General features: G+C 57.1%; 112 protein-coding genes, 2 tRNA genes and 2 pseudogenes. 83 read left to right on the top strand and 33 right to left on the bottom strand.

The annotated features are described in order from the left end of the window. Positions 1 to 108 precede the first annotated feature (108 nt). The 9 genes and pseudogenes from MHN28_RS14505 to MHN28_RS25040 all read right to left on the bottom strand — a co-directional run. Positions 109 to 294 (bottom strand): annotated as a pseudogene (locus tag MHN28_RS14505) (DNA translocase FtsK); the annotation flags it as partial. An 8-nt stretch (positions 295 to 302) separates the two neighbouring features. Beyond that, the gene (locus MHN28_RS14500) at positions 303 to 581 is read right to left on the bottom strand and encodes a hypothetical protein (protein WP_239342649.1); all 279 of its coding nucleotides are present in this window, start codon (positions 579 to 581) and stop codon (positions 303 to 305) included. After that, a complete protein-coding gene (locus MHN28_RS14495; protein WP_239342648.1) occupies positions 578 to 2,167 on the bottom strand; it encodes a DNA cytosine methyltransferase in 1,590 nt (529 codons plus the stop codon). Before MHN28_RS14495 ends, MHN28_RS14500 begins: the two co-directional genes overlap by 4 nt. 325 nt (positions 2,168 to 2,492) lie before the next feature. Further along, positions 2,493 to 2,843: a hypothetical protein gene (locus MHN28_RS14490; protein ID WP_239342637.1), complete on the bottom strand. Its 351-nt coding sequence runs from the start codon at positions 2,841 to 2,843 to the stop codon at positions 2,493 to 2,495. After that, the gene (locus MHN28_RS14485) at positions 2,843 to 3,193 is read right to left on the bottom strand and encodes a hypothetical protein (RefSeq protein WP_239342635.1); all 351 of its coding nucleotides are present in this window, start codon (positions 3,191 to 3,193) and stop codon (positions 2,843 to 2,845) included. The genes MHN28_RS14490 and MHN28_RS14485 overlap by 1 nt, the downstream gene beginning before the upstream one ends. A 570-nt stretch (positions 3,194 to 3,763) precedes the next feature. After that, complete coding sequence (locus MHN28_RS14480) at positions 3,764 to 4,279, bottom strand: acyl-homoserine-lactone synthase (RefSeq protein ID WP_239342609.1); 516 nt, start codon at positions 4,277 to 4,279, stop codon at positions 3,764 to 3,766. A gap of 121 nt (positions 4,280 to 4,400) precedes the next feature. Beyond that, complete coding sequence (locus MHN28_RS14475) at positions 4,401 to 5,018, bottom strand: autoinducer binding domain-containing protein (protein WP_239342607.1); 618 nt, start codon at positions 5,016 to 5,018, stop codon at positions 4,401 to 4,403. Positions 5,019 to 5,241: 223 nt separating this feature from the next. Continuing rightward, the gene (locus MHN28_RS24855; protein WP_255733085.1) at positions 5,242 to 5,364 is read right to left on the bottom strand and encodes a hypothetical protein; all 123 of its coding nucleotides are present in this window, start codon (positions 5,362 to 5,364) and stop codon (positions 5,242 to 5,244) included. A gap of 18 nt (positions 5,365 to 5,382) precedes the next feature. Then, positions 5,383 to 5,511: pseudogene (locus MHN28_RS25040) on the bottom strand (helix-turn-helix domain-containing protein); the annotation flags it as partial. A 482-nt stretch (positions 5,512 to 5,993) separates the two neighbouring features. Here MHN28_RS25040 and MHN28_RS14470 point away from each other — a divergent pair. The 36 genes from MHN28_RS14470 (at position 5,994) to MHN28_RS14305 (ending at position 35,943) form a co-directional block, all read left to right on the top strand. Next, entirely contained in the window at positions 5,994 to 6,836 is an 843-nt protein-coding gene (locus MHN28_RS14470; RefSeq protein ID WP_239342605.1) for a hypothetical protein, read from the top strand. Next, entirely contained in the window at positions 6,829 to 7,341 is a 513-nt protein-coding gene (locus MHN28_RS14465; RefSeq protein ID WP_239342603.1) for a DUF1937 family protein, read from the top strand. Before MHN28_RS14470 ends, MHN28_RS14465 begins: the two co-directional genes overlap by 8 nt. Next, a complete protein-coding gene (locus MHN28_RS14460) occupies positions 7,338 to 7,601 on the top strand; it encodes a hypothetical protein (protein WP_239342601.1) in 264 nt (87 codons plus the stop codon). Before MHN28_RS14465 ends, MHN28_RS14460 begins: the two co-directional genes overlap by 4 nt. After that, entirely contained in the window at positions 7,601 to 8,368 is a 768-nt protein-coding gene (locus MHN28_RS14455; RefSeq protein ID WP_239342581.1) for a DNA methyltransferase, read from the top strand. The genes MHN28_RS14460 and MHN28_RS14455 overlap by 1 nt, the downstream gene beginning before the upstream one ends. After that, the gene (locus tag MHN28_RS14450; protein WP_239342579.1) at positions 8,365 to 8,751 is read left to right on the top strand and encodes a hypothetical protein; all 387 of its coding nucleotides are present in this window, start codon (positions 8,365 to 8,367) and stop codon (positions 8,749 to 8,751) included. Before MHN28_RS14455 ends, MHN28_RS14450 begins: the two co-directional genes overlap by 4 nt. Continuing rightward, positions 8,748 to 9,116: a hypothetical protein gene (locus MHN28_RS14445; RefSeq protein ID WP_239342577.1), complete on the top strand. Its 369-nt coding sequence runs from the start codon at positions 8,748 to 8,750 to the stop codon at positions 9,114 to 9,116. The genes MHN28_RS14450 and MHN28_RS14445 overlap by 4 nt, the downstream gene beginning before the upstream one ends. Continuing rightward, positions 9,113 to 9,862, top strand: coding sequence for a hypothetical protein (locus MHN28_RS14440; protein WP_239342575.1), 750 nt, complete (start codon positions 9,113 to 9,115; stop codon positions 9,860 to 9,862). Before MHN28_RS14445 ends, MHN28_RS14440 begins: the two co-directional genes overlap by 4 nt. Then, positions 9,859 to 10,476, top strand: a complete 618-nt coding sequence (locus MHN28_RS14435) for a hypothetical protein (RefSeq protein ID WP_239342573.1) — start codon at positions 9,859 to 9,861, stop codon at positions 10,474 to 10,476. The genes MHN28_RS14440 and MHN28_RS14435 overlap by 4 nt, the downstream gene beginning before the upstream one ends. 218 nt (positions 10,477 to 10,694) lie before the next feature. Continuing rightward, positions 10,695 to 11,279, top strand: coding sequence for a hypothetical protein (locus tag MHN28_RS14430; RefSeq protein ID WP_239342571.1), 585 nt, complete (start codon positions 10,695 to 10,697; stop codon positions 11,277 to 11,279). A 6-nt stretch (positions 11,280 to 11,285) separates the two neighbouring features. Beyond that, positions 11,286 to 11,972 carry a hypothetical protein gene (locus MHN28_RS14425; RefSeq protein ID WP_239342568.1) on the top strand — a complete coding sequence of 229 codons (687 nt, stop codon included), beginning with the start codon at positions 11,286 to 11,288 and terminating at the stop codon, positions 11,970 to 11,972. 155 nt (positions 11,973 to 12,127) lie between these two features. Continuing rightward, positions 12,128 to 12,916, top strand: coding sequence for a hypothetical protein (locus tag MHN28_RS14420; protein ID WP_239342565.1), 789 nt, complete (start codon positions 12,128 to 12,130; stop codon positions 12,914 to 12,916). A gap of 108 nt (positions 12,917 to 13,024) precedes the next feature. Further along, on the top strand, positions 13,025 to 13,714 hold the full coding sequence (locus tag MHN28_RS14415) for a terminase small subunit (RefSeq protein WP_239342546.1): 690 nt from the start codon (positions 13,025 to 13,027) through the stop codon (positions 13,712 to 13,714). Continuing rightward, a complete protein-coding gene (locus MHN28_RS14410) occupies positions 13,714 to 15,813 on the top strand; it encodes a terminase gpA endonuclease subunit (RefSeq protein WP_239342543.1) in 2,100 nt (699 codons plus the stop codon). The genes MHN28_RS14415 and MHN28_RS14410 overlap by 1 nt, the downstream gene beginning before the upstream one ends. A gap of 8 nt (positions 15,814 to 15,821) precedes the next feature. Further along, positions 15,822 to 16,022 carry a phage head-tail joining protein gene (locus tag MHN28_RS25035; RefSeq protein WP_370645720.1) on the top strand — a complete coding sequence of 67 codons (201 nt, stop codon included), beginning with the start codon at positions 15,822 to 15,824 and terminating at the stop codon, positions 16,020 to 16,022. A gap of 4 nt (positions 16,023 to 16,026) precedes the next feature. Continuing rightward, positions 16,027 to 17,529: a phage portal protein gene (locus tag MHN28_RS14405; RefSeq protein ID WP_239342540.1), complete on the top strand. Its 1,503-nt coding sequence runs from the start codon at positions 16,027 to 16,029 to the stop codon at positions 17,527 to 17,529. Next, positions 17,516 to 20,038 carry a S49 family peptidase gene (locus MHN28_RS14400; protein WP_239342537.1) on the top strand — a complete coding sequence of 841 codons (2,523 nt, stop codon included), beginning with the start codon at positions 17,516 to 17,518 and terminating at the stop codon, positions 20,036 to 20,038. Before MHN28_RS14405 ends, MHN28_RS14400 begins: the two co-directional genes overlap by 14 nt. A gap of 100 nt (positions 20,039 to 20,138) precedes the next feature. Further along, positions 20,139 to 20,486 carry a DUF2190 family protein gene (locus MHN28_RS14395; RefSeq protein ID WP_239342534.1) on the top strand — a complete coding sequence of 116 codons (348 nt, stop codon included), beginning with the start codon at positions 20,139 to 20,141 and terminating at the stop codon, positions 20,484 to 20,486. Next, positions 20,483 to 20,803 (top strand): hypothetical protein, encoded by a 321-nt coding sequence (locus MHN28_RS14390; protein WP_239342531.1) that lies wholly within the window; start codon positions 20,483 to 20,485, stop codon positions 20,801 to 20,803. Before MHN28_RS14395 ends, MHN28_RS14390 begins: the two co-directional genes overlap by 4 nt. Beyond that, on the top strand, positions 20,803 to 21,261 hold the full coding sequence (locus tag MHN28_RS14385; protein ID WP_239342497.1) for a hypothetical protein: 459 nt from the start codon (positions 20,803 to 20,805) through the stop codon (positions 21,259 to 21,261). Before MHN28_RS14390 ends, MHN28_RS14385 begins: the two co-directional genes overlap by 1 nt. Before the next feature lie 39 nt (positions 21,262 to 21,300). Continuing rightward, positions 21,301 to 21,717, top strand: a complete 417-nt coding sequence (locus tag MHN28_RS14380) for a phage tail tube protein (RefSeq protein WP_239342494.1) — start codon at positions 21,301 to 21,303, stop codon at positions 21,715 to 21,717. A gap of 12 nt (positions 21,718 to 21,729) precedes the next feature. Next, positions 21,730 to 22,053 carry a GTA-gp10 family protein gene (locus MHN28_RS14375; RefSeq protein WP_239342481.1) on the top strand — a complete coding sequence of 108 codons (324 nt, stop codon included), beginning with the start codon at positions 21,730 to 21,732 and terminating at the stop codon, positions 22,051 to 22,053. Positions 22,054 to 22,384: 331 nt separating this feature from the next. Next, the gene (locus MHN28_RS14370) at positions 22,385 to 24,319 is read left to right on the top strand and encodes a hypothetical protein (protein ID WP_239342478.1); all 1,935 of its coding nucleotides are present in this window, start codon (positions 22,385 to 22,387) and stop codon (positions 24,317 to 24,319) included. Further along, on the top strand, positions 24,312 to 25,445 hold the full coding sequence (locus MHN28_RS14365; RefSeq protein ID WP_239342475.1) for a hypothetical protein: 1,134 nt from the start codon (positions 24,312 to 24,314) through the stop codon (positions 25,443 to 25,445). The genes MHN28_RS14370 and MHN28_RS14365 overlap by 8 nt, the downstream gene beginning before the upstream one ends. Further along, the gene (locus MHN28_RS14360) at positions 25,442 to 26,266 is read left to right on the top strand and encodes a DUF2163 domain-containing protein (protein WP_239342472.1); all 825 of its coding nucleotides are present in this window, start codon (positions 25,442 to 25,444) and stop codon (positions 26,264 to 26,266) included. The genes MHN28_RS14365 and MHN28_RS14360 overlap by 4 nt, the downstream gene beginning before the upstream one ends. Next, entirely contained in the window at positions 26,266 to 26,514 is a 249-nt protein-coding gene (locus MHN28_RS14355) for a hypothetical protein (RefSeq protein WP_239342469.1), read from the top strand. The genes MHN28_RS14360 and MHN28_RS14355 overlap by 1 nt, the downstream gene beginning before the upstream one ends. A 195-nt stretch (positions 26,515 to 26,709) precedes the next feature. Continuing rightward, positions 26,710 to 29,565, top strand: a complete 2,856-nt coding sequence (locus MHN28_RS14350) for a vWA domain-containing protein (RefSeq protein WP_239342466.1) — start codon at positions 26,710 to 26,712, stop codon at positions 29,563 to 29,565. Next, positions 29,562 to 30,890: a hypothetical protein gene (locus MHN28_RS14345; protein ID WP_239342463.1), complete on the top strand. Its 1,329-nt coding sequence runs from the start codon at positions 29,562 to 29,564 to the stop codon at positions 30,888 to 30,890. Before MHN28_RS14350 ends, MHN28_RS14345 begins: the two co-directional genes overlap by 4 nt. 102 nt (positions 30,891 to 30,992) lie before the next feature. Continuing rightward, positions 30,993 to 31,361: a hypothetical protein gene (locus tag MHN28_RS14340; RefSeq protein WP_239342460.1), complete on the top strand. Its 369-nt coding sequence runs from the start codon at positions 30,993 to 30,995 to the stop codon at positions 31,359 to 31,361. Then, positions 31,358 to 31,480, top strand: a complete 123-nt coding sequence (locus MHN28_RS24850; protein ID WP_255733070.1) for a hypothetical protein — start codon at positions 31,358 to 31,360, stop codon at positions 31,478 to 31,480. The genes MHN28_RS14340 and MHN28_RS24850 overlap by 4 nt, the downstream gene beginning before the upstream one ends. A 27-nt stretch (positions 31,481 to 31,507) precedes the next feature. Further along, positions 31,508 to 32,062 carry an N-acetylmuramoyl-L-alanine amidase gene (locus MHN28_RS14335; RefSeq protein ID WP_239342457.1) on the top strand — a complete coding sequence of 185 codons (555 nt, stop codon included), beginning with the start codon at positions 31,508 to 31,510 and terminating at the stop codon, positions 32,060 to 32,062. Then, positions 32,059 to 32,421 (top strand): bacteriophage spanin2 family protein, encoded by a 363-nt coding sequence (locus MHN28_RS14330; protein WP_239342438.1) that lies wholly within the window; start codon positions 32,059 to 32,061, stop codon positions 32,419 to 32,421. Before MHN28_RS14335 ends, MHN28_RS14330 begins: the two co-directional genes overlap by 4 nt. 23 nt (positions 32,422 to 32,444) lie before the next feature. Then, on the top strand, positions 32,445 to 32,726 hold the full coding sequence (locus MHN28_RS14325; protein ID WP_239342435.1) for a hypothetical protein: 282 nt from the start codon (positions 32,445 to 32,447) through the stop codon (positions 32,724 to 32,726). After that, complete coding sequence (locus MHN28_RS14320) at positions 32,719 to 33,711, top strand: hypothetical protein (protein ID WP_239342432.1); 993 nt, start codon at positions 32,719 to 32,721, stop codon at positions 33,709 to 33,711. Before MHN28_RS14325 ends, MHN28_RS14320 begins: the two co-directional genes overlap by 8 nt. After that, positions 33,708 to 34,124 (top strand): hypothetical protein, encoded by a 417-nt coding sequence (locus MHN28_RS14315; RefSeq protein ID WP_239342429.1) that lies wholly within the window; start codon positions 33,708 to 33,710, stop codon positions 34,122 to 34,124. Before MHN28_RS14320 ends, MHN28_RS14315 begins: the two co-directional genes overlap by 4 nt. A 161-nt stretch (positions 34,125 to 34,285) precedes the next feature. After that, positions 34,286 to 35,092, top strand: a complete 807-nt coding sequence (locus tag MHN28_RS14310; protein WP_239343068.1) for a DNA adenine methylase — start codon at positions 34,286 to 34,288, stop codon at positions 35,090 to 35,092. 560 nt (positions 35,093 to 35,652) lie between these two features. Then, positions 35,653 to 35,943 (top strand): hypothetical protein, encoded by a 291-nt coding sequence (locus MHN28_RS14305; protein WP_239342426.1) that lies wholly within the window; start codon positions 35,653 to 35,655, stop codon positions 35,941 to 35,943. A 294-nt stretch (positions 35,944 to 36,237) separates the two neighbouring features. Here the strand turns inward: MHN28_RS14305 and MHN28_RS14300 are convergent. Further along, a tRNA-Thr gene (locus MHN28_RS14300) sits at positions 36,238 to 36,312 on the bottom strand. Between the two features lie 83 nt (positions 36,313 to 36,395). On the opposite strand from MHN28_RS14300, the gene MHN28_RS14295 reads away from it, so the two are divergent. From MHN28_RS14295 to MHN28_RS14215, 17 genes are all read left to right on the top strand, one after another. Next, positions 36,396 to 36,551: a hypothetical protein gene (locus MHN28_RS14295; protein WP_239342423.1), complete on the top strand. Its 156-nt coding sequence runs from the start codon at positions 36,396 to 36,398 to the stop codon at positions 36,549 to 36,551. Between the two features lie 6 nt (positions 36,552 to 36,557). Further along, a complete protein-coding gene (gene murA / locus MHN28_RS14290; RefSeq protein WP_239342420.1) occupies positions 36,558 to 37,826 on the top strand; it encodes a UDP-N-acetylglucosamine 1-carboxyvinyltransferase in 1,269 nt (422 codons plus the stop codon). After that, a complete protein-coding gene (locus MHN28_RS14285) occupies positions 37,823 to 38,299 on the top strand; it encodes a DUF2948 family protein (protein WP_239342351.1) in 477 nt (158 codons plus the stop codon). The genes murA and MHN28_RS14285 overlap by 4 nt, the downstream gene beginning before the upstream one ends. Next, on the top strand, positions 38,289 to 38,810 hold the full coding sequence (locus MHN28_RS25030; protein WP_370645726.1) for a GNAT family N-acetyltransferase: 522 nt from the start codon (positions 38,289 to 38,291) through the stop codon (positions 38,808 to 38,810). The genes MHN28_RS14285 and MHN28_RS25030 overlap by 11 nt, the downstream gene beginning before the upstream one ends. Positions 38,811 to 38,869: 59 nt before the next feature. Beyond that, entirely contained in the window at positions 38,870 to 40,171 is a 1,302-nt protein-coding gene (hisD, locus tag MHN28_RS14275) for a histidinol dehydrogenase (protein ID WP_239342345.1), read from the top strand. 83 nt (positions 40,172 to 40,254) lie between these two features. Beyond that, entirely contained in the window at positions 40,255 to 40,734 is a 480-nt protein-coding gene (locus MHN28_RS14270) for a UPF0262 family protein (RefSeq protein WP_239342342.1), read from the top strand. 3 nt (positions 40,735 to 40,737) lie between these two features. Continuing rightward, a complete protein-coding gene (locus tag MHN28_RS14265) occupies positions 40,738 to 41,190 on the top strand; it encodes a low molecular weight phosphatase family protein (RefSeq protein WP_239342339.1) in 453 nt (150 codons plus the stop codon). A gap of 2 nt (positions 41,191 to 41,192) precedes the next feature. Then, positions 41,193 to 41,591, top strand: a complete 399-nt coding sequence (locus tag MHN28_RS14260) for a ketosteroid isomerase-related protein (protein WP_239342318.1) — start codon at positions 41,193 to 41,195, stop codon at positions 41,589 to 41,591. After that, complete coding sequence (locus MHN28_RS14255) at positions 41,584 to 42,177, top strand: GNAT family N-acetyltransferase (RefSeq protein ID WP_239342299.1); 594 nt, start codon at positions 41,584 to 41,586, stop codon at positions 42,175 to 42,177. The genes MHN28_RS14260 and MHN28_RS14255 overlap by 8 nt, the downstream gene beginning before the upstream one ends. Before the next feature lie 64 nt (positions 42,178 to 42,241). After that, positions 42,242 to 42,511, top strand: a complete 270-nt coding sequence (locus MHN28_RS14250) for a DUF4242 domain-containing protein (protein WP_239342296.1) — start codon at positions 42,242 to 42,244, stop codon at positions 42,509 to 42,511. 69 nt (positions 42,512 to 42,580) lie between these two features. Further along, a complete protein-coding gene (locus tag MHN28_RS14245; RefSeq protein ID WP_239342293.1) occupies positions 42,581 to 43,456 on the top strand; it encodes a carbon-nitrogen hydrolase family protein in 876 nt (291 codons plus the stop codon). A gap of 91 nt (positions 43,457 to 43,547) precedes the next feature. Then, positions 43,548 to 43,766 (top strand): translation initiation factor IF-1, encoded by a 219-nt coding sequence (gene infA, locus MHN28_RS14240; RefSeq protein WP_005978431.1) that lies wholly within the window; start codon positions 43,548 to 43,550, stop codon positions 43,764 to 43,766. 11 nt (positions 43,767 to 43,777) lie between these two features. Then, the gene (locus tag MHN28_RS14235; protein WP_239342271.1) at positions 43,778 to 44,356 is read left to right on the top strand and encodes a nucleoside triphosphate pyrophosphatase; all 579 of its coding nucleotides are present in this window, start codon (positions 43,778 to 43,780) and stop codon (positions 44,354 to 44,356) included. Next, complete coding sequence (locus tag MHN28_RS14230; RefSeq protein ID WP_239342268.1) at positions 44,353 to 45,375, top strand: ribonuclease E/G; 1,023 nt, start codon at positions 44,353 to 44,355, stop codon at positions 45,373 to 45,375. The genes MHN28_RS14235 and MHN28_RS14230 overlap by 4 nt, the downstream gene beginning before the upstream one ends. Further along, complete coding sequence (locus MHN28_RS14225; RefSeq protein ID WP_239342265.1) at positions 45,372 to 45,554, top strand: DNA gyrase inhibitor YacG; 183 nt, start codon at positions 45,372 to 45,374, stop codon at positions 45,552 to 45,554. Before MHN28_RS14230 ends, MHN28_RS14225 begins: the two co-directional genes overlap by 4 nt. A 79-nt stretch (positions 45,555 to 45,633) precedes the next feature. Then, positions 45,634 to 45,708: transfer RNA gene (locus MHN28_RS14220), tRNA-Phe, on the top strand. Positions 45,709 to 46,063: 355 nt separating this feature from the next. Next, entirely contained in the window at positions 46,064 to 48,079 is a 2,016-nt protein-coding gene (locus MHN28_RS14215) for a DEAD/DEAH box helicase (RefSeq protein WP_239343066.1), read from the top strand. 61 nt (positions 48,080 to 48,140) lie between these two features. On the opposite strand, the gene MHN28_RS14210 is transcribed toward MHN28_RS14215, so the two are convergent. The 5 genes from MHN28_RS14210 to MHN28_RS14190 are packed head-to-tail and all read right to left on the bottom strand — an operon-like array spanning position 48,141 to position 54,078. After that, positions 48,141 to 49,637, bottom strand: a complete 1,497-nt coding sequence (locus MHN28_RS14210) for an AMP-binding protein (protein WP_239342262.1) — start codon at positions 49,635 to 49,637, stop codon at positions 48,141 to 48,143. Then, a complete protein-coding gene (locus MHN28_RS14205) occupies positions 49,634 to 51,055 on the bottom strand; it encodes an aldehyde dehydrogenase family protein (protein WP_239342241.1) in 1,422 nt (473 codons plus the stop codon). Before MHN28_RS14205 ends, MHN28_RS14210 begins: the two co-directional genes overlap by 4 nt. A gap of 55 nt (positions 51,056 to 51,110) precedes the next feature. Then, on the bottom strand, positions 51,111 to 52,070 hold the full coding sequence (locus MHN28_RS14200) for a tripartite tricarboxylate transporter substrate binding protein (RefSeq protein ID WP_239342239.1): 960 nt from the start codon (positions 52,068 to 52,070) through the stop codon (positions 51,111 to 51,113). 44 nt (positions 52,071 to 52,114) lie between these two features. Beyond that, the gene (locus MHN28_RS14195; RefSeq protein ID WP_239342237.1) at positions 52,115 to 52,570 is read right to left on the bottom strand and encodes a tripartite tricarboxylate transporter TctB family protein; all 456 of its coding nucleotides are present in this window, start codon (positions 52,568 to 52,570) and stop codon (positions 52,115 to 52,117) included. After that, positions 52,567 to 54,078: a tripartite tricarboxylate transporter permease gene (locus MHN28_RS14190; protein ID WP_239342225.1), complete on the bottom strand. Its 1,512-nt coding sequence runs from the start codon at positions 54,076 to 54,078 to the stop codon at positions 52,567 to 52,569. The genes MHN28_RS14195 and MHN28_RS14190 overlap by 4 nt, the downstream gene beginning before the upstream one ends. 113 nt (positions 54,079 to 54,191) lie before the next feature. Here MHN28_RS14190 and MHN28_RS14185 point away from each other — a divergent pair, with 113 nt between their 5' ends. Further along, entirely contained in the window at positions 54,192 to 55,223 is a 1,032-nt protein-coding gene (locus MHN28_RS14185) for a LacI family DNA-binding transcriptional regulator (RefSeq protein ID WP_239342223.1), read from the top strand. Between the two features lie 62 nt (positions 55,224 to 55,285). On the opposite strand, the gene MHN28_RS14180 is transcribed toward MHN28_RS14185, so the two are convergent. Genes MHN28_RS14180 through MHN28_RS14160 form a run of 5 tightly spaced genes read right to left on the bottom strand, consistent with a single transcriptional unit; the run spans position 55,286 to position 61,055 of the window. Continuing rightward, positions 55,286 to 56,296 carry an Ldh family oxidoreductase gene (locus MHN28_RS14180; protein ID WP_239342206.1) on the bottom strand — a complete coding sequence of 337 codons (1,011 nt, stop codon included), beginning with the start codon at positions 56,294 to 56,296 and terminating at the stop codon, positions 55,286 to 55,288. Between the two features lie 10 nt (positions 56,297 to 56,306). After that, a complete protein-coding gene (locus MHN28_RS14175) occupies positions 56,307 to 56,936 on the bottom strand; it encodes a DUF3726 domain-containing protein (RefSeq protein WP_239342203.1) in 630 nt (209 codons plus the stop codon). Further along, positions 56,933 to 58,618, bottom strand: coding sequence for a hypothetical protein (locus MHN28_RS14170; RefSeq protein WP_239342200.1), 1,686 nt, complete (start codon positions 58,616 to 58,618; stop codon positions 56,933 to 56,935). The genes MHN28_RS14175 and MHN28_RS14170 overlap by 4 nt, the downstream gene beginning before the upstream one ends. Then, entirely contained in the window at positions 58,615 to 59,592 is a 978-nt protein-coding gene (locus MHN28_RS14165) for a membrane dipeptidase (protein WP_239343064.1), read from the bottom strand. The genes MHN28_RS14170 and MHN28_RS14165 overlap by 4 nt, the downstream gene beginning before the upstream one ends. After that, a complete protein-coding gene (locus MHN28_RS14160) occupies positions 59,592 to 61,055 on the bottom strand; it encodes an aldehyde dehydrogenase family protein (RefSeq protein WP_239342197.1) in 1,464 nt (487 codons plus the stop codon). Before MHN28_RS14160 ends, MHN28_RS14165 begins: the two co-directional genes overlap by 1 nt. A gap of 84 nt (positions 61,056 to 61,139) precedes the next feature. Here MHN28_RS14160 and MHN28_RS14155 point away from each other — a divergent pair, with 84 nt between their 5' ends. The 5 genes from MHN28_RS14155 (at position 61,140) to MHN28_RS14135 (ending at position 66,971) form a co-directional block, all read left to right on the top strand. Then, a complete protein-coding gene (locus tag MHN28_RS14155; protein WP_239342194.1) occupies positions 61,140 to 62,012 on the top strand; it encodes a LysR family transcriptional regulator in 873 nt (290 codons plus the stop codon). Between the two features lie 277 nt (positions 62,013 to 62,289). After that, complete coding sequence (locus tag MHN28_RS14150; RefSeq protein WP_239342191.1) at positions 62,290 to 63,240, top strand: glycine betaine ABC transporter substrate-binding protein; 951 nt, start codon at positions 62,290 to 62,292, stop codon at positions 63,238 to 63,240. A gap of 77 nt (positions 63,241 to 63,317) precedes the next feature. Continuing rightward, positions 63,318 to 64,355 (top strand): glycine betaine/L-proline ABC transporter ATP-binding protein, encoded by a 1,038-nt coding sequence (locus MHN28_RS14145; protein ID WP_239342188.1) that lies wholly within the window; start codon positions 63,318 to 63,320, stop codon positions 64,353 to 64,355. Next, positions 64,348 to 65,937 carry a proline/glycine betaine ABC transporter permease gene (locus MHN28_RS14140; protein ID WP_239342185.1) on the top strand — a complete coding sequence of 530 codons (1,590 nt, stop codon included), beginning with the start codon at positions 64,348 to 64,350 and terminating at the stop codon, positions 65,935 to 65,937. The genes MHN28_RS14145 and MHN28_RS14140 overlap by 8 nt, the downstream gene beginning before the upstream one ends. A gap of 53 nt (positions 65,938 to 65,990) precedes the next feature. Then, positions 65,991 to 66,971: an arginase family protein gene (locus MHN28_RS14135; protein ID WP_239342183.1), complete on the top strand. Its 981-nt coding sequence runs from the start codon at positions 65,991 to 65,993 to the stop codon at positions 66,969 to 66,971. Here the strand turns inward: MHN28_RS14135 and MHN28_RS14130 are convergent. Both MHN28_RS14130 and MHN28_RS14125 read right to left on the bottom strand, forming a co-directional pair. After that, complete coding sequence (locus MHN28_RS14130; RefSeq protein WP_239342180.1) at positions 66,968 to 67,939, bottom strand: agmatinase; 972 nt, start codon at positions 67,937 to 67,939, stop codon at positions 66,968 to 66,970. The two genes, MHN28_RS14135 and MHN28_RS14130, sit on opposite strands and share 4 nt — an antisense overlap. Before the next feature lie 70 nt (positions 67,940 to 68,009). After that, positions 68,010 to 69,530, bottom strand: a complete 1,521-nt coding sequence (locus tag MHN28_RS14125; RefSeq protein ID WP_239342177.1) for a trimethylamine methyltransferase family protein — start codon at positions 69,528 to 69,530, stop codon at positions 68,010 to 68,012. A gap of 184 nt (positions 69,531 to 69,714) precedes the next feature. Here MHN28_RS14125 and MHN28_RS14120 point away from each other — a divergent pair, with 184 nt between their 5' ends. Together MHN28_RS14120 and MHN28_RS14115 are read left to right on the top strand one after the other, a co-directional pair. Next, positions 69,715 to 72,150, top strand: coding sequence for an FAD-dependent oxidoreductase (locus MHN28_RS14120; protein ID WP_239342174.1), 2,436 nt, complete (start codon positions 69,715 to 69,717; stop codon positions 72,148 to 72,150). Between the two features lie 90 nt (positions 72,151 to 72,240). Then, positions 72,241 to 73,212 carry a LysR family transcriptional regulator gene (locus tag MHN28_RS14115; RefSeq protein ID WP_239342171.1) on the top strand — a complete coding sequence of 324 codons (972 nt, stop codon included), beginning with the start codon at positions 72,241 to 72,243 and terminating at the stop codon, positions 73,210 to 73,212. Here MHN28_RS14115 and MHN28_RS14110 read toward each other — a convergent pair. After that, positions 73,209 to 74,234, bottom strand: coding sequence for a LacI family DNA-binding transcriptional regulator (locus tag MHN28_RS14110; RefSeq protein WP_239342168.1), 1,026 nt, complete (start codon positions 74,232 to 74,234; stop codon positions 73,209 to 73,211). The two genes, MHN28_RS14115 and MHN28_RS14110, sit on opposite strands and share 4 nt — an antisense overlap. A 137-nt stretch (positions 74,235 to 74,371) precedes the next feature. On the opposite strand from MHN28_RS14110, the gene MHN28_RS14105 reads away from it, so the two are divergent. From MHN28_RS14105 to MHN28_RS14045, 13 genes are all read left to right on the top strand, one after another. Next, a complete protein-coding gene (locus MHN28_RS14105; RefSeq protein ID WP_239342165.1) occupies positions 74,372 to 74,557 on the top strand; it encodes a hypothetical protein in 186 nt (61 codons plus the stop codon). A 23-nt stretch (positions 74,558 to 74,580) separates the two neighbouring features. After that, positions 74,581 to 75,726: a TRAP transporter substrate-binding protein gene (locus MHN28_RS14100; RefSeq protein ID WP_239342162.1), complete on the top strand. Its 1,146-nt coding sequence runs from the start codon at positions 74,581 to 74,583 to the stop codon at positions 75,724 to 75,726. 111 nt (positions 75,727 to 75,837) lie between these two features. Then, the gene (locus tag MHN28_RS14095; RefSeq protein ID WP_239342159.1) at positions 75,838 to 76,350 is read left to right on the top strand and encodes a TRAP transporter small permease; all 513 of its coding nucleotides are present in this window, start codon (positions 75,838 to 75,840) and stop codon (positions 76,348 to 76,350) included. An 11-nt stretch (positions 76,351 to 76,361) separates the two neighbouring features. Beyond that, a complete protein-coding gene (locus tag MHN28_RS14090) occupies positions 76,362 to 77,690 on the top strand; it encodes a TRAP transporter large permease (protein ID WP_239342140.1) in 1,329 nt (442 codons plus the stop codon). Between the two features lie 12 nt (positions 77,691 to 77,702). Next, on the top strand, positions 77,703 to 79,010 hold the full coding sequence (gene hisD, locus MHN28_RS14085) for a histidinol dehydrogenase (RefSeq protein ID WP_239342137.1): 1,308 nt from the start codon (positions 77,703 to 77,705) through the stop codon (positions 79,008 to 79,010). Further along, the gene (locus MHN28_RS14080; protein WP_239342101.1) at positions 79,003 to 79,764 is read left to right on the top strand and encodes an SDR family NAD(P)-dependent oxidoreductase; all 762 of its coding nucleotides are present in this window, start codon (positions 79,003 to 79,005) and stop codon (positions 79,762 to 79,764) included. The genes hisD (MHN28_RS14085) and MHN28_RS14080 overlap by 8 nt, the downstream gene beginning before the upstream one ends. Further along, positions 79,761 to 80,753 (top strand): zinc-binding dehydrogenase, encoded by a 993-nt coding sequence (locus MHN28_RS14075; protein WP_239342098.1) that lies wholly within the window; start codon positions 79,761 to 79,763, stop codon positions 80,751 to 80,753. Before MHN28_RS14080 ends, MHN28_RS14075 begins: the two co-directional genes overlap by 4 nt. Positions 80,754 to 80,764: 11 nt before the next feature. Continuing rightward, the gene (locus MHN28_RS14070; protein WP_239342095.1) at positions 80,765 to 81,175 is read left to right on the top strand and encodes a universal stress protein; all 411 of its coding nucleotides are present in this window, start codon (positions 80,765 to 80,767) and stop codon (positions 81,173 to 81,175) included. A 48-nt stretch (positions 81,176 to 81,223) separates the two neighbouring features. After that, positions 81,224 to 81,730, top strand: a complete 507-nt coding sequence (gene comD / locus MHN28_RS14065; protein ID WP_239342092.1) for a sulfopyruvate decarboxylase subunit alpha — start codon at positions 81,224 to 81,226, stop codon at positions 81,728 to 81,730. Then, positions 81,727 to 82,284 carry a sulfopyruvate decarboxylase subunit beta gene (comE, locus tag MHN28_RS14060; protein ID WP_239342089.1) on the top strand — a complete coding sequence of 186 codons (558 nt, stop codon included), beginning with the start codon at positions 81,727 to 81,729 and terminating at the stop codon, positions 82,282 to 82,284. The genes comD and comE overlap by 4 nt, the downstream gene beginning before the upstream one ends. 168 nt (positions 82,285 to 82,452) lie before the next feature. Beyond that, positions 82,453 to 83,751, top strand: coding sequence for a hypothetical protein (locus tag MHN28_RS14055; RefSeq protein ID WP_239342086.1), 1,299 nt, complete (start codon positions 82,453 to 82,455; stop codon positions 83,749 to 83,751). Positions 83,752 to 83,766: 15 nt separating this feature from the next. Continuing rightward, positions 83,767 to 84,885 (top strand): cytochrome-c peroxidase, encoded by a 1,119-nt coding sequence (locus tag MHN28_RS14050; protein WP_239342083.1) that lies wholly within the window; start codon positions 83,767 to 83,769, stop codon positions 84,883 to 84,885. Next, complete coding sequence (locus MHN28_RS14045; protein ID WP_239342064.1) at positions 84,885 to 85,619, top strand: MbnP family protein; 735 nt, start codon at positions 84,885 to 84,887, stop codon at positions 85,617 to 85,619. Before MHN28_RS14050 ends, MHN28_RS14045 begins: the two co-directional genes overlap by 1 nt. A 33-nt stretch (positions 85,620 to 85,652) precedes the next feature. On the opposite strand, the gene MHN28_RS14040 is transcribed toward MHN28_RS14045, so the two are convergent. The 3 genes from MHN28_RS14040 to MHN28_RS14030 are packed head-to-tail and all read right to left on the bottom strand — an operon-like array spanning position 85,653 to position 89,403. After that, positions 85,653 to 86,396 carry an outer membrane protein gene (locus MHN28_RS14040; protein ID WP_239342061.1) on the bottom strand — a complete coding sequence of 248 codons (744 nt, stop codon included), beginning with the start codon at positions 86,394 to 86,396 and terminating at the stop codon, positions 85,653 to 85,655. A 49-nt stretch (positions 86,397 to 86,445) separates the two neighbouring features. Continuing rightward, the gene (locus MHN28_RS14035; protein WP_239342042.1) at positions 86,446 to 87,690 is read right to left on the bottom strand and encodes a DUF3179 domain-containing (seleno)protein; all 1,245 of its coding nucleotides are present in this window, start codon (positions 87,688 to 87,690) and stop codon (positions 86,446 to 86,448) included. Positions 87,691 to 87,735: 45 nt separating this feature from the next. Further along, complete coding sequence (locus MHN28_RS14030) at positions 87,736 to 89,403, bottom strand: sulfatase-like hydrolase/transferase (RefSeq protein WP_239342039.1); 1,668 nt, start codon at positions 89,401 to 89,403, stop codon at positions 87,736 to 87,738. A gap of 385 nt (positions 89,404 to 89,788) precedes the next feature. Here MHN28_RS14030 and MHN28_RS14025 point away from each other — a divergent pair, with 385 nt between their 5' ends. Beyond that, positions 89,789 to 91,423, top strand: coding sequence for a N,N-dimethylformamidase beta subunit family domain-containing protein (locus tag MHN28_RS14025; RefSeq protein ID WP_239342005.1), 1,635 nt, complete (start codon positions 89,789 to 89,791; stop codon positions 91,421 to 91,423). A 25-nt stretch (positions 91,424 to 91,448) separates the two neighbouring features. Here the strand turns inward: MHN28_RS14025 and MHN28_RS14020 are convergent, their stop codons facing one another. The 3 genes from MHN28_RS14020 to cysK form a co-directional block, all read right to left on the bottom strand. After that, on the bottom strand, positions 91,449 to 92,408 hold the full coding sequence (locus MHN28_RS14020; RefSeq protein ID WP_239342002.1) for a glutaminase: 960 nt from the start codon (positions 92,406 to 92,408) through the stop codon (positions 91,449 to 91,451). Then, complete coding sequence (locus MHN28_RS14015; protein WP_239341999.1) at positions 92,386 to 93,825, bottom strand: sodium:alanine symporter family protein; 1,440 nt, start codon at positions 93,823 to 93,825, stop codon at positions 92,386 to 92,388. Before MHN28_RS14015 ends, MHN28_RS14020 begins: the two co-directional genes overlap by 23 nt. Before the next feature lie 337 nt (positions 93,826 to 94,162). Next, a complete protein-coding gene (gene cysK, locus MHN28_RS14010) occupies positions 94,163 to 95,248 on the bottom strand; it encodes a cysteine synthase A (protein WP_239343048.1) in 1,086 nt (361 codons plus the stop codon). A 286-nt stretch (positions 95,249 to 95,534) separates the two neighbouring features. Here cysK and MHN28_RS14005 point away from each other — a divergent pair, with 286 nt between their 5' ends. From MHN28_RS14005 to bfr, 3 genes are all read left to right on the top strand, one after another. Next, positions 95,535 to 96,935 (top strand): DUF4856 domain-containing protein, encoded by a 1,401-nt coding sequence (locus tag MHN28_RS14005; RefSeq protein WP_239341996.1) that lies wholly within the window; start codon positions 95,535 to 95,537, stop codon positions 96,933 to 96,935. A 149-nt stretch (positions 96,936 to 97,084) separates the two neighbouring features. Continuing rightward, a complete protein-coding gene (locus MHN28_RS14000) occupies positions 97,085 to 97,993 on the top strand; it encodes a sterol desaturase family protein (RefSeq protein ID WP_239341993.1) in 909 nt (302 codons plus the stop codon). 208 nt (positions 97,994 to 98,201) lie between these two features. Further along, the gene (bfr, locus tag MHN28_RS13995; RefSeq protein ID WP_239341945.1) at positions 98,202 to 98,687 is read left to right on the top strand and encodes a bacterioferritin; all 486 of its coding nucleotides are present in this window, start codon (positions 98,202 to 98,204) and stop codon (positions 98,685 to 98,687) included. Between the two features lie 102 nt (positions 98,688 to 98,789). On the opposite strand, the gene MHN28_RS13990 is transcribed toward bfr, so the two are convergent. The 3 genes from MHN28_RS13990 to MHN28_RS13980 form a co-directional block, all read right to left on the bottom strand. Further along, positions 98,790 to 100,406, bottom strand: coding sequence for a GMC family oxidoreductase (locus tag MHN28_RS13990; protein ID WP_239341942.1), 1,617 nt, complete (start codon positions 100,404 to 100,406; stop codon positions 98,790 to 98,792). 2 nt (positions 100,407 to 100,408) lie between these two features. After that, positions 100,409 to 101,944: a choline-sulfatase gene (betC, locus tag MHN28_RS13985; protein WP_239341939.1), complete on the bottom strand. Its 1,536-nt coding sequence runs from the start codon at positions 101,942 to 101,944 to the stop codon at positions 100,409 to 100,411. 76 nt (positions 101,945 to 102,020) lie between these two features. Continuing rightward, positions 102,021 to 103,004 (bottom strand): tripartite tricarboxylate transporter substrate binding protein, encoded by a 984-nt coding sequence (locus MHN28_RS13980; RefSeq protein ID WP_239341936.1) that lies wholly within the window; start codon positions 103,002 to 103,004, stop codon positions 102,021 to 102,023. Between the two features lie 93 nt (positions 103,005 to 103,097). Here MHN28_RS13980 and MHN28_RS13975 point away from each other — a divergent pair, with 93 nt between their 5' ends. The 5 genes from MHN28_RS13975 (at position 103,098) to MHN28_RS13955 (ending at position 110,138) form a co-directional block, all read left to right on the top strand. Then, on the top strand, positions 103,098 to 104,297 hold the full coding sequence (locus MHN28_RS13975; RefSeq protein ID WP_239341901.1) for an ROK family transcriptional regulator: 1,200 nt from the start codon (positions 103,098 to 103,100) through the stop codon (positions 104,295 to 104,297). 2 nt (positions 104,298 to 104,299) lie between these two features. Beyond that, positions 104,300 to 104,815 carry a tripartite tricarboxylate transporter TctB family protein gene (locus tag MHN28_RS13970; RefSeq protein WP_239341898.1) on the top strand — a complete coding sequence of 172 codons (516 nt, stop codon included), beginning with the start codon at positions 104,300 to 104,302 and terminating at the stop codon, positions 104,813 to 104,815. Between the two features lie 13 nt (positions 104,816 to 104,828). Next, positions 104,829 to 106,337: a tripartite tricarboxylate transporter permease gene (locus MHN28_RS13965; RefSeq protein WP_239341895.1), complete on the top strand. Its 1,509-nt coding sequence runs from the start codon at positions 104,829 to 104,831 to the stop codon at positions 106,335 to 106,337. Between the two features lie 31 nt (positions 106,338 to 106,368). Beyond that, positions 106,369 to 108,171, top strand: coding sequence for a metallophosphoesterase (locus tag MHN28_RS13960; RefSeq protein ID WP_239341876.1), 1,803 nt, complete (start codon positions 106,369 to 106,371; stop codon positions 108,169 to 108,171). 116 nt (positions 108,172 to 108,287) lie between these two features. Then, on the top strand, positions 108,288 to 110,138 hold the full coding sequence (locus MHN28_RS13955) for an SLC13 family permease (protein WP_239343041.1): 1,851 nt from the start codon (positions 108,288 to 108,290) through the stop codon (positions 110,136 to 110,138). An 861-nt stretch (positions 110,139 to 110,999) separates the two neighbouring features. Here the strand turns inward: MHN28_RS13955 and MHN28_RS13950 are convergent. Further along, on the bottom strand, positions 111,000 to 111,926 hold the full coding sequence (locus MHN28_RS13950) for an alpha/beta hydrolase (protein WP_239341840.1): 927 nt from the start codon (positions 111,924 to 111,926) through the stop codon (positions 111,000 to 111,002). Between the last annotated feature and the right edge of the window lie 445 nt (positions 111,927 to 112,371).

Here is a 112,371-nt window from a genome sequence, read left to right as displayed (position 1 = left end):
CAGCGCGTTCAGGATCATTTCGGTCTTGTCTGCGCCAACCGCGTCCATCAGGTCATCGCGCAGCCGCAAAACCTTTACGATGTCTTCGGGGCCGTTCACATCACGTTTGCCCACGTTGTCAGGGGTTGAAACGATGGCCAGTTTTTCCATGCGCTCAATCAGCTTTGCGGCGCGGTTGTAGCCGATGGCCAACTTGCGCTGGATAAAGCTGGTCGAAGCCTTCTTTTCTTTCCACACGAGTTGCACGGCTTGGCGAAACAGCAGCTCGTCATCTGACTTTGCGTTATCAAGCATGGTGGCTCCTATCTGGGGGCTGCGATTTTTCCGGTCCATGCGTCGAACTCGGTGCGCAGGATCTGGAATTTCTGTTGGGCTGCGCTGTCGGTGGACAGTTCGCGGCGACTGTTGATCCGGCAGACTTGGCGCAGGTATTCGGCGGCTGCGCTGGCGCTGAACGTCTCGGCGGGTGCGCCACAGCGGGTGGCTGCGAAGCGCTGAAACCGGGGATCATTGCACAGAATACCAGCCTGTTTCTGAGGCGGCATATCGGCAAAGGTGTTGGGTCGTGGGTGAAAGCTCATGCGACACCAGCCTTTTCCAGCAGATGGCCGCAATTGGCGCTGGCCAGCGCGGCGGCGATAGGCGGCGGGACGCTGTTGCCGCACATGCGGGTTTGCTCTTTCTTGGTCATGGCTGACCCGTCAGCGCCCTGATCAATGTTGTAGGTGTCGGGGAAGCCTTGTGCCCGGAACTGTTCGCGGGCAGTCAGCATCCGCATACAGATGTCGGTAATGGCGTAGGTCGAGCCGTTGATTTCGACCGTGATCAAGCCAAAGCGGTCTTTGGTGGTCAGGGTGTGCAGCGGGTCGGTCAAACGCGGATCTTGTTCCGTGCCATAATACTTGTGCAGAAACGCGGCGACCAAGGCCCCGTGGCCACCGCCTGCGCATATGGTCGGGTGCGGGTCGTTCAAGTCCCGTGCGCTGCGCCCTGTGCCGTGCATGTTCATCAGGTGCGCCGCAACGATCTGTTGTTGCGCGCCGGTCGTCGTCAGCGTCGACAGCGGCGCAGTTGCGGGCCTGCCTGACAGATTGGCGTTGTTCGGCCCCGCATTGTGCTGGGCAAGGAATGCGGCCACCAAGGCGTGTTTTGCCCCGCCTGCAACCATCGTACCAATTGGCTTATCCAGACCGGGGACGCGCGGTGCCTGGCCCTTTCGTTCCCCGTAGCCGGTCTGAACCAATGTCGGCACCACGAGCGCATTCTGGTCCTTGATGCTGGCCGTTACCGTGTGGAGCGGGTCAGACGGCGAACGGCTTGCGCCACCGTGTTGGCCATAGGTGACAAAAAAAGGATCTTTGGCATCGATGACATAACGCTGGATGCCGCGTGCGATGCGCTTCAGGGTGTTCACAGCAAGTGGTCGTTTGGGCGGGTGCTGGCCGTTCGCCTTGCCCCATTCCTTGGCTTGATCTGGCGTCAGGAAGATGGACGGGCACGGGACTGACCAGTCGATGATTTCCGCTGCTGAGCGCCACGGCAAAAGCTTCCCGCTCTTCACCGCACGGCTGTCGGGTTTGCCGTGGGTCGGTGCGGGCCAAACAATCGGGCGACCGTCGCGGCGGGCGACCATAAAGAACCGTTTGCGGATCGTAGGTGCGCCGTAGTCGCAGGCGCGTAGTTCGCGCCATTGGACCTTGTAACCGGCGTTGCGCAGGCGTTTGACCCACAGTTCATAAGTAGTGCCTTCTAGGCCGTTGATGGGCTTTCCGGCGTCACAGATTGGACCCCACGTGCGGAACTCTTCGACGTTTTCCAGCAGGATCACATCCGGTTTCGCCTGTTCGGCCCATTTGACAACCACCCATGCCAGATCACGGATGTTGCGGTCCCGAGGTGCGCCGCCTTTGGCCTTGCTGAAATGCTTGCAGTCCGGGCTGGCCCACAGCAGGCCAACATGACGCCCCTGTGTCACGTTCAGCGGTTCCACGTCCCAGATATTGCTGTCCAGATGGATCGTTTCCGGGTGATTGGCTTCGTGCATGGACAAGGCGCGAGGGTCATGGTTGATCGCGACATCGGGGCTGCGGTCCAGCGCCAATTCAATGCCGGTGCTGGCACCGCCGCCACCGGCAAAGCTGTCGATGATCATTGGGCGGCAGCTCATTGGCCACCTTGTCCAGTTTTTGATCTGAAAGTGATGAGCCACAAGAGGCAAAACGTGAAAGTCACGCCGCTGAGAAAGGCGAGAGTAAGTGCAATCCAAATGGTCATGATAAGGTCTCCGTTGAAGTAAAAAGTCCGTCCACGGGGTTTGGCTGCGCAGATGGGCCTTCGTTACCGTGAGCGGCATTTGTGCGCGTTCCCGTGGCGGACGTGGCCCACCGACGAATTCGGGAAAAGGGACCGGGGACAGCGAGCAGTGCGCCCCCGGTCAAGTGACCGGCCATACAGGTGCCGGTGAGGGAGAAAACGGATTTGGCCGTCATAGGTCAGGCCCGTCCTGCTGCCGCGCGGGCGTTGGCGATTTCCTCGGCGTGGTTGCGCGGGGCGGGAAACGGCACAAAGGGGACCACCGATTTCAGCGGCGGCATGCCGTGACACTGGCGGTGTGCCGCCTTGGTCCAGTTGCGGATTGCCTCTTCCTCGGACACGCCCATGGCGCTGACGCCGTGCAGGGCAATTTCCATCACGTGGCTGGCCCATGTGTCGCCGGTCGGCGGTGCAACATATGTGCCCCCGGTTGCGATCACCTCATTTTCAATGGCAACCTTCCGCCCTTCGGTGTCCAGGCATTCGAGGTTCAGGAGGAACGCGGTCAGGTGGTCGTTAAGCAGGGCCATCACGCGGCCTCCGATTTAAGGGAAGCAATGCGTAGAAGCCGATTGAGTACCAGCGTGTTTGAAAATAGTGTGGCGGCATGAATTGGCTTACGCACTACATTCAGCACAAAAACCGACATGGGGCTTGGGTGATTGAGCAGGAAGACGGAAGTGGTCGCTTTACGATCCGCTTTGCCCCACCGATCCTGAGCAAAAAGGGAGTGGTTCTGGGGAACACCAAAACCGCCGACTTTGCAATCTTGATGCTGCGTGCTGGCGAGACGCGGCACCCGTATGAGATCAATCCCGCTGAGTGCGCGCTTCCTGAAAGCATCGAAGATTGGGATGTTGTGGAATACCCTAAGTTTCATCCGTGGTCTCCGTCCTGTCAGTAGGAGACTGATGGGAGTGCTCTTTTAGATACTCAGCGGCGGCAAGCAGGGTTTTCCCAAGCTCATAAGCGCTGCAAGAATTGAGCAAGATTGGGACTACAGTGACGCCATCAGCTTGGCTGGCGAGCGTCAGGTCAAGCTCCAGATTTTTGACAATCTGCCCTCGGACGTGTCGGTCTAGGTGATATCCGATAGGCGTCTGCAATTCAGTAAATTCGAGACCAGAATTTTGCATCATGCGCACCCCGCCTTGCCCGGTAGGGCGTCGATCAGGATCAAGGGGGCTGGCTTGGTCTGGCCGATCAGGATTGCGCGGGCCTGCACTTTGGTGCGAATTCGGTGTGCCGTCGTCACTTTGCACGGATCAACCGGCAAGGCGTTTCTGCAGATGCACCGGCAGTCAAGTGTTGTCGGTTTGAATTCTTGCTCAAAGGGGGGTTGCTGTTCGTTGTTCTTCTTACAACCCATGGGCGAGCGGAAACGTGCAAACATGGTGAACCTCTCAATTTATGAAAGGTTCAATATCACCTTAAAAGGTGATAAGCAACGCTAAAGTTGCAGAGGCATCTCCATTACACAAATGCGTTTGCCTTCGTTGTCGAAGCACTTCGGGCCAATTCTGAAGGTTGGAAGGCCAGCACTGGAAAGCCATCGTGTAAAGGCTGGGGGCATAAGGGCGATAAGTTTAGCGGCCCCGGTATCCTTTGCCGCCGTTGCTAACGCTTTGGCGTTTTCGGAAAGTGCCGCATTTCTGTCCCCGCTCGAAAGGTCTGGGTCGGCGGTGAAGCGGGTAGCTTCCCACACGTCATGGCGCGTTGTTGGGTTGTCGATAATGTCTTCTGGAATTCCATCCAGACGGCCAAGAGCGGCGTCGCGTATCATGTAGGACCATCCACCACTTTCGAAGTTGCAAGGATTGATGCGCGATGCGGCGACGGGCTTTCCGTCGTTGTGGGTAATCGCGTAAATAGTGTTAGGGTTGTCGTACTGGTCCCACTCTACAGATGTGTTATGGGGGATAGACCAATGGTTCTGATCAACGAACAGCCGCTTGCGCAGTTTCAAATGCTCCCACCAAAGCGGGCCATGCTCGTGAATGTTTGACCAAGTTAAAATGCAAGTCTGCAAGATCGCCTCCGGGTTGAATCGTCGGGGCGATGCTGACACTAAACTAGACGAATGTCCCTTAGCTTATTGGGTGAAACGTTATTCCTGCACGTGCGCAAATGTTTACGACCACCATAAAGCTATTCACGCCTAGGTGGCGTTGGATATGAAGTTTCCTTTGCTTTATGGCGTCTTCGGAAACTTCGAAAATCTCTGCAACGTTCTTTCCCCTGTAGCCGTTTGCAAACAGGTAAATTAGGTCTTTCTGAGCGTCAGAGAATTGCTCCGCCCTCAGGGCCAGACTGTCCAGGTGAAGCGTTCTCACTTCGCGTTCGATCATTTTTCGCTTGGCGTCTGAAAGTGGCTCGTCGCACGCAATGCCAGCAATGCAGCGGTTTCCGCCAATGTCTTGTGAGACGACGACGCCCTGTGTAAGCCCGAAGTCATGCGCAGCCCCGGTGAAGCTGTTTTTGCGTGGGTTAAGCTCGGGCCAGTCAAGCAACCCGGTGTTTCGAATTCCCGTTGAGATAACGGGATCAACAGCCATCCAGTTGTTCGAAAAGTACTCTGCCTGCCATTCCGGCGCATAGCTTGAAAAGACGTCCAAATTGCCGCCCAGAAAATCGCCTGCGCCTATGGCCATACCCCTGCTGGCAACGTCCAAAAGCTTGTCGGGTATCATGTCTTTCTGAATCATCTAACTGCCTAATATCACCTAATAAGGTGAGAATAAAACAATTGCACTGGACAATCAAGTTTAGGTTGTGCAGCTTGGCGGCAAATTACGGAAGTCGAGCAGGTTATTTGGATGCCAAATATAAAAAAATCCGCCAAGCAACAGTTGGCGGAGTTGGTAAGTAGGTTGGATGAAGGCGAGGCGAAGGCGTTGTTGGCTAAGTACGAAAAGCCAAAGGATTAACCTACTTTTCCGAGGTTAACCGCTCAAGTTCTTCCCGCGCCTCTTCTTCTGACATTTCTTCTATCAAAGCATAGAGCTTGTTCTTGGTATCAGAGAATGGGTTATCCGAATCCAGAACTGCCATGTTGTTGATTCCAACAATTTTGCAGATTCGATCTAGGGAGCTCCATCTAAGGGTTCGCGTTTCTCCTCTTAGGAACTTGTTAACTGTATTAATGGAAAGATCGGCATCGCGTGCAACCTGCGTGCCGTTGTACCCGTGGATAGCCATCCACGCAGTTAAGTTACGTCTGCGCTTGTCCCAGATGTCCATTAGTCGACTTCACCCCTCATATCTAACCCCATCTTTTCACCTATTAAGGTGAAAATGAATATCCCAAAAAGTTATCTGGACAAGAAACTATGGGGTGACTATAACCTTTTAAGGTGACTTTAAACACTTAGGGGTTACATAGTGTCACGAGCCAGTCCAAAAGTCGAGCAAGTTGTACCGGACGCTAGTTCCTTCAGGGAGTGGCTGACCGAAGTACTGCCGTTGATAGGCAGCAACGCTCACCGACTGGCTGTAGACGCGGGTGTTGCAGTCAATTCATGTCAGAAATTTCTAAAGGCGGAACAGGATGATCTGCGACTAACAACCGCAAGTCGCCTTCACGCCGAGGCTCTGCGTCAAGCAGGCGACAAAGGGGTAGAATTGCCCAAGGTGAAGCCGGGGGCATTTAGAGGGGCCGGTTCCGACGGTGGGGCGCAAGGATGACTGCGCCCGTCGGCTCCTTTTCGGTGAGTTCAGCGCTGAGCTTTTTCGAGTGCTTCAACGGCAACTGTCAGTTCCCGTGTCACCTCAAGCAAATGCTGAACTCCCTTGATGAGGTCGGCGGTGTCTTGATCGCCACTGTTTCCCGCTTTGGTTTGAGCGTTTTGCAGCGCGGCTTGGGCAATCACAAGGTGGCCTTCAATGTTTGCAAAATCAGTCATCTGGTACTTTCTTTTGGAGAGAGAAAAGTACGGGCGGCACGAGTGTCTGCCGCCCGCCTGCGCCCATCAAAGGGTCAAGAGCCTCAGCGCCTCATTGGCGGCGTTTGGATGCTCTTCACCCCGGAACACTTCGCCAACGCGGTTGGCGTTCGTTCCGAGCATTTGAACGATGTCTGTAAACGTTACGCCTTGCTGTCTGTAGATGTGGGCTGTAACAGCATCATCAAAATTCAACGCGCGCCGTTTGATCGCAATTACGTTGAGCTTGACACCTGTGATAGGGTGTTCAGAGAGATGGGCGAAACGCCCCTTGGAATATGCCATGGTTTCAAACCTCCTATGGCGTATGAGACCTTAGACGAGGGTCGAAATTCGTCTTCGGTCGGTTATGACGGTTCTTTGGATGAGACGCCGTCGTTATGTGCTGGGTCGGCGAATCATCGTCGATCCAGCAACACCAACTATATCTCCGCTGCATGGCTACCGGAACCACAAGATGTGCGGGTTAACCGCAATATTTTCAATTTATGTTGGATAAATAAGGGGTTACGCGCCGCTTTGGCGCGCCTTTGGCGCGTTTGCGCGTCGTTTTCGCCAAAATTTGGGACCGTTCATGTCTGACCTTGCCATGCCCTGCGTGCGCAACTGGTCGCACCCGTCCCTTGATAACTTCGCCAAGGCGGGGCTTTTCCACTACAGCAAATCGTTTTCGGACGTCGTGACTGCCTGTCGCGGGCGTCTTTGTTACCTCGCCACCCCTTACACCAAGGTCGCGGTTGATGCTGATGGCGCGTGGGACGCGTCCGCATCCCTTGAATGCGCTGTGCTTGCGGCGCGTTGTGCACGGGCATTGGCGCTGGAAGGTGTAACGGCTGTATCTCCGATCATTCAGGCGGCTGAAATGATCAACGCCGATATCATCAGCCAGGCATTGGACCCGCTTGACGGCGGCTTTTGGCTTAGATGGTGCTGGCCGCTGCTGAACAGCGCAGACGCCATCATTGTCCCTGATTTCGACGGTTGGGCGGAAAGCGACGGCATTTGGGCTGAGGTTCGCGCAGCCCTGACAACGAACCGCAGAGTGTTCCTGCTGGATCAATCTGAAATCTTGGGGGGCAGAGTATGAGCGATTTTGTCGGGCCGGTTTTGCCAGTTCGGGACCAAGAGGCCGAGGCGTGCCGCAGGTTGTGGTGCTACGTGCTGGTTCAAGCGGTCAAGCTCGCGACCGAGGTGCGCGAGGGTGATCATCCTGCAGAGCGTCGACATGCCCGCGCATGGTTCGGGACGCGTGACTTTTACAAGGTCTGTGCGCTGGCTGGTTTTGACGGCGATTACATCCTGCGCGGCTTCCGCGCCAAGCTGGCTGCGATGGGTGAGGTCGACTGATGGGCATCAGGCGCAAAGAGGTCATCGGAAACTGCCAGTTGATCCTTGGGGATTGCTTGGACGTGCTGCCCTATTACCGGGGCTATGCCGATATGATCTTTTGCGACGTAGCCTATGATCTGACCAAGGGTGGCAATGCGCATCAGTCGATGGGCGGTATCTTTTCCAAGGATCAGTATGCCAATGACGGCAAGCTGATGGAAAGCCCGGATTGGGAAGAGTTGGGCGGGCCGTTCTTCCGCGCCTGCAAGCCGGATGCTGACGCCTATATCATGGCTAATGACAAGAACCTGTTTCGCGCAGGTCTGGCCTTTGAGGGTGCGGGTTGGAAGTTCCACAACCTGCTGTACTGGAACAAGGTGCGCGCCACGCGGAACCGCTGGTACATGAAAGATACCGAGTTCACGATGTATCTGTGGAAGGGCAAGGCTGATCCGCAGGGCATCAATGATTGCGGGTCAAAGCAGTCCTTCACGCTGAACGCGCCTAAGATCACGGCACACCCGACCGAAAAGCCGGTTGAGCTGGGCGAACATTACATCCTGAATTCGACCCGCCCCGGTGATACGGTGATTGATCCTATGATGGGGTCGGGGTCGGCCATGGTGGCGGCTGTGCGCACCGGGCGCGCGGGGATCGGCATCGAGTTATCCGAAGAATGGTTCGATGTGGCCTGCTATCGGGTCGCAGCGGCGGTTGAGGCGCGCAAACACGAAACCCCGCAAAACGCGCCGCTGAGCGACCAAATGGGGGGTTTGAGTACATGACCCTCATATTACCCCATTCCACAAATGCGGTGGCACCGCATTTTGAACCTGAAGACTTGATGACCTTTGCCCATGGCGAACTGGTCGAATGGACCCCTTGGGAAAAGGGCATTTGTTTCAATCCGGGGTGCGGGCGCGTTTTCACGCCCAGCCGTGATTGGCAGGTCTACTGCTGCCCGAAATGCAAGGCGGCGGGCACAGCGGAAATGCGCAAGTGGGGCCATCGGATGGCTCTGTCAACGCTGATCTGGCGCATGGGGAAATACGAAAAAACAGACCCGGCGGTGCGGGGCGTGACCAATGCTGCGCGCCGCCACATTCAGCACGTCACATCAGCGTGGCTGGCTGATCGACAGGCAAGAGCGAGCGAGGTGATCCGATGAGAATTCAGACACGAACCGCCATCAATCAGTTGGTGGATGGTGGCCATTATTGGGCCAAGTTGCAGCACTGCACCTGGGGCGTTTGGGAATTCACCAAAGGCCGCATGCGCAGCAACAACGGCGCGCACTATGCCCCGGAGGAATTCGAGTGCATCGGCACGCGGATCTATACGCCCGAAGAGACGGATTCCTATGACGGCGAGATTGCCCGTTTGCGTGCGTCTCTGTCCGCCATTTCGGTTGAGGCCGCATATTCGGCGGACACGCTGGATGAGGCGCGTGAAAGCATCGCCAGCGTGGCGCGGATGGCCAACTTGGCGCTTGATCGCGACCCGCTCGCTGCGGCGGCAGGGGGTGCTTCATGAATGATGCGCCAGAGCGCGTGGTTATCCATCACGCAGACCAGATCAAAACCGATGGGACAAGTTGCTTGGTGTTCACTTCGGACGCGCCGCGCAACTTCAAGGCATCACAGACAGGATACATCCGCGAGGACATCTCCCCCGCTGCGGTGACGGTGAAGCCGCTGGAATGGAAGCCGCAACCAGACGGAATACAGTACTGGGGTGTTGGTCCGGGTGCTATTTTTGTGGTCCATGACTTCAACGAGATAGAGACTAGACCAGAGAAGCACTTCGAATATAGCGGCGATCCATATCAAACTCTGGATGAAGCCAAAGCCGCAGCCCAAGCCGACTATAAAAGCCGCATCCTCTCCGCCCTCACCCCTGCGCCTGTGGCCGATGTTTCAATCCTGACCATGAAGCTATCAGGCAACCGGAAAGAACATTGGGTGCGCATCACATACGATGGCCGCACGTTCGATGTGCGCAAGTATGACGGCGAACACCGAAACCGGGCAGAATATGAGCGCGACACGCTGCGCCATGTCCTTCTGGGTGAGCCAAAACCGGACCTGATGGACGGCAAGTACGCAGACCCGGAGCCTGCGCCTGTGGCCGCGCTCGCCAAAAGGGCGGCGTTCCCTAAGCGGTGCGAAGGGGGAGACGTTGATGCTTTCAATGGAGATTGCCTCTGGTGCGGTGCGCCGATGGGCGGAACCTGCCAAGAAGCCGCACTGCGCACTCTGTCTCAGGAGGGCCAGACATGAACGCCATGACGCCCGCCATTCAGATCGTGGATACCGACGATCTTGAAGACTACCCGATTTCAGCACATGACCGGCTGGACTCGCATTACTTCTTCCAGTGGAACCTGAAACGCTGGCGGGCCAGTACGTTTCGCCGCAAGGCTGATCCTGACGTGGGTTGGTATGGCTTTCAGTTGTTCTGCATCGCGCAGGACGAAACGCCAATTGGCACCCTGCCGGATGATGATGAGCAACTGGCCTATGAGCTACGTTTGCCGCTGGAAGAGTGGCGCAAGCTGATGAAGCGGGCCATCACGCCCCTACACAATTGGCATCGGGTCAAGTGTGATAACGGTGAAATCAGGCTGGCCCATCCGGTTGTGACCGAGGTGGCCGAAAAGGCGCTGGATTCCAAGCGTACCAATGCGGCGAAGAATGCCGATGAGCGGATGCGTAAGCGGTTGGATACGATCAGTCGTAACCTGGCTGAAAACATTCCGGGCGGTGCGCGAGTGGCCAAGAATGACGAGTTGGTCAACCGCATCAGCGATTGGATTGCGCAAGCCTATCCGGGCGGCAGTGCCACTGTGAAGCGCATTCAGGAGGCTTGGGAAGCGCTCTCTCAGCCCACTTAGAAACCGTGTCAAAACCTCCGACGGAAGAATTGAAAAAAACTGCGGAGGATTTGGGAAGTTTTGCGGAAGGTTTTGGAAGTTTTGATTTTTGCCGAAAACCGAGCCGCTGAAAGGAAAAGAGAAAGAAATGAAAAAGAAAAGACAATGCGGTTCCGCGCGTAAAAACCAGCGTTGAGACTGTGGATAAGTAGGGATTTGCTTAGAAAAGAGGGAAGGCAATGGACAGTGCAGAGCAGGCAAGGGGCGAAAAGCAGGTGATGGATCTGCTGATTGAACCATTACTAGCCCGTGGGTTGGGAAAGCCGCGCGGGTTCACGAAGCAGGCTGATTTTCAATTGATGGTGGCCAAGACGCTTTGTCCGAAGCTGGCATACATGACGCCTGTCAATCTGGCCGCGCTGGAAGAGCAGATCGCGGCGAACCCGGATGGAAAGGGCAAGGATCAGATGCCCATCCCGAATGAGATACTGCGACAGGCGGCGGATATTCAGGAACCCGGCGATGAGGCGTCACCGCTGCTACGTGCTGTGTTCGCCGCGTCGTTGGGTGCTGATGCATTGGCTGGCGATTGGGCACCGGAGTTGCGGCGTCATCTGAAAAAAGTCAATCGCAAGTGGCCGGTTGCAAGGGAAGTTGATGACATCAAGCGTGCCGCCTATCAGGCGCGGGCCAAGGCTGATGACATCAGGGCACGTCAGAATGCGGGTGAGTTTGTGTCAGATAGCGAGGTCCAGTGGCTGGCATCTCGGGATGCGGCGCGCAGAAAGTGCGAAGCTATCCGGTCTTTGGCGCTTGGGGGGTGACTGCAAATGATGCATGATCGCCATATTCAGGGCGCGCGGGTGGATGCGCCTCGCGCTGGCAAATCCGAGGTTGGAATCAAAGCGCTGTTGGAGTGGGCCTTTCAGCGTGAGCTTGCCAGTTTGGATTTTGATGAAATCGGCAATGCAGCCGGATACGTTGTCGGGGTCGATCCGATCTATCAATTGATGCAGCAGGCCGCGCTTGGGTGTCGGGTGCAGGGCGGCGGTCGATCCGAGCCGCACCATGACGCCGAGATTGTGGCATCGACGGTCGCGGCCTTGCCGGACTATTGCGGCGGTCGCAGGATGGCGCTTTTGATTGCGGAGTTGGCGCGGGCTGGTCAGGTGCCCGACTGGATGCCTGATGCTCAGCCAAGGTATTACCCAGCAGAAACGCACACAAACCGACACGGCACAAAGGCGAAAACAGAAGACGCCGCTAAGTTGGGCGGCACGGGGTGGGCTGCGCAACCAAGGCGGAACCGTAAAGGCGTGGTGGTTTATGACACGGTCAAGTATTGCCCTTGCGTGGTGAGGCCAACGGCAGTCGCAGTGGCGTGTTCGCGTCGGGCATATCTGGCTTGGTATGGTGCGCTATTGGATCTGCGGGCTGCGCTGCAAATCTCTCATCTGACATCATTCGTGGTCACTGATGAGATGCCGCCGAGAACGCCATGGAAAAAAACAGCTTGACGAAATTCTAGCTATCTTGACATATTGCAGTCACTCTACGTGCGCCCGAAGCGGAAAACCCGCTCCGGGCGTTTCTTGTTTCAGGAGTTCTTCCCAATGCAACTGGCCGGGGTAAATCCCGGCAACGAACCCCCCTCGGGCGCGTCCGTCGACTGGTGCGCTCCAACAGATCGGCTGCGGCGACGGGGCGGCTGATCACCTTCCTTCAGAAAGGTTTCAAGATGCGGCTTGGCGCGGGGTTGGTTCAGAGCGACTTGAAGAATGTTCTTGCTAACCTGAATGATGTCGAACGCAATCAGGTGCCTTTTGCCTCATCGCTGGCATTGAACTGGACGGGTGAAGAAGTCCTGGCTGAGAACCAAGAGCTTATGCGCAGGGTGTTTGACAGGCCGGTTCGGTGGACACTGAACGCATTCCGGCTGGAAAGATCAAACAAACGCAAGTTGTCGGCATCGGTAGAGCGTAAGTCCCTGCCGGGGCGAAAGTTCTACTTGGAAGTTGAGAGTGAAGGCGGGCCGCGTAAACGCACGGGTATTGAAAGCCTGATCATTCAGAACATGAACTATCGGGGGCGTGTTGAGGCCATAGTGCCAACAAAGAACGCCAAGCGGAACGCGGCAGGCAATGTGTCTCGTGCGCAGATGAACAGGATCGTCGCAGGTGTTAAGTCCCAAAGGAATGGCGGCGCGGCGGCTGCATCAACCGGGGCGCGCACTCGCAAGCGTGTTGGCTACTTCGTTGCACCAGCGGGTTCCAAGCTCAGTCCCGGTATCTACGAACGCAAGTCACGTGGCATTCGGAAGGTGATGGCCTTCAGTCAGTCAGCGCCGCGCTACAAAAAGCGGTTCCCGATGGAAGAGCGCGGGCGGCAAGTCGCGGTGCGGGTTTTGCCAGACAAAATGCGACGGGCGATGAAAGTAGCACTCAAATCCCGAAAGAAATAGGCGCGGGTCCTTCCTGAAAAGGTTCCGCACGGGGGTTATTCGCACCCCGTTTTGTGGGGGTTTTCTGAGATTCCCAAAGTGTGAGAGGGGGTTGTTGTTGGGGTTGTCATGACGGATGAAACGAACTTGAAGCTGCTGGACGTTAATGTCTCGCCGGAACTGCAGGCGATGATTGACAGGTTCCCGCTTCCCAAGGGCGTCGATGACACCGACGTGACGGTTGAAGGTGCTGCGCAGGCACTTGGCGTGACGGTCAACACGGTCAGCAAGTGGCTGAAGGCGACGGATCCGGGTGAGGAACCTTTCCCTGCCGTGGAACGGGGCGGAATGGGCAAAGCGTATGTACTGCGCTTGAGCCACGTTTATGCATGGAAATGCGCCAGAGATGCGGACGCGGCAAAGCGAGATCAGCACAGCCGCGCTCAAGTCGAAAAGCTTCAGGCCAGTTTTCTGAATCTAGAAGTTGATCCACATCAGGAGACGCTTAGCCACAAAGATCGCAAAGCGTTGGCCGAGGCTGATTTTGCATATTCGCGGGCGGCGCAAGCCAGACGGCAATTGGTTCGGCTAGATGAGGTAACCGACCTGATTGAGTCCATTTTTACGACAACGCGAGACGCTATCGAAGGCATGCCGGATCGTTTGGAACGTGAGCTCAGCTTGCAGCCCGAAGAGGTCATATTAGTGGATCGCGTTGGCAAAGACGTTTTGAAAAAACTGATTAGCGCCATTGAGAAAGCCGAGCTTGAAGAGCGTGACCTGGCGGACGTTGAAGTGACCAACCGACTGCTGATTTGATGGTGATGATCGAACCGGGCTTTGAGCCCTTGCCGCCTTATTCAGATCCGAGGATTGCGCTGAAAAAAGCCCTTCCGGCGTTGCGACCGGCCGAGGATTTGAGCGTAACGGAATCGGCTGAAAAGTACATGATGGTCAAAGTAGGTGACCAATGGCAGGACTTCCGCCGTGATGTAGCACCCTACATGGTCGAGCCGACCGACATGATTGCCAGCCGGTCATATCGTGGCTTGGCGTTCTGCGGGCCATCGCAGTCGGGTAAGACCCAGATGCTGCAGTCAGCGCTTGCGTGGACGATTGCTTCGAACCCCGGTCGCGTAGCCCTGTTTCAGATGACGCGTGACGCTGCTGAAGCTTTTGAGCGCGACAAGTTTTCGCCCATGATCCGCAACAGCCCGGAATTGGAAAAACGAAAGGCGACCGGGCGGGGCGCGGACAATCTGTTTCAAAAGCTTTACTTGGGTGGTACGCATATAACGCTGGACTGGCCCACGGTAACAAAGCTGTCCAGTCAGACAATCAGGCTTTTGCTGGCGACTGACTACGATCACTTTCCCGAATCCATCGGTGGCGAAGGTGACGCCTACACGATGATGCGGGCGCGGGCGCGAAGCTTTCGATCACGCGGCATGGTGGTTGTGGAATCCAGCCCCGGCGCACCTGTCAAAGATGAATGCTGGCGACCCATCAGTCCGCATGACTGTGTACCGGTCAGCTATGGTGTCCTGTCCCTTTACCCGGAAGGGACGCGGGGGCGCTGGTACTGGCCGTGCCCGAACTGTGACGAGGTGTTTGAACCGACTTTCAAGAAACTGCGTTGGCCTGACAGTTCAGACTTCGTTGAATGCGGGGAAGCTGCGGAGATGGTCTGCCCGCATTGCGGGTGCCCATTCGGTCATCACCTGAAGCGCCAATTGAATGACGCCGGCGAATGGCTTCACGAAACATCCGATGGTGGCGTGGACACGATCAGCAGCGGCAATGTTCGAAGAACGGACCTTCTGAGCTACTGGCTCGATGGGGCTGCAGCGGCATTCGCCAGTTGGTCGGAATTGGTCGTTCAGGAATTGCAGGCGCGCGAAAAGTTTGAGCGCACAGGCGACGAAGAGGCGCTGAAGACAGCGGCTAACACCGGTCAGGCGCAACCCTATCTGCCGCGCGGGGCAACCAGTGAAAATGAAGTCACGCTGCAGGGCCTAAAGGACAAGTCGCAGGGTATTGAAACGCCGAAGGCCGTGGCTCCGAGTTGGACTCGGTACATCACGGTTTCCGTCGACACACAGGGCAACCACTTCGACGTGGGTGCAACCGCTTGGGGTGAGGATGGGCGGCACCAGCCGATTGATCGGTTTGAGATCATCGAACCGCCTGAAGGGGCACCGATGGATGCCGGTGACAGATCCATCAAGCCTTTTGAGATCGCCGAGGATTGGGCCGCGCTTGAACCCTTGGCCAATATGGTTTGGCCGGTCGAGGGGGAAGAGTATGGGTTGCGCGCCGCTGCTATCGGGGTTGACCTGCACGGTGGCGGCTCAACGACGGAAAACGCATACCGTTTCTATCGTAAACGCCGCAAAGCGGGGCAAGGGAAACTGTGGTTCCTGACACGTGGCCACGGTGGCAAGCATCAGGATCGGGTGTGGCTTCGCGCGCCTGAGCGCGTCAGTAAGAACGTCAAGGGTCGGCGGGTCGCGACCGACATCGAGATTCTGAACATGGCGACGGATCGACTGAAGGACGCGGTTTCCACGTCTTTGATCATGGTCGAAGCGGGGCAGAACCAATGCCTGATCCCGCTTTGGATGCCGGAACCCAAGTTAGTCGAGTTCACGGCAGAACGCCGGACAGACAAAGGGTGGGAGAAACGCCCCGGCATGGTTCGAAACGAGAGCTTCGACCACTTAGTCCAGGCGCGCGCGCTTCATATTCACCTTGGTGGTGAAAAGGTTGATTGGTCCGCGCCATTCAATTGGGCGTGTCACGGGCTGAAAAACGTCAATGCCGTTGCGGTCGAAGCGCCTGATGAAAGCGGGACGCCGGAAGTCCAAGAGATCGAGCGCCCGAAACGGCGGCGCAGAGTGCCCAAAAAGATTTTCTGAGGGGAAGCATGGCCTATACACAAAGTGATCTGGATGCCCTCCAGAGGTCGATAGCGCGCGGCGCTAAGAAACTCAAAATGAACGGCGAAGAGGTTGAGTTTCATAGCCTTGCCGAAATGCGAAGCCTCGCGGCTGAGATTGAGCGGAAGCTTAATCCGGGGCGCAAAAGCCGTGTTTCGCAAATAAACACGTCGAGCGGTTGGAGATAAAATCTTGAGCAATCAGAAACCTGACGGGCGGTTAGCCCGCCTGTTGACGCGCCTGATTGAACCGGTCGCGCCGTCTCTCGCCTTGTCCCGAGACAAAGCCATGGTACAGCGCCGCATGCTGGCATCTATGGGCGGCTATCAAGGTGCCGGTCGCGGATCTCGCGGTAAGGACTTCCGGATAAACTCATCCGACGCTGTCGAGGCAATTCGCTACGACGCCACGCGGATGAGCTTTATTGCCCGCGATATGATCCGCAACAATCCGCGCGCGGTCAAAGTGCGCCGTCAGTTGCGAAACGTGGTTGTTGGCGCTGGCATTCGCCCGTCCATTCAGTGGCTAGGGGCCGAAGGCGAGGCGGGGAAGAAACGCCGAGCAAAGGTTGAAAAGCTCATTCGGGCGCATTGCGAAACCAAGGCTTTTGATGCCGATGGGCTTTTGAATCTGTTTGGTCAGCAGGGCTTATCTTTTGGGTCCATCGTCGCTGACGGAGAGGTTTTGCTGCGCAGGCGGATGCGCAAGATTTCCGATGGCTTTCCGCTGAACTTTCAGGTGCAGGTTCTTGAGGCGGACTTTCTGGACAAACGCGTCGACGGTCGCCTTTCGAACGGAAACACTGCCGTTCAGGGGATCGAGTTCAACAGGATTGGTCAGCGGGTAGCCTATCACCTCTATCGTGCGCATCCGGGCAGCAACCAGCACTTGATGCAGAGTTCTTCCCGAGTGGATGCGCGAAACATCATCCATGCTTTTGCCGTTGATCGACCTGGCCAGCAGCGTGGGGTGAGTTGGTTTGCGCCGGTGATCACGCTGTTGCACGAGTTGCAGAAGTATCAGGACGGCCAAGTTAAGCGCCAAGAGATCGCAGCGATGTTCGCGGCTGTATTCCAAAGCAGCTCGCACAGCACCGAAATCGAAAAAGACATGGCGGAATTGTCCCCCGGTGCGCTTTTGGAAATCGGCTCTGATGAAACGATGACCTTCACCGACCCTCCGGAGGTGGATGGTTATGAGGCATTCATGCGCGTCACGGATCGCGTGATCGCAGCGGGCGTCGGTCTGACCTATGAAGGCTATACGGGTGACTACACCGGGGTGAACTATTCCTCTGCCCGGATGGGCCGGATGGATACCGACCCGAATGTGCGCGACTGGCAGCAAAACTTGATGATTGCGCAGATTTGCCATGGCATTGGCGGCTGGATTGAAGAGGCGATTGACGACATCGCTGATGTTTCGCCCGACGAATACGAGCTTTCTTGGACCCCACCGGCGCGGCCTGTTGTCGATCCTACAAAAGACTATCCAGCAAACGTGACTGCGGTGCAGTCGGGTCAGAAGTCGCGCCGTCAAGCCATTCGAGAGGCGGGGGAAGATCCGACGCGCGTAGAGGCGGAAATCGCGGAAGAGCGCCAGTGGGAAGCCGAAAATTCAATCGTTTTAACCAGCAACTCCGGTGCCAAAGCGGGTGCGAGTTCGGACAAGGGAGACAAAAATGAAACCGGGTGAAATGGTGAATATCGCATCGCGGGCTTTCAATACGCCGCTGTTTTTGGATGCGCGCAAAGCGACAGTGATTGCGCAGCAGATGGGGCAGCGGTTCCTTGGGATGTCCGAAGGGACGCTTGAGGTCGCTAACGCCGTTGAGGGCGATGCAACAGCGTTGACCGTCCGCCGTCCGCTTGCGGCGTCGATGGTTGGTGATGAGTTGTACCGTTCCGTGAAAAAGCGTGGCGATGGATACTCCAATATTATGGGTGTCGCGGTCATCAGTGTGTCGGGCACGTTGGTGCGGCGCGGATCGTATGTTGGCGAAAGTTCCGGAACGACCAGTTACGAAGGTTTGAGCGCGCAGATCCGCGCGGCGGCTGAAGATGACGAGGTGCGCGCCATCGCTTTGGAGATCGACAGTTTCGGTGGTGAGGCGGCGGGCATGTTTGACCTGTGCGCTCAGATCAGGGAAGCGCGCCAATCAAAGCCGGTGCATGCCTTCCTTGCAGAGTACGCGCTTTCCGCAGCCTACGGGATTGCCTCTCAGGCGGACACCGTCACGATACCACCCTACGGCGAAGCCGGATCGATCGGTGTTGTCTGCATGCATGTCGACCATTCGGAGATGCTGGCGAACCAAGGGGTGAAGGTCACTCTGGTTCATTCCGGTGCCCACAAAGTTGACGGCAACCCCTTCGAGCCATTGCCCGAACATGTTCACAAGGAACTTCAGGATTCCGGCGATGAAATGTGGGTGCAGTTTGCCAATGAAGTTGCTGAGGGCCGCAAAGGCAAGATTTCAGCCGAAGGTGCCCTGAAGCTTCAAGCACGCGTGCTGCGCGGTGACGCGGCAGTGAAAGCCGGTCTTGCGGACCAGGTCGCAGAGGCGCGCGTTGCGTTCAAGGCGCTGGTGGCATCGCTGAACCCGGTCCCAACGGCTGCGGTGCCGCAGGCTGCTTCGACGCAAGCGATATCCGTGAACATGCCGACGGCTGGCGCAGTGTCGGAGGCATTGAATTCGCCACAGGCCGCGCGCGCGATCCAACGACAGTGTGAAGCGGCTTTACTACTTTCGAGCAGCTCCGGCTGCAAAACCGGGGCAAAGTCCCCCATCCAAAAGGAGGTTGTCATGAGCGGCAACGATCAAACCCCGGTGGCCATGGTGCAGCCGGAAACCAATGTGGATGCACCCAAGCCGGGGGCTACCACGCAAACTGCACAAGACGCTGCAGCAGAAGAGCGGAACCGCGCGGCCAAGATCACTGAAAAGGTGGCCAAAGCTGGCTTGCCCGCATCCTTTGCTCAGGAACTGATTTCGGATGGCGTGCCTCTGGCGGATGCCTATGAGAAGATTCTCGACAAAAAAGCGGCGTCTGCGAACGATGGCGGCGATATTCTGAACTCGGCCCCTGCGCGTGTCACTGGTGATGTTCGTGATCGCACGACCGAAGGGATGACAAAAGCGATCCTGGCCAAAGCGAACCTTGAAGGTGGTGAGCAAAACGAGTTCACATCGATGAGCCTGCGGGAAATGGCGCGCTATTCGCTTCAGGCGCAGGGTATCGTCATTTCATCGGGTGGAGTCATGACGCTGGCTGCGGCGGCATTTTCTCCGGTTGCTGCGTCTGGCGGTATGCACAGCACCAGTGACTTCACCAATATCCTGTCCAACGTCGCCGAAAAGTCGATGTTGAAAGGATTTGTCGAAGCGCCGGAAATCTTCGACCAATTCACGTCGGTCGGAACTTTGGGTGACTTCAAACCGACCACCCGCGTCGGGCTGGATCATTTCCCGTCTTTGGACAAGGTGGGCGAAGGTGCTGAGTTCCAATACGGCAAGATGGGTGATCACGCCGAAACGGCAATACTGGCCACTTATGGCAAGTTGTTTTCGATCACCCGCCAGACCATCATCAACGATGATCTCGACGCCTTCACAAAAATTCCCGCCCGCATGGGGCGCGCGGCGCGGCGCACTGTCGGTGATCTGGTGTTTGCAATCCTGAACACCAATCCGAAAATGTCCGATGGAAAAGCGCTGTTCCATACAGGTCACGGCAACCTTGCTACGGCTGGTGGTGTTCCGTCCGAGGCTTCGATCAATGCCGGTATCACCGCAATGGCCAACCAGACGCCGCGCGGTGATACGAAAGTCAAGCTGAACATCGCACCGAAGTTCCTGCTGGCACCGCCCAAACATCGTTCGTCGACGCTGCAGTCGCTGAATTCCGAGCATTCGCCCGACGATACAGCCAAGGCCGGGGCGACCAAACAGCCGCGCGCCTTCAACACTGTGCGCGATGCGGCAGAACCGCTGTTTGATGCGCGTGTCGCGGGTGACGCGTGGTTCCTGTTGGGTGATCCCAACATGCACGACACCATCGAAGTCAGCTATTTGGACGGTGTCGACACGCCGTTCCTTGAGCAGCAGGAAGGCTGGAGTGTCGACGGGACCGAATTCAAGGTTCGCATCGATGCCGCCGCCACCGCGCTGGCAGAGCAGGCGGTTTACAAAAACGGCGGCTAAGCTGGTCTGAAAAATTAATGTGACGAAGGGGCGGCCATTGTGCCGCCCTTCGTCTTTTCCGGGGGGCATTCCGTCTTCTGGTAAATCAACGGAGTTATCCATGAAGAACATGATTCAAACAGGTACGGTGATCACCGTACTGGCAGCGGCAGACGTGGTCAGCGGCGCTGGTGTAAAAATCGGCATGTTGTTTGGTGTCGCGCAGGCGGACGCCAAAGCTGGCGAAGTCGTTTCGCTGGTGACCGAGGGTGTTTTTGATCTTCCGAAAACCAGCGCGCAGGCGTGGTCGGTCGGCGACCCGATCTACTTCAACAACTCAACCAAGCTGTGCACTACGGCAACCACAGCCGGAAACATCCATATCGGAACCGCCGTCGCGGAGGCTGGCAACCCCAGCGGTTCGGGGTTGGTTCGGCTGAACGGCGCAATGCCAGCGGCTGCGGTGTGACGCGGCTTTTTGATGGGTTCACCGAACTTTTCACAGGGACGTTCGGTGACCCGGTTCTGGTGCGCCCTTCCGGGGGCGCTCAGACGGAAATCCAAGCTGTTTTCCGCGATGCCGATATTCCGGTGCTTGCAGAAAATGGGGTGGAAACGATTGCGCCTTACCCGACCTTGCGCGCGCATCGCGACGATGCAGCGCCGCTGATCCCTGACGGCGAAGTCGACCCCGGAAACGGTGAAAAATACCGCTGTCTGGCTCCGATGGACTCGGGCAGTCCCGACCCGCGCGGGTTTGTTACAATTCAGTTGGAGCGCATCTGATGTTTGTTGGAAAGGCCGTCCGTCACGCGGTAAGCGATCTGCTTTCATCCGCTGACATCAAGGTTGACGTAGGCGGTGTGGCCACTGACGTAGCGGTCATAAAGAACCCGCCAGCCGGAAGCTGGGTTGATGAGAAAAAGCTGCCCGCTCTTTATCTGTTCCCCAGCGGCGAAGAGATTTCGCCATTTTCCCATGGCAAAGACAGCCGGGATTACCAGTTGGAAGTAATGCTGCAGGCCAAGGGGCCGCATGACGTTCTGGACCAACTGGATGACATGCAGGAGATCGTTGAAAAAACGATAGCCGAAAGTGAAAGGCTGGGTGGTTTGGTCCGAGAGATCAGGCCGATCCGGGCCAGAATTCACCAAGAACGCGGTGCCGTCGTTTTTGGTGCCCGCATCGTAACCTTCGACGTGAAGGTTTCCGTTCCCCGGCGTTCCCCGGTCATCTCTAGCTGAGTGCCAGCGCCAACATAATCCACCATAGGAGACAGGATCATGACAAACGCCCTTTTGGGATATGATACCGCTTATGCCATTCACGATGGCCAAGACCCCGGTGCGTTTCAGGACATCGCTGAGGTCATGGAAATTACCCCGCCGAATGAGCAATCCGACGACGTCGAGGCGACACATTACAAATCCCCCGGCAAAAAGCGCGAGTACATTCAGGGTCTGACCGATCCGGGTGAAATGACCTTTGGCATCAACTGGATTCCTTCCGACGCCACCGACACGATCATTCAGGGGCTGAAAGCGTCCGGTGAAAAGCGTGATCATCGCATCACCTGGCCTAACGGCGTCACTTGGACGTTCAATGGCTACATCAAAGGTTTCGAGCCGACGGCACCGATTGATGACCGTATGACCGCGACCGTGACCGTGCGGGTCAGCGGTTCAACAACAATCGCATAAGAGGGCGGACCATTGGGCAACAAGATAACCGGTCGTGTGCGCGTCGAGGCTGAAAGTGGGCCAGTTGAACTGGCTCTTACCTTCAACGCGATGTGTGAGTTGGAAGACGCTTTTGACGCCGACATCCAGACTATTTTGACGAAAATTGACGCCCCGACGCCGCGTATGAAAGACATTCGCCGCATTGTCTGGGCAACCATGTTGGATGCCAACCCTGACGCGACTGAACCGATGGCCGGTGAACTGATCAACTATATCGGCGTCGATGCCTTGGGTGAAGTGCTGCAAAAGGTGATCGACGCCAGTTCAGTGGTCGGAACCAACTCGGGAAACTGAGCAACGGGGACGATCAACAATCGTTGGATGTCCCCGCGTTGTTTAAGCAATACGTGGCCTGCGGATTTGTCCCTGAGACATTCTGGGGGCTCACACCCCGCGAATACATGTTTCGCATCGAAGGCTTTGAGTTGGGCGAAAACAGGCGCCGAGACTTCGCAAAATCTTTGGGTTGGTTTGTAGCCGCTATGCCCAGACTCCGAAAATTCCCGTCACACGATCAGTTCGTGGGCTCAAAGAAAAAAGCCGCGAATGTGCCCCAGACGCCTGAGCAAATGCTTGCGGTTGCTAGGGAATGGCATGCGCGGGTTTCACAACAGGGTAGTGCAGAATGAAAGACGTCGGAAAGCTTCGCGTCAAGCTGGGCTTGGATACTGCCGAGCTTCGTGCGGGCATGGACCGCGCGCAGATGCGCCTAAAATCGTTCAGTCGCAAACTGGCCATAGCGGCGGCAACATTCGGCACTGCCGCTGTTGCGGGCCTGTCGGTGGCGACAAAGCAGTCCTTTGCAGCGATTGATGCGCAATCAAAAATGGCCCAGTCGCTTGGCACGTCTACAAAGTCCATTCAGGTGCTTTCACGTGCGGCTGATCTGGCTGGAATTCCGATGGGGCAGCTTGAACAGGCTTCCCGAGATTTGACGAAACGGCTTTCCGAGGCTGCGGCGGGCGGTGGTCCTGCGGAAAAGGTACTCAAGCGCCTGAGCCTGAATGCGTCGGAGCTTCTGAATCTGCCGCTGGATCAACGAATGTCAGTGGTGAACAAGTCCATTGAAGATTTTGTGCCGCCTGCGGAAAGAGCGGCGGTTCGCGCCAAGCTTTTTGGTGACCGCGCCTTTGCTGCAATGGCCCGACTGGATACCGCCACGCTGCAGCAGGCGATCAAGGACATCGACGATTTCGGCGTTGGTGTGTCCGAAATTGATGCCGACAACATCGAAAAGGCAAACGACGCCATGTCGCGCCTCGGTCTGATTGGTCGGGGTGCCGCAAACCAGTTGGCTGCAGCCCTCGCCCCGGCAATCGTTGCGGTCGCGGATGGGTTTGCGGCGTTGTTTCGGGAAGGTGGCGCTGCGAACAAGTTGCTGGACAAGCTGGGCCAGAACATCGGGCGCATTGCGAGCTATGCCGCCGCCGCCGCCGCGCTGTTTGCCGGAAAGCTGGTTGTTGGGCTTCTTGCGTCTGTTCGCGCTGTCACGCTTCTTTCCGGCGCTCTGGTGGTGCTCAGAGGGGCGCTGATCCGAACCGGGATCGGCGCGCTTATCGTTGCTGCTGGCGAGTTGATCTATCATTTCACCCGATTGGTCAAAGCTGCGGGCGGTTTTGGGGAGGCTATGACGCTTCTGAAAGACGTCGCGCAAGAGGTTTGGGATCGGATTGGATTTGGCGCTCAGGCGCTTCGGTTGCGGTTCTCAGCTATGGTCGGGCGCATCAAAGGGGTTTGGGCGCAGGGAATGGCTTATCTGGCCCAGCAGTGGGCCGACTTTGTTGGAACGGTTGCGCCTGCGGTAAACCAGATCGCGGAGATGGCAGGTTCCGGGTTTTCCATCGACGCCATGGGTGTGCAAGCGTGGGCCAGTGCCATGCAGCATGCCGCTGCAAATGCAGGGTCTATGGCAGATTCCGCTTCTCTTGCCGCCGATGCAATGAGCGCCTTGTCAGGTGGACCCCTGAAATCAGTTCAAGCGCTTCGTGATGCGATGGTCGAAACTTCGGAGGGCGCGGAGGAAGTCAGCGAAGTCACCTTTGATGAAGTGGCTGAGACCGCCGACAAGACTGCTGGCTCTGTGGGCAAAGTTGGTAAAAAAGCCAAAGAGGCCAAGAAAGAAGTCAAGACCCTCGGGCAGTCACTGAAAGAGACGCTGGCCGGAAGTCTGGAGAGTTCCATACAGGGGCTCTTAGAGGGTACGAAAACGATCAAGTCGGCGCTGGCGGACATTGCTTCAAGTCTGGCGTCCCTGTTTGCCAAACAAGCCGCAACATCGATCGTCAGGGCCATCTTGCCGGGAATACCGGGTTTTGCCGAGGGTACGAATTTTGCGCCTGGTGGGCTGGCGGTTGTCGGGGAAAAGGGGCCGGAACTGGTAAACCTGCCGCGCGGCAGTCAGGTGATACCCAACGATGAAATTGGCGGCGTTACGGGCGGCAGTGCCTTGAAAATCGTCAACGTGTTTGATTCCGGCATCGTCGGAGATTTCATGCAGACGGAGCCTTTTGAGAGGTTGCTTGTTAACAAGCTTTCAGACTTGGGTGTCGTAAATGGCTGATCTTTGGCCATTTGTACCGCAAGTCAATTCGTCGGAAGTTCTCGCGTACAAGACTGACATTCGTTTCGACCCTGAAGGTGAAATGCGGGACAGCTTGGGGGAGATGCGGCAAACACTGGAATACGTGTTTTTGCTGGATGATGCCGGTCGCGCCAGAGCGACGGAATTGTATCGTTCAAATCCTCTGGGCGAATGGTTGTTGCCGGTTTGGCAGGAATGCACCCTGCTGGACGGGGCGATTCCTGCTGCTGCGACCGCGATTTCGGTGAACACCTCGGCAGATTACCGTCAATCTTCGTTGGCGGTCGCTCATCAAAGCGAGACAGTGTTTTCAGTCCTTGATGTTGATCAGGTCAATCCGGGTGAGTTGGTGCTTTCGAATCCAGTGGGTCAGGATTTGTCGGGGTCGGGTGGCGAGCCAATTGCGGTAGCGCCAGTCCGCACGGTTCTCATTCGCGGGGGGCTGCGCGAAAGGCGGCGTTACAAGGGGCTGACTGAATTCTCCGTCACCTTTGAGGTGCAGGACGCATTGGGTGCGCCGGCCGTTTTGTATCCGCTGTATGGCGGGCTGCAGGTCATGACCGACCCAAGTGTTTCAATCTCGCCCTTGGGTGGTGGTGTCGCGCAGGCTGCGAGGTATCTGGATAGCGGGTTTGGTGGCCTGGTTGCGGTCGACGTGCGTAATTTCCCTGAGAGTACCAGCACTGTCAGCTTTCAGGATGCGACCCCAGAGACCAGATGGAAAAGAAAGCAGTGGTTTTCTTCCGTTAGGGGGCGCGATTCTGCGTTTTGGCTTCCAAGCTGGGCGGAGGATCTTAGCTTGGTGCAGGGTGTTTCGGCAGCTTCGAACTCGATCACTGTCAGGCCGGTCATGCCCAATATTCAGGACTATGTTGGTCGGCACATCCTGATCGATGATGGTGAGTTCATTTTTCGGAAAGTAACGTCCGTCGGCACGAGCGGGGACAATCACAGGCTCTTTTTGTCGCCTCTGGGTCGGGATGTTCTCAAGGCGGAAATCTCGTTCATGAAGAAAGTACGGTTGGATGCCGACCGCGTCGAGTTCAGGCAGGCCGATGGTTTCATAACTCGCATGGAATGCCCTGTTCGGGAGGTGCCCGCATGAGCTACGCAGATTTTTTGAGCAGGGTAAGCGGTAAGCGACCTTATTGGCTCTACCGGGTTCAGCTTGGCTCTGAGGTCGCGTTTATGACCACGCTGGATGGTGGGTACACTGACCCGTCATCGCAGGTGTGGGCGCATACAAAGGGTGTCAAGCACAGCCGGATAAAGCAGACGCAGCGGATCAGTTCTGCAAATTTGGAATTGCGTTTTCCCAGCAACCACACCTTTGCGCGCAAGTTTCTGGAGCCTCGCGGAGTTCAGCAAACCTCAGTTCAGATTTTTCATGGTTACGCCAATGACCCCGACCAAGAGCGCGCAACCAAATTCCGGGGGCGTGTGGTAAGTGTAAATGCCAGCCGGACAGAGATCACGTTTAAATGTGAAGATATCTTTACGGCATTTCGACGTAACGGCTTGTCGACGGTCATGCAGCGGCCCTGTAGGCACGCGCTCTACAAAGAGGGCTGCGGGTTAAACATCGCTGATTTTAACGTGCCAGCCACCGTTTCAGCGGTCTCAGGGGTGGCTTTGACGGTTCCTGTTGCAAGTGACCAGGCTAACGGCTGGTACTCCTACGGTCTGCTGACCTTTAATGGTAATGAGCAGATGATCACCGGGCATTCGGGGTCAAGTCTCACGCTGTTGGCACCTCTTCCGGGCTTGGCCGAAGAAATTGCGGCAAACGGATCTGCATCAGTTTCGATTGCGCGGGGGTGCAATCTGCTGCGGCAGACCTGCAATGACAAGTTCAACAACCTTCTGAGCCACGGCGGTTTTCACGCGATGGGTGGAACGCCGTTTGATGGCAGGAGTATCGCATAATGCCATTCCTGCAGATACTCGGGCGGCTTGCTTTGGCTGCGTTGTTTTCTGTCATCAGTTCTTTTTTAAGTCCTCGTCCAAAAAACCAATCACCCAAGCCGGGAACACTTGAAGACTTTAGTATTCAAAATCCGGATGAGGGGGCGGTCGTCATAAAGATCTATGGCTCTGCATGGGTAAGCCCGCAAGTCCACGGGTTTGGCGATCTCTATGTAGAACCAATTCGTAAGAAGGGTGGGAAAAAATGACGACAATTACGCTCGCCGACTTCAGAACCTGCAAAATATGCCCTGACGCAAGAACAGTTTTTTTTGAACCGCACGGACTGGATTGGCGCGATTTCAAGCGCAACGGAATCGACGTGGCAAAGTTGCGCGCAACCGATGATCAGCTTGACCGGATAGATGCCCTTGAGCGGGCTGCAATAGAACGAGAGGCACGCGGTGGGCGGTAGAAAGAAAAAGCAAACGGTCGGGTTTCGGTATCACCTCGGACTGCACGTCATTGTGGCGCAGAAAATCGACCAGATACTTGGGCTGAAGTTTGCGGACCGCATTGGCTGGCGCGGCACCATTTCTGGCGGTGGCCAGATCCGTATGAATAAGCCAACGTTGTTCGGCGGTGAAGAGCGAGAGGGTGGCGTTTCTGGTGCTGTGGATGTGTTGGATGGGAACCCTCAACAGGGGCGGAATAACTATCTTGTCAGGCTCTTTGGCGCTCTGATTCCGGCCTATCGCGGCGTTGCTTCCTTGGTGTTTCGTCGCCCCTATCTGGGCAACAATCCGTACCTGAAGGAAATCAAGGTCAAAGCAAAGTGCATCGCGGCGCATGGTGACAACTGGTATCCGGAAAAATCGCATATCCGCCCGTCGCTCTTTTCCGAGAATAACTCGATTTATATCGCCATTGACGTTTCTGGTTCGATGAATGGGGGGCGGCTGCAAAATGCTAAATCTGCGATATCGGCGTTTCTGGAAGGTCTCAAGGGGTCGCGAAACAGCGTTGAAATCGTGGCGTGGTCCGAGTCTGTAAAAGCCTCTACACGCCGTTTGAAGGCTGGGGACGCTGACTATGACGCTCTGATTGCTTTCGTAAATGGGTTGACGGCTGAGGGCGGAACCAATTTTGACGCGGCGGTTTCTCAGGCGGGAGGTTTCTTTGCGGCTGCGGAAAGCCGGACACTGTCGAATTCCGGCTATCTTGGTGGCGGCATCTCCCAGGCATTGACCGGCACTGGCCCGGTCACAGAAGTCCCGCGCCGGGTTGTGCTGTTCCTGACGGATGGTGCGCCGTCAAATATCGGGTCGGCGGATGACGCGGCAGCTACGCTTGCGGCGATTGGGGGTGTTGAGACCTATGCGTTCAACATTGACACACCGGACACGACCTATACTGCCAAACTGGATAACACATCTAGCGATGGTGTTCCCGTTGTAAGCGGCGGCAATCCAAGCGCCATCAAAGACGCTTTGTCCGGTGCTTTCCTGAGCCACGTCGACATGAATCCGTCGCACATTCTGCGCGATCTGATTGTGGATACTTCATCGGGTGGGAGTGGATCGGCTGCGGATATAGGCGACAGTTTCAGGGCGGTTGCTGACACTCTGTACGATGAAGGCTTCGGGCTCTCTATTGTGTGGGATGCTGACAAAACGCGGGATGATTTCAAGCAAGAGATAGAGCGGCACATTGATGGCTATGTGTACGTTGATCGCCAAACCGGGAAGTGGGAAATCAAGCTGGTCCGCGATGATTTCGACGTCGAAAACCTACCGCGTTTTGGTGATGGCGGCATTGGCATTGTCGAATGGCTGGAAGCCAGCACCCCGGAACAATGGGAACTGCCGAACCAAATCACAGTGCGCTATTCGAAGCGCAGCAGCGGTGACTATGGGTCTGTTACACTGACAAATCTGGCTGCGCTTCGCGCTACAGGCGTGATCAACAACGAAGAAGTAGACTATCCCGGGATCTCGGAATACGGGGTCGGCTCGCGCGTCTGTCAACGTGATTTGGTTGCGCGCACAACTCCGCTGATGACCGGGGCGTTCTGGGCAAAATACTTGCCTGCAGACCTCAATATCGGATCAGAAATTGTCGTTGCAGACGCCGCAATGGGTATCAAGCCCACGGTTATCCGAATAACCCACACAGAAGACAGCGATGGGCGCGATAACCGGGTGCTTGTTCGTTTTGCGCAGGACAAATCGGCCATCGTCAATGAGGCGTTGGTCGCGGACGAAGAGGAAGTGTTTGTTGAAACGCGCGCTCTTCCGTCCAGTCCGCGCTTTGTAGAAGAAATGCCTTACTATGTTTTGGTCGGCGAATTCGGACAAAGCGATATTGACGGTGAGCTTGAGCGTGAACCTGACCTTGGACAGTTCCATGCGACGTGTAAAAGGCCGAGCGGAAACCACGTTGATGCGCAAGTCACGGTTTCGTCGGATAACGGCGCGAACTGGATTGACGCCCACCAGATCGATTTTGCGCCTGTGGCAACCCTTCAGACAAGTTTATCCCGCGCGGCTGATGATCTAACCGCGGATATAGATGCCGTGGACGGATTGGGTGGGATCGAGGCTGGTTCGCTGTGCCAGATCGGATCGGAATATCTGCGCGTTGATAAGTTTGAGGTCAACGGCCAGCTTGTGACGGTTACGTTCGGGCGCGCGTGCCTGGACACTGTTCCTGAGCAACACGCTGCGGGTCAAAAAGTCATATTTTGGGATGGCGTTGCGGAATCGGATGATACCCGTTTTCTGGCCAGTGAGATTATCGACATTCGTCTTAGGCCCCAGACATCAACTGATGTGCTTGAAATTGACGATGCTGAAACCGATCAAGTCACCTTTGCCAGTCGGGCGATCCGACCATATCCACCGGGGAAGTTCACCGCCGATGGCGAATATACAGACGGTCGGCTGTTTGGCGGATCTGTGGATTTGGCATGGGCGCACCGGGACCGCACGGCCCAAACCACGGGTGATCCCGAGGATCATACCCATGGCAACATCGGCCCGGAGGCGGGCGTTACCTATCAGGTGCGCGTCAGGGAATACACATCCGCAAACGCTCTGATCTCAACGTTAATCGACATCAATGTGGGCAGCGCAACCAGCCAGACAGTTGCCCCGGAACCGTCCGCGTCAGCAGCCTATCTTACGTTTGAGGTGGCATCCCAGCGGGGCAGTTACGAAAGCTGGCAGGTTCCCAAAATCAAAATGAAGACAACCGCCCGCACGACCGAAGGGGGGGCAGACCGGACCACCGAAGGTGGCCAAAAGAGGAGTCTGGAATGACAACGATTACACAATTGCCCAATGCGGATACGCTAACGGGAAAAGAACTTCTTGAGGTCTCTCAGGCATCAGCAACAGTAACGATGACGGCAGGGACCATCAGTGCAGCGGCGGCTGATAACAGTTTCAACGATTCCGGCTCTGGTTTTGTGACCGCTGGTTTCGTTTCCGGGGACCGGGTTGTTGTCTCGGGTTTTGGCGGCAATGCCGCTAATAATATCGCTGTCGCGGAAATCACCGCTCTGACCGCAGGCAAAATGACCATTGGCGGGTCTGATGGTGATGTGATCGTGGATGAGGCGGCGGGAGACAGCGTGACCATTTCCAAATGGGAAAGCCGGAAGGCGCTTGCAAATACCCTTGGCGGCGGTGGCGGTGGTGGCGGGTCCGGAACTGGTACGCCCGAGAAACTGGGCTACGCGGACTTTACGCCACCTACTGAGGGTCGGCTTACAGCGGTCAACGAACAATCAGTTGATTTCAATGGTTATGATAACGGGGTTCACCGTATCACGATCACTGGAAATGAACACAAAGCTAGGGCTGGCGAAACGGTCTCTGGTGATTTTGATAAAGTGTATGTGATCAAAACCAACCAGCCCAATGAAGGGTTCAACTCTATCGGGCTTTATGTCCGCGACACTTCCAATAATCAAATGTCGTCATTTGTCATCCGATTTGACAATAACCTCTACAAAATCCTCTGGAACGATTGGACCTTTGAAAGTTCCGTTACTCTCAAAGGCGAGTCCGCGCGAGGTTTGATATCTCGCCGTGGGGCTTGGACATACTACAGGCTTGAGCGTGTTGGTTCTGCTCTAAAATTCTACCTGTCAGATGACGGGCTTTACTGGCTATTGATGCACACAACAACGGTTACTGATGGGGGCATTTCCGACATTGATGAAGTCGGTGTGATCGTGGACACGAATAGTGTTGAGTCGGATTCGGTGACTACTGCTCGTGTGATTGGCGTGAATAACGGAGTTCAGCCTGAGAAAACCGTCGGTGGGTCGTCTGCGCTCAGTCGAAGCGTCGAGAGCGGTAGCTTCAATGTGTCCAACGCGATGCTGTCCGGTAATGTTTACAAGGATGTGGACAGCACGTCAGGGGCGGTGTCGGTCACAGTTCCGGCGGGCCTGACCGGCACAGAGCCTTTGCTGCTGGAAAACATCGGCACCAATGACGTGCAACTGGTTGCAGCATCCGGCGTCACGATAAACAGCTTTGGCGGCAACCTGAAACTGGCTGGCCAGTTCGCATCCGGGACGTTGGTTCCCAAGGGAAGTGACACGTATAGCCTCGTCGGCGACCTGAAAGCGTGAGGTCGGATCATGTGGCAATCCAACTCCATCAGGCAGTTGCCCGCCGATTTTCCCAATCTTGCATCATAAAAAAAACAGCAAAAACCTAACGAGAGTAGTCACATGAAACTAGAAATGATCGGGTCCGCTTCGGCGGGCTTTTTTGCTGTGGCCGGTTCATGGCTGGCGGCGCGTGGTTCAGCGTGGGAATTCCTTATTCTGGCGACCATCGGGGCGGTGGTGGCGGTTCTTGAGTTGGATGGCTGGCAACCCAAAAAGGCCCTTTTGATCTTGCTGTTCAACATCACTGTTGGAACCTTCGGCGGGCCAATCCTGCTGTCCTACCTGAAACTGCAAGCGGGCGCGCATCCGCCCGCTGTCCTGTTGCTGGTGTCTTTCGGCTTCGGCTGGGCGGCGCATTCTGTGTTCACGGATTTGCGTGACGTGATCATGGATTGGTTCACGCGCTGGATCACAAAGGCCAGCAAATGACCCGGATGTATCAATCCTTCAAGCGCGCGACCCGCAAACGCTGGTATCGCAACACGCGGATTCTGATCTCCATCGCCGTCTGGGTGCTGCTGATCATCGCCTATCGCATGGGCAGCTAACTCACACAAAATCGAAAGGAACTTGCCATGAAGCTGGCAATTGTCGTGGGCCACAACGCCCGCGCCCAAGGTGCTGTGCGCCCTGATACCGGGGAAACGGAATTCGTCTGGAACTCGGCGCTGGCGTTGTTGATTCAGTCGCTGGCCAAGCATTACCCGGATATCAATGTTCAGGTGTTCTTTCGCGAACCGGGTCCGAGCTACGGGCGCGAAATCCGCGACGTGTACCGCAAAACGGATGAGTGGGGCGCAGATGCGGTGATCGAACTGCACTTCAACAGCCACCACAATCCGAACGCCACCGGGACGGAAACCCTGTCCAGCGGTTCCCGCCTGTCTCTGCTGCTCGCTGAGGCGCTGCAAGAGGAAATGCTGGACGCTCTGGGTCTCAGGGATCGAGGCGAAAAGATCGTCCGCAAGGGCCGTGGGTCTGCCAGCCTGATTTCCGGCCGTGCCCCTGCGGCATTGATCGAACCATTCTTCGGGTCATCGCCGAACGGCCAGCAGGCCACCGATGAGCCGCACGAAATGCGGGCACTGGCGCATGCCATTCTGCGCGCGACCCAGCGGGTGTTCGTGTGACCCGGTTTGGTCGCGTTCTGCTGCTGAGTGCCGCCCTGTCGTCATGCACGGCGGGGCAAGCGCTCAACCTGCTGACGGGTGGCGGTCCCAACGTCGCGGCCAATGTGCAGGCCGGGGCGAACAACGTGCAGGGCGTGCAGTCCGACAGGCGTCAGGCCGTAAAAAATGTCACCGGCGATGTGCGACAGGAGCGCACCGAACGTCAGGTGCGGGCTGAGCGCATCGAAACCGTCGTTACGCATGAATATCCGGCCTGGCTCATCCTTGCCTTCGCCGTCGCCGTTCTGGTTGACAGCCCGCTGCGCTGGCCGGGACAGATCGCCAAGGCGTTTCGGCGTCCGATCACCAGAAAAACCTAACCCCCAACAAGTGAGTAACTGATATGGCAAGAGAACAGGACTTAGTCGAAGTTGAGTTTGGAGAACTCAAAGAGTTGACGAACGCGGACGTGTCTCAACTGACCTTCATGGTGCTATCGGGAAAAATAGAGATCCTACGGGCCACATCCGTACAGCCCATCGCCGAGGGCCGGGGGTGGGCCTACGAAGAAGGTTTTGGTGAGCGCAATATCTCGCTGGATGACATTTCTTCTGCCGCTGGCAATCGCGTGTGGGCCTATGGCAAAGGGCATCCGACATCAAAGGTCATGGTGGACCATGCGTAGCCCCTTTGATGGTCGTGTCGGTTTCAGTCGGCTTCGCAGCAATTCGCCTTTCCTGCAATCGCTTTTCTCGGGCGCAGATGGCTTTGTCCTAGCGCCTTGGGATCACCAGACGATGTTTCAGGATGTGGTGGGTACAATCGCGGCCAACGCTCCGGGGCACCCTGTTGGGCGCGGTGGTAACCATGTCGGCAACGAGTATCATGCAGTTCGGTCAGTAAACGACGATTATCGGCCTACGATTGCGCGCCACCCGGGCAGCGGGTTGCGCCAGAACCTCAACGGCACGGCGGATTTTTCAGGGTTCACGTTTGGTGGGTCTGGATCAGGCAGCAATACCCTTGAGGTCAACTCCACGACTGCGCCAGATGGCACCCTGACTGCAGCCCGCGCGACGTTCAGCGCGGCGAACCAGGTGTTTACGCACGCGCTCAACTTGCCGTCGGGTGATTATACGGGGAGCCTTTGGATAAAAGGCGTTGCCGGTAAAACAATCCGCTGTCGCTTGAGCGGCGGCGGCGAGTTCACCCATTCTTTTAATGGAAGCTGGGAACAAATCAGTGCGTCCATTTCGGGTGTCGTACCCACCTCGTTCAACATCAGTACGTGGGCGGGCTCAACGGCGCGTGTGGTTGAAATCTGGCATCCCCAACATGAAGCCGGAACTGCGATAACGCCCTACCAAAAGCGAGTTGATAGGTATGACGTTACCGAAACTGGTCAGCGTGATATTTGGTATCTGTCAGACGATCAGATAGACGATGAACTGACCGTGACCCTGCCGGATCTGGGATCGGACGCCACAGAGTTTTGGGCGGATGAGGGCGGAGTAACGATCAACGGCGCACAGACCATCGGGGCAGGCAACAGAGCATTGCCGGGAAGTGCGCGCCTCTATGCCTATGGCATCATAGACCGCGCGTTTTCCGCGCTGGAAACTGCGCGGTTGCAGCAATACCTTGAAATGAAATCGGGGGCCGGATCATGAAGCGGATAACCGTTGTTGTTGGTGAAGGTCTCATGACGCCCGCCAATCATGTGCACATGCTGTTGGGTAAGTGTGGCCACCTGAATACATACCGCGCAGCGACGTGGAAAAAAGGCGGTGATTCCTATGCTGTTTCATCCGGTATGTGGACAGACGTGCAGATTGCAGGAGTGACCAATTCCGCGATTTTGGCGCAACTGGTCGATGATGGCCGAGTGCCCGACGACGTTGATCTGGCACAGGCGGCAATGGCGCAGACGTCCTTTGTTTTCGTTGAGCCAGCCTTTAATGATGCGGGCGACCCACTGCCGTTGCCTGCGCCTTCACCGGACAAGATCACCGCTTATGTCGGTGATGATCCAACCGCGTTATTGGCACAAATAGGTGCTACTGTCTCTGAGCCGATTATCTAGCGTCTCCTGCCTTCGCCAAAGGGCGGGGGTGCGGTGCGCCAACACCGCAACCACGCAGCCACGTTTTCAATCCGGCTGCGCCGACGCACTAACACCAGAAACGTCGCCCGACTCTCGCGCGAGAGCGGGCGTTTCTTATTCTGGAATCAACTATGACGACAATGCAAAAAGTTTCACCTGCCGCACCGGTTGCGCCGTGGCTGGGAGGGAAGAAGGTATTGCACAAGGCGATTATTGATCGGATCGACCGGATCAAACACGACACATATGTCGAGCCGTTTGTGGGCATGGGTGGTGTTTTTCTTCGGAGAACATGGAAACCCGCCTGCGAAGTGGCCAACGACTTGAATGGTGAAATCACCAACCTGTTCCGTATACTGCAACGCCACTATCCGCAGTTCTTGGAAGTGATGCGGTTTCAGGTCGCATCCCGCCGCGAGTTCGAGCGCCTGCGCAAAACAGAACCTGCAACCCTAACGGACTTGGAGCGCGCAGCGCGTTTCTTGTATCTACAGCGGCTCGCTTTCGGTGGGCGAGTAGGTGCGGTGTTTGGTGTTTCTGCTGGCCACAGTCCTCGCTTCAGTCTTGCAAAGCTGGAGCCGATATTGGACGCGGCGCACGAACGCCTTGACGGTGTCGTGTTCGAAAACTTGCAGTGGGAAGAGGTTGTGTCGCGCTGGGATGGCGCGGGCACGCTGTTCTACCTAGATCCGCCGTATTGGGGTGGTGAAAACGACTATGGGAAAAACATGTTTGAGCGTGCGGACTATGAACGCATGGCTGACGCCCTGTCGGACATAAAGGGCGCGTTCATTCTGTCGATCAACGATGTACCTGAGATCCGTGAGTGCTTCGCAGCGTTCCATTTGGAGCCGGTCAGTTTGAAATACACGGTTTCACAGTCCGGGGCGACCGACGCGAAGGAACTGATTATCTCAAACCGCGAAGTCAGGACCAGCTTGCTTTGAAGCTGCCTCTCAAGTGACGGGTGGCGATCCTATCGGGTAGGCCGCTAGAGTGCCCCGGCCCAATGGGCCGGGGTTTCATTGTTTAAGCTCGGCTGCTGTCTTTGCAGTCCGCTGTGATGATTTCGGCTAGTCGCTCTTTTTTGCGATTAGCATTACGCCAAATATCGCAATTAAGAATTCGCCGATGTTTGCAATGTCGGCTGCAATTGACAGCCATATTGTGAATTGAATCATCTGTATTGCCCTAGATTCAATCAACTTTTCCGTTAGCGTCAGGTCCGGAGACACGGACCGATCGCCTTACCGTAATAATTCAGGCGCAATAGACCGATCGCTGCATTCAACAGCGCAAAACCGATCCAACGGTTGCACGTTACTATGATGTGCTTTCCGACCCTCGCCCTGTGCCTGTTCTAGTTTTAATACCAGATTTTGTGGCACCGCTTCCGGCAGGACCCATCTAAGGGGTGCGGCTTCCCTTTTCAAGGATTCCTTCACAAAGAGGATTTTCGCAGTTTCTGATTGTTGTCATGCGCCCGTCTCTGCCGCATATCAATTCCATGACTAAATGGCCCAACCGAATCCCGTTCGACCTACACAAAGAACTTGAAGCCCGTCCAGTGACGGATTGGGAAGCCGCTCTGCGCGTTTGGGCGAAGGCCCACGGCCTCAAGCTCAAGATCCAGTGGTATCCGCAGTTGCAGCGGACGATGGCGGATCTGCATTCCCGCAGGTACACCGCGAAGCCTCAGGACCATTGGGCCGCGATCAAAGAATGGTTGGAACGCCATGACGTCCCTGCGCCGGAAAAGCTGCCGGGGTGGCCCGAAATAGACTCGGTAAAGTACTAAAACCTAGACATCGCGCACTGTAAGTCATTGATAAATATAGAGTGGTGAAAGTGTCTAGTTTTGGCGTAAGCCTTTGAAATCAACCGTTTCGGTTGGTCCTTCCGGGATCGCCAGTAGTGCCATTGCTTCTCGCCGGATTTCCACAAGGGTATACCGCGAACATCTGTTACGGCTTGTACGGGATTTGTACGAAACCTTTCAGAAATGCACGGTTTGTTCCTGCAAGTTTCTGCGGGTTACGCGGTCAAATTTCGAGCCGCTTGCACCCAACTTATTGTTTTTACTTGGAAAGAGTGGTGCTGCTGGAGAGAATTGAACTCTCGACCTCTCCCTTACCAAGGGAGTGCTCTACCTCTGAGCTACAGCAGCGCTGTGGGCGGGTGATTAGACTCAAACGAAACGGGGCGCAAGGGTGTCTGGACGGTTTTTTTCGTCTCCTGTAGAGAAAGACAATGGCAGACAAAAATTCACCCAAAAAACACGGTAAATCCGGGGATGCGCGCGAAGAACGGCTGAAGGCCGCGCTAAAGGCTAATATGGCGCGGCGCAAGGCGCAGGCCAAGGCGCGGGCGGCGTCCGAGGACAAGACCGAAAAGGACGAGGGATAAGAGCAGATGGATTCGATTCTGGTGACGGGCAACGGGCCGCTGAACGGTCAGATACCGATTGCGGGGGCCAAGAACGCATGCCTGACGCTTATGCCCGCGACATTGCTGAGCGAAGAACCGCTGACGCTGACCAATGCGCCTAGGTTGAGTGACATCAAGACGATGACCGCGCTTTTACAATCGCTGGGGGCCGAGGTGTCCTCGCTGCAGGATGGGCAGGTGTTGGCGATGTCCAGCCATGATCTGACCAGCCACACAGCGGATTACGAGATCGTGCGTAAGATGCGCGCCTCGAATTTGGTGCTCGGTCCGTTGCTGGCCCGGTTCGGAGAAGCCGTCGTGTCGTTGCCCGGTGGGTGCGCGATCGGCGCGCGGCCGATGGACCTGCATGTCGAAGGGCTTGAGGCGCTGGGCGCCGAGATCGAACTCGAGGACGGTTATCTGCACGCCAAGGCCCCTGGTGGATTGAAAGGTGCGGTGCACGAAATGCGCTTTGCTTCGGTCGGGGCTACCGAAAACATCGTCATGGCCGCCACGTTGGCCAAAGGCACCACGGTTTTGAAAAACGCCGCGCGCGAGCCTGAGATCGTCGATCTGGTCGAGTGTCTGCGCAAGATGGGTGCGCAGATATCGGGCGAGGGGACTTCGATCATCGAAATTCAAGGCGTCGACCGACTGCATGGTGCGACTCATCAGGTTGTGACGGATCGGATCGAACTGGGCACCTATATGCTGGCCCCTGCGATGTGCGGCGGCGAGGTCGAACTGCTGGGTGGTCGGATGTCGCTGGTCGAATCCTTCGCAGCCAAATTGGATGCGGCGGGAGTGAATGTCCAAGAAACCGAAAACGGCCTGAAGGTTGCTCGCAAGAATGGCCGCGTACGCGCAGTAGATGTCGTGACCGAACCATTCCCCGGCTTCCCGACGGACCTGCAGGCGCAAATGATGGCGCTGATGTGCACGGCTGAAGGCACCTCGGTACTGGAAGAACGCATTTTCGAGAATCGCTTCATGCATGCCCCCGAACTGGTGCGCATGGGCGCGAATATCGAAGTGCACGGTGGTACGGCGACTGTGACCGGGGTAGAAGGCCTGAAGGGCGCGCCGGTGATGGCGACCGACTTGCGGGCCTCGGTTTCGTTGATTCTGGCTGGCATGGCAGCCGAAGGCGAAACAACGGTCAGCCGGGTCTATCATCTGGACCGCGGATATGAACATGTGGTGCGCAAGCTGGAAGGCGTGGGCGCAAAGATTGAACGGATCAAGGGCCAATGACAGACGCAAGTTTTGAAGACGGGCGCGAAGCCCCGCTGAATCTGGGCGCCGAGGATGCCGATGATCTTCAGGTGATCTCGACTCTGACCCAGGACGCGGTGTTTCCGATCACCGAGATGACATGGCGTCCGTCCGAGCGTCGGTTTGGCCTGCTCTTGAACCGGTTTCGATGGGAAGACAAAGACGCTGCTGCGCGGCGTGACCGGCCATTCGAACGGGTGCAATCGGTTCTGGTCTTCAACTCGGTTTTGTCTGTGGCCAGTCAGGGCGTCGATCGGGGCGACAAGGACATGGTGATGTCGCTGCTGTCGGTGGATTTCGAAGCAGGTGACGACGGCGCGGGACAGATCATGCTGACCTTGGCGGGCGACGGAGCAATCCGTTTGTCGGTCGAGGCGCTGGATGCCACCCTCAAAGATGTGACCCGGCCATACCAGGCCCCGTCGGGTCAGGCGCCGCACCATCCGGAATAAGCGTGGAATATCTCAGGCCTTCTCGGGGCCTTCTGCGGGCCTTGAGATTCGCCGCGCGACCGTATTCGACGTTTTCGACCTTAGCCGCGTTCTCATCCGGTCGATTACCGAGCTTTGTGGGGCAGACCATCGGGATGATCCCAAGATCATTGCGCAGTGGACCGCGAACAAGGATCCGGCGACGATCCGTGGCTGGATTCAGGCCGGGGCGCAAATCTGGGTGGTCGAACACCGTGGGCAGCCCGCTGCTGTTGGTGGGCTGATCGAGACCGGAGAAATCACGCTTTTATACATTGATCCCGATCACACGGGTTTCGGTATAGGGCGCGTTTTGTTGCAACGGCTTGAACAAGAGCTTATCGACGCGGGGTGCGCTGAGGGGCGGCTTGAGGCCACCCGAACAGCGCAGGGATTCTACGCGCGAAATGGCTGGCAAGCCACGGGCGGGTGTAGTCAGCGCAACGACTTGTCCTGTCTGAGCATGCGCAAATCGCTGCACCTGCAGGACTGAGGGTTGAGGCCAGCCCATCCGGGCGATATGTCCGTCCAAACGCCCCGGAGTGCCAGAACATGCCCGTCTTCCTCGACACGACGTCGCCCGAATTTGAAACAGCCTTCAAGGCTCTGCTGTCCGCCAAGCGCGAGGACAGCCCGGATGTGGATGCGGTTGTCGCGCGGATAATCGAAGATGTGCGGGCACGTGGCGACGCGGCGGTGATTGAGCTGACCGCCAAGTTCGACCGGCTGGAGCTAACGCCAGATACGCTTGCCTTCAGCGCCGAAGAGATCGCCGATGCTGTGGGGCAGGTCCCGGCCGAAGATAAGGCCGCGCTGAAATTGGCGGCTGAACGCATCCGTGTCTACCACGAAAAGCAGATTCCAGAGGATCACGAGTGGACAGACTCGTCCGGTGCAACGCTCGGCTGGCGTTGGTCTGCCGTGTCGGCCGCCGGTCTCTATGTGCCAGGCGGGCTGGCATCTTATCCGTCGTCCGTGCTTATGAACGCAATTCCGGCCAAGGTGGCAGGTGTTGAGCGACTGGCCATTGCCGTGCCTACGCCGGATGGTCAGGTGAACCCGCTGGTTCTGTTGGCAGCGCAGCTGTCCGGGGTCGATACGATCTATCGCATTGGTGGTGCGCAGGCGATTGCGGCACTGGCCTATGGGACCGAGAGCATCGCGCCGGTCGACAAGATTACCGGGCCCGGAAACGCCTTTGTGGCTGCTGCCAAACGCCGCGTATTCGGAAAGGTTGGCATCGACATGATTGCCGGTCCGTCCGAAATTCTGGTCATCGCCGATAAGGACAATGATCCCGACTGGATCGCGCTGGATCTGCTCAGTCAGGCCGAGCATGACGAAAGCGCGCAGTCGATTTTGATCACCGATGATACCGCATTTGGTGACGCTGTCGCCCAGGCCGTGGACAAAAGACTGGAAACCCTGCAGCGTCGTACCATTGCCGGGGCCAGCTGGCGCGATTTCGGCGCCATCATCACCGTTCGCGATCTGGACGAGGCTGCCGCTTTGTCCAACCGCATTGCGCCCGAGCATCTGGAGCTGTGCGTGGCCGACCCGGTGGCGCTTAGCCGGAAAACAATTCACGCAGGTGCGATATTTCTGGGGCAGTACACGCCAGAGGCCATCGGCGATTATGTGGGCGGCCCGAACCATGTGCTGCCCACTGCGCGTTCGGCGCGGTTCTCTTCGGGCCTCAGCGTGATGGACTTCCTTAAGCGCACAACGCTCAGCCAGATGACACCCGAGGCGCTGCGCGCCATTGGTCCCGCAGCCGAGAAACTGGCCCAATCCGAAAGCCTTGAAGCGCATGGTCTTTCTGTGACGGCGCGTCTTAAACGCCTCAACGGATGATTTCCCGCAAAGGTCCTTGATCTGCGCGTTGCTCCTGCCGGCGTGTTGCGCTAGGTCTGTCCCGACCTGAACGGACCACACTCATGACTCGTATTTCGCATATAGAACTGGACGACCGAAACCTGCCTCCGCCGACCCCCGAGATCGAGCAGGAGCGGAAGGTTGCGATCTATGACCTGCTTGAGGAAAACAGCTTTGCGCTGCCGGTACGCGATGATCGTGTTGTGCCCGATGGACCCTACCATGTGCAGCTGTCGATCCGCGACAAACGGCTGGTCTTTGACGTCGCCACAGAGGCCGAGGAGAAAGCGGCCGAGTTCCATCTGTCGCTGGGCCCGTTCCGCCAGGTCGTCAAAGACTATTTCCAGATCTGCGAAAGCTATTTCAACGCAGTGAAGACACTGCCGCCCAGCCAGATCGAAACCATCGACATGGCCCGTCGTGGTATCCACAACGAAGGTAGCCGAGTTCTACAGGAACGTCTTGAAGGTAAGGCTGAAATTGACACCGACACTGCCCGCCGTCTGTTCACGCTGATCTGCGTGCTGCATTTCGGGGGCTGACGCGTGAAGCCTTTGCCGCAGTCGGTCCTGTTCTGTTGCGACCACAACGCGGTTCGGTCCCCTATGGCCGAGGGCCTGATGAAGAAGTTCTATGGCACCGGCACCTATGTGCAATCTGCCGGTGTCCGCAACGACCTTGAGATTGATGGCTTTTGTATCGCGGTCTGCCACGAGGTCGGCGTTGAACTGTCCCGCCACCGTTCGCGCTCGTTTGACGAGATGCAGGAATGGGGTGATGACCTCAGCTCGTTCGACCTGATCGTTGCGCTGTCCCCGGCAAGCCAGCGCCGGGCGCTTGAACTGACGCGGATTTTTCACCTGGATGTCGATTATTGGCCAATAATGGACCCTACTGGACTGGGCGAGAACCGCCAGGACAAGCTAACTCACTACCGACAGACCCGCGATCAGATCATACAGCATCTGAAAGACAGCTGGGGCGAACCTACGGAGTGATCATGAACCAGACCGTCAAAACCTATTTTGAGGCCTTCAACGCCGGCGACGTCGACGGCATGCTGGCCTGCCTGTCCGACGACGTGGCGCACCACGTGAACGAGGGGCAGATCCGCACCGGCAAGGACAAGTTCGCAGCGTTCTGCGCCCACATGAACCGGTGCTACAAGGAAAACCTGACCGATATCGTTGTATTCGAGGCCGAAGAGGGCACCCGTGCGGCAGCGGAATTTGTCGTGAACGGCACCTATCTGGAAACGGATGAGGGGTTGCCCGTAGCGCATGGTCAGAATTATCGCCTACCCGCGGGGTCGTTCTTTGACCTGAAGGACGGCAAGATCACTCGCGTCACAACGTTTTACAACCTTGCAGACTGGACCAAACAGGTCTCCAATGGCTGAGGTCACCGATGTCCGCGCCCTGACCGGCGCGGCGCTGGCGGATGCGCTGGATGATGTCGCCCGCCTGCGGATCAAGGTGTTTCATGCGTGGCCGTATCTGTATGACGGCGATCTCGAATACGAGCGAAAATACCTGCAATCTTACCGCGACAGCGACAAGGCGATCGTGGTCGGTGCCTTTGACGGCGACCGGCTGGTCGGGGCCTCAACCGGGGCTCCGCTGACAGATCACGCTGACGATTTCGCGGCGGCTTTTGCGGGGTCGGGCCTCGACCTGACCGAAATCTTCTACTGCGCCGAGTCCGTCCTTTTGTCGGACTATCGGGGGCAGGGTGTTGGTCACAAGTTCTTTGACCTGCGTGAAGCCCATGCCCGCAGCCTGGGCTTCACCAAATGCGCCTTTTGCGGGGTGCAACGCTCCGCTGATCACCCGATGCGGCCAGAAAGCTATCGCCTCTTGGACGCATTCTGGCGGGCCCGGGGTTATGGGCCGCTGCCCGGTGTGATCGCACAGTTTTCCTGGAAGGACATTGGCGACAAGCACGAGACTGCAAAGCCGTTGCAGTTCTGGATCAGGGATCTGTAACTCCGGATCGCTGAGAATTCCGCAGTTTTATGGTACTGTGGGGCTTTCAGTGGGGGAGTCGAAGATGAAACGATACGTGATTGAACGCGATTTGCCCGGAATTGGTGGTATGACCGGTGAAGAGTTGGGTGGTGCTTCGGTAAAATCGAATGAGGCCTTGGCGCAGATACCCGGTGTTCAGTGGGAACACTCCTATGTCACCGGTGACAAGACGTTTTGCATCTATCTCGCCGAAGATGAGGATGCGATCCTGAAACATGCGGAGCTCAGTGGTTTTCCTGCCAATACAATTACCGAGGTCACAACTATTATCGACCCGACAACTGCGGGCTGAATTACGCTGTACAGTGCTCGGCATCCTTGCCTATGGTCCTGCAGATTCGACTGAATGAGGATGTCGTTGATGAAAGTCGCCACCGCCGCCTACGACCTCGACTGGCTCGACAGCTGGGCGCAGTATGAGGACAAGCTGGATCGATGGGTCTCTGAGGCCGCCGGGCGCGGGGCTGATTTCCTGGTCTTTCCAGAATACGGCGCGATGGAGCTGTCGACCCTTGATGGTCTCGACGTTGCTGGCGATTTGGAGCGATCGATCCGTGCGGTCTCGGACCGAATGGAAGATGTACAAACCCTGCATGCCCGACTTGCGCAGACGTATAACACATACATTCTGGGCGCATCGGCTCCGGTTGTGGATGGTCCCGGCCGACCGGTGAACCGTACTGTTTTGTATGCCCCCGACGGAAAACAGGACCATCAGGACAAACAGATCATGACCCGGTTTGAACGCGAGGATTGGGACATCGCCTCGGGCGGCCCCCTAAAGCTGTTCGATACCGCGCTGGGCAAAATTGGTGTGCTGATCTGTTACGATAGTGAATTTCCTTTGCTGGGGCGTGCGCTTAGCGATGCGGATATCATCCTGGTTCCATCCTGCACCGAGGCGCTGTCAGGCTATTGGCGTGTACGTATCGGGGCGATGTCCAGATCGTTGGAAAATCAATGTGTTACAGTGATGTCGTCCTTGGTTGGCAACAACGACTGGTCCGAGGCTGTGGACATGAATACCGGCACCGGCGGCGTTTTCGGCCCACCGGACAAAGGCTTTCCAGCGACCGGAGTGCTGGCCGAAGGTGCCCTGAATCAGCCCGGATGGACCTATGCAGATATAGACCTATCGGCCATCGCCGAGGTTCGCACGGATGGCAATGTCCTCAATCGAACCCATTGGGATGAGCAGTCGCCCCGGGTTGATTCGGTCACAATATCTGCTCTTTAGGTGATTCTGCCCTTGAAATAAGGCTGAAATGGGCTCATTTAAGCCCACATCCCCGCAGATTCTGCGGGTGCAATGTAATGATGGAGACAACATGGCCAAGGAAGATACGCTCGAATTTCCCGGTGTCGTGAAGGAACTCCTGCCTAATGCGACGTTTCGGGTCGAGCTGGAAAACGGCCATGAGATCATCGCACATACGGCAGGCAAGATGCGTAAGAACCGCATCCGTGTTCTGGCCGGCGACAAGGTTCAGGTCGAGATGACCCCTTATGATCTGACCAAGGGTCGGATCAACTACCGCTTCAAGTAACGCCTGCCGCAATGGCGTTTATCTTAGGATCGGGCAGCCCAAGGCGGCTGGACCTGCTGGCTCAGCTTGGCGTGCAGCCCGATGCAATCCGCGCACCCGACATCGATGAAACGCCTATGAAGGGCGAACTTCCGGTTCCCTACTGCAATCGCATAACGCGCTCAAAAGTGCAGGCGGTTCAGGCCGATAGTAACGACGTCACCCTGTGCGCAGATACTACCGTGGCGTTGGGTCGACGCATTTTAGGTAAGCCGGAAAATGCAGGACAGGCTGCAGAATTCCTGCATGCCCTGTCGGGTCGGCGGCACCGTGTCATCACCTCGGTCGCTGTGCGGCGCGGTGACAAAGTGCTGCAACGTGACGTGGTTTCTCAGGTCAAGGTCAAGCGCCTGTCGGATGTCGAAATCAACGCCTATCTGGCGACTGGAGATTGGCAGGGCAAAGCGGGCGCTTATGCCATTCAAGGCCCGGCCGGGGCTTTCATCCCTTGGATTTCGGGCTCGTTTACGGGCATCGTGGGCCTGCCCCTGTCTGAAACCGCCGCCCTTTTGCAAGGCATCGGCTATCCCCTGTATCGTGAGGCATCATGAAGGGTCGTACTATCGTTCTGGACCACATCGAAAACCGCGAAGCCGCGGCCCTTATGGTCGACGGTCAACTGGACGACTTCCTGATCGCAGCGGACGCCCCGGCGCCCGGCACCATCTACCGCGCGCGGGCAGATCGGCCGGTCAAAGGGCAGGGCGGCATGTTCCTGACCACACCAGACGGTCCGGCCTTTCTGCGGCAGGTCAAAGGCCTTGCGCCGGGTGCCCAGATGCTGGTTCAGGTGACGGGCTATGCCGAACCCGGCAAGGCGCTGCCAGTGACCGACCGCATTCTGTTCAAAAGCCGCTATGCGATCATCACGCCTGATGCGCCCGGGCTGAATATCTCACGCTCGATCCGTGATGAGGACGAACGCGATCGCCTTCTTGAGATAGCTCATGAGAGCATGGAAGGTAGCGATTATGGCCTGATCTTACGGTCGTGCTGTGCAGGCGAAGACGCGGCTGAAATTGCCGAGGATATTGGCACGATGCTCGCCCATGCGGATCAGGTTCTGAACGATCCGGGAACCGAGCCCGAACTGCTGCTGGAAGGCGATGGACCCCACGTTCTGGCCTGGCGTGATTGGGCCGATCCGGCGGAGGTTGTGACACAGTCTGGCTGTTTCGAAACGCATGGTGTTCTGGATGCACTGGACGTCGCACGCGGGATATCCGAGCCCCTGGCCGGTGGAGCGCACCTGTATATTCAGCCGACCCGAGCATTGGTCGCCGTGGACGTAAACACCGGGTCTGATACGTCACTGGCCGCTGGAACCAAGGCTAACTTTGCTTGCGCCAAGGCGTTGACCCGAGCCTTGCGTGTACGTGGTCTCGGCGGGCAAATCACCTTGGATCTGGCTCCGATGCCCAAAAAAGATCGCCGCGGTTTCGAGGCCGCTTTACGCGCCGCTTTCAAAGCTGATTCCATCGAGACCACCCTCGCAGGCTGGACCCCACTTGGCCATTACGAACTGCAACGCAAACGCGGCCGTATCCCCTTGGCTGAGGTGCTGAAATGAGCTGCCCTATCTGTGGTGACCACACTATGAAAAAGTTTCGACCGTTCTGTTCCAAACGGTGCGCAGATATTGATCTGGCAAAGTGGCTGAACGGCTCGTACGCCGTTCCGTCTCAGAGGGAAGAGGAGATGGAAGCCGAGGTTTCCGAGGGAGAAACCGAGCAAAGACGTCCGCATTAAAAAAATCTCAAAAAGCCTCTGGACACTGCCTTTGGCAAGTCATAGAAGGCCTCCACCCAACGACAAAAGTCGTTCCCATGCCCGGGTAGCTCAGGGGTAGAGCAGTGGATTGAAAATCCTCGTGTCGGTGGTTCGATTCCGCCCCCGGGCACCACTTTTTCGAATAAAGAATATTCTGAAGCAGAGCTTTGCGGAAGCTTTGCTGTTTCCTAGTTTGCTGTCGAATGGACGTGAGCTGTGGTTGAAAAATGGCTAGCCTATGCTAGCCATGTGGCTCGTCGGTTTTCCTGTTCATGACGGCGGGCCATTTCGATGGGGGAGGATCAAGTGCCAAGCCGCTGCGTGGACAGAACTGTTGTTCTTTCGGTTCGCAATTTTCGCTGCGATGGCAAAGACCCTGCTATACTTTGCATCAAAGTCCCGGTATGACGCGGTCTTTAACTTTGGATGATGCGCTGATCGCAATACCGCTGAGCCCGTATCACCAGGCCGATACAAAGAACACCACCGTGAAACAGACTATCGCAGATGCGCTTGCCCGCAAGGGGTACGATACTTTGACACAAGTCCAGCAGGCTGTGACACAGCCCGAACTGGAAGGGCGCGATATGCTGGTGTCGGCGCAGACCGGATCGGGAAAGACCGTCGGGTTCGGGCTGGCAATTGCGTCCCGGTTGCTGGCCGACGAAGAGACATTCGGTGCATCCGGCGCACCGCTGGCGCTGGTTGTTGCACCAACGCGCGAGCTGGCGTTGCAGGTCAAGCGTGAACTGGGCTGGTTGTACTCTGATGCGGGCGCATTTCTGGCGTCTTGCGTTGGTGGTATGGACATGCGCGATGAACGCCGTGCGCTGGCACGTGGTGCGCATATTGTCGTCGCAACGCCCGGCCGGCTGCGCGACCATATCATGCGAGGCTCAATTGACCTGACCGCGATCCGCGCCGTGGTTCTGGACGAAGCCGATGAAATGCTGGACCTGGGCTTTCGTGAGGATCTGGAGTTCATTCTGGATGAAACCCCGGCGGAACGACAGACTCTGCTTTTCTCTGCGACCGTACCGCGCGCCATCGCCAATCTTGCAACCCGGTATCAGCGTGATGCCGAGCGGGTGAGCACAGTCAGCGAACAAACCCAGCACGCTGATATCGAATACCGCGCCATGATGGTGGCGCCACGCGATGGGGAAACCGCAATCATCAATGTGCTGCGGTACTATGAGGCCCCTAACGCAATTGTCTTTTGCAACACCCGTGCAATGGTGTCGCGCTTGACGACGCGCCTTTCCAATCGCGGCTTTTCGGTCGTGGCATTGTCCGGCGAACTGACCCAAAGCGAACGGTCCAACGCGTTGCAGTCCATGCGCGATGGGCGGGCCAGGGTATGCGTGGCAACGGATGTCGCAGCGCGCGGGATTGATCTGCCGAACCTTGATCTGGTGGTTCACGCCGAATTGCCCAACAGCCACGAAACCCTCTTGCACCGGTCCGGGCGCACTGGTCGTGCCGGGAGAAAGGGCGTCAGCGCGCTGGTGGTCGAGCCGTCATCGCGGAAAAAGGCGGAACGCATTCTGAAGTTCGCAAAGCTCACCGCCGATTGGGGCGCGGCCCCGTCGGCTGATGAAGTGAACGAGCGGGATCAGGCACGCATGTTCGCCTCGGATGACTGGCAGGCTGAGATCACCGAAAGCGAACAGGCGGCTGTTCAGCACCTTGTCGAAGAGTTCACCCCCGAGCAAATCGCCGCGGCATACTTGCGCCAGTACAAATTGCGCCATTCAGCGCCGGAAGAATTGGCGCCCGTCAACGCGGAGCGTCCCAAGCCGCGCGCTGCCTTTGGTCCCAGCGTCTGGTTTTCGCTGTCTGAGGGTCGCAATCAAAATGCCTCGCCTCGTCATTTGCTGCCGATGATCTGTAAAGCGGGCAATTTGACAAAGGACGACATTGGCGCAATTCGGATTGCCGATGATGTTTCTTACGTTGAAATCCGAGAATCCAGCGTTTCGGGGTTTTTAGTAGCCGTGGGCGCTGAGATGATGATTGAAGGCTCTAAGGAGCTTGTCCAATTGGACGGCGCGCCAGACGTTCCGGCATTTGAACGTCCAAAAGCTGGGCGCGGGCCCAAGGGCAAGCCGCACCCTCGCAAAGCACGTACGCTCCGTTCTGATCATGGTGGTGCCCCGGAACCTCGTAAAGAAAAGCCACAGCCTGAAACCAGCAAGCCCATGGGAAAACGGGCCAAGCCAACCCGGTTAGACGAACCCACATCTGGGGTGCGTCGGACGCCCTCGGCCACAGCGCGCGAAGACAAGACGGAGGGGGCGTTCAGTGCAAAGAGCGCAAAGGCGAAACCCCGTAAACCAAGCCCGGCAACAGGCAAGGACGGCAAGCCAAAACCCGGCGGCAAGGCGGCAAAGGGCCCTCCACCACCGAAGGGTAAGCCGAGCAGCAAGAAAAACCGAGCACGCGCAGCGGCCGCGAAATCGGGCAGGGGCGGTGACGCGGTGCCGAAGCGGCGCAAGACCTAGCCGGTTCGTTCCACCGAGGTGGTGCCGACAACGCGTCAGCGGTCACATTTCCCGCTGACGCTTAGCTTTGCCCGTCGACGATCTCGAGTATTCGGTTCCGTTGGATTTTTCCCGATGGTCCTTTCGGCAAATCCAGCAAAATGTGAACCTCGTCCGGGGATTTGAACCGGCCGAGTTTTGTCTCACAAATCTCCAACAGGGCGAGGGGGGTCAGGTCAGAACCTTCGCGAATTTTGACAGCCGCCTCGACGGTTTCGCCGTAGCTTTTGCAGGGCCGTGCGAATGCTGCGGCCTCGACGACGTCGGGATGGGAATAAAGGGCTTCGTCAATCTCACGCGGGGCGATGTTCTCTCCGCCCTTTATGATCAGCTCTTTTAATCTGCCAGTGACATAGACGTATCCATCCTCGTCCATGCGCGCCAGATCTCCGGTTCGAAGCCAACCATCCTTAGAAAACGTGCCCGCCGTCGCATCGGGGTCTTTGAGGTATTCCAGCATTACATTCGGGCCACGTATGACCAGCTCGCCTTCAGTTCCATGCACGACGGGTTGAAGGTTTGCATCAAAGATTGCCGCTTCATTTCCGTAGGCAATACCAGGCGATCCGATCTTTCGCACGCCGGGGGGCAAGGGGTTGGACAGAATCTGCGCAGCGGTTTCCGTTAGCCCCATGGTTTCGATGATTGGTACTTCGAACCGCTCTTCAAAGGCGCGCTGAACATCAGGTGCAAGCGCGGACGAGGCGGACCGGCCGAACCGCAACCGCTGGCAGGTGTTGGCGCTTGGATTGGTGTCCGAGTGTAATAGGTGCGAAATGATGGTAGGCACGACCGAAAACCACGTCGCCTCAGTCTTCTCAAGATTGCCCCAGAAGCGGCTGGCCGAAAATCGTTCGCACATCGCCAGAGAACCGCCCGAAACCAGTGTTCCCATCACCGTGACGCAAAGCCCGTTGATGTGGTAGATCGGCAAAACGCAAAATCCGCGGTCCTTTTCTGTAAGCTCATGGGCAACGGTTGTGGTCCATCCTCCTGCCAGCAGGCTGGAATGCGTGTGGACCACGCCCTTGGGGCGTCCGGTCGTGCCGGACGTGTACATGAGCAAAGCGTGGTCTTCGGGCGCAAGGTCACAAAGTTCGGCGACGGCACCTCGGGCATCGGTAATCTGTAGTGGAGTTATCGCCTCGGGATCGGCCGTCCGTGTAAACAAATCCAGCTGGTCGGGGTGCACAAAACCATAACGTGCACCACTGTGCTCCAGGGCGTAAGTTACCGCACTGTCGCCAGCGACAAGGTTGATCATGGTTGCCCGGAAGCCGCCGTACAGAACCCCAAACAGAGCGATAAGCGCTTCGCGGCAATTTGGGTAGAGCAGGGCGATGCTTTCCCCTTTCCCGACACCCAGTCCAGTCAACATGCTTGCGACGCTGCGGGCGGAGCTGCGCAGTTCCTCCCAACTCAGATCCTGCGCCCCATCGGGGAAAACGAATCCGGTGCCGCCCTGATCGGCCCTTATGTCTAACCAATCGCGGACGGTTCCTTTGGGCGGTTCGATCATTGGCCGACCTCCCTCCAATACGCGCCGAAAACGTCTTTGAGTTCGGGCTCATGCGGTGGGATTTCACGCACGATCTTGGTCGTCTGCACGAAGTGCCGCCAGTGCAGGTTGGTGTCGATCGAATTGCCGCCCCAACTGCCGCACCCCATCGAAAGCGAAAAGGGCATTCCGTTGTTGAAGCTGCCGCCAGTGGCAAATGTATGTGCCTGGTTAACGACTACCCGGCAGGTGGGCAACTCGCGGCCCAACTCAACGGCGCGCGCATCGTCAGCTGTATGAATGCCGACCGAGTGTCCAGCCCCTTGATAAGCCAGTATGCGCGATGCGATAGATTTGGCGTCCTCGTAATTGGACGCCCGATACAGCGCCAGAACTCTGCTGAGCTTTTCCCCCGACAAGGGATGATCCGGGCCGATCCCGTCGGTCTCGACCGCCAGAAACTTCGTTCCTTCGGGGACTTTGCATGCCATCCCCAAGGCGTCGAGCATCTTGTCGGCATCCTGCGCGATGGCCGAGCGGTTGAGATGCCCATCCGGCCAAAGTCGCGCGACGATACCCGCTTCATCCGAAGCCGGAACCAGTGCGCCACCTTCGGCTGCCATTGCTGTGACAAAGTCATCATAGACCGCATCTACAACGACGACTGCGTTTTCGGATGAGCACGAGGTTGCGTTATCAAAGCATTTCGAGGCCGTGATCTTGCCAGCGGCAGCAGCCAGATCGGCGGTTTCATCCACGATAACGGTGACGTTGCCGGCACCAACCGCAACGGCAGGCGTGCCGCAGGATTGCGCGCGGTGAACGTTATTCTGACTGCCGGTGCAGATCACCCGGTCAGAAGTTTCCATCAGCCGCTGTGTTTTAGCCTTCGAGCCGGGGGCGGGGATCATCTGGACCAGATCCCGATCCAGCCCCAACTTGTCGAATTCAGCGTGTATGAAACTCAGCAGCATCTGGCAGGATGCCACACCCTTGGGCGAGGGAGCGACAACGATTGCGTTGCCACCTTTCAGGGCGTTGATGATGTTGTTTGCCGGCGTCGCGGCGGGATTGGTAGACGGCACCACTGCGCCAATCACACCGATAGGGCGGGCGATTTCAGTGATGCCGGTCTGCGGATCGTCGCTAATGACGCCGAAGGTCTTTGCGTCTGCAATGTCGCGCAGCAGACCCAGCGTCTTGCGGTGGTTCTTGGTGATCTTGTCGGGGACGTTGCCAAGCCCGGTGGTTTCTACCGCCAGTTCCGCCAGTGCCTTGTTACGCGCAGGTTCCATGATTGCCCAACCTGCCGCCAGCGCCGCCTTGTCATAAAGCGCCTGACTGCCTGCAGCCTCATAGGCGGCCTGTGCCTTGCGGGCACGCGCCACGATCCGGTCCACTTCGGCGATCTCGGGGGCTATGTCATTCGGAGCGTTCATGTTCATCCTCAATGTGTTACCCGGGGCAGACCTGATCCGCCCCGGTCGGGGTCATTCAGAGGCCAGCAAGCAGTTCGTTCAGCGTCTGTTGGCGTTGCGCCCACATCTCAATCACTTCGTCACGCGTCATGATGTGCATGGGCGAGCCGCCCGCTTCCATCTTCTTGGTAACGCGGGAGTTGGCGAACATCTCGGGCACGGTCGCGGCCAGCTTTTCGATCACCTCGGGCGGTGTTCCCTTGGGCACCATCACGCCGCGGAAATTGACCGACGAATTATCCACGTCCAGCCCCTGTTCCTTCATCGTCGGAACATCCGGCAGGAACGCGTTGCGCTCCAGATCAGCAACGCCCAAAATTTTCACATTGCCCGCCTCTTGCGCGCGGAAGGCGTCGGACAAGTTGTTGATGCCGCCCATGACTTCACCGGCGATCACGGCCTTCATAGCCGCTGCTCCGCCACCCTTTGTCGGGATGTAGGCCATCTTGGTTCCGGCTGCCTTGTCGATCTGCAGGGCCGCGATATGGTGGCCGACGAACAGACCCGCGCCAGAAACTGTCAGCTTGCCGGGGTTTTCCTTGGCATAGGCAACTACATCTTCCATCGAGTTAAACTCGCTGTCGGCACCAACGACGAACACGGCCGGGTCTGCGCCCCAGTTTGCGATGGGTTCAAAGCTGTCGGTTGAATACTCGACGCCACCCTTGATCGACTGAGCAATGAAATGCGGCACGTTGTATGCGGCCAGAGTATACCCGTCCGGGTCAGCCTGCGTGGCGAACCAGTTCCAGCCAACGCGGCCACCCGCGCCAGGCTTGTTGATAATGGCGATGGGCATTCCCAGCGCATCCTCGTTTCCGGAGGTCATGGTGACGATACGCGCCTGAAAGTCGGTCGCTCCACCAGCCCCATAGCTGACCATCATCATGATTGGGCGTTCGGGGTATTCCTCGGCCAATGCGGCACCTGTCAGGCCCGTCAGAGCCATTGCTGCCCCTGCAATCAATCGTTTCATTTTGCGTTTCCTCCCTGAATTGGTTCACCCACGCGGCTGCGCGGTCAGAACAGAATTTCTCTTGGTGTGTAGACGTTCAGAAGCATGGCAAAGAGCCCATACATCACCGCCACAAAGACGCCCGTGATGATCCCGCGTTTGATCCAGGATTTAGCCTCAGAGTGTGGCGCGGGGTCGTAGATCGACAGCAGGATGAAAAAGGCGATGGTTGTAGCAGTATAGAAACCCAGCGTTTTCGCTGCCCAGAACACATAGATCAGTGTAATAGCCAGACCCGGCAGCATGTTGACAAACATTGTGCGCGTCACACCGTTGCCGACTTTGGACATACCCATGACCGCTTTGCCAAAGGTCCATCCGGCCAGAACCACAAAGACGGTCGCGATCAGACGTGGGAACAGGAATGCCTCGGCCGGTTGCTGGGTATAGCTGACCCATGCCACCCAAAGCCCGACAGCAAAAACCAGACCTGACCCGAATACGTGTTGAGAGCGGTTCATGCCTGCGCCTCCTCTTTGGTGGTGTAACGGCGGCTGCGCAGTTCCATCCAGACCGAGTAGGCGATCGAAGCCAGCACCACGGCGATCAGGAACAGGTTCAATCCACCTGTCAGGAAGTACGAAGCCTTGCCGTCGGTCGCGTCAGCGATCATCCCGCCCTGAATAAAGTTGGCCTCGGCGATGGGTCCAAGGATCAGGCCCAATACCAACGGTGCAGCCGAAAAGCCGAAGCGTTCCAGAAAGAACATGCCGATGCCGAGACATGCCATGACATAGACATCGCCCATCGAGCCTTGAACTGAGTAAGCACCGAAGACGGACAGCGCCAGAACGATGGCTGCCATGACAGACTGCGGAACTTGGGCGACACGTGCCGCGAGACCAGCGACGTAAAGGCCGAAGATGCACATCAGAACCTGCCCGATCAGCATCGAGTTGATGAAGGTCCAGGCGACATCGGGGTGATTGTCGAACAGATCCGAACCCGGGAAAATTCCGTGGATCAGCAATCCACCCAACAGCACGGCAGCGGTCGGGCTGCCGGGGATCGACAGGGTCAGCAGTGGTACAAGCGAGGGGCCGACCATGGCATTGTTGGCAGATTCCGCAGCGATAACGCCCTCGGAATGGCCGGTGCCGAACTTGTCTTTCTCGGCCGAGAACTTTTTGGTCTGATCATAAGCGACGAGGCCCGCGATCTGCCCACCGACACCCGGGATCAAACCGATGATTGAACCTGTCAGCGTCCCGATACTCAGCGCGCGGGTGCGGCTGAACAGTTCTTTGAAGGCTGCTGTAATCGAATGGCGCTGCACTTCGATCACCTCGGCACCGGTATTGTGGCGGCCCTTGGCGAACATCGTCAGAACCTGAGGGATCGCGAACAGGCCGATCAGTGCGGCAATGATATTGATGCCGCCACCCAATGCGGGGTGAAAGATGAAGCGCTGTGCACCCATGATGTCGTCGAATCCGATGGTGGCCAGCCACAAACCGATACAGCCCGAAAGCAACCCCTTGACGACCGAGGCGGAATCAAGCGTGCCGATGACCGTCACGCCGAGAATGGCCAGCCAGAACAGGTGCGACGGTCCGAACGCCAGCGCCCACTTCGCCAGAACCGGGGTCAGGAAGATCAGCAACAGCACGCCGAATATACCTCCGACGGCTGAGGCCAGAAAGGACAGCTGCAATGCTCGGGCGCCCTGACCCTGCTTGGCCATCGTGTGACCGTCCAGAGTGGTGGCGATATTGGCCGGAGCACCGGGGATCTTCAGCAGAATGGCGCTGACAGCGCCACCGGCAACGGTCGAGGTGTAGGCGGCCCCCAGCAGGATCAGCCCCTGCGCGGCTTCAAGCTGGAACGTGAACGGGATCAGTAGGGCAACCGCCATGGTTGGGGACAAGCCCGGCGTTGCGCCCAAGATCAAGCCGCCAACCGTGCCGCCCAAGAGCAACAGAAACGACAGTGGCGTGAACACTTCTCCGAAGTAATAAATGAATTCCATTCAGGGCCTCCCAACCCGTCGGTTCGCACTTTTACTTTTGTTGACAAAATAGGTTAGGCGATGAAAATAGTATTGCAAATGTTTTCATAAATTCGACCGGGAGGGGGAAATTTATGGCTATTTTTCAAAAAGGTAAGGTGGATATTGTGGCCGTTGCAAAGGCCGCAAAAGTATCACCGTCAACTGTTTCACGCACTTTCAATCACCCCGATCTGGTCAGCCCCGCGACTCGGAAGAAGATCAACAAGGCGGTGCAGCGATTGGGGTACATCCGCAACCGTGCCGCCCAAACGATGCATGGAAAACGGTCGGGAACCATCGGTCTGGTTGTGCCCACCATCAATCACGCCATTTTCGCCGAAGTTATTCAGGCCTTTTCGGATTCAATCGACAAGGCCGGGTTCAGTCTCTTGCTGGCGTCACACGGTTATGATTTGGATCGCGAATACGCGATGGTCCGAAAGTTTCTGGAACATCGCGTGGACGGGGTGGCGCTGGTTGGGTTGGAGCATTCAGAAGCCACGACAAGGTTGATCAAACAGCAAAAAATACCAGCGCTGGCAATCTGGAACTATTCGCAGGACTCCGTCCTCCCCTGTGTTGGTGCAGACAACCGGTTGGCGGGGCGTCTGGCAACCGAACATCTTCTGGCGATGGGACACCGTGACATCGGGCTGATCTTTCCCGAAACCCATGGCAATGATCGGGCTCAGCACAGGCTTTCAGCGGTGCATAACGCGTTGGACAAACAGGGCATATCGGTTCCGGATGACCATGAAACCCAAGCGCCCTACAGTGTCTCTCAGGCCAAGCAAGCAGCTTTGATCTTGTTGACGACTCAATCGCGCCCAACGGCCTTGCTGTGCGGCAATGACGTTATCGCGCAGGGGGCCTTGTTCGCAGCCCAAAAGCTTGGTTTGCGCGTTCCTGAAGACCTGTCAATTATCGGTATTGGGGATTTCAAAGGCTCGGCAGATGTTGAACCGGGTCTGACGACGATTCGTATCCCGGCTGAAAAAATCGGAACTTTAGCTGGTGAGAGGTTTACCGACTACATCACGTCGGACAGCCCGGAACATTTCAGACTTTGTTGCGAGTTGGAATGCGTCGTCAGGCAAACGACGAACTTGGTCGCGGCCTCTTAGGTGCCTGGGGACCCGTTCGGCACCGCCAATGCGTCAGCGATGCCGGTGTGCAAAGGAACGCGTCAGTTCAGGATCGCCTCGATCTTGTCCAACGTCGCAGCATTCACGGCGACGCCTTCGGTGCCCGCCTGAATACGTTTGCCAAGGCGACCGTCCCCGGGAAGATGCGCGCCGTTTTGCGCGCGGATCGCCTCGACCAGTTCGCTGATCCCTGCTGCAAAAGCGTCGCCGGAGGTCACTGTCGGGTCAATTGCGATAAAGAACTGTCCGGTCTTTGGTGGCCCACCAGCAGTGCCCGAGAACGGTGATGCATTCAGGCCAAGGGTCGCTCCGGTGAGGGCCGCGGCCATGATCTCGGTCAGCAAGGCAACGCCGACGCCCTTGTATCCGCCTGACGGTGCCATTGACCCCTTGAGGCCAACGTTGGGATCGGTGGTTGGGTTTCCGTCCGCGTCCAGCGCCCAGCCAACCGGGATCGCCTTCCCCTCGCGCGCATGTTTCATGACTTCGCTTTTAGCAATTGTGCTGGCGCTTTGGTCGATAAGCAGGGCGGGTTGACCGTCTGCGCCGGGGGCTGCGATTGAAAACGGGTTGGTGCCGACCACGGGCTTTGCACCGCCCGACGGGGCGATTGAGGCCGGTGCATTTGTGAAACCCAGCCCAACCAATCCAGCCTGCGCCAGCCTGTACGTGTGATAGCCGAGAACGCCGCAGTTATAGCTGTTGCGAATGGACAGTGCAGCGATACCCTGTTCCCGTGCCGCCGGGATGAGGGCTTCGAAACCCATATCGATGGCGGTATGGGCGAAGCCAGTTGCTGCATCCACAGTGATAACACCAGGGCGCGGGCGCGACAGTTCAGGTTGGGCTGATCCGTCGACTTTCCCGCATTGAACATGTTCGCAATAGATCGGGATATAGGCCAGACCGTGGCTGGCCACGCCATCCGCTTCGGTGGCCGCTGTTGCGATGGCCAGCGGGCGGGCATTGGCCTGGGACGTGCCCGCAGCGACAAGGGCGCGGAATGCGAGGTCTTCGATCTGATCAAGGGTCAGTGTGCGGGTTTCAATCATGGGAATCTCTTCAATCGTTGTCTGACAGGCCCGCTCCGGCCCCGCGCAGGCGGGATTCTTCGGTAGCGGGGGCGTAGGTGTTTTGGGCAAACCGGTTCAACGTGGACCAATCGGTCGGACTGGGTTCAGCTCTGGTGTGATGGGGTACGGCATTGGCAAGCCGACCTCCAAGATGCACAGATACGTGCTTTGCCTGGTCAGGGATCGGACCGTTTAAGGTCAGATCGAGACCATCAGTCTCGGCAATGATCCCGTCGCATTCGATAGTCACGCGGGTATCGAGAAGACGCGCAGCATTGGCGGCAAACGGAAGCAGCAGAACGGGAACCGCGACATTGCTCATCGTGATCGCGGACGAATTCACTCGGATTGCACAATCGGAAAGCAATGCGCCGGTAACCAGTGGGCACAGCAGTTCATCACTGTGCCAATCTCCGCTCAGATCCGTCGGAGCGCGTTGCTTGGGCGCGTCGGCCATTACCATCTGCAACAGCCGAGCCAATGCGCCGGTTCCGTTTTGCCCCCGGGCGCACAACCAGCGTGTTGCTTTTGCCGCCTCTTCTGCCAGCCCCCAGCTATAGCCAGCGCCGCGGGTTGCGCGTTTTGCGGTGGCCTCGACCTCGTTCAGGGAGATATTCATTCTTCCAGCTCCGGGTATACCCACAAGTCAGCGGTCTCTGTGGTCAGATCCTCGGGATAGGGCGCGCCGGAATACATGCAGATTCGCACCCACCGGTCCGAGCGTGGATCGAAATGCGTGGCACCAAAAAAGGACAGTTTGGCCCGTAGCATATCGATAGGCATGACACTGGAACTGATTGTGTTGTCATGAATCTCACCATACGGGGCGATGCGACCGATCTGCGCGCGGCGGATTGTATGGCGGTGTTCGGGGTGGTGCAGCAAAAACTCGGCGATGGGCGCTTCGTCCCGCCAGTTAGACAGTTCCGCGAAAGCCGCCGCCGCATCGCGCGCGGGGGCCAAAGGTTGTTCGAAGTCGGAAATCGGTTCCTCGAACCGCTCACCCAATCGTGGCTCCAGTTTTTCCTCGGACACGTACCAGGCACGGGCACAGTTCGCCTCGTCAGACCAGTCCAGGCTCAAAGCCCAATCAAAGCGATCCCGGATCAGAGCGCGGGTTTGCGCGACGGTCATGGCCCCGTCGATGATCTGTGCTTGGGCATTTCCATCGGCCATGCACTCCGTCAGGCCGTCCACCAGATCTCCATAGGGTTCCAGAACAAGCGACGCGAGCAGTTCCTGCCCCTCTTCGCTGAGCGTTGTTTCCGACCACTGGATCAGCCGTTCCCACGGGTGGTATCGGGTAAGATCGTCCTGGTCCAGATAGTCGGAAATCGCAGAAAGATCGGCATTCAACGCCGAGAGCTTCTCAATCTGGATCGGATGTTCAGACCGCCACCACGACATCGACAGTTTGCAGCGCTCAAATATGTCCCGAAACTGCTGTGCTTCACTGTCTGACGCGGTTGGCAGGGATCGCACCTGCGCAAGCGCTTCTTCCCGCACCATGATCCAATTGTTGAACAAAACCGGGTGGTTCACAATGAAAGGGGCCATGCCCAGACCCGTGGAGTTGCCGATGCCCAGCCATTGGCCGATCTCCGGGGCCAGTTCGGCCGTCTGATCGCCACCTTTGACACGGGCCATGTGCTGAACCAGGTCGCGGACGAAGGTGCGGGTCAGATAGACCGATAGCATTTCCGTCTGAAAAGGCGCCTGCAGTTCTGGTCGATTTGCTGTCTTCTCGCGGTCGGCAGCGCCGAACTTGCCCGATCCGTACACGGCGGTCGTGCGCATCAGGTAGCCGACCTTGTAGATTTGCTCGAGGTCGGGTTGCTGCCCTGCGGCCAGCCTGTCGACCACATGTGCCCACAACCGAACGGACCGGTTTGCACGAGACAGCGACAGTTCGTTTTCGCTGACGCGACCGGCCTCTTGCAGTGGCACGTTTTCCGACAGGCGTTGAATGTCCTGTTCGGTTGGGATGCCGTCGAACAGGGCGAATGTGGCATCCCACGCCTCGGCAATCACCCGATCCGATCGTTGCTCGGGGGGCAGGTCATGGGCGAACGCAACCAAGGAGTAGGCGTGATCAGGTGCCTGTGCTGTATAAACCGCGTGACCAACGCCGTTTTCATCAATGTCAAATACGGGGCGGATGAAGTTCCAGTTCTCGCGGGCCATGCGCCGTGTCAGTTGCCGCATGAAACTGAGCCTGCACTGGTGCAGGGATCCCAGTCGCGACAATCTCATGACCTGCGCGGGGTCGCGGCGCGGGATATGAGCGCTGGTTTGTTTCATCGCGATTGCGGCCCGAAGTTTTCAGCAAAGAAACGATACCAGTTCCCGCCCATGATACCCGAGATTTCGTCAGCGTTCATGCCAATGCCGCGCAGCCCAGCTTCGATATTGCCAAAGTCGCGATTGTCCCGGAACCATTCCGGCATTGGTGGAAAACCGGGATTGCTGGCCGAGCCTTCACCATAGTCGATCTCTTTGGTCCAGCGACCGACGCGCATCCATTCGACGATGCTGTCGGGTTGGTCCTGACACAGGTCAGTGCCGATCCCCAGATGTTGTGCGCCGTATTTGTCGGCGGTACGGGCGATCATCTCACAAAAGCTCTCGAGCGTGCAGTCGGATTTGTCCTTCAGGTGATGAGGGTAGACCGAAAAGCCCAACATCCCACCGTTTTCAGTCACGGCCCGGATCACCGCGTCGCGTTTGTTCCGCAGAGCTGGTGACCACTCATGAGGGTTGGCGTGCGTGATAGCGATGGGGCGTTCGGACAACTCGGCGGCTTCGATGGTCGAGCGATCTGCCGAATGGCTCATGTCGACCACCAATCCAACACGGTTCATCTCTTTGATCACTTGCTTGCCCATGCGGGTGATGCCGGTGTCCTCGGCCTCGTAACAGCCAGTCGCCAGCAGCGATTGGTTGTTATAGGTCAGCTGCATGAACCGGGCGCCCAGATCGTGCAGGATTTCCACCAGCCCGATATCGTCTTCGATGGGCGAGGGGTTCTGGAACCCGAAAAACACAGCTGTCCGCCCGGATTCGCGCGCGATTTCGATATCGCGCGCCCAGCGGCCCTTCATGATCAGGTCGGGGTACTGTTCGAACCAGCGGTTCCACTTTTCAAAGTTCAGAACCGTTTCACGAAAATTCTCGTGGTACGAGATGGTGACATGGATCGCGTCCACGCCCCCTTCTCGCAGTTGGCGGAAGATTTTCTCCGACCAGTTGGCGTATTGCAGCCCGTCGATCCGCATCACACCGGTGTCCCTGCGCTGATATAAGCCGTTTTGACGGTCGTGTAGAACTCTGCTGCCGCCTTGCCCTGTTCACGCGGGCCGTACGAGCTGTCACCGCGTCCGCCGAAGGGGACGTGATAGTCGGTGCCCGCAGTCGGCAGGTTGACGGTGACAACGCCAGTACGTGCATTGCGGCGGAAATGGGTCGCGCGGGCGAGGCTTTGCGTGACGATGCCCGAGGTCAGGCCGAAATTGGTATCGTTCACGACGCTCAGCGCTTCTTCATAGCTGCCAACCTTGATGACGCTGGTGAGCGGGGCGAACATTTCTTCTCGGTTGATCCGCATGTCATTGGTCGTGTTCAGGAATACGCCCGGAGACATGTAAAACCCGTCATGCGGCATCTCGAGACGCTGACCACCACAGGTCAGTTCCGCGCCTTCGGATTTGCCCAGATCGACATAGGCGAGGTTTTCCTGCAGCTGCTGTTGGCTGACGACCGGGCCCATCTGAACGCCTTCTTCCAGTGCGTGGCCAACTTTCATGGCCTGTGCACCTGCCACAAGCTTTTCGACAAAAGCATCATGCACGCCGGCATGCACAACTAGGCGTGACGAAGCGGTGCACTTCTGCCCGGTGCCACCAAACGCGCCGCCCAGTGCCAGTGTCACGGCCAGATCCAGATCGGCGTCGTCCATCACAGCAAGCGCGTTCTTGGACCCCATCTCCATCTGTACTTTGGTCAGGTTCTGGATTGCAGCCGCCGCGATGCCCTTGCCTACCGGAACGGAACCGGTGAAGGAAATCGCATTGACCTTGGGGCTTTCCACTAGACGTTGGCCAATCGACCGACCCGAGCCCATCACGAGGCTGAACAGACCTTTGGGAATGTCCTGACGCTCGATGATTTCGGTTAGGGCCACGGCAGAGGCCGGCGTGATGTTGGCGGGCTTCCAAACAACCGCGTTGCCATAGCACAGCGCCGGAGCGATCTTCCACGAGGCAGTCGCGGTCGGGAAGTTCCACGGGCTGATGATGGCCACCACACCCACGGCTTCGCGGCGCACGTCGATTTCCACGCCGGGGCGCACGCTGTCCGCGTTTTCACCGATCTGTCGCAGGCACTCGGCAGCATAGTAGGTGAAGAACTGACCGGCGCGATAAACCTCGCCTTTGCCCTCGGCCAGCGGCTTGCCTTCTTCGCGGGACAGCAACGTTCCCAGCTCTTCGGCGCGCGACATCAACTCATTGCCGATGTTCATCAGGACAGCCTGTTTGCGCTCGGGCAAGTAGGCTTCCCACTCCGCCTGCGCAACGCGGGCCTGATCCAGCGTTGCTTCGAGTTGGTCGGCGCTGGCCTGGGCGAACATGCCGACCAGATCGCTCAGGTCCGAAGGGTTGCGGTTTTCAATCTCGGATTCACCCGCCAGCCATTCGCCGGCGATCAGGTTCAGTTTGGTCACGATGCGCCTCAGAGTCATAAAATAGGTCTGGCGCAGGATGGCTTTATTTGTTGATATCAGTCAAACTCAAATAAATTGATTAAACTTCAGAAAAGGTGAAGCTTGGCGATCAAGATCGAGACATTGCGGTGTTTTTGCACCGTCGCCCAAACCGGCAATCTGGTCGAAGCTGCCGACAGGCTGGGCCGGACCCAGTCGGCGGTATCGATGACCCTCAAGCAGTTTGAGGAACATCTGGGTAAGAAGCTGTTTGAGGGAGAGCGCAAAAACCAGCTGTCTCCGCTGGGCATGCAAGTCTTTGAAACGGCGTTGAAACAGGTGCGGCAGTTCGACCAGACCATTCTTGAAATTGAGGCGGCCGCCAAAGCCGAACACGGGCTGTTGCGCATCGTGTCGGTGCCATCGGTCGCTGCATTGGTGTTTCCAAAGGTGTTGGCGCACATCACCCAGCGCTTTCCCGGTGTGAAGGTCGAGCTGCGCGACACCGACACGCAGCAGGTTTTGGACGCGTTGGTCGAGGGCAAGGCAGATATCGGTATCGCATCGGGGCAGCACGCGCTGAACGGTGTCCGGTCGATTCCTCTGTTCCAGGACAGGTTCGGTCTTGTCTGCGCGTCCGATCATCCACTGATGACTCAGCCGGTGCCTCCGACGATTGAACAGGTTTTATCGGTGCCATTCATCCGAAATGCGCTGTGTGAACATATCCAGTCGCCGCGGTTTCACGAGTCCGAGGCGCAGGCGGACGTTACCATTCACAATACCCATTCCTTGATCACGATGGTCCGGACCGGGGATTGGGTCACTGTCCTGCCGCAAACGGTTGCCGAATTCATCCCAGAAGCGACCGCGTTTCGCGAAATCGAGGACTTGCCTGATCAACGTCAGGTCTGTCTTTATGTAAACGAGCGCGCGCGGTTTAAAAATCTGACCCAAGAGGCCGTTACCTACATTCTAGAAAAGGGTGCGGTTTAACGGCAAATTTCTTGCGCTGGTTCCTGATGTGACGCCTGTTCAGTCGCAGTTCCGGGTAAATCGAAATATGTCTACGATAATCTCGAATACAAGCGCCTTATGGACGTAACTCTTGATGGGTGGCGCGTCTGCATGTTTCAATTTTCCGGCCAGCCTGGCGCAACGCGCCGGTGGCCAAAAACAGGGGAAGTATCGTCTTCCCGACTTGGTTTGCAAGGTGCACCACTGCCCACGGGTAAAAGATCAGCACCGCGGACGCCCAACATGGAGACACCAAATGAACAAACTAGCCACGTTACTGGGAGGCGCGTCCGTTGCGATCGCCGGACCAGCTCTTGCCGCTGATATTGTGATCGGCGTGCCGAACTGGCCTTCGGTTAATGCGACAGCGCATATTCTGAAGGTTGCGATTGAACAGAACCTCGGGCTTGAGGTTGAACTTCAGAACGGCACCAACCCGATCGTGTTCGAGGCGATGGATTCTGGTGCCATGCACGTCCACCCCGAAGTGTGGATGCCGAACCAGAAAAACCTGCACGACACTTACGTCACAGATAAAGGAACCGTCGCGTTCAACCCCAATGGCGTCGAAGCCTTTCAGGGGATGTGCGTGGACAAGGCGACCGCGGATGCCAACGGTATCAAGTCAATCGACGATCTGACCAATCCGGACATCGCGGCGCTGTTTGACAGCAATGGTGATGGACAGGGTGAGCTATGGATCGGCGCGCCGGGCTGGGCCTCGACCAATGTCGAGAAAATCCGGGCCAAATCCTACGGCTATGATCAGGTCTTTGAACTGACCGAGATCGACGAAACCGTCGCCTATGCCAACCTCGACAACGCGATCAAGGCTGGTGATGCGTGGGTCGGGTTCTGCTACACCCCGCATTACGTGTTTGAATTGCATGAGTTGCAGGTGCTGGAAGAGCCCGCCTACGACGCGGCGAAATGGAACGTGTTGCAACCGACAGACGATCCGGACTGGCTGGAAAAATCCGAGGCCGGTGTTGCCTGGGATCTGGCCTATCTGCATCTGCACTACGCAAAGTCCCTTGAGGAAGAGTACCCCGAAGTCGCCCGTATGCTATCCAACATGAAACTGGATACCGATACGGTTTCGGCGATGACCTATGCTCTGGTGATCGACGGTAAGGAACCAGCGGCCTATGCAGAGGAATGGGTTGGCGCAAATGAAGATGCCGTTCTGGGTTGGATGTCCGAGTGATTGACGCCCTTCGGAACTGAAACTCGGACAGGCCGTCGGGATAGCCCGGCGGCCTGTTTTGCATCAAAGGGACAAAAATGACCGAAACAGTCGTTAAACTGACGGATGTCTGGAAGATCTTTGGCGCCCGAGCCGAAGAAGCCATGGAAGCCGTTCGGAACGAAGGCATAGGCAAGCCTGAAGTTCTGGAGAGATTCAATTGTGTGGTCGGCGTTCAGGGCGCGACCTTCGAAGTGCCAAGGGGCGAGATTTTCTGCATCATGGGCCTGTCGGGGTCGGGCAAATCAACGCTGGTGCGGCACGTCAATCGCCTGATTGAACCCACCGCCGGTAAGATTGAGATTCTGGGACACGACGTGTCCAAGATTTCCGAGGCCGAGCTGCGCCGCATCCGGGCCATGCAAATCGGGATGGTGTTTCAACATATGGCGCTGATGCCGCACCGCTCGGTTCGGGACAATGTGGCTTACCCGCTGGAAATTCGCAAAGTGTCCAAGTCCAAGCGCTGGGCGGTTTCTGACCACGCCTTGGGGCTGGTGGATCTGACAGGGTATGAGGACCGCTTGCCCAAGGAATTGTCGGGCGGCATGCAGCAACGGGTGGGGATTGCACGTGCGCTGGCCTCGGACCCTGAAATTCTGTTGATGGATGAGCCGTTCTCGGCGCTCGATCCTTTGATCCGGCTGCAGCTGCAGGATCAGTTTAAGGCGCTGGTGGCGCAGTTGCAAAAGACCACACTGTTCATTACGCATGATTTGGACGAGGCCATCCGCATCGGCCACCGCATCGCCATCATGAAAGATGGCGTGATCGTTCAGATTGGCACGCCCGAAGACATCGTCATGAACCCTGCCGACGACTATGTGCGCGAATTTGTGCAGGGCATTTCCAAACTCAAACTGGTCAAGGCGCATTCGATCATGCAGCCGATCGACAGCTATTCTGGCCCCACCGAAGGCGCGCCGCGCGCGGATGAAGGTGCAGATCTGGACCAGTTGATCGATCTTGCGGTCAATACGGACCTACCGGTCATCATTACCGATTCAGGCAGCGATGTGGGGGTCGTTACCAAGCCGCGTCTGCTGCGCGGTATTCAGGGGGGCAAAAATGACTGATGCAACCACAGAAGTGAAAGTCACAGCCGCCTCAGACATCGAAGTCGACCGCGAGGCACTGGACCGTTCCATCCATGAGTTTGTAGGGCCGAATGGTGACTACTACGTCAAGGCGTTTCACAAAATCCACGACGCCACCAGCGGAGTACCCAACACGTTCAATATTTGGGCGGCTGTGCTGGGACCGTTCTGGTCAGCCTCACGCGCGATCTGGGGAATGTTCTGGACGTTCCTGATCCTGGAAATCATCGCCTGGGTTCAAATTGGGCGCGGCGCATGGGGTAACCCCGGTGCCGATCTGGCGGAACGCGCCGCGCGTCAGCAAGCGCGCGCGGACGAGTTGTTGGCCCGGGCGGCGGATGCTACCGAAAAAGCGGATATCGATCGCTTTAACAAGCTGGCTGCGAATATCCAGAAAGCCGCCGATTCCAGCTTTGAAAAAGCAGCCGCCGCTCAGTCCGAAGCATTGGGCATCATGGTGACGGGTCTGCTGATGCTGCTGGTCTTCAAGCTGGTGCAAGGGTTCTATGCGGACCGCGTATACGAAAAGCAGTACTCGAACTGGAGGACTGATCCGAACAGCACCGAAAGTGGCCGTTCTACCCGCAACACGGTTTTGGGTGCGGTGCTGATCGCCGCCATTGGACCTTTGATCGTATACAAGTTCACCGTAAACGCCTCACTGCCGTTATTGGATGCATTCCCCGAGCAGGAAGTATCCGAGATGATACTGGGTGAGGGCAACGGAACTATATTCTCAAATCTTGCAAGCTGGATGGAGGCGCAGATCGACGCGGCCGCCGCGGCCGGGGGTGACGTGTTCGACGGGATCGTGGCCGGCGTGCGATCAGTTCTGGATGCGCTGACGGTTGCGCTGATCGGCTCTCCGTGGCCGGTTGTAATGCTTGTGATCTGCGTGACCGCGTGGCGCGCGGCTGGACCGAGGGTGGCGATCTTTACCGCGTCGTCATTGGCCTACATCGCTTTGCTGGGTTACTGGGATGTGGCAATGGAAACTGTGGCTCTGGTTGGCGCGGCAGTGTTGCTGTGCGTTGTGTTCGGCATCCCGTTGGGTATCTGGTTCGGTAAATCCAAACGCGCCTATCGTGCCGCCGAACCGGTTCTGGACTTGATGCAGACGCTTCCGGCCTTTGTTTACCTGATCCCGATTATCGCCTTCTTTGGCACCGGCAACCCGCCGGGCATTCTGGCCACGATCATCTTTGGCATGCCGCCGGTGATCCGCCTGACGGCTTTGGGGATGCGCGGCGTTCCGGAAAGCATCAAAGAGGCGGCGGTCGCATTCGGGGCTTCGAAATGGCAATTGCTGAAGGATGTCGAGATCCCGCTGGCGCTGCCATCGATCATGACAGGTGTGAACCAGACCATCCTGATGTGCCTGTCGATGGTCGTCATCATCTCGCTGATTGGCGGCGGTGGATTGGGCAAGGAAATCCTTGAAGCACTGCAATACGCCGCCAAAGGGCCGGGCCTGCTGGGCGGGTTTGCAATTCTGTTCCTGGCCATGGTCATGGACCGGATCGTGCAAGGGGCTTTCCGGCGAGAAGACGAAAAAATCTGAATACTTGCGCCCCCGGTTCAGATCGGGGGCGTTTTCTTTGATCGAGGGAAATCATGACCGACCGTTACGAAAAATCTATGATGGAAAATCTGTATTGGTGGGGTGTCCCCACCCTGTTCCGTTGCCCCAATGTCGGACCTGAGGGGCAGGATATCGCGCTGGTGGGGGTGCCACATTCGACCGGCAATGGCACGACCGAAAGGGATCAGCATCTGGGTCCGCGCGCTTTGCGCCATGTCTCGGCTGTACAGCGGCGGGTGCACTCGGTATTCGAAATCGACCCTTGGAACAGTGCGCGGATTGCGGATGTGGGAGATGTGCCGTTTCCAAAGGCTAACGACAACGAGGACTGCATCGAGCGCATCACCGAATTCTACAAGGATATCGATGCGGCCGGAGCACGCCCCGTTTCTGTCGGCGGAGACCATTCCATTACCGGCGGGATTGTGCAGGCGCTGGGCCGTGGCCAGATTGCAGGTGGCCAGCCGGTCAGTTTCCTGCACCTTGACGCACATACGGATGTATTCACCAAGGTCGACCACTTTCTGGGCGCCAAAAAGTCGGCGGCCCACTGGGGCGCGTATCTGGCCGATCAGGGGCAGGTCGATCCGACACGGTCAATGCAGATCGGGCTGCGGGGCCATCCGCGCAGTCTGGACTGGCTGCAGCCATCCTACGACTATGGTTATAACATCGTCACCATGCGCGAATTCCGCCAGCGCGGGCTTGAAGATGTCGTGGCGCAGACCAAAGAAGTTCTGGGCGACCGGCCGGTTTATATCACCTTCGACCTGGACTGCCTCGACCCGACCGTGGCGCCTGCTGTGTCCAATCTGGAGCCCGGCGAGAAGGGGTTCGATATTGATGAGGCTGTTGGCATTCTGCGCGCGGCGCGTGGGTTGAATATTGTGGGCGGCGATGTGGTCTGCATGATGCCGACCAAGGACAGTCCGAACAACATCACCGCGCTGACCGCAGCGGCGGTGATGTTTGAGATGATTTCGATGATCGCTGAGAACGTCGCCGCAAGTTAAGCTCGTCGGGTATCGACGGCCTGTGCCAGAACGCAAAGCAGTTCGAACATCAGCGAAATGCCCAGCCACGCGGTGCCCCCGTTCGGATCGAACGGGGGTGAGACCTCAACCAGATCGGCACCAATCAGGTTCACGCCCGACATCTGACGAATGACTTGCTGAGCCTGAAAACTGTTCGGTCCGCCGATCTCGGGCGTGCCGGTGCCAGGCGCGTAAGTTGGGTCCACGAAGTCGATGTCATAGGTGCAATAGGTGGGGGCCTTTCCGACGATACCGCGCACCTCGGCCATCACGTCATCGATCCCCCGATCAAACAGCTCTTCGATGCGGATGATGCGAATGCCCTGTGCCTCGCCCCACTCGATATCTTCGGTGTTGTAGGCTGTGCCGCGAATGCCGACCTGCACAAAGCGTTTGGGGTCGACCAGACCTTCTTCGACCGCGCGTCGAAACGGAGTGCCGTGGGTGAACTTATGGCCTCCAAAATAACCGTCGAAAAGGTCTGTGTGACTGTCAAACTGGATCAAGCCAACAGGGCCTGTGGCGGCCAGTGCGCGCAGAACGGGCAGGGTGGTCAGGTGATCCCCGCCCGCAGTCAGAGGCGTGATGCCTTTGGCGCGCAGGGTCGAGTAATAGTCAGTGACCCGGTTGAGCGTATCTTCGATATCGACCGGATTGGGCGCCACGTCCCCCAGATCTGCGCAATTGACCAACGAGAACGGCGCGACTCCGGTAACAGGGTTCATGGCGCGGATCATCGTGGAATAGTCTCGCAGCTGTCTCGGGCCGTGTCGCGCGCCGGGGCGGTTGGTGGTGCCGCCGTCCCAGGGGATGCCAACAAGGCCCAGCTCGACATCGGAGATGCGCTCGTGGTTCAAATCCAGACTTGGCAGGCGCATGAAAGTAGGAATACCGGCAAACCGGGCCAGCTCCATCGCCGAAACCGGCTGAAAAAATGAATCGGTCATGGCCTATCCTCCCTAGGTTTCCCGGGTGACCCTAGCGGGTCATCAACCAACAGGGAATGCCCTGTGATTTTCAGATCAGAATGCGGAAACGATTGCGAATTTCGGCATCCTGTTCGGCGGTCAGGTATTGCGGGTGATGGCTGGCCAGAACCTCTTTGGCGTGCTCGCGGGCGGATGACCATGAGTCCCTTGCCCCATCTTCCTGCCATGTGCGCGGTTCCTGACGGTCTGCAAGCTTGGGATAGAAATAATCCCGTTCCATCGCGGCATAAGTGTGTTCGCTACCCAAAAAGTGCCCGTCACCCAGAACCGATTGGCAGATGGCGTCAAAAGCAAGGTTCTCCTCGGTAACCTCGATCCCGCGCAAGGCGCGATAGGTGTGCGAGTGCATTTCGTTGTCCAGGACAAAAGCCTCGAAACTCGCGCCCAGCAGCGATGCGGTCATGCCCGAACTCTCATAGATCAGATTGCCCCCGGCCAGCGCGGCGGCAAGCGACGTCATCCCCTTCTCAACACCGTATTGCGCATCAATGGCTTTGGCATCCGTCATCGAGGCCGCGACGCCGGAAGGCAGCCCCATCCAGTTGATGATCTGCGCAGACGCGGCGTTGAGAATAGCGGTCTCACCGCTGCCTCCGGCAAATGACCCGGTTCTGAGGTCCACGATGAAGGGCCAGTTGGAAAACACCATCGGAAAGCCGGGTTTGATTGTGTTGACCATCACAAGGCTGGCCAGTGTCTCGGCCAGCGATTGCGCCAGAAACCCGGCCAATGTTGCCGGAGCTGTCGCCCCAGCCTGTGCGGCTGTGATGCAGGACATCGGGATGTTATGGGCGATGCACTCATAGACGACGTCTACCGCGTCTTCGCCATATCTCAGCGGAGAAATGACCGGGCTGATCTGGGCTTTCAGAAAGGGTCTTTTGGCAAATTCACCCGGCCCTCCAGCCACGATATCCAGCATATCAATGATTGGGCCAACGTGTTCGGCCAGTGTGAACGAGGTGGCAATCGGCTTGGTAGTGTTACGTACCAGCGCGTAGACCGTGTTGACGTCCAGATCATACACGTCGGGAACGTCTGTCGCCACGCAGCACCGGGTGAACCAACTGACATTGGCCAACGTATCCTGCAGCCGCGTGAAGTCATGCAGATCGGCCAACGTGGACGGGCGGTAAACTCCGCTGTCGATGTCCAGCGTCTGAACTGCGGCGCCACCGGTGCCAAAGAACACGCGGTCACCACCAACCTCGATCGAACGAATTTCATCCCGACCGTGGAAAACGAAACTCTTGGCGGCCGAGTTGATCGCGCGCTGGACCATCGCGCGCGGAAACACCAGCCGGTCCTGTGCAACGGGTTGAGCCCCTTCAGATTGGAGATCGGCAGCAAGCCGTTCTGGAACGTTACCCATACCCAGCTGCTCAAGCAGACGCAGAGCGGTGTCGTATATCTGCTCGATTTCCGCTGGGCTTAATGGCTTGAACGTGCCGCCTTTTTGGCCGGGTGGACACGGATCAACAACCGGCTTTGCGGCACGCTGTGCATGTCGCGCTTTTCGACCGCTTCGCTTAGTACCCTCCGATGTCATCCGGCCCAATTCCCTTACTCTGTTTTTTGCACCGTAAGACGCAGGACGAGCCGGTATCAAAGAGGAAACGCGATTTTCAGAATCCGAAATCGCAGTTTCGATTTTCCAGCACCGGCATTTGTGCGGTTGTCCCCGTAACCTGTTATTCCGCAAGACTTGTCCGGGACCGATGGGAGCAAAGCCAATGAAGTCACGAACCAGAGCCGTTGTGATCGGAGGCGGGATCGCCGGATGTTCGACCCTGTATCACCTGACTCAGGAGGGTTGGACCGATGTGGTGCTCGTCGAGCGGGACGAACTCACCTCGGGTACAACCTGGCATTCTGCTGCGCAGGTTACCAATTTCGGCATGAACCAGACGATGGTGGGCCTGAAATCTCATTCGATCCGATTGTACAAAGAGCTGGCCGACGATCCGGACTATCCGATCAACTACCATCACGGCGACGGTGGGATACGTCTGGCCAATACCGAGGGACAGATGCAGGGCTATCGTCATTTCGCCTCGATGGCCCGGGGAATGGATGTCCATTTCGAGGTGATCGATGCCGATGAATGCGCGCGCCGCCATCCGTTGATTTCGACCGACAACCTGATCGGCGGTTTGTGGGACCCGTTGGACGGGGACATCGACCCTGCACAATTATGTCAGGCGCTGGCGCGCCGGGCGCGTAAGGCAGGGGCAGAGGTCTATCGAAACACGCCCGTAACCGGATTGACGCAACACAGCGATGATACCTGGACCGTGCATACTCAGCACGGCGATATTGATTGTGACGTTGTGGTTAACGCCTGCGGCTATCGGGTCAATGAAGTTGGCGCGATGATGGGTGTCCATCATCCAGTGTCGTCGATGGAGCACCAGTATTTCCTGACCGAAGAAATATCCGCCATACGCGATGCCGGACACCGGATGCCTCTGCTTCGGTGTCCTATCAGCGACTATTATTGTCGGCAGGAAAAGAATGGCCTGCTTGTCGGGTTTTACGAACAGGGCTGCAAAACCTGGGGGATGGACGGGATCGATCCCAATTTCGTCAACGCATTGTGCCCAGACGATCTGGACCGTGTAACGGATGTGCTGGAAGGTGCCTTTGCGCGAATGCCCGCGCTGATGGAGGTCGGCATTCATACGGTGGTTAATGGGCCAATCACCTACACAATCGACGGTGCCCCGATGGTCGGGCCGATACCCGGCAAGCGCAACGCTTTTTGCATTATCGGTTTGCGCGCGGGCCTGGGCGAAGGCGGGGGACACGGTTGGCTGTTGGCACAGCAAATCGTGCACGGTGAGGCATGTTATGACACTTGGTGCCTCGATCCGCGGCGGTTCACGGGCCATGCGAACGTAGAACTGACAGCGCTAAAGGCGATTGAGGATTACCAGAACGAATTCCGGTTTCACTTTCCCCATGAACATCGTCCCGCCGGTCGCCCTGCCAAGACAACCCCTCTGACGCCTGTTCTGGCGTCCGAAGGGGCAGAGTTCACCGTGGTCAACGGGTGGGAGAGGGTGGATTACATCAAACCTTCCCCTGATTTCTCACCAACACACAGTTTCGATTTTGACGAAACCTTCGAACTGATCGCGGCCGAGGTTCGGAACGTTCAGACCGGCGTTGGATTGGCCGAAGTGAACGGATTCAATCGGATCGAAATCACCGGCGCTGACAGGCATGCGTTTCTGGACAGGATGTTTTGCGGTACCGTAATCCGGCGCGAGGGGCGCGTCGGGCTGGGTTATCTGCTGAACCATCACGGTATGGTCAAGGCCGAGGCGACGGTGGCCAACCTGCCCCAAAGCGATCGGGGGCCGGATCGTGTGTGGTATGGCTCGGCCGCAGCAAGCGAGTTTCACGACATGGATTGGTTGCGGAAGCACTTGCACAGCGGCGAAGACGTTCACCTGCGCAGCCTCACAAATGACCAAACCATTCTGGTACTGGCAGGGCCCAAGTCGCGAGACGTATTGTCAGCGTGTGCCAGAGGGGACTGGTCCGCCGATACGTTCCCCTGGCTCAGCGTCCGTGAGTGTTTCGTCGGCATTGCTCCGGTTACTGTCATGAACCTCAGTTTCTCGGGTGAGTTGGCCTATGAAATCCACGTGCCAAACGCCTCGCTCTACGCGGCCTATCTGGCGCTGCGCCGTGCCGGCGAAGCGCATGGTTTGAAGCTGTTTGGTGCGCGGGCCGTTGAGTCGATGCGAATGGAGAAGAGCTTTTTGCATTGGAAAGCTGATCTTATCACTGAGTTTGACCCTTTTGAAACTGGCCTTGAACGGTTTGTACGACTGGAAAAGGGTGATTTCATCGGGCGCGATGCATTGCTGAAACGGAAGTCGGAAAGGCCGCGCAAAAAACTTGTTTCGCTGCAAGTCTCCTCGACCCGCGCCCCCGCGCATCCAGGCGCGTCGCTGATGTTGGGCGATCAGGTCGTTGGCACGATCACCTCAGGCGAATGGGGGCATCGAACGGGTCTGAACCTGGCGCATGGGTTTGTTGACCCCTCATGGACGGAGATAGGGTGCGAAATGGAACTGGACAGTTGCGGCCAACGCGTTCGCGCCACGGTGATCCCGCCCAGTCCATACGACCCGGGTTTCGAGCGGATGCGGGCGTAAGCCATGACCCGGCCGCCAAATTCATCATTGCCGTAGAAGCAAATCTTTGCTTCGCTAGTTTCGAACAAATCGAAACAACGGTCGAACGCTGTGTCAAAGTCTCTGAGCCTGAGATGGCTGGAAGTTTTCCAGCTGATCGCCAAATCCGGATCAATCCAGCAGGTCGCGTCTGAAACGGGCTTGTCGATCAGTACGGTCTCGAACCATCTGCGCAGCTTGGAAAACGCGCTGGGCATCGAACTGGTGGACCACGGTCGCAGACCTATGGGTCTAACACCGGCGGGCGAAGTGTTTGCGCGTTATGTCCGCGACGGCCTGACTGTTCTAAAGCGTGGTGAGGCGGAAATCCGGACCGGCAACTGGCAACATGCGACCGACCTGCGACTGGCGCTAATTGACGATTTCGATAACCAGATCGCACCTGATCTGGTCCGGTTTCTGGCGCAGGCCCTGCCGCGCTGCAATTTCCGCCATTTCACGCGCCCAAGTCACGAAATCCTCGCCAAGCTGCAAGAACACAAACTGGATGTCGGCGTCGCCACAAGGCCACCGGGGCGAACCGAGGGGCTGGTCGAGTATCCTCTCATGCGCGATCCGTTTGTTGTTGTACTGCCCAACAGCTTTGAAGGGTCTCCCGAAGAACTGTTTACCCCGGATGCGGATTTACCATTGCTCCGGTATTCGCGCGACTACGTGATCGGAAAACAGATCGAGATCCAGCTGGCGCGCAGCAAGTTCAGCCTGCCAAACCGGTTCGAATTGGAGTGCAATCAGTCCATCATCGGATTGGTCGCCCAAGGCAGTGGCTGGGCGATCACTACTGCAGCGTGTTTTCACCGGACGCAGCGGTTCCATAACAGCGTCAAAGCCATGCCCTTTCCGGGCAGCAATTTTGTGCGAACCGTGTCGTTGTTCACTACTGAAGTTTACCCTGTGACGACCTCGGAATTGATTCAGAAGGTTATGGGGAAACTGATCCGGCAGCATTTCACGCGACCCATGTGCGCAAAATACTCGTGGTTAAAAGACGAATTCCGCACCATGGAGGCAGAAGCCGCCTAACCTTGCGCTGGCCTGCCCAGTGAAGGGCGATTGACGATGCGTGTTGCTAACTGCTCGCCTTCTCCATCTGTTTGGTTTTCGACCATTTCAACAAGTTGCAAGGCTGCTTTGCGCCCCATTTCCCGATGCGGGACATGTACAGTCGTCAGTTCAGGGCTGACAATTCGGGCAAGTTCTATATCGTCGAAGCCAGTAATCGATACATCGTCGGGCACGTCCAGCCCCATTTCCTGCGCCTGCCGCATGGCCCCGGCGGCCAACACATCGTTGCCGCAAAGTATGGCGGTTGGCCGGGTTTCAGCTTTCATGAGTTCGCAGAACGCGGTGGCGCCGTTTTCGATTTCGTAGGGGGTTTCGACAATCTTGAGATCGCCGGACTCAAGGCCGCTGTGGCTGATCGCGTCCCTAATGCCTTCGACCCTCAGGCGTGCACGATCATTGCCCTCGACGATGCCAGAGATCACAGCGATCCGTTCGTGCCCTAGTGAAAGAACGTGATTGGCCAGTTCGAACATGGCTTTGCGGTTGTCAAATCCAACAGAGGGGAGCCTTGAGTCGGGCAAATATGACCAGGCGATCAAGGCGGGGATTTTCCGTTGGTTCAAATAGTCATAGATCTTGGGATCGCGATCGTGACCGATCAGCAGCAACCCGTCGGCACCACGGGCAATCAGTGTCCGAATCTGCTCTTCTTCGATGTCGGGTTTGTACGCCGAGCTTGAAACCAGCAGCGTGTATCCGCGGTGGTGCAATTCTTCCTGAAAGGCCTGAAGACCACGCGCAAAAATCGCGTTTTCCATGGTCGGAATAATTGCACCAATGGTGAACGAACGCTTGGCCGCCATGACCCGAGCCGCAAAGTTTGGCGTGTATCCCAGAGCGTCAACGGCTGATTGGACACGCTTACGCGTGGCTTCGACCACTCGGTCCGGAGTGTTTAGGCAACGGGAGACGGTTGCCGTCGAAACGCCGGCCATTTTGGCCACATCATCCAGTGTCGGAGCGGACCGAAGTTTCGCCATTTACAAACTCTCAATTTGCTTTTGCCAATAAGTGTAAACTCAACCGCATCCGGAGGAAAGTAGATATGTAAGCGCTTGCATTTTGAATGTAAGCGCTTACAAATGATGCCGGACCGATTCCAAAGGGAGTCCAAGAGATGTTTCTGGCTGCATCCATAATCGTGTTTGTCATCTACTTTGCGAACGTGGCTTTAGGAGCTTTTGCCAACAGCGCTTTTCTTGGGGATGTCGGAGAGATGTTGGTTCTGTTCGCGGCGTCGATCCTGTTCGTTGTCGCAATTCTGAAAAAGGAGGCTGACCGCGACGCAGAAAGCGACAGCTGACTTTTCCAATGGGAGGGCACTAAATGAAGAACGACAGAAACGATCTGGCGTCAGAAGAGCGCCGCAATTTCCTAAAGCTCAGCGCCAGCGGTGCGTTTACGGCTGCGTTGGTTGCCGGTGCTGGGGGCGTCCTGTGGTCGTCCGAAGCCGCTGCGCAAACGGCAAAAGAAGAACGTGAGCGCGAGCAAGCGGCAGACCATGTGATGACCGTCGCCACCGCTTATGTGCTGGGTGCATCGCGCAGTTATCCGATCATGCAGCTGGATCTGAAAGAGAACATCCAGAACGCAACTAATGGCAAGGTCTACGTCAAGCTTGCACCCGGCGGTCAGCTGGGTGCTGGCGGTGCGCTGGTGCAAAAGGTTCAAGGCGGAACCATTCAGGCCGCGCAGCACTCGCTGTCCAATTTCGCGCCATTCGCGTCGACCGTAGACCTTATCAACATGCCGTACTTGTGCGGTTCGAACCAAAAGTTCACCAACCTTGTGCATTCCGACACATGGCAGAACGAAGTCCACCCGAAGGTTGAGGCCGCCGGGTTCAAGGCGCTGTTCTACGTGGTGATTGACCCGCGCGTCGTTGCAGTGCGTCAGGGCGGCAACGCCATCATCACGCCCGGCGACATGAGCGGTATCAAGTTCCGGGTGCCCGGTTCGAAAATGCTGCAGCAATACTATCGCATGGTCGGTGCGAACCCGACGCCTGTTGCATGGGGTGAGACCCCCTCGGCCATCAAGCAGGGGGTTGCGGATGCGCTCGATCCGTCGGTCGGCGCGCTGTATGTGTTCGGCTTCAAGGACATCCTCAGCCATGTGACCTTTACGCAGGCCGTGCCTGACAGTCAGGTCTATTCGTGCAACCTCGAATGGTTCAACTCGATGCCGCCGGACGTTCAGGAAGGCATCATGTGGGGCTCGGAAATGACCAGCCATCAGAACCTTGCCAAAGTTCCCTCGGCCCGTGCCTATGCCATGGCCGAACTGAACAAGGCGGGTGTGGAGTTCCATTCGCTCAGCGCGGACCAACTGGCCGAATGGGAAAGTGTCGGTGGCTATCAGAACGCCGATTGGGATCCGTTCAAGACCGAATTGGCAGGATCAATGGACGCCTTCGAGAAACTGGTCGAGGCGGCCGGGACGCAAGGCCAATACTACGTCCACGACGCCTGATGCTGTTGCTGCGGGCGCTTCTCAGGCTCCCGCAGCACACTCAATCAGCCAGGGCGGAAAAGGCATAAATCCAAAGGCGCTGGCTTGGCTGTCCACTCATCGAGGGAACCGATGACCATACTCCAAAACATAGACCGCAACGCCGAGCGCTGGCTGCTGCTGGTGTTCTACGTGATGCTGGTCATCACCATGGCTATCGAGGTTCTGCGGCGCGAGATTTTTGCCTATTCCTCGATCTGGGGCGAAGAGATCGTCCGGTATTCGTTCATCTACCTCGCCTGGATCGGAGCCGCAGCGGCGGTCAAGGAACGCGCCCATATCCGCATCGACGTCATCATGCATTACCTCGGGCCGCGCCCCAAGGCGGTGCTGTATATCTTCGGCGATCTGGTGATGTTCGTGGTCGCGGTCATCGCTCTCTATTGGTCGTATGAGGCGGTTCATGTCTCAGCCAAGTTCGGATCTGTCACCGACGGTTTGCGGGTTTCCAAGGTTTGGTTCCTGATGGCGGTTCCAACCGGCTTTGCGCTGATGATCTGGCGTCTGATCCAATCCCTGATGCGTGACATCAAATCCCTTCGTGACGGTACGCCCGTTTTCGAAGGCGACAAGCTGTTTGACTGAGGGGAAGCACTATGCTCTGGAACTCTCTCAATCAAACCGTGGAACTGGGGTGGGATTTTTACGTTCCCGTTATCCTGTTTGTCGCCTTGATCGCGATGGCCGTTCCGGTCTGGGCCGCAATTGGTTCAGCCGCTATCGTTATGCTGGTCATGTCTGGTGATCTGCCGCTAAGCTTGGTCGGCGAGAGCCTGTTCACCGGCATTGACGCCTTTGCCCTGACCGCTGTGCCGTTGTTCATCCTGACCGGCGACGTACTGGTCCGCACCGGGTTGTCGCGCAAGTTTCTGGACGTGGCCGAGGCGCTAACCTGTTTTGCGAAAGGCGGGTTCGGTTCAGCCACTGTTCTGGTCTGCGGCATGTTCGCCGCGATCTCAGGCTCGGACGCGGCTGGCGCGGCTGCTGTGGGGCGGATGACGATCAATCGGTTGGTCGAAAGTGGTTACCCGCGCCCCTATGCCTGTGCGCTGGTGGCTGCGGGGGCCTGTACCGGCATCCTGATCCCGCCCTCGATTGCGTACATCATTATTGGCCTTGTGCTGGGTATCTCTGCCTCGACCCTGTTTCTGGCAGCGTTGATCCCGGGTCTGGCCATTCTGGTCTCGATCCTGATCACCAACATCATCATGAACCGCCTCTACGCCTATGAGGGCGGTGGCATGATGACCATGGGCGAATGGCTTGCCAATCTGGGCAAGGCTTTGAAGTCCGGCTGGTATGCGTTCATTGTGCCTGGGATCATCTTTTACGGCATTTTCTCGGGGCGCCTGACCCCGACCGAGGCCGGGGCGACCGCTGTGGTCGTCACCATCATCATGGGCTTCATCCTGCGTACGCTATCGTTGGCTGACTTCCCATCAATGCTGGTCAGTTCAGCCAAGGTGAACGGAGTTATTCTACCGATCATTGCCTTTTCTGCACCTTTGGCCGAGGCGCTGGCGATCATGGGTGTACCTCAGGGGTTTGTTGCCTCTGTCACCGCAATGACCGACGATCCGTACCTCTTGATCCTTTTGATGATCGGCATCCTGATCGCCGCAGGTTGCGTCATGGAAACGACGCCAAACATTGTTATCCTCGCGCCGATCCTGAAACCACTGGCCGACAATATCGGCATGAACGAGATTCAGTTCTGCATTATGATGATCACCGCGCTGGGCGTAGGGTTCATCACTCCGCCGCTGGGCCTGAACCTGTTCGTCGTCTCGGGCATCACGGGCGAGTCCATCCTCAAAATCGCGGCCCGTGCTGTGCCTTTTGTTTTGACAATGCTGATTGTGGTTCTTCTGATTGCGTATGTGCCCTCGGTTTCGACCACGCTGCTTCCTGAAATCTACCAATAGGACCTACCGAATATGCCTCGTGACTACCTGAAAAAGGCAACTCTGACACCGCAATCCCATGCCTCGGAAGTGCATGACACGGTCAAGACCATCCTTGCCGATATCGAGGTCGGCGGCGATGCCAAAGCGCTGGAATACGCAGCCAAGTTCGACAAGTACGAAGGCAATGTCTTGATGAGCGCAGAGGAAATCGAGGCGGCCATTGCGTTGGTGCCGGAAAAGCTGAAGGCCGATATCCGCTTTGCCCACGACAATGTGCGCCGCTTTGCCGAAACGCAGAAAGCCACTGTGTCCGATGTGCAGATGGAGATCGTTCCGGGCTTCATCGCCGGCCAAAAGGCCATCCCGGTGGATGCCGCAGGCTGTTACGTGCCCGGAGGGCGCTATAGCCACATCGCCAGTGCGATCATGACCGTAACCACTGCCAAGGTTGCCGGATGCCGCCACATTACGGCCTGTTCTCCTCCGCGCCCAGGCGAAGGCGTTGCACCTGCGATCGTTTATGCGGCGCATATCTGCGGGGCCGACAGCATTCTGGCGATGGGCGGTGTGCAGGGTGTGGCCGCCATGACCTACGGGCTGTTCGGCCTGCCACGCGCCAACATCCTCGTGGGCCCCGGCAACCAATTCGTAGCCGAGGCCAAGCGTATTCTCTATGGCAAGGTCGGCATCGACATGATCGCGGGCCCTACTGACAGCCTGATCCTTGCGGATAGCTCGGCGGATGCGCATGTGGTGGCCACCGATTTGGTCAGTCAGGCCGAGCACGGATACAACTCACCCGTTTGGCTTGTCACCGATGACCGCGATCTTGCGCAAAAGGTCATGGGGCTTGTGCCGGTGCTGATCGACGATTTGCCCGAATTGAATCGAGAGAACGCTGCCGCTGCATGGCGCGACTATGCCGAGGTCATTGTGTGTTCAGACCGCGAAGAAATGGCAGCTTGTTCCGACGAATACGCGCCCGAACACCTGACCGTTCAGGCCGAGGATCTGGATTGGTGGTTGGATCGGCTGACCTGTTATGGCTCGCTGTTTTTGGGCGAAGAGACCACCGTGTCCTATGGCGATAAGGCGACAGGCACGAACCACGTCCTGCCGACGTCAGGTGCGGCCAGCTATACCGGTGGCCTGAGTGTCCACAAGTACATGAAGATTGTCACTTGGCAGCGGGCAACACGCGAGGGTTCGAAGTCCATCGCCGAAGCCACCGCGCGCATATCCCGCCTTGAAGGGATGGAGGGGCATGCTCGTGCCGCGGATATTCGTTTGGCAAAATACTTCCCTGACGAACAGTTCGATTTGACTGCCGATGGATGATCCGCGCGCGTTGTTTGATCTGACAGGGCGGGTGGCCTGCGTGACCGGGGCCAGCTCGGGCCTTGGCCGTCGGGCGGCGCTGGTGTTGGCCGCTGCCGGTGCGCACGTGGTTGGCGTCGCGCGTCGGGCTGAGGCATTAGCCGAATTGCGGGCGGAAAGCGGAGAAAACATAGATACCGTCGTTGCAGATGTCGCTGATCGGTCTCGCATTGCGAAGCTGGCCAATCAGGTCGGCGCCAGATTTGGCCCGCCGGACATCGTGGTGCATGCAGCGGGGATCAATACCCGCGAAGCGGCCGACGAGGTGACTGCTGATGGCTGGGACCAGACCCTTGCTTTGAACCTGAGCACGCCGTTCTTCCTCAGCCAGGCATTAGTGCCCGCGATGAAGGCCAGGGGGTGGGGGCGGATCGTGAATTTCGCATCACTGCAGACTGCACGCGCGTTTCCGGGCGGTATCGCTTACGGAGCCAGCAAAGCCGGGATCGGACAGTTGACGCGGGCCATGGCCGAAGCGTGGTCGCCTCACGGTGTAACCGCCAACGCTATTGGGCCGGGGTTTTTCCCAACCGAACTGACGCAGGCGGTGTTCGATGACCCCGAACGCTCTGCCCGGAATGCCGAGCAGACCTGCGTGCACCGAAACGGGCGGATTGAGGACATCGACGGCCCGATCCTGTTTCTGTGCTCCAGGGCGTCCGACTACGTAACCGGGCAGATTTTGATGGTTGACGGGGGGTTCACGGCGAAATGAAAGCGATTGTGTATCAGGGGGTCGAGCGGTTGGTCTATGAGGACGTCCCTGATGCTTCGCCCGATATCGGTGAAGAACTGATCCGGGTTGAGGCCGTCGGAATCTGTGGCTCGGACATGCATGCGTATCTGGGCCACGACGCGCGCCGGCCCGCCCCGCTTATTTTGGGCCACGAGGCTGCGGGCACCATCGTTGGTGGTCCGCGTGACGGTGTGCGCGTGACGATCAATCCGCTGGTGACCTGCGGTGTATGCCCGGCTTGCAGGACCGGGCGCGAAAACCTGTGCATTGACCGCCAGATCATCTCGATGCCACCTCGAGAAGGGGCATTCGCGCAATACGTCGCTATGCCAGATGCCAATCTGGTTGAGGTTCCGGATCATGTGACCTTTCAGCAGGCGGCGCTAGCCGAGCCACTTGCTGTCAGCTGGCACGCCGTCCGGTTGGGCCTTGAAGCGCTGGACCCTGCAATGGGACGGCAAGCGCTGGTCATCGGGGGCGGCGCAATTGGTGTGGCTGCCGCGTTGGCACTGAATGCCGCTGGTATCGAGGACGTGGTCATTGTCGAGCCAAACGCGCCGAGGCGCCTGTATCTGCAAAGGTTTGACGCTTTCAAAACGGTTGAAACCACAGCAGATACCTACCCTTTGGTGATCGATGCTGTTGGTTACTCTGCAACCCGCGCTGCTGCCTCGCGGCTTGTCCAACCGGGGGGGGTAATCGCGCATGTTGGGCTGGGTGAAGACTCTGGAGGGTTGGACATACGCCGTATGACCTTGCAGGAAATCACATTTATCGGCACCTATACGTATACGGCTGAGGATTTTCGAAAGACCGCGCAAGCCATTTTCGATGGTCGACTGGGCGCGTTGGACTGGGTCGAGGAGCGGGCGTTGCCCGACGCCGCCGACGCGTTTCGTGACTTGCAAAGTGGCGTAGTCGCCGCGCCAAAGATTATCCTCGCACCCTGGGTCCAGGCCCGGCAGTAACGGAGGTATTCATGTATAAAAAAATTCTCGTACCAATGGCATTGGATCATGGGATTTCTCAACACACCCTGGAAGTTGCCCGGGCGCTCTCGGCAGAGGGTGCCGAAATCGTGGCCCTGCATGTCTATGAAATGCCCCAAGGGTCTGTCAGTGCCTACCTCGACAAGGATGTCGTTGCCGAAGGGTTCCGCGCGGCGCGCAATCTGTTGCGGGACAAGGTTTCGGGGCTTGAAGGTGTTCAGGCAGAAGTCGTCAAGGGGCACACGGCCCGCACGGTGATCGATTTTGCAACTCAAAACGACTTTGACTGCATTGTCATCGGTTCGCACAAACCGGGCATCAGCGACTATTTTCTGGGATCGACCGCCTCGCGTGTCGTCCGCCATGCGCACTGCGCCGTGCATGTGCACCGCAGGCTTTAACCCGTAAATCGCGCCAAGTGCGCCCCATACAGGACTGACAAAACGGATATGAACATAGACAAGAAAATCACCGACGATCTGGTGGCCAACGATATCTCGTTTGTCACTACGGTTCCGTGCAAGCAGCTGGCCGGGGTGATCGAAGAGATTGACGCGCGCGAGGGCATCTACCACATCCCTTCCAACAAGGAAGATGAAGGTATGGGCCTGTGTGCCGGTGCATGGATGGGCGGTAAGCGTCCTGCCATCATCATGCAGAACACAGCGATCGGTGTGACGATCAACACGCTGGCGACGCTGATCCAGTATTACCGGATGCCGTTGCCCATGCTGATCTCATACCGCGGTGAACTGCGCGAGCCAATCGCCTGCCAAGTCGAAATGGCGGTGCACACCAAGGCGCTGTTGGCGCAGCTGAATATCCCGGCCTATCACTTCCACCATCAGGCGGATGTCGAGGAATTGGACGCGATCCTGAAATACACCTTCATGTGCAACAAGCCGGTTGCCATTCTGACCGACGCCAATTTTTGGGGAGGCTACGGCGACCAATGATCCGTTCTGAAATCCTTAAAGAAATCGCACCGATCCTACGGGATCAATTGGTTGTCTGTAACATCGGCATCCCCAGCCAGGAACTGCACGCTATCGACGACCAGCCCACCAACTTCTACATGCTGGGCACGATGGGTCTGGCCTCGTCCATCGGCTTGGGGTTGGCTTTGTCACAGCCGAAACCGGTTATCGTGATCGACGGCGACGGGTCGGTTCTGACCAATCTGGGCACGCTACCGACCATCGCCAACAATGTGGCCGACAACTATATTCTTTTGATCGTCGACAACGGCTCTTACGGGTCGACCGGGGATCAGCCGACCTATGCAGGCCAAAAAACGTCTCTGTCCAAAATGGCGGCGGCGGCCGGGTGTGAGCGCGTAATCGAGTGTCAGGCCGAAGACACCGGCCGTGTCCTGCAAGAGGCGCTTGATGCCAAGCAAATGACGATCATCGTCAGTAAGTGTGAAAGCGGCAATGCCAAGATGCCGCCGATTACAATGGACCCTGTTGTTATCCGAGATCGCTTTATGAAAGCAGTTCAAGGCACTTAACGCATTCCGCCGAGTAAACGCCAAGCAAACGCCGCCTGTCGCAAGGCGGCGTTCTTCGTTGGCGGGCAAGGGTTGGTTTGGTGCAAAGAATGCAATGTGATATTACGTAAGGTAAGGTGCATTTCTCACCGCCGTTTTTCCGAAGTTTCATCACAAGGGGGGAAGGCTATGAAACTTAGCAAATTTACTCAGATCACATTGACTGGCGCAGCTCTGATGGTCTGCGGTCTGTCGGCGGCTGAGGCTCAGAACCGCGAGGAAAGTCAGGGTATGGTGCTGCTGCGCGGGCTGCCGACGCTGGATACCAAGCACAGCGTGGCGATTGTCGAGCTGGATCCGGAATCGGACCGTTTCGGAGAGATCCTTAGCGAGGTTGAACAGCCCGACATGCAGCACCCGCTGCATCACCTATATTACAGCCCAAATGGGCGCCTGTATTCAACCGGGCTGGACCCGTCCTGCAGCCTGGCCGAGATTGGACTGTCCCGTGACGCCAGCGGGACGCCGGTGATCGAAGGTTTCACATGCCTGGACACTAAAGGTCAGGTCGTTGGCGAAGACATCATGTGGACGACCTCGAACGGGCAGGAGTACATGTTCGTGACCTTCATGGGCGGCACAGGCGGTGACGACGGCGGTTCGGTTGGTGTGTTCGACACGCAGACCAACGAAGTCGTCAAGATCATCGAAGCCCGCAAAAGTCAGATCGGCGAGGGTGAGCCGTACATCATGTACCCGCACGGTATTTCCGCGTTCGAAGACCGGATGGTGGTCACCTCGACGATACATCCGGACATGGTAACCGGGGTGGGGAATGTGTTGACGATTATCGACCTCAATACGCTCGAACCCATCGAGAATATTCTGGTCGAAAACGAGAAGCCATTGGATTTTCCATCTTCTCCGGTCGAGGTTCTGTTCGCGCGGCCCAGCATGCATGCCGACATCGAACCCGCCATTCTGGCCAATACGATGTTTGGGTTTGAAACCTGGAAAGTGCCCTATGACGCCAGTTCCAAAACGTTTGGAGAGGCCGAGGTCATCTATAGTGGTGTCTCCAATGAAACCGCTGTTCCGCTGGAGTTCTACGGCACCGAGGATGAGCTATTCATCTCGCACGCCCTGCCGGGCGTTGTGAAGCGCTATGAATTGGCGGCACTGCCCGAACTGGTCTCAACCGGGCCGGATATCGTTGCCGACCCGGGCGCGCATCACATGATCTTTTTCACGTCCGCTTCGGGCAGGGACCTGATCGCCATTCAGAACAATCTGCTGAATCTGGGGAACGCGGCCGACGAGGACCCGACCGATGTGGATTTTATCGCCGATCTGAACGCCCACACGATCACGATTCATGATCTGGAAACAGGTGAGCGCATCGCTGAGGTGAATTTCAAAGATCGCTACAATAAAGGCGTGGACAACGTCGAAGGGCTGTTCGGATCGGGTTTCGTGCACCACCATTAATGCTCTGGAGGCGCTATGCTTCGAGTGTTTTTGACAATAACCGCTGCCGCATTGATTGCGGCAGCGTGGATAATCTGGGACCGCACGCGCGGCCCCGTGTCGACGCCCATCGCGGATTTCTCGGCACCCTTTATATTCGGGCGCTTTGCGGTCCCGCCGGACAATCCGTTGACCGAGGAAGCCTTTAGCCTCGGCAGGCACCTTTTCTATGACCCTATACTGTCCGGCAACAATCAGGTCGCATGCGCATCGTGCCATGTGCAGGCTTTGGCGTTTACCGACGGGCTGGCAAAGTCACCCTCATTGTCAGGGGGCGAACTGGGCTTTAGCTCAATGAGCCTGGCGAACCTGCTTTGGGGGCAGGAGCGGTTCTTTTGGGATGGGCGCGCGGCTTCGTTGGAGGAGCAAGCTCTATTGCCAATCCAGCACCCGGATGAGATGGATCAGGACCTAGACGCGTTGATTGGCGAGTTGCAGACGTCCCGTGCGTACCGAAAGATGTTTCGCCGGGCGTATGGCGAGGTCAGTGCCGATAATATAGCGCGCGCTTTGTCGACATTCATGCGCATGTTGATCTCGTCAGACTCGAAATATGACAAGTACCTACGGGGTGAGGAGCGTTTGACCGCGCAGGAAGAACACGGGCGCAAACTGTTCATGGCACACCCGGACACCAAAGTTTCGTTGCGCGGAGGGAATTGTATCGACTGCCACAGCCAGTTTCTGACATCCGGGTTCCGCGATGCGCTGGACGGGTTTTCGAACAATGGGCTGGATTCAGACGAAGATCTGCCCGATGGTCTTATGGCCGTGACGGGAAACCCGGCGCATAAAGGGTTTTTCAAGGTCCCGACACTGCGCAACATCGCGGTGACAGCACCATACATGCACGACGGTCGGTTCGAGACGTTGGAAGATGTCATGGATCATTACAATGACGGTATTGTCGTCAGCGATACACTCAGCCCATTGATCCTTGAGGCAGACAATGCCCCGCAAGCCGGACAGCAAACTGTTGGCCTGCGCATGACGCCCGAAGAAATCGACGCCATCATCGCCTTTCTGCATACGCTGACCGATGATGCCTTTCTGACAAATCCACAGTTTTCCGACCCGTTTGAAGGAGGTACCTGATGCGAGGTTCTCGGATTTTTTTGGGGATTGCGGTGCTGCTGATCCTGATCGCCGGGGGCGCTTTGTATGTCGCGCTCAAGCCCGAAGGCAGGACCTCGATCACTCTGACCTTCCACGCCAAAATGGGCAAAACTCCCCTGGTGTTTGACGAATTTGTCTACGAGAATCCCGGCGGGACCGGTACATTCAGGGTTCGCGATTTTCGGTTCTATCTCAGCAATTTGACCCTGTCGGAAGAAAGCGCATCCTTCGCCCAGCCCGATAGTTATCATCTGCTTAGGTTCGACAATCCCGATACGTCGCATTCGATTGTATTGAACGATGTTCCTCTTGGCACCATAGATCACGTGCGTTTCCTGATCGGGGTGGACCCCGATGCCAATGGCTCGATTGAGGTGCGGGGCGATCTGGACCCCAACAGCCAAATGGCCTGGAATTGGGAAGTCGGTTACAAGTTTGTCGTTTTGGAAGGAGCGCTGCGCGTCGGCGAAGACGTGTCGCCGCTGGTCTACCATGTAGGCTTTTCCGAAAACGCGCGCGAGGTTGCCTTTGCTTTACCGCCGGGTGTTTCGGCCGATGATGACACCGAGGTGCATTTGACCGTCGATCTGGCGAAACTGTTCGACGGCCCGGTGCAAATCGACATGGAGGCGATGTCGTCGGTCAAGTTCAACCGCGCTGACGCCAAGATGCTGGCCGACAACTATGCGACTATGATCGATCCTGCGTTTTAGCAGGATCAGATCATGTCGAGTGCGAGGGAATTCTCAGAACCGATACGTCGCGCCGATCAGCGGGCCGGACTGGGAGAACTTGAAATCACTGCCGTTGATCTCATGATCAAATGAGATGTAGCGATAGCCGCCTCTGATCAGCCATCTTTCATTGATTTCGTAATCCGCAGTCAGCAACACCTGCCAAGTCTCGCTGTCACTGCTGAACCCGCCATAGTCGAAGAACCCTGTGCCTGACCATCTGTCATTGAACGCGACACGCGCCCTTACACCGATGACCGGGTCCGTCCAGCTTTCATCAACATTGGCGGATCGGCCCGGTGCTGTCCCCGGCAGAACGGTGAAATCCGTTTGGGTGCGGAACCAGCGGAAACCACCAACCACGTCCACGAAACTCGTGTCAGTTGTGTAGGCCCTATACCCGACATAGCCGCTAAAAAACTGAGTTGTGAGGGAGGTTTCCAACCCAGAACTTGCCGGTCCGGGTGTGTCGTTGCTGAAAGAGACGTCTACATAGTTGTAGTCGGCCAGAAATGACCAGCGCCCATTGGAGGCGCCAAATACACCCATGAAGGCCAGATCAAGATTCGAAAGCGCGTCCGAGAAACTGAGCGTCCCGTCCACTGTTCCACGCGCCGTTTCCTGGGAAACCTCTGTCTCTGGCATAAACAAATAGATTGTCGCTTCGTAAGACCAATCGGATTGCTGCGCTGTTGCCATCGGCACCCATGACGCCAATGTTAGCGCGGCGGTTGCTATTGCCTTTTTAAAACCCATAGTAATTCTCCCTTTAATCCAAAACGGCGGTTCGATCCGACCACCTTTGCTATTCTGCGGCTTCACCAGCCTGAACTGTGCGCTGTCCCACGCGGTTGATATCCGTTTCCGGAAAGAACTCGGACCAGACGTGCCAGAAGACACCGGCGCGCAGGGTTTCGACCCTTTGCAGCTTACCCCGATCCGACATTCCCCAGAAGTCGCATCGGGTGACTGGCTGGCCGCTGTCATTGTACCAGACACCAAGACTTTCATATTTCGGGTCCAGGCTGACAACGACGTCCCGTCCGCCGACATTGGCGTTTACAATCCAGTTATTCTCGACCACGAAGTCATCAGTCCAGCACGTGGCGTCGTTGCCGATCGTGATCCCCCAGACATAGGTCTTGTTCGGTAGCCGATTGTCCGAACGGTCCATATTGTCCATGACGGGCGCATCTTCCTGATGCTGGCGCGCGATCCCCCAGCCAAACGTTATCTCCGTCACCATGTCCAGCAGGCGCAGGAAAGGATTGGTCGAAGGTTTGTTCAGATACACCTCGCCGTCGGGATAGGCCTTTTGAAACCCGCGGAACGTCATCCGGTATGTCGGCCACGGCTGCATCCGCGCTTCAGGGCGCAGCGGGCAGGCGGGGCCGTTCGCGTCGGGGTCCCGATCCGCCTCGCGAAATCCGTAGATCTGCTGGATTGGCTCGCCGGTTTCATTGTCCCTCAGGATCAGGTTGTTGCCATGCTGTGCCAGCACATCCAGATCAAGTCGGTGACCTTCAATGCGGGGCGCATAGCCCTGTCCCAGATTTGCCATTGCACAAAAAGTCATGACGATGTCGTCCCCACCCAGGCCGTCGGCGTTGCCAGCCAGATGGGGGCGCATGATTTGCGCATCCGGATGCGCGCGGGCGTGGCCGTTGTTCTCAATCACAATGACAGGCGCGGTCGGGCCGATGTATCTTTGCGCCTCGGAAATGGGAAAGAACGCGGCGTCGTTGAGTTGGTTTCTCAGCCCCAGGTGGACCCAGACGTATGGAAATCCGTAAAGAAATAACGCGAGTAAGGCTGCGATGAGCCACAGCCAGAACGGACCGCCACCCAGAATGAAATGGGCAAGCGTCGCGACTGCGAAACCGCCCAGTCCGACGGCGATCAGGCGGTATTCGTGCCGGATAAACCGCACCATGTTTTCGCGCTTAACCTTCAGAAGCATCTGCGAAATGTCGCCAAGATCGCGGAAGTAAACGAAGCCGATGCCAAGCGAAACAACCAAGCCGAGTGCGAAAATTAGGGTTCCTGCCATATTGATCACCTGATGTTGGGCTTCGGGCAGCGCGCCCGAAGTTGCCTATTGTTGGGGCGAGGCACGTTTTGTCAAAAACGCGTCGACGGCGAGTTGGGTTTCGGGTCGGATATTCTCGATCCCTTCGTAGGGCACGCCATAGGCGGGTGCGGTGTCGGGGAATTTCTCTTTGCGGGCCATGTGTCGGCCCAGAATTCGTGCGAATTCCTGCCCGCCCCAGGCGCCAACCTCTGTCGAGACCGAGTATTCTTCGCGTGTGTCCCGATAGAGATCAAAGAACTTTGCAAGAATGGCGCTTTCCCCCGGTCCCGGCAGTTTCAGCTTTAGCTGGTCTTTCACGACCGCCTCGGGCTTGTTCACCGAATAGACGATGACGTGATCGCGACGGGCCTTGGATTCGTCAGCAAACAATAGGGCGGCAGACTGGTCCACCCCATCCACCAGCCTGTCCCGCGGAATGTACTGGTCGGCCCCGGCAAAGCGCGATAGTGTCGTGTAGAGGTCCGAGACATGGATGATGCTGTTGAGCAATCCGTCTGCCTCGATCATCCCGGGCCAGCGGATGAAGGCATCGACACGGATTCCGCCCTCGGTCGTGTCACCTTTGCCGCCAGCATAGATCAACGGGGTGAATCCGGATTGCGGCGCGTATTTGGTGAAATGGCCATTGTCGCCCATGACCACAACCACAGTGTTTTCCGTCAGGCCCAGCTCTTCCAGCCGCGCGAACAAGTCGCCCAGCCACTGATCTAGCAACTGCATTTTGTCCACATACAGGCCGCCATTCACGCTCTCTGGTCCCGACCGCCCGGCGCGGGTGTTGTCCAGTGGGATCATCGGCCAGTATTGCAGGAAAAACGGGTTTTCACCGCTTGCAAGACGGTCCAGTTCTTCCAGCGTCTTGTCCTGAAACGCCTGGTTCATCTCGTCGTATTTCGCAGCGTTCCAGCGCTCACCGGTTTCCATGCGGATTTCGCGGATTGGACCGCCGGTTTCCCCCTCGATGACTGTCATCATCGCGGCAGCGTCCGGTCGGAACCAACCGTCCAGCGTGTATTTGTCGTCATAGTCCTGGATCGCGACCGAGACCTGCTCTTTGATCGCGTCGTCGTTGAAGATGGTCAACTGACCCTGCTGGTGGATGGCGTGCTGAGCATAATCAAATCCCTGATTCATCGCCCAGCTTTCCGCAATATCCCCCATGTGCCATTTGCCGACATGACTGGTGGCGTAGCCTGCCTGTTTCAATACCTCGGCCAGCGTCACCTCATCGGCGGGCAAACCAAAGCCCGCGATATCCACAGTCGTATCACCCATGCCCATTCGCACAGGCAAACGCCCGGTCATTTGCGCCACGCGGGTCGGCGTACACGAAGGCTCGGTGTACATCCGCACCATCCGCAGTGCCTGATCTGAGAATTCGTTGATGTTCGGAGTCTCATATCCCCGAACGGCGTTAAGCTCGGGAATTCCCATGTCGCCAAAGCCCATATCATCTATCAAGACACTGATGATGTTCGGGGGATTTCCTCCGTTGCTTTCCCGAAACGCATCCAGCGCGTCATCGACGGCGGCATCATCCTGCCCCCATTGTTCGCCGTGCTGCGCTTGCAGGATGTAAAACTCCGCATCGTGTTGAATTGGGTTCTCCTGCGCGTGCACCGATGAAACGGCAAAGCTCATCGACACAACCATCAAAAAAGGCAACTTCATTTCAATCTCCCCAAAGCATTCCGAGACCGAAGTCTCAGAACTCCATCACATTGAAACATTACTATGTTTGTTTGGAAATTTCTACGCGCCTGCGCCGTGCTGCTCCGGTTAAGTCAAGAACTTGCCCCGAGAAATACGTGAGCGCCCACAGCGGATTTGCGACATGTTGCGGTCGTTTCAGTCAATCGCCGACCGCAAATTCGATTCAGTATGGGCCTAAATGCCGAGGATAAATGAGATCGGCTTAAGCAAGACTGCGACAAATGTCATACCGGACAGTGAATCCCGGCCCGGCATGTGTGTCGGCGTTGAAGACTAGGGCTGCGGCTGGGTCTGACTGCGAGAGCCGATCTGAAAAGTACCAATCGGAATGGAGGCCAAATACATGACGCGTTCTGAAACCAAAGACCCAGCCACCACGCCACGGACCCGAGCAAAAGCGCGGCATATTCTGGACAATTACTTCATTGGCCCCTCCCGTGACGATGGGGTGTTGGAGATTTGGGGGTACACCGACCGCATGACCTATGCGCCGGGCGATCAGGTGGAGTTGCGGGTTTCGACGACGGCTGAAAGCTGGAATCTTGAAATTGGCCGGGACGGGTTGCGGTATGAACCGGTTCTGCACGAAGCCGGGTTGGAAGGGATGCACCAACCGACACCCGAGGATTGCTCGGTCTTCGGATGCGGCTGGGATGCCACCTATGCGTTAACCATCCCCGAAGACTGGCAGGAGGGGGGGTATCTGGTCACCCTCAGCGCTGAACGAGGCGGCGACCGGGTGGAAGAACATCATCTGTTTCTATTGCGCCGCTCAGCGGACAAGCCGCCTGCGCCCTACGTTTTGATCTGCGCCACGGGCACCTGGCTGGCCTATAACTGTTGGGGCGGGTCTAATCACTATGAAGGGATCACCGGCCCGGACAGAAATGCGTTCTCGCCCGTCGTATCCACCCAGCGGCCTTGGACGCGAGGGTTCTGCAAATTGCCCGAAGGCGCACCGCGCGCAGTCCCGGAAATGCCGTACGTGCCGGGAAACATGGTGCGTTACCCGTATATGGAATGGGCTTATGCCTATGGCTATTCCAAGAAATACGCCTCGTCAGGATGGGCCAGTTATGAGCGCCATTTTGCGCGCTGGGCTGAGGCACAGGGGTTCGAGTTCGACTTTGCTACTCAGCACGATCTGGAAGCCGATCCAGACCTTTTGGCGCGCTACAAATGTGCGGTATTCGTTGGGCACGATGAATACTGGAGCGCAAACATGCGCCATGCCGTCGATCGCTATGTCACCCACGGCGGAAGGGTGGCCCGGTTCGGCGGTAATTTCCTGTGGCAAACACGCATCGAAGACGAAGGTCGAACGCAGGTTTGCTACAAGTATGCGGCCGATGCCGATCCCCTTGCGGGTACAGATCAACAGCATCTGGTGACCGCCGCGTGGGAGGTTGCTCCGGTCAATTGGCCGGGTACGGCGACATTTGGGGTCAACGGGTTGAAAGGCGTGTACGCCGGCCTCGGTCGCTGCGTGGGGCAGGGCAGCGGTGGATTTACTGTTTATCGACCTAACCATTGGGCTTTGGAAGGCACGCAACTGGGGTACGGTGATCAGTTGGGAGCGGCTTCGCGGATTTTCGGCTATGAGGTCGACGGGCTGGACTACCGTATGGAAGATGGTCTGCCTTTTCCAACCGGTACGGACGGAGCCGACCCGACGATCCAGATATTGGCGATGGGGCTGGCAACCAATGCCGAGCCGACGCATGGTGTCTGGGGCGAGACGGCCTATATCGGCGACGCGGATGCAGCGTTCAAAGCCCAGAGCATGTTTGGGGAGGTCACCGAGGAGACACTGGATCGAAGCACACGTGGGAACGGTGCAATCGTGTATTGGCAGCGTGGGCAAGGAGAAGTTTTTACCGCTGGTACGTGCGAGTGGGTCATGGGGTTGACCCGTTCCGATCCGCAAGTGGAACGGATTACCAGCAACGTGCTGCGCAGGTTTGGCGCCGTGGGTTGAGGATTTCTTTCAGCACAACTGAGCCTTAGCCGTTCGGTCCGAAAACCGACCATCCGGTTGCGCGTACCAACTCCTGAAATGCGATCGTTGCCAGATGAGAGTTGCCTTTTGGGTCCAGGCCGGGGCTCCAGGCGGTCACTGAGGCGATGCCGGGCACAATGCACAGGATGCCGCCGCCGACACCGCTTTTAGCCGGAAGTCCAACGCGGAACGCAAACTCACCCGACGCATCGTACGAACCGCACATCATCATCAAGGCCGTGACCCTTCGGGCGCGCTGGGCCGACAGCACGGTCGAACCGTCCACCGGATTTTGGCCCGCGGCGGCAAGGTAACGGCCGGCTACGGCCAATTGATGACAGGACATGGCGATACTGCATTGGCGAAAATAGAGCGACAGGACCTCTTCCACCGGTGCCCTGAGGTTTCCTTCGGCTTCCATAAAATGCGCAAGCGCCCGGTTTCTGGAGCCTGTCCGCATCTCAGAATCGGCGACGGCATCGTCCACCTGGATGGAACTGTCTTCCGCGAGGTCCCGGCAGAGCGCCAATACATCCTCGACGGCTTCGTTGGCCGTTTTACCTTCCAGCAGAACGTCGGCCACAACGATTGCGCCGGGGTTTATAAACGGGTTTCTCGGTATCCCCCGCTCGTGCTCAAGTTGGACGATCGAATTGAACGGATCGCCCGAGGGTTCACGACCCACTCTTTGCCATAACGTCGCGCCAACTCGTTTGAGAGCGACGGTAAGCGAGAATACTTTAGATATGCTTTGAATGGAAAAAAGCGTGTCTGCATTCCCGGCCGATACGGGGTTGCCGTCTACAGGTGCAACCGCGATACCGAATTGGTTCAGATCAACGGTAGCAAGTTCCGGAATATACTGCGCGACCTTCCCCCGGTCTGACATCCCGGCGACGCGGTCGGCGATGTCATCCAGAATCAACTGAAGCTCTCCGCTTTCAATCACGCTGGGGTTCGGCATTTTCTTCCTCCGACCAGACGGCATGATCCACACCTTTACCGAACTCCGGGAACTTGCTTGCTATAAAGCGGGGCTCGAGGTTTTGCCGTCGTTGAGAAAAGTAATCCGCAGTCAATTTGTACACAGTGCCGGATAGCAGCAGGATTGCGACCAAATTGATAGTGGCCATTATTCCCATGGCCGCGTCTGCAAAATTGAACACCGTGCTGACCGCCTGCATAGCGCCCCAGACGACCATGGAAAGGCAAGCCAGGCGCAAAATGTAGATGGGCACTTTGCCTTCCAGCTTCAGAAACGTCATTGCGTTCTCGGCGTATGAGTAATTGCCCAATATTGACGTGAAGCCGAAAAAGACGATTGCGACTGCGATAAAGTGGCGGCCAATCTCACCAAGGTGAACCGCCGCCGCATCCTGTGTCAGGCGCATTCCGGTTGGACCATCCAACTCGACCGCACCGGAAAGAAGGATCAGCAATGCGGTCGCCGTGGCGACCAAAATTGTGTCCACGAAGCAGCCGAACGCCTGAACGAAGCCTTGGCTCGAAGGGTGGTGCGGATCGGGCGTGGCCACAGCAGCAATGTTCGGGGCCGAACCCATTCCCGCCTCGTTTGAAAACAACCCGCGTTTTATGCCATTCAGCGCCGCTGCCATTACCCCTCCGGTCACGCCGCCTGCAGCTTCTTGAAGGCCGAACGCCCCGGCGACGATGGACCATAACATGGCCGGCACCTGAGGCAGGTTGAGAACGACAACAACGCAGGCCAATAGTAAGTACAACCCAGCCATCAGCGGCACGACGATTTCGGCGAATCTGGCAATGGTTCGGATGCCGCCAAAGATGACCACCGCCGCTGCGGCAGCCAGTGCCAGACCTGCAATCAACTTGTTTAGCCCAAACGCGCCTTCGAACGCTTCTGCAATCGAATTGGACTGCACCGCAACGAATACCAGGCCGAAACTGATGATGAGGCAGATCGAGAAGATCACACCGGCCCAGGGTGCGTTCAGCGCGTTGGCCATGTAGAAAGCCGGGCCCCCTCGGAAACGACCATTTGAGGACGTGACTTTATAAAGTTGCGCCAGCGTACTTTCGGAATAGGCGGTGGCCATGCCGACCAAAGCCACGATCCACATCCAGAAGATTGCACCGGGACCACCCAGAGTTAAAGCCACTGCGACACCCGCCAGGTTCCCGGTGCCAACGCGCGAGGCCAGACTGACCGTCAGCGCCTGAAAGGGCGAAATACCACGTTTGTCTGTGGACTTGGCCGAAGTCAGAACGCGGATCATTTCGCCAAAGTGCAGGAATTGGAGTGCGCCGAGACGAATGGTGAAAAATATTCCCGTTCCCAATAACCCGTAAATCAGGACGTAGTTCCAAAGGATCGAATTAATGCCGTTAACAAGTGCTTCCATTGTTCGCCTCCTGAGAAATCAGACAGTTCGCGACAGCAACTGAAATACGTTGCACATTTTTTCATCATGCACGGAAGGCGGGTAATCGAGTCAAGCTTCAAGCCTAAAATTGTGCGAATAAAACTGACATATGCGATTGATTTACCGTCAGGAATTCGCCCGGCTGACTATTGGAAACCGAACTCCAGTCCAAAAAAACCAGATAATTCCTTTTATCAATTTGAAGTCAAAGAAAGAGGCGAAAGGGGGCCGAAAGTCCCCCCGATTTTGTCCAAAGAAGTATCATTGAAACGATTAGAAGTGCCGCCAAAATCGGCGGCACTCCACTTTGCCTCATTTACTCTGCGGCCATCTGCGCCGAAGGTGTGGACATCGAAATCGCGCGCTCTTCTTCCGTCATGTCCTCTTCAATTCCATCGAAGAGTGGCGTCGAAAGGTAACGCTCACCTGTATCAGGCAACATCACCAGCAGGACAGCACCCTGCGGCGCCTGTTCGGCCATTTTCATCGCCACAGCAAAGGTAGAGCCGCCAGAAATTCCTGTGAAAATACCTTCTTCAGAGGCGAGGCGGCGGGACCATTCAATTCCGTCGCTTCCCGGGACAGGGATCATTTCGTCATAGTATTGATTGTCGATCGCTTCTTGCAGAACCCACGGAATAAAGTCCGGAGTCCAGCCCTGGATCGGATGGGGCTCGAAATTCGGGTGACTTTCGGTCGGTTGGTTGTTTTCGTTGCGTGTGTTTACGTAGCCGGACGATACGATGGCGGCGTTGGAAGGTTCTGTCAGAATGATCTTTGTGTCGGGGCGTTCTTTGCGAAGAACGCGCGCCACGCCCGAGACCGTTCCCCCGGTTCCATAACCAGTGACCCAATAGTCCAGCCGCTCATTTTCGAAATCCCCAAGGATTTCGCGCGCGGTTGTAGTCTCATGAATATCTGCGTTGGCGGCCGTCTCGAACTGGCTGGCCAGAAACCAGCCATTCTGTTCGGCCAATTCCTTGGCTTTGGTGTACATGCCAAAGCCCTTTTGCGCTCGCGGCGTCAGTACAACCTTTGCGCCAAGAAACCGCATCAACCTGCGCCGCTCAACCGAGAAACTGTCGGCCATCGTAACCACAAGGGGATATCCTTTGGCGGCGCATACCATCGCAAGGCCGATCCCGGTATTGCCGGACGTGGCTTCCACAACGGTTTGGCCGGGATTCAACCGCCCGTCGCGCTCAGCCGCCTCGATAATGTTGAGCGCCAACCGGTCCTTGACCGAGCCTGCAGGGTTGAAAGCTTCGAATTTCACATAGACCTTCACATGCGCCGGAGCGATCCTGTTGATGCGGATGCAGGGCGTATCGCCTATAGTGTCGAGAACACTGTCATAGAGGCGTTGGCGCCCCTCGGTCTGCCGAATTCCCATGGCGATAATCCTCTCTTTGCTGACAAAGCCTGATGCAGTTTAGATCACGTTGGTGACTGTTTGGCGATCTATGTTTTCGAAAGCGCCCATCCCCTGCGAAGTTGGCGTGTGTTTGCGTGCGCTTCCGTCGGTGAGGTTTCAGGTTGAAATTTGAATGGGAGATAAGGGGCTGCGGTGCAGTAAAATTATGCGTTTGGCCGTAATAGCGCTTGACAGCGACGTTAATTAGTCGACTAAAAGGATCAGGTTATTAAGCCCGATAAATTTTGTCGGTTATAAGCACAAGGGACACTCCATGCAAAAGCCCAATCTCAAACTCACCACGGCGCTTGTCGCTGCAACATTGTTCAGCGGGGCGGCGCTCGCGGATCAGGCATATGGCCCGTTTCCGGTCACCGTGAAAGGGTATGAAGGCGACAAGACCAACTCTGTTTCCTACTCCGGTCAGATTGCGCGTCACGTCCTGCATGACAGCCTCAAAAAGATGGCGGGCAAAGGCGATGGCGGCAACAACGCTGCAGAAGTCGAAGCGCTGATGCTGGCGTATTTCAACGGATCAGAAGAAGATCTGGCGATCATTGCACCGGCGTCGAAAGACGGCTTCCCGGTCAAGCAATCGACCGTTAACGAAATCTCCAAAGGCAAGAACATCTCAGGCAAGTTCTACAACGGTGCGATGCCGGCATGGCCGGGCAACCAATCCGGCGTGGACGTTGCGCTGCAGATGATCAAACTGGCAGCCGCCTCTGAGCAGGGTTATGACCCGGTCAACGGCATGGACTGGGGTCAGTTGATCTCAAAGTTCACCTTGGGCGCGATGGCGTACAACCAGGCGGTCGACAACTATCTCGACGAGAAGCTGGAAGCTGACAACAAGCCCAACAACAAGCCTTACAAAGAAGGCGCGCATTACACAGGTAAGGAACACTCCTGGGATGAGGCGTTCGGCTACTTCGGTGCCGCAGCACATTCCGTGACCCTGTCGCCCGAGCAGAACTATGCCGTGTCCAAGCAAAAAGACCTGGCTGCTGCGGACGCCAATGGCGACGGCGTTATCGACCTGAAGACCGAGTTTGTCTTTGGCCCGGCATACTATGCCGCAGGTGCGGATAAGGGTGGCAACAAGAACACCCAGTACATGGCGACCATTTTCAACGCATTCCGCGATGGTCGTGCCCTGATCGCATCGGCAAATGGCGAAGCCCTGACCGATGAGCAGCGCGCCGAGCTGAAGAACTATGCCGATATCATCGAAACCAACTGGGAAAAGACGCTGGCAGAAGCCACGTTCAAATATGCCGGTTCGGTCTACAAAGATATCGACAAGATCAAATCGGGTGAGGACGCCGACAAGGCGCTGCGTAACTACGTCAAGCACTGGGGCGAGTTGAAAGGCTTCTCGATGGCCTTGCAGTCTGGCAAGAACAACCTGGGTGCAACGGCGATCGACCTGAATTGGCTGATCGGCTTTGGCCCAGCGATGCCCGATGGCAAGATGGTGTCTGACATCGACGCGGACGGCAAATTTGTTCGGGGCCGCGAAATGACACTGGACGACTATCAGGTCAACATGCTGAAGGTTCAGAAACTGTTGATCGACACGTTCGGCATTGAATCGCGCGCCAATGACGCAACCGCTGAACTGGCCGCGTTGGCTGAAAAGCTGGGTGAAAACGCCTCGGCCGAAAACGACTAAGGATTCTTTGATCCTGATCCGGCGGTGCGTTATCAAGTGCCGCCGGACATCAAGCCGAAAGGCGACCTTTGGATATTCTCGAGCATATAGGCTCTGTCCTTGCTGATTTTTCCAACCCCAAGAAGCGCGTCTTTTTGGGGTATTTGTTTTTGACGGTCCTGATTGCGCTGGTCTGGCTTGTGGCAGTGCGCAGGTCCTCGCTTAAGCGGGCTCTGCATCAGATCTTTGACCGCAAGATCCTGTTTTCTGCTTCCGCCAAGGCGGACTACAAGATTTTCCTGATAAATCGCGTGTTCACGCTGTTCATTTCGCCGCTGCTGGTGTCCCAACTGGCGATCGCGACGGCCCTGTTTTATGCGCTTCATAATGTGGATTTCCTGCAAAGAGGCGCGTTTTCCGATGCCCCAACTGGCGTGATTGTCGCACTGTTCACAATCACCATTTTCGTCGTCGATGATTTCACGAAATACCTGTTGCACCGCTGGATGCACCATTGGCCGCTGTTGTGGGCTATCCACAAAACCCATCATTCCGCCGAGACGATGACACCGATCACGGTTTATCGCACGCACCCGTTAGAGGGCATACTCTTCAGCCTGCGCAGCGCCGTGGCACAGGGCACGACGATGGCCGTCTTCCTGTTCCTGTTCGGCAATGCGGTGGACCTCTATACGGTTCTGGGCGTCAACGTCATGTCATTCGTTTTTCACGTGACGGGTTCGAACCTGCGGCATTCTCACATCTCGATCCGCTATTGGGCCTGGTTGGAGCATATCCTCATCTCGCCTGCGCAACATCAGGTGCACCATTCGATCGCACGCGAGCATCACGACAAGAATTTCGGCGTTGCGCTTGCGGTTTGGGACTGGCTGTTCGGCTCGCTGCACTTGTCCGAGCGGGACGCAGATCTGAAGTTCGGTTTACAACCGTCAGAAGCGCACCCATCTCGCCTATTGGACATTTACCTTCGCCCTTTTGCGGACATGGCCCGGATCGTGAAGCGGAGACTGGGGAAACTGCGGATCAACATTATCCGACGGTCTGTCCGTCATCGTTGAGTGGCCTGTCCGCCAGTTTCCAACCGGTCATCCGCGTTGGCCATCGACGGCACGTTTCTAAGTCAAACGAGAATCGTCAGAAAAACAGTCATCTCATTGTTATTCAACATTTATAGATCCCTTTGGGGATTTGTGGAACAAGTGATACCATTGTGTCGCAAGGCACTCTTTTCAAACCAAATTAGCGACCAAGCCAGGGAGATTTCAGATGAAGGGTGACAAGAAGGTAATTGAATATTTGAACAAGGCTCTTCGGCATGAATTGACGGCTGTCAGCCAATATTGGCTGCACTACCGCCTGCAGGACGATTGGGGTCTTGGAAGCATGGCCAAGAAAAGCCGTGAAGAGTCCATTGAAGAGATGGAGCACGCGGACAAACTGATCGAGCGGATCATTTTTTTGGAAGGGCATCCGAACCTGCAAAAACTTGATCCCTTGAAGATCGGTGAAAACCCTCGTGAGACCCTTGAATGCGATCTTGCGGCGGAACGCAGTGCCCGGGCCTTGTACAAAGAGGCAAGGGACGTTTGCAAAGCTGCTGGCGACTACGTCTCAATGGGTTTGTTTGAAAAGCTTATGTCTGACGAAGAAGGGCATATCGACTTTCTTGAGACACAACTGGATCTCTATGATCGTGTCGGGCCTGAACTCTTTGCGCATCTCAATGCGACAAAAATGGAAGACGCTGACTGATTTGCCCGCGGCGATCTTTTTGATCGCCGCCCGGTTAAGGTGATGCAAGCTTCATTGGAGCCATCCGCTGCAGGGATTCAGGGCTTGAACCTTTTTTTCAACCTAAGCCGATCTGCGGCGGTCTTCGAGGATTAGATCGCTGCACTTTTCTCCGATCATGATGGCCGGTGCATTGGTGTTGCCGCTGACGATGTCGGGCATGATCGAGGCGTCCGCGACCCTCAGGCCCTTGATACCGTGAACACACAGGCGCGGATCAACCACCGCGCGGTCGTCAGTTCCCATTTTGCAGGTTGAGGTCGGGTGATAGATCGTCTGCGCCATGTTTCGGGCGGCTTCGAGGTGGTCTTCGTCTGTCTCAACCGTTCCCGATGGGACATATTCGCGCACGATGAAGGGCGAAAGGGCCTTGGTTCTGGTCATGGCGCGGGCAAATTTCACTGCGCGGATGGCGCAAAGCTGATCGCCGGTTGTCGACAGATAGTTCGGCACAATCTTTGGGTACACATGCGCATCGGGCGACGAGATATGGATGTGGCCGCGACTCTCTGGACGTAACTGGCAAACGGAAGAGGTAAAGCCCGAGAACGGATGCATCTCGATCCCCGGTTTTTCAGCGGATAGCGGTTGAAAGTGGAACTGGATGTCGGGGGTTTCCAGCCCTTCCATCGACTTGGCGAAGATGGCCACCTGAGAGGCGCCAAGGCTCATCGGGCCAGTGCGGCGCAGGGCGTATTCAATGCCGATCCCGGCGCGGTGAAAGATGTTGTTGATGGCGTCGTTCAGAGTCGGAACGTTGACCTCGTAAACAAGGCGGATTTGCAGGTGGTCCTGAAGATGTTCGCCCACGCCCGGCAACGCGTGGCGCAGTTCGACCCCTGCGGCGCGCAGAATGTCCGGATTGCCGATACCCGACACCTCCAGCAGTTGCGGTGAACCAATGGCACCGGCGGACAGGATCACCTCGCCGCCCGGGTTCAGCGTGGCTTTTTGCGGCGTGCCCTTGCGATCATAGGCAACCCCCGTCACCTGTTTCGGCGCATCGGAGGCGAACACAAGCCCGGTCGTGTGCGCATGTGTGATGATGTCCAGGTTCTGACGCTTGCCCTTGATCGGCGTCAGAAACGCCTTGGCCGAGGAACACCGGAATCCCTTGCGCGCGGTTTGATGGAAATAGCCTGCGCCCTCTTGTTTCTCGCCATTGTAGTCCTCGGTTCTTGGTACCCCCATTTCGACAGCCGCGCCAATGAAAGCCTCAGAGATCGGAGACTTGGCGCGGATCAGGGAAACAGCCAATTCGCCCTCTTTGCCGTGCAGATCGGGGTTTGCGTCCTCGTGACATTCCGACCGTTTGAACAGCGGCAGCACATCGTCCCATGACCAGCCGGTGTTTCCCAGTTGCGCCCAGCGGTCATAGTCTTCTTTCTGGCCTCGGACATAGAGCAAACCGTTGATTGAGGACGATCCGCCAAGGGTCTTGCCGCGCGGCCAATCCAGTGCGCGACCGTTCAGGCCAGGGTCAGGCTCGGCCTTATAGCACCAGTCGGTGTTGGGGTTGTGCAGGGTTTTGAAATAGCCGACCGGAATGTGTATCCAGGGGTTCGTGTCCTTGCCGCCAGCTTCCAGCAGCAGAACCCGGATTTTCGGGTCGGCGGACAAGCGGTTGGCGATGACGCAGCCAGCAGAGCCTGCACCTACGACAATGTAATCATACGACATTTTTACACCAGATCAGGTTTGGCCGGAGCGACGTAGGGAAGACGCGCGCGCGCTTTGGTGTCCGCTGCGCCTGCGTTGCGGATGTACCGTTCATCGTCATCCTTGCGGACGGTGTAGACGTACGTTGGATCGCCTTCGGTCACATTGTGAATGGCAAGGCGTCGAATCTGGCTGGCGCGGATCGTTTCGTACAGCTCGTCGGGGTTCCAGCCCTCGAACAGAATCGCCTCAAGTTCGGCGCGGACATCAGCGCAATCGGGATCGCCTGCGCGATTGTTCACCTCGTTGGGGTCATCGTCGATGTTGTAGAGCAGGGTATCGACACCTTCGAGCCACATCAGCTTCCACGGGCCTTTCCTGACCATCCGGCTCGGACCGGTGGAGCCGTCCGCGGCAAACTCCGAGATCACCACGTCCGACAGGCCGGCAGTGTTGCCGTTCAGCGCGGGGACCAGAGATTGTCCGTCGATGGGTGCTGCATACTCCGCGAATGGACCTCCAGCGGCGAGGTCCGTGAGTGTGGGCAGAAGATCAATGAGTGAGATGTTCTCCTTCACCCGTGCCGGTTTGAAACGATCCGGCGCGTAGACGATGAAGGGCACGCTGGAGGCCCATTCGAAGAAGTGTTGTTTGAACCACATGCCACGTTCGCCCATCATCTCGCCGTGGTCGGCGGTCACGATGACGATGGTGTTGTCGATCTGGCCGGTCTTTTCCAGAACGTCCACAAGGTGCCCGACCTTCTCGTCGATATAGGAGATCATTCCATAATAGCCGTGGCGGGCTTTGCGGCGGTCTTCGGGCGTGACGGTAAATTCGTGCCGCGACTGGCAATAGTGCAGGTTGCGGCTGAGATGATCCATCTCGTTCAGGTCCAGAGGTGGGACCGCCGGGTACTCAATTTCGTCGTGGTCGTAGAGGTCCCAGTACTCTTGGCCGATCACGAAGGGGGAGTGTGGTGAGGTAAAAGAAACCGTCAGCATAAAGGGGCGGTCATCGCCCTTTCGCGCCAGATCATACAGGGCCTGAACGCCGTGGTACTCGACCTCGTCATCATAATCCATTTGCATGGTGCGGATCGCCGGACCGCTTTCCAGGATCGGAGCCATGGTCAGATTGGTCGGCTTGTACTCGCGCCCTTTGGACCAATCCACGGTCCAGGCAAAGTTGGCCGGGTAAATTTCGGTCGTGTGGCGCTTGTCGTAGCCGTGCAACTGGTCCGGGCCAACAAAGTGCATTTTTCCGGACATCTCGACCCGGTAGTCCATGCTGCGCAGATAGTGCGCGAACGTCGGGATATCGGCGTGGAACTCGCTGGCGTTATCGTACATGCCAATCGAGAAGGGCAGCTTGCCTGCATGCATCGACGCGCGCGACGGGCCGCACATGGGCAGGTTGCAGTAGCAGTTTTCAAATACCACTCCATTTTCCGCAAGCTTGTCAATGTTGGGCGCCTTAACGGTCTTGTTGCCATAAGCCTTCAGCGCATTTGCTGCGAGCTGGTCGGCCTGAATGAATAGGATGTTTGGACGTGCCATTGCTGCTTCTCTGCTACTGGAAAAAAATGACCCGGGCGGTGTGGGAGGAGAGGGGCCGCCCGGGTCGCCGAAGTGTTTACTGGATAATCATGTCCAGTTTTTCGGCGGTGTCGCTGAACGTGTTCACCTGACCTTCGACGAAGGATTTGGTGTCTTCCGGAGAAAGGACAGCTGGTACGGATCCCAGTTTTTCGGTCGTTTCGACCCAGCTTTCGTCAGCTGAAATCGCGCCCAGTACCTCGACCCATTTGGCCACGACATCTTCTGGCAGATCCTTGGGACCCCAAACACCAGTCCAGCCGATAACATTTTCAAGGTTAGGGTGCCCAGCTTCCTGCGCGGTAGGAGTGTCCGGAATCGCGGGGAACCGTTCAGGTGTTGTGGTGAGCAGTGGGCGAATCTGATCGGATTCGATGGCACCGGACAGGCCCGAGAGGTTGTGGAAGATCAGGTCTGCATGCCCGCCGACAACCGCCGCCGTTGCCTTGCCGCCCCCTTTGAAGGGCACGTGGATCAGCGCCTCGGAATCGACACCCAGATCGTCCAGCATGATGAGCATGGCCATATGCAGGAGCGTGCCGACGCCGGCGGACGCATAGGAAAGGCGCTCGCCATTTGCGATTGCCTCCTTCAGCTCATCGAAGCTTTGGTAAGGCGAATCAGCGCTTACACCCAGAACAAACGGGTTTTTCTCGATCACTCCGAGGAATGTGAAATCGTCCCATTTGTAGGGGATTGTGCGGTTGATCGCCGGAACAGTGGCCTGAGAGCCAACGCGGGCCATCAGAAGAGTGTAGCCATCCGGGCGCGATTTGGCGACCTGAGTCGAGCCAACGACCCCGCCAGCGCCGGTCTTGTTTACCACCAGAATGTTCTCGCCCAAGTATTCGGGCGCCTCTGTGCTCAGCGTACGTGCGGCCAGATCTGCTGCGCCGCCGGGGCCATATGGCACCACCAAAGTCACTGGTTTGCTTGGATAATCCTGCGCTGATGCTCCCATCGGGATTGCGAGCAAAGCAAGGCTGCTTAGCGCGGCGGTTACTGTGTTTCTGAGTTTCATTTGTTGCGTCTCCCTGAATTGGACAGGTTTCACTATAATAAAATACTTGCTGTAAGTAAATAATTAAGTAAAGATACATTCAGGAGGCCCAAAATGACAGGTTGGTCACAAGAAGAGATCGGATTAGGCAACCGCCAAAGAGTGCTCAGTGAGATACTTGGCGCAGGTACCATTTCGAGAACACAGATCGCTGAGCGACTGAATCTCAATGCGGCAAGCGTCTCTAGGATTACGCGCGATTTGATTGATGCGCGTCTGGTTCAGGAAGCAGACGCCTCTAAGCCTGAAGCCCGCAGAGGGCCGCGATCAAAGAAGCTAATGGTGGAAAATTCCGGCGGCTTTGTCATCGGCATAGGAATCAATGCCTTTCAGCAAATGGTGACTCTCGCTGACCTTTCGAACAATCGCATCGCATCTTGGGATGCGGGTCAGGTTGATCCGGCAGATGCTCAGGAATTTCTTAAGGTTTGCTGCCGACACGCTGAGGAATTGATCGGCGAGCATGTGTTGGATCGAAGTAGATTGTTTGGGGTAGGCGTTACAATTGCGGGCGATCTCGACAAAGCCCGTGGAACAGTTGTCTCGGCACCGACACTCGGTTGGCTTGAAGAGGTCAACGTTTGCGAGATCGTCGGGCGGGAACTAAACGTCCCCGTCGTTTTGGAGACTCCGAGTGCAGCGATCTGTCATTCAGAAGTGGCCTTTGGGGTCGCGCGGGACATCGAGAACGTTGTCACAATCTATTGCTCGCTTGGTTTCGGCGTTGGCTTTCAGCTAAACGGATCTGAATATAGCGGGGTAAGTCGGACTGGCGGCCTCCTGACAGAAGCGCGGGTCACAGATGGCGTCGCCTCGAACGTTCCGGTTTCGCTATCCGATCTTTGTGGTGGTACTGCACTGCTGCGCCAAATTCTAAGTCCAAGCGATTTTGTTTCACTGTCCGATCGGGAAAGGGCGCGGAAGATCTGGGAGATCGTTTCGTTAGCCGACAAGGGTGACGAAAAGTGCAAGGCGGTGCTGGAGGAATTCGGTGCCAGAGCCGCAAGCTGCTTTTCCTTAACGCTGACGGTACTGCAGCCAGAAATGGTGTTGCTGGCCGGCCCTTTGGCGCAGTCGCCGTACTATTTCGACGCGTTTTGCAGTCAGATCGACATTTTGAAGGCCGATTTGCAGCAATCGGTCAAAATCCAGCGCAGCGAGATGACGCAAATGGGCGCAGCCCGCCTGCTTTCGCTGAGTGAGAACATCGCAAACGCAAAACTGGACTTGAACGCACTAAAGGGAGGAAAATAGTTGTGGAACCCACAAAACGTAGAGACTTATTAGCGGGGGCGATGTTCCTGATCCTAGGGATCTTAACGCTTGCTGTGTTGATACCCGCGGGTGTCGATTCACCGGGCAATGTGGAGATTTCGGCGTTATCGCCCGAATTCTGGCCGAGCGTTATTGCACTTGCGGTTATGTTCGTTGCGGTCTGCCTGTTGGCAGAATCATACTTTCTCAAAGTACCCGAGCTTGATGCCGAAGAGGACGCCGAAGAAGACGCGATGTACAAGCTTGAAACGCTTCCCGGCACCTTGCGCACTGTCGTCCTGATCTTCGCATTGTTCCTGTTTTACTTTGCGTTGACGAGCTTGGGCGTGGTTGCCAGTTCTATCGTTCTGATGCTCTCCATGATGCTCTTTTTTGGCGAGCGGAAATGGTATTTCATCGTTCCGATCAGCCTGCTTCTGCCCATCCTTCTGTATCTGTTTTTTCTGCACGTCGCTGGCGTGCCGATGCCGTTGGGCATCTTTGAAACGCTGCTCTGAGGAGTGACCTGAGATGTTAGAAAACCTATCCATCGCTTTCGAGCTATTTTTTAGTCTCGAAAACATTCTCGTTATCGGGATCGGCGTTTTGATCGGAACGATCATCGGCGCGATTCCAGGAATGACCACGCCAATGGGCGTGGCTCTGGCATTGCCATTCACGTTTACGATGCAGCCTGTAACCGGCATCCTGCTGTTGCTTGGTGTGTACAAGGGCGGCCTGTATGGAGGGTCCCTGACAGCGATCCTGATCAAAACACCCGGAACCCCAGCCGCATCCTGCACCATTCTGGATGGGTACCCACTGGCGCAGAAGGGGCAGGCGCGAAAGGCGTTGGATATCGCGCTTTACGCATCCTGTGTGGCCGATCTGATCTCGAATATCGCGCTGATCATGTTCGCCGGGTTCCTGGCTACCTTTGCGCTGCGGTTTGGTCCGCCCGAGTTCTTCACGTTGATTGTCTTCTCGCTGACAATTATCGCAGGTGTCGCCGGCCCAAGCCTGACCAAAGGTATTCTGTCAGCTTGCCTGGGTCTGTTGCTGGCCACGGTGGGGCTTGATCTGATCTACGGCACCAACCGGTTCATCTTTGGCAACTTCGAACTGATGTCCGGACTGAACTTTATTCCGGTACTCATCGGCCTGTTTGCGATCCCCGAAATCCTCGACCGCGCAACCCGTCGTCCGCGCCCGCCCGGATCGCAGCGGCAGGAGCTGGGTGGCGGTGCAAGCTTTGCTGAATTCCGCAAGACGCTGAAATCCGTGGTTCGCGGCAGCTTTATCGGCGTTATCCTCGGCGCAATCCCAGGTATCGGCGGCGCACCAGCAGCGTTCCTGAGCTATAGTGAAGCGCGCAGAAACTCGAAGCACCCCGAAAACTTCGGTAAGGGTGAGCCGGAAGGCGTTGCTGCTGCCGAGGCGGGCAACAACGGCGTTGCCGGTGCAACCATGATCCCGCTGCTGGCTCTGGGCGTTCCCGGAGACGTTATCACGGCAGTGATCCTGGGTGCGTTCATGATCCACGGGCTGCGTCCGGGTCCGATCCTGTTCGCGGAAAACCTGCCGATGATCTACGCGCTGTTCATGGGTATTCTGCTCAGCTCGGCCTATCTTTTCGTGGTCGGCAAGGTCGCGATCAAAACGTTCAGCCGCGTTGCGCTAATCCCGAACCGTATCCTTTACCCGATTGTCTTTACCCTGTGTGTCTATGGCGCCTATGCGGTGAACAACAACCTGTTCGACATTCTGGTGATGCTGTGCATGGGGCTGGTTGGTTTCACGATGTTGCGTCTGGAAGTGCCGGTCGCGCCGTTCCTGATCGCCTTCGTGTTGGGACCACTGTTAGAAGACAACTTCCGACAGTCCCTGCTGTTGTCCGACGGCAACCTGTCGATCTTCGTCAGAAACGCGATCTGCTGGCTCTTCTGGTTGCTTACTGCCCTGTCGATCTTCGTGCTGATCCGGTCCCGCATTCGTGCATCGCGTACGGGCGAGGCTTCGGTTCTGACGACTGGCGGCTGACCTGATTAACCCTAAAACTAAGGAAAACAAGATGGTTAACGTAGACAACGCTGGGTTGGGACGGTTCAACTACAGCTTTGCTGTGATCTCGGACACGCATGTCAATCCGGATGAAGACAGCTGTAACTCACCCTTCCCGGTAAATGCCCGCGCGAACAGAAGGTTCCGGTATGTCGTCGCAGACATCAATCGCAGAGAGGTGGACTTCGTTGTCCACCTCGGCGACCTGCTGCATCCCGTTCCTGAAACCGGCGCGCTTTATGCGCAGGCGGCCAATGCTTACCGCGAAATCGTTTCGGACTTGTCCGTGCCGATCCATGTTCTGCCAGGCAACCACGATATCGGAGACACGCCGATCAGTGGTGGCCCGGCCAGCCCGACCACGCCCGAGATGATCGAAGCCTGGGAAGGGGAGTTTGGCGCTCATTACCACAGTCTCGAAAAGGGTGGCGTACGCTTCATTCTGCTGAACGCGCAATTGATCAATTCCGGACTTCAGGCCGAAGCGGATCAGCAACGCTGGGTCGAGGCTGAACTGGCTGATGCCCAAGGACAACGCGTCATGCTGATGCTGCATCATCCGGCCTATCTGTGTTACCCCGATGAGCTGGATCATTATGACAACACCGATCAGCCGGGCAGGGGATGGCTGTTGGGATTGCTCGAAAAGCATGGGATTGAGGCCATGTTCTCGGGTCATGCCCATAATTTCTGGTATGACCGCTATGGGGAGACGGATTTCTACCTTGCTCCGGCCACCAGCTTTGTCCGGCAGGATTATTCGGAAATGCTGCGCGCGATCCCACCCGAAGGCAGCGAATTTGGCCGCAATGACGCCGCCAAGCTGGGTTACTTCGTGGTCAACGTTTACGAAAACGGCCACGTCACCAAATTTGTGCGCACGAACGGGGCCGAGTTGGCGCCGGGTGAAAAACCGGCCCGCGAGATGCTGGAACTGGCACCTGAACCGCGAGAGAACACCAATCCGCTGATCGGGTTTGACCTGCGCCAGAATTGGGCCGAAATCTCGGAAGTTCCGCCCAGCGGCGGTCTGGACGAGTTTGACCGAAAACCCGTGCGCAACGATTATCACCTTCTGGCGCTGCAAGAGATGGGCGTGCGCGACATTCGCATCCCGCTCCATGATTTGCTGGATCCCGCGCGGCGCGCCCGACTGGCCGTTCTCAAACATCTGGGGTTTCGGACTACGCTGTTCGGTTGGAGCGTCAATGAAACGGTGCTGGACATGATTGCGGCCGAAGCAGGCAATCTGGCGGACTGGGAAATCTCGCTGAATTGGCGCGATGTTGAGGCCTCAGCTGATCTGTTGACCAGGGCGCATCAGGCTACCGGTCTGCCGATCTACGTCTCCCGGATGCGCACGAAGGACGACATCAAGGCCGAGGGCACCTATTTCCACGTCATCAACCACGGGTTCAACACGACGGATTCCGACCAACTTGCCGCGCTGGCGGCGATGCCGAAATCCTGCGGAATCGTCGGCGCGGTTTTCCGGGTGGGAAACACCGACCCAGTGGCTGATCGGCTGATCGCAATGGACAATGCGGCTGCGGTCCACGGCCTGAAAGCATCGGCGCATCTGCGGGTCGCCGGAGACAATCCCGCCGTCCCGCATACCGACGACGATGCGTCCATCGCACGGGTGCTTGAGGCGATGGATGCCCGGCCAAGGCTCAGAAACACGCGCGTATACTGCGATACTCTGGTCGATGTGGATCGGGGGTATTTCGTGCGCAACGGAGCCATTGACCGCTGCAACAACCCGCGGCCGCTGCTGGAGGCTGTCCGCGCGCGGCACGCTCGGAAAATCTGAACTCCCCAAGACTTGACCCTCACCAGAACATTCGGTGGGGGTTCCTTTTTTGCGGGGCATCGATGGCCTGATCGCACGGGCGGACCAAAACTCAAACCCAAGGTAGAAAGAACATGATGGAAGCATTCGGGCTTACGACAGAAATGGTCGTAGTATTGATCCTGTTGGGCGTTACGGTGTTTCTTTTTGTCTCGGAAATCGTCCGGGTCGATGTGGCGGCCATACTGATCATGGTCACGTTAGGCGTTCTGTCCGCCGTGCCCGGCTTACAGGGCCTGGCCGACCCCCGGCATCTGTTTGACGGTTTCGCCAGCAACGCGGTGATTTCCATCATCGCCGTCATGATCATCGGGGCCGGGCTGGATCGGACCGGGGTCCTGTCGCACGTGGCCCGCTGGATCATGCGGGTGGGCGGGGCGACCGAGACCCGGATCATGTTGCTGATTTCTTCGATCGTGGGCGTCATCTCATCCTTCATGCAGAACGTCGGCGCCGCTGCATTGTTTCTGCCTGTCGTATCACGGATTTCCGTGCGGACAGGTTTGCCGATGTCGCGCCTGCTGATGCCGATGGGGTTCTGCGCCATTCTGGGCGGGACGATGACGATGGTTGGCTCGTCACCCCTGATCCTGCTCAACGATCTGATCTTGACAATCAACGGCACGTTGCCTGCCGAGCAACAGATGGAGACATTCGGCCTGTTCGATGTCACGCCTGTCGGCGCAGCTTTGGTCGTGACGGGGCTTGTGTATTTTACCGTGCTGGGCCGTTTTCTTTTGCCTGCCAGACAGGATGCGGGTGGGGCAGAGGGCCTCAGCGTGGAAGAATACATCAATGCAACGTACGGGATCGTCGGAACAATCCACGAAGTACCACTGCCGGAAAACCATGACCTTGGTGGGCAGACGGTCGATGAAATCCAACGCAGCAACCACCTGCAGATCATTGCCGTTCAACAGGGCGGAACCGTCATCATGGCACCGCCACGTGACATGGTAATCGAAGCCCCCGGAGCGTTTGCAATCATCGCAGACGCCGCAACGCTGAAGCAATTTACCACAAAGTATGGGCTTGCCGCACTTGACGGGCTGGACCGGTTTTCGGACGCGCTGGAACCGGGCAAGGCGGGGATTGCCGAGGTTGTGATCCCTCCGGGGTCGGGCATGATCGGTGAAACGGGCCGGTCTAGCTGGTTGCGTAAAGTCTATGGCCTGGCTCCGCTGGCGATTTACCGGGGTGGTGAGACGCTTTCCAGCGATCAGGAAGACATCGGTGAAATCCCCTATCTGGCGGGCGACACACTGGTCTGCCACACGCCGTGGGACGCGCTGGTCCGACTGGAGAAGAACCGCGATTTTGTCGTCGTGACCTCGGACTTCCCCCACGAAGAACTGGTTCCTCAGAAGGTGGGTTGGGCTTTGTTTTTCTTTGCCATCGCGCTTGGTCTGGTCCTGTTTTCAGATCTGCGACTGTCGATCTGCCTGCTCGTCGGGGCCACGGGAATGATCGTCAGCCGCGTTCTGACAATAGACGATGCCTATAGCGCAGTCAGTTGGAGCACGGTGTTCCTGTTGGCCAGCCTCATCCCGCTTGGGGTGGCCGTACAATCGACCGGCACGGCCGAGTGGATTGCACAGCAAGTTCTGAAACTGCTGGGGGACGCCCCGATCTGGGTGTCGCAGGCGGCGATCGCGGGCCTGGCAACAGTGTTTACACTGCTGATGTCCAACGTAGGCGCGACTGTGCTTTTGGTTCCCCTCGCGGTGAACATCGCGATTGGACTGGGGGCTGATCCCGCGTTGTTCGCAATTACTGTGGCGCTGGCGACATCGAACTCGTTTCTGATCCCGACGCATCAGGTGAATGCGCTGATCATGGGGCCTGGCGGATATTCGGTCACGGACTTTTCCAAGGTCGGCGGTGTGATGACGCTGTTGTTCCTGATTGTGCTTGTCATCGCCGTTTGAACAGCGGCGGTCCAAGTCGGTTTGGTCATCTCCACAGGACTGGAGCCAAAATGCTCGGGGTGAGTGGAATTTCATTGGCAAGAACTGGGTTTGGGTTCATTCTGCCCTCATAACAAAGTGCGGCTTTAGTAAACCGCGTCGCCATTGCTAAAGGTACTTACACCCCGGCATTCACTCCCTCTCTGCCGCGCTTTGAAGCTTCCAAATATTGTCCGGCGAACTGAGAAGACTTCATCTCTCTCATGCCCGGGCCGACTTGAGAAACGTTCATGGCCTCGATTTCCCGGTTGCGTTGCCTTGCTTCAGCCAGTGATTTGAAAGTTTCTTCCTTATAGTCTTCACTCCAATCACAGTACCAACACAGTTTGTACCGTCTGGAACTGGGCGCAGGATTCATCGACGTACGCGCAGAGTTCAGATTTGAGAATACCGCGGCGTTGCAGGCCTTTCTGGCCCAGGCCAGGACAGATGCGACTCAGATAGGCGAAAGCTACAAAGTATTTGCGGACAGGGTAAAAGGAATGCCCGGCGCCGGTGGCCTGAACATCGGAAAAGGTCTGGGGACGGACCGAAAACAATGCAATGAACTGCGCTGACCTACCTGACCGGTTGTTGTCGCCGTGCAGCTTTCGCAACCCCGCCCTCCATCGGTCTTGCCGAATTGTGTTCTGAATCCCTTGTGAAGACGATGCCCAGCAACGGGAATCTGAAAACCCAAGCGCATACCACAGAGATCGCCTGATCCCTCGGAGGATCGCAAAAAGAACCGCTAAGCAAAGAGAGGACAAGTGGACACCCGAAAGAGTCTCGGTCGACCTGTTAGTTTATGTGCATTTTGCACTTCCTCCAATTTGATCGCGGTCAGGTCAGCAATGCCAGATCTTTAGTAGTAGTTTTCTTCCGGGTTGGCATGGTCTTTGCATCCTTGCCGGCAATCGTCAGTTCAAGGTCTTTGAAAAATCCGGCATTGTCGAACCACCAGCGATGTGAATAAACTCGGGTCCGTTTGGGTTTTGGCACATGGCGCTTGTATTGTAGATTGCAGTATATGTCCCAATGAGCTTTTTCTGTGAGGTCGGGCATTCCGACGTGCCCGGCGCGTGCCCGGCCACCATGAATTAGCCCGCCGGCCAGCGCCAGAACCTTGTCCCGCCCGCTGTAGTAATTTGTGAAACGCTGGCTGCGTTTTTTTAGAACCAGACCACCCCACGCGCCCTTCTCAAGCCAGGTCGAATCCACATCAGCCGAGGCGAACATGACCTGATCCGCGCCCCAGTTTCCGTCGCCAGGCCCTGCGGAATCTCCGAAATCGGAAAAGGCGCGCAGCACAACAAAGGCGCCCATGGAATGCGCCAAAATGTGAACCTTTGGACGTGACGGCATGGCCAGAAGTGGCATCATACCATCCCCGACCAGATGTGGTGCCACTGTTTTGGCGTCTGAACGATCCCTGTCATATGCATGCACGGATCCCTCGCTTGGCCAATCATAGGCAATCACTGCCCCTGTATAACCATTTGACCTGACGCCTGCCTCGATCTTTGCCAATCGGTCCAGCATGTCTTTTTGGGACGTGTTAAACCCGTGAACGTAAATCAGAACCTCTTTGTCGCCACCTTGCTGACGCACGAGGTCAAGCCATTTTGCTTTTTTGACAATGCTCCCCTTTCGGATGCGCCCGTCTGAGCTGGTTTTGGTGATATTGACGTACCGCGTTTTTGCTGCCGGTTTTAAAGTGAATTTCTTCTTTGAGGCGTTATAGGTGCGGCGGGAAAAAAACAGGGCCATCCGGCAAACTCCTTTTGGCTAAATCCAAAAAGTCTGCCACAAAACTCTACTTTTAGCAAAGGTGTCAGGTTCACTTGTGGCAACCGAATACCCGTACACTTCACGCAAAGAGCAACACCATTGGCGTTGCCGCCAGTTCAATCCGGACATTAGCTCAGCTGTAGCAAATTCATCCTTTGTTGCGCACAGTGTGATGTTGTCCGGACATGGGATTTTCGGTCACCGCGTACGGGAGGAATGACGGGCCGTATCTCAGTATAGAAGAATTCTGGGGGCGCCGCTTTGGGCTGATTGTGTTGAAAAACTCGGGTTTTGGGGCAAATCGGAGAATTTTCTCGCCGCATGGGCCGATTGGTTGGTTTTGGCGAGGGGGTCGGCCAAAACCAACATACGGCGCTGCTGAGCACCCTCATCATCTCTGGGCGATTATCCAAACTGACTTTCG

This window comes from Ruegeria sp. Ofav3-42, assembly GCF_022347725.1.
Classification (GTDB): domain Bacteria; phylum Pseudomonadota; class Alphaproteobacteria; order Rhodobacterales; family Rhodobacteraceae; genus Ruegeria.
Note: the sequence above shows the minus strand (reverse complement) of the source record. Positions and strands in the feature narration are given on the sequence as shown.

Excerpts from the sequence above, each read along its gene's own strand:
- MHN28_RS14500 (WP_239342649.1), bottom strand. The coding sequence starts at position 581 with ATGAGCTTTCACCCACGACCCAACACCTTTGCCGATATGCCGCCTCAG.
- MHN28_RS14495 (WP_239342648.1), bottom strand. The coding sequence starts at position 2,167 with ATGAGCTGCCGCCCAATGATCATCGACAGCTTTGCCGGTGGCGGCGGT.
- MHN28_RS14490 (WP_239342637.1), bottom strand. The coding sequence starts at position 2,843 with ATGGCCCTGCTTAACGACCACCTGACCGCGTTCCTCCTGAACCTCGAA.
- MHN28_RS14485 (WP_239342635.1), bottom strand. The coding sequence starts at position 3,193 with ATGAAACTTAGGGTATTCCACAACATCCCAATCTTCGATGCTTTCAGG.
- MHN28_RS14475 (WP_239342607.1), bottom strand. The coding sequence starts at position 5,018 with ATGATTCAGAAAGACATGATACCCGACAAGCTTTTGGACGTTGCCAGC.
- MHN28_RS24855 (WP_255733085.1), bottom strand. The coding sequence starts at position 5,364 with ATGGCAGTTCTGGATTCGGATAACCCATTCTCTGATACCAAGAACAAG.
- MHN28_RS14470 (WP_239342605.1), top strand. The coding sequence starts at position 5,994 with ATGACTGCGCCCGTCGGCTCCTTTTCGGTGAGTTCAGCGCTGAGCTTT.
- MHN28_RS14465 (WP_239342603.1), top strand. The coding sequence starts at position 6,829 with ATGTCTGACCTTGCCATGCCCTGCGTGCGCAACTGGTCGCACCCGTCC.
- MHN28_RS14460 (WP_239342601.1), top strand. The coding sequence starts at position 7,338 with ATGAGCGATTTTGTCGGGCCGGTTTTGCCAGTTCGGGACCAAGAGGCC.
- MHN28_RS14455 (WP_239342581.1), top strand. The coding sequence starts at position 7,601 with ATGGGCATCAGGCGCAAAGAGGTCATCGGAAACTGCCAGTTGATCCTT.
- MHN28_RS14450 (WP_239342579.1), top strand. The coding sequence starts at position 8,365 with ATGACCCTCATATTACCCCATTCCACAAATGCGGTGGCACCGCATTTT.
- MHN28_RS14445 (WP_239342577.1), top strand. The coding sequence starts at position 8,748 with ATGAGAATTCAGACACGAACCGCCATCAATCAGTTGGTGGATGGTGGC.
- MHN28_RS14440 (WP_239342575.1), top strand. The coding sequence starts at position 9,113 with ATGAATGATGCGCCAGAGCGCGTGGTTATCCATCACGCAGACCAGATC.
- MHN28_RS14435 (WP_239342573.1), top strand. The coding sequence starts at position 9,859 with ATGAACGCCATGACGCCCGCCATTCAGATCGTGGATACCGACGATCTT.
- MHN28_RS14430 (WP_239342571.1), top strand. The coding sequence starts at position 10,695 with ATGGACAGTGCAGAGCAGGCAAGGGGCGAAAAGCAGGTGATGGATCTG.
- MHN28_RS14425 (WP_239342568.1), top strand. The coding sequence starts at position 11,286 with ATGATGCATGATCGCCATATTCAGGGCGCGCGGGTGGATGCGCCTCGC.
- MHN28_RS14415 (WP_239342546.1), top strand. The coding sequence starts at position 13,025 with ATGACGGATGAAACGAACTTGAAGCTGCTGGACGTTAATGTCTCGCCG.
- MHN28_RS14410 (WP_239342543.1), top strand. The coding sequence starts at position 13,714 with ATGGTGATGATCGAACCGGGCTTTGAGCCCTTGCCGCCTTATTCAGAT.
- MHN28_RS25035 (WP_370645720.1), top strand. The coding sequence starts at position 15,822 with ATGGCCTATACACAAAGTGATCTGGATGCCCTCCAGAGGTCGATAGCG.
- MHN28_RS14400 (WP_239342537.1), top strand. The coding sequence starts at position 17,516 with ATGAAACCGGGTGAAATGGTGAATATCGCATCGCGGGCTTTCAATACG.
- MHN28_RS14395 (WP_239342534.1), top strand. The coding sequence starts at position 20,139 with ATGAAGAACATGATTCAAACAGGTACGGTGATCACCGTACTGGCAGCG.
- MHN28_RS14385 (WP_239342497.1), top strand. The coding sequence starts at position 20,803 with ATGTTTGTTGGAAAGGCCGTCCGTCACGCGGTAAGCGATCTGCTTTCA.
- MHN28_RS14380 (WP_239342494.1), top strand. The coding sequence starts at position 21,301 with ATGACAAACGCCCTTTTGGGATATGATACCGCTTATGCCATTCACGAT.
- MHN28_RS14370 (WP_239342478.1), top strand. The coding sequence starts at position 22,385 with ATGAAAGACGTCGGAAAGCTTCGCGTCAAGCTGGGCTTGGATACTGCC.
- MHN28_RS14365 (WP_239342475.1), top strand. The coding sequence starts at position 24,312 with ATGGCTGATCTTTGGCCATTTGTACCGCAAGTCAATTCGTCGGAAGTT.
- MHN28_RS14360 (WP_239342472.1), top strand. The coding sequence starts at position 25,442 with ATGAGCTACGCAGATTTTTTGAGCAGGGTAAGCGGTAAGCGACCTTAT.
- MHN28_RS14355 (WP_239342469.1), top strand. The coding sequence starts at position 26,266 with ATGCCATTCCTGCAGATACTCGGGCGGCTTGCTTTGGCTGCGTTGTTT.
- MHN28_RS14345 (WP_239342463.1), top strand. The coding sequence starts at position 29,562 with ATGACAACGATTACACAATTGCCCAATGCGGATACGCTAACGGGAAAA.
- MHN28_RS14340 (WP_239342460.1), top strand. The coding sequence starts at position 30,993 with ATGAAACTAGAAATGATCGGGTCCGCTTCGGCGGGCTTTTTTGCTGTG.
- MHN28_RS24850 (WP_255733070.1), top strand. The coding sequence starts at position 31,358 with ATGACCCGGATGTATCAATCCTTCAAGCGCGCGACCCGCAAACGCTGG.
- MHN28_RS14335 (WP_239342457.1), top strand. The coding sequence starts at position 31,508 with ATGAAGCTGGCAATTGTCGTGGGCCACAACGCCCGCGCCCAAGGTGCT.
- MHN28_RS14325 (WP_239342435.1), top strand. The coding sequence starts at position 32,445 with ATGGCAAGAGAACAGGACTTAGTCGAAGTTGAGTTTGGAGAACTCAAA.
- MHN28_RS14320 (WP_239342432.1), top strand. The coding sequence starts at position 32,719 with ATGCGTAGCCCCTTTGATGGTCGTGTCGGTTTCAGTCGGCTTCGCAGC.
- MHN28_RS14315 (WP_239342429.1), top strand. The coding sequence starts at position 33,708 with ATGAAGCGGATAACCGTTGTTGTTGGTGAAGGTCTCATGACGCCCGCC.
- MHN28_RS14310 (WP_239343068.1), top strand. The coding sequence starts at position 34,286 with ATGCAAAAAGTTTCACCTGCCGCACCGGTTGCGCCGTGGCTGGGAGGG.
- MHN28_RS14305 (WP_239342426.1), top strand. The coding sequence starts at position 35,653 with ATGACTAAATGGCCCAACCGAATCCCGTTCGACCTACACAAAGAACTT.
- MHN28_RS14295 (WP_239342423.1), top strand. The coding sequence starts at position 36,396 with ATGGCAGACAAAAATTCACCCAAAAAACACGGTAAATCCGGGGATGCG.
- murA (WP_239342420.1), top strand. The coding sequence starts at position 36,558 with ATGGATTCGATTCTGGTGACGGGCAACGGGCCGCTGAACGGTCAGATA.
- MHN28_RS14285 (WP_239342351.1), top strand. The coding sequence starts at position 37,823 with ATGACAGACGCAAGTTTTGAAGACGGGCGCGAAGCCCCGCTGAATCTG.
- hisD (WP_239342345.1), top strand. The coding sequence starts at position 38,870 with ATGCCCGTCTTCCTCGACACGACGTCGCCCGAATTTGAAACAGCCTTC.
- MHN28_RS14270 (WP_239342342.1), top strand. The coding sequence starts at position 40,255 with ATGACTCGTATTTCGCATATAGAACTGGACGACCGAAACCTGCCTCCG.
- MHN28_RS14260 (WP_239342318.1), top strand. The coding sequence starts at position 41,193 with ATGAACCAGACCGTCAAAACCTATTTTGAGGCCTTCAACGCCGGCGAC.
- MHN28_RS14255 (WP_239342299.1), top strand. The coding sequence starts at position 41,584 with ATGGCTGAGGTCACCGATGTCCGCGCCCTGACCGGCGCGGCGCTGGCG.
- MHN28_RS14250 (WP_239342296.1), top strand. The coding sequence starts at position 42,242 with ATGAAACGATACGTGATTGAACGCGATTTGCCCGGAATTGGTGGTATG.
- MHN28_RS14245 (WP_239342293.1), top strand. The coding sequence starts at position 42,581 with ATGAAAGTCGCCACCGCCGCCTACGACCTCGACTGGCTCGACAGCTGG.
- infA (WP_005978431.1), top strand. The coding sequence starts at position 43,548 with ATGGCCAAGGAAGATACGCTCGAATTTCCCGGTGTCGTGAAGGAACTC.
- MHN28_RS14235 (WP_239342271.1), top strand. The coding sequence starts at position 43,778 with ATGGCGTTTATCTTAGGATCGGGCAGCCCAAGGCGGCTGGACCTGCTG.
- MHN28_RS14230 (WP_239342268.1), top strand. The coding sequence starts at position 44,353 with ATGAAGGGTCGTACTATCGTTCTGGACCACATCGAAAACCGCGAAGCC.
- MHN28_RS14225 (WP_239342265.1), top strand. The coding sequence starts at position 45,372 with ATGAGCTGCCCTATCTGTGGTGACCACACTATGAAAAAGTTTCGACCG.
- MHN28_RS14210 (WP_239342262.1), bottom strand. The coding sequence starts at position 49,637 with ATGATCGAACCGCCCAAAGGAACCGTCCGCGATTGGTTAGACATAAGG.
- MHN28_RS14205 (WP_239342241.1), bottom strand. The coding sequence starts at position 51,055 with ATGAACGCTCCGAATGACATAGCCCCCGAGATCGCCGAAGTGGACCGG.
- MHN28_RS14200 (WP_239342239.1), bottom strand. The coding sequence starts at position 52,070 with ATGAAACGATTGATTGCAGGGGCAGCAATGGCTCTGACGGGCCTGACA.
- MHN28_RS14195 (WP_239342237.1), bottom strand. The coding sequence starts at position 52,570 with ATGAACCGCTCTCAACACGTATTCGGGTCAGGTCTGGTTTTTGCTGTC.
- MHN28_RS14190 (WP_239342225.1), bottom strand. The coding sequence starts at position 54,078 with ATGGAATTCATTTATTACTTCGGAGAAGTGTTCACGCCACTGTCGTTT.
- MHN28_RS14185 (WP_239342223.1), top strand. The coding sequence starts at position 54,192 with ATGGCTATTTTTCAAAAAGGTAAGGTGGATATTGTGGCCGTTGCAAAG.
- MHN28_RS14180 (WP_239342206.1), bottom strand. The coding sequence starts at position 56,296 with ATGATTGAAACCCGCACACTGACCCTTGATCAGATCGAAGACCTCGCA.
- MHN28_RS14175 (WP_239342203.1), bottom strand. The coding sequence starts at position 56,936 with ATGAATATCTCCCTGAACGAGGTCGAGGCCACCGCAAAACGCGCAACC.
- MHN28_RS14170 (WP_239342200.1), bottom strand. The coding sequence starts at position 58,618 with ATGAAACAAACCAGCGCTCATATCCCGCGCCGCGACCCCGCGCAGGTC.
- MHN28_RS14165 (WP_239343064.1), bottom strand. The coding sequence starts at position 59,592 with ATGCGGATCGACGGGCTGCAATACGCCAACTGGTCGGAGAAAATCTTC.
- MHN28_RS14160 (WP_239342197.1), bottom strand. The coding sequence starts at position 61,055 with ATGACTCTGAGGCGCATCGTGACCAAACTGAACCTGATCGCCGGCGAA.
- MHN28_RS14150 (WP_239342191.1), top strand. The coding sequence starts at position 62,290 with ATGAACAAACTAGCCACGTTACTGGGAGGCGCGTCCGTTGCGATCGCC.
- MHN28_RS14145 (WP_239342188.1), top strand. The coding sequence starts at position 63,318 with ATGACCGAAACAGTCGTTAAACTGACGGATGTCTGGAAGATCTTTGGC.
- MHN28_RS14140 (WP_239342185.1), top strand. The coding sequence starts at position 64,348 with ATGACTGATGCAACCACAGAAGTGAAAGTCACAGCCGCCTCAGACATC.
- MHN28_RS14135 (WP_239342183.1), top strand. The coding sequence starts at position 65,991 with ATGACCGACCGTTACGAAAAATCTATGATGGAAAATCTGTATTGGTGG.
- MHN28_RS14130 (WP_239342180.1), bottom strand. The coding sequence starts at position 67,939 with ATGACCGATTCATTTTTTCAGCCGGTTTCGGCGATGGAGCTGGCCCGG.
- MHN28_RS14125 (WP_239342177.1), bottom strand. The coding sequence starts at position 69,530 with ATGACATCGGAGGGTACTAAGCGAAGCGGTCGAAAAGCGCGACATGCA.
- MHN28_RS14120 (WP_239342174.1), top strand. The coding sequence starts at position 69,715 with ATGAAGTCACGAACCAGAGCCGTTGTGATCGGAGGCGGGATCGCCGGA.
- MHN28_RS14110 (WP_239342168.1), bottom strand. The coding sequence starts at position 74,234 with ATGGCGAAACTTCGGTCCGCTCCGACACTGGATGATGTGGCCAAAATG.
- MHN28_RS14105 (WP_239342165.1), top strand. The coding sequence starts at position 74,372 with ATGTTTCTGGCTGCATCCATAATCGTGTTTGTCATCTACTTTGCGAAC.
- MHN28_RS14100 (WP_239342162.1), top strand. The coding sequence starts at position 74,581 with ATGAAGAACGACAGAAACGATCTGGCGTCAGAAGAGCGCCGCAATTTC.
- MHN28_RS14095 (WP_239342159.1), top strand. The coding sequence starts at position 75,838 with ATGACCATACTCCAAAACATAGACCGCAACGCCGAGCGCTGGCTGCTG.
- MHN28_RS14090 (WP_239342140.1), top strand. The coding sequence starts at position 76,362 with ATGCTCTGGAACTCTCTCAATCAAACCGTGGAACTGGGGTGGGATTTT.
- hisD (WP_239342137.1), top strand. The coding sequence starts at position 77,703 with ATGCCTCGTGACTACCTGAAAAAGGCAACTCTGACACCGCAATCCCAT.
- MHN28_RS14080 (WP_239342101.1), top strand. The coding sequence starts at position 79,003 with ATGGATGATCCGCGCGCGTTGTTTGATCTGACAGGGCGGGTGGCCTGC.
- MHN28_RS14075 (WP_239342098.1), top strand. The coding sequence starts at position 79,761 with ATGAAAGCGATTGTGTATCAGGGGGTCGAGCGGTTGGTCTATGAGGAC.
- MHN28_RS14070 (WP_239342095.1), top strand. The coding sequence starts at position 80,765 with ATGTATAAAAAAATTCTCGTACCAATGGCATTGGATCATGGGATTTCT.
- comD (WP_239342092.1), top strand. The coding sequence starts at position 81,224 with ATGAACATAGACAAGAAAATCACCGACGATCTGGTGGCCAACGATATC.
- comE (WP_239342089.1), top strand. The coding sequence starts at position 81,727 with ATGATCCGTTCTGAAATCCTTAAAGAAATCGCACCGATCCTACGGGAT.
- MHN28_RS14055 (WP_239342086.1), top strand. The coding sequence starts at position 82,453 with ATGAAACTTAGCAAATTTACTCAGATCACATTGACTGGCGCAGCTCTG.
- MHN28_RS14050 (WP_239342083.1), top strand. The coding sequence starts at position 83,767 with ATGCTTCGAGTGTTTTTGACAATAACCGCTGCCGCATTGATTGCGGCA.
- MHN28_RS14045 (WP_239342064.1), top strand. The coding sequence starts at position 84,885 with ATGCGAGGTTCTCGGATTTTTTTGGGGATTGCGGTGCTGCTGATCCTG.
- MHN28_RS14040 (WP_239342061.1), bottom strand. The coding sequence starts at position 86,396 with ATGGGTTTTAAAAAGGCAATAGCAACCGCCGCGCTAACATTGGCGTCA.
- MHN28_RS14035 (WP_239342042.1), bottom strand. The coding sequence starts at position 87,690 with ATGGCAGGAACCCTAATTTTCGCACTCGGCTTGGTTGTTTCGCTTGGC.
- MHN28_RS14030 (WP_239342039.1), bottom strand. The coding sequence starts at position 89,403 with ATGAAGTTGCCTTTTTTGATGGTTGTGTCGATGAGCTTTGCCGTTTCA.
- MHN28_RS14025 (WP_239342005.1), top strand. The coding sequence starts at position 89,789 with ATGACGCGTTCTGAAACCAAAGACCCAGCCACCACGCCACGGACCCGA.
- MHN28_RS14020 (WP_239342002.1), bottom strand. The coding sequence starts at position 92,408 with ATGCCGAACCCCAGCGTGATTGAAAGCGGAGAGCTTCAGTTGATTCTG.
- MHN28_RS14015 (WP_239341999.1), bottom strand. The coding sequence starts at position 93,825 with ATGGAAGCACTTGTTAACGGCATTAATTCGATCCTTTGGAACTACGTC.
- MHN28_RS14005 (WP_239341996.1), top strand. The coding sequence starts at position 95,535 with ATGCAAAAGCCCAATCTCAAACTCACCACGGCGCTTGTCGCTGCAACA.
- bfr (WP_239341945.1), top strand. The coding sequence starts at position 98,202 with ATGAAGGGTGACAAGAAGGTAATTGAATATTTGAACAAGGCTCTTCGG.
- MHN28_RS13990 (WP_239341942.1), bottom strand. The coding sequence starts at position 100,406 with ATGTCGTATGATTACATTGTCGTAGGTGCAGGCTCTGCTGGCTGCGTC.
- betC (WP_239341939.1), bottom strand. The coding sequence starts at position 101,944 with ATGGCACGTCCAAACATCCTATTCATTCAGGCCGACCAGCTCGCAGCA.
- MHN28_RS13980 (WP_239341936.1), bottom strand. The coding sequence starts at position 103,004 with ATGAAACTCAGAAACACAGTAACCGCCGCGCTAAGCAGCCTTGCTTTG.
- MHN28_RS13975 (WP_239341901.1), top strand. The coding sequence starts at position 103,098 with ATGACAGGTTGGTCACAAGAAGAGATCGGATTAGGCAACCGCCAAAGA.
- MHN28_RS13965 (WP_239341895.1), top strand. The coding sequence starts at position 104,829 with ATGTTAGAAAACCTATCCATCGCTTTCGAGCTATTTTTTAGTCTCGAA.
- MHN28_RS13960 (WP_239341876.1), top strand. The coding sequence starts at position 106,369 with ATGGTTAACGTAGACAACGCTGGGTTGGGACGGTTCAACTACAGCTTT.
- MHN28_RS13955 (WP_239343041.1), top strand. The coding sequence starts at position 108,288 with ATGGAAGCATTCGGGCTTACGACAGAAATGGTCGTAGTATTGATCCTG.
- MHN28_RS13950 (WP_239341840.1), bottom strand. The coding sequence starts at position 111,926 with ATGGCCCTGTTTTTTTCCCGCCGCACCTATAACGCCTCAAAGAAGAAA.